Below are 85,169 nucleotides of genomic sequence, written 5' to 3' on the forward strand. Positions count from 1 at the left end.
CAGGTTCACTGGGACTATAGTCATCGTAATGTGATGATCATGGAGCGCATATCTGGCATTCCTGTGGCCGATATCGCTGCATTGAACGACGCCAACGTGGATATGAAATGCCTAGCTGAGCGTGGCGTCGAAATATTTTTTACCCAAGTGTTTTCTCACAGTTTTTTCCATGCCGACATGCACCCTGGAAACATTTTTGTTGATGTAAGCAATCCTAAAAAACCTAAGTACATAGCCATTGATTGTGCCATCATGGGTAGTTTAGATGACGAGGACAAAAACTATCTTGCACGAAATTTGTTGGCATTTTTCCAACGTGATTATCGTCTGGTAGCGGAGTTACATGTAGAAAGTGGCTGGGTGCCAAAAGGTACACCGGTGCACGCTTTTGAATCTGCGATCCGGAGTGTTTGCGAACCCATGTTTGCTAAACCCTTGAAAGATATATCATTTGGTCAAGTTCTTATAGGCCTCTTTCAAACGGCTCGCCGTTTTAATATGGAAGTGCAACCTCAGTTGGTGTTACTGGAAAAAACCCTGTTAAACATTGAAGGACTGGGACGACAACTTTATCCAGACCTAGACCTTTGGGTAACGGCCAAACCCTTCCTTGAAAAATGGATGAGTGAGCAAATCGGCCCCAAACGTGTGATCGAAGAAGTACGCAAACAAGCACCACAGTGGGCCGGTCAGTTACCTCAGATTCCAAACTTGGTATTCACCGCCCTTTCGCAAATGTCTCATCAAGAAGAGCGTATGCAAGCACAAACACAAGCGATTGAAACCCTCGCCAAAGAGTTAAAGAAAAGCCGGAGGAACTTGCCTTTTCGTTTGCTCGGCTTAATCAGCTTAGGGGCCGCTTGGGTGATTACTGACCCAGCGTCATTAGAACACTTAAGACAAGCAGATTTCGCCAGTTTAGGGCTGTTTTTAGTCGGCCTGTACCTACTTGTCTTAAAACCGTAATATTTGAGAGACTATAATGAATTCCGATGTATTGGTTGAATTAGCAAAGACACTAGAACAACGTAAAAGCGCCCCGGCCGACTCGTCCTATGTGGCCAGCCTTCATGCTAAAGGATTAAACAAGATCCTAGAGAAAGTAGGTGAAGAGAGCGTCGAGACCATTATCGCGGCCAAAGATGCAGCCACTTCTGGAGACAAATCAGAAGTGATCTATGAAACCGCCGATTTATGGTTTCACACCCTTGTTATGCTGTCGCATCTGGACATAGGCCCAGAAGCAATATTAGATGAATTAGCACGTCGATTTAATCTGTCTGGTTTAGAAGAAAAAGCCAGCCGTACAAAATAAGCAGGAGTTCGTTATGTTAGGTGGTATTAGTATTTGGCAATTGCTCATTGTCTTGGCAATTTTAGTTTTGATCTTTGGAACGAAAAAACTGAAAAACCTTGGTTCAGACCTAGGTGGTGCGGTAAAGGGCTTTAAAGAAGCGGTTGATAAAGACGGTGAGCCAGAAGATAAAACCGCTCAGCATAAAGTGATCGATGCTGAAGCGAAAAAAGACGATAAGAGCGCCTAACCTGTGTTCGACATTGGCTTTTCAGAACTCCTCGTTGTTTTCGTTGTTGGCTTGCTTATTTTAGGCCCAGAGCGCCTGCCACACGCAGCAAAGACAGCGGGGTTGTGGGTGCGAAAAATTCGTCGCAGCATCAACTCCGTCCAGCGTGAAATTAATGCTCAGCTGGATCAAGAAGAGCTGCAGCAAAAAATCACCGAAACAAATGCGCGTATTCTAAAAGAAGGGCAAAACATTCAAAACAAAATTACACCGCACCCTGAAAGTGCTGACAAGTCAGCTGCTGATCCAGAACCACTAATGGTAGCCGCTACTGAAGAAACGGCACCAAACGCCTCCCAACCCAAATCACGCGCGGACATGTGACGCATTATGAGCACAGATTCAACTAACCAAGCCCCCTTGGTTTCTCACCTTGTTGAGCTTAGAAACCGGTTATTAAAATGCGTTTTAGCCATCTTGATTTTGTTTATTGGCTTGTATTCTTTCGCCAACGACTTGTATCTGATTGTCTCAGAGCCGCTTCGTCTTTTGCTGCCTGCAGGCAGCTCACTGATTGCCACCGAAGTTGCCTCGCCTTTTTTGGCGCCACTGAAATTAACCTTCGCGGTAGCCGTGCTGATTTCTGTACCTTATACGCTTTTTCAAGCCTGGTCGTTTATCGCACCCGCGCTCTATAAAAACGAGAAGCAAATCGCCATTCCCTTGCTGATCTCCAGCATCTTTCTGTTTTACGCGGGCGTGTTGTTTGCCTACTTCGTTGTATTGCCCTTGATCTTTGGTTTCTTTACAACCGTAGGCCCTGGTGAAGTGACGGTAATGACTGACATTAACAATTATCTAAACTTTGTTTTAAAACTGTTTTTCGCCTTTGGTGTAACATTTGAAATTCCTGTTGCAACTTACCTGCTGATCAAAGCTGGCGTTACAACTGTCGCCACTTTATCGAAAAAACGCCCCTATATCTTCTTGGGGTGTTTTGTGGTCGGCATGCTGATCACGCCACCGGATATCTTCTCTCAGACTCTACTGGCTATTCCCATGTGGATGCTGTTCGAGCTTGGCCTCATTGCTGGTCGTACCGTGAAAGTCGTGGTAGATGGCCGCGAAGAAGAAAACGCGGCCTAATGTAATCCAACCTTTATGTTTAATTAATCCAGCATAAAGGTCACAGGACCATCGTTGATAAACGCGACTTTCATGTCAGCCCCAAACTGCCCTGTTTCGACTTTGTCATATTGCGCTCGCACTTTACTCACAAAATCATTAAACAGTCGCTCTCCTTCTGCAGGCACGGCAGCAGTGGAAAAGCCAGGGCGTAGGCCCTTTTTTGTTTCTGCCGCTAAGGTAAATTGCGATATCAATAAAACGCCACCACCCACCTGCTGAACGTTAAGGTTCATTTTCCCGTCTTCGTCACCAAACATACGATATTTGAGCAACTTGTCTGCCAAGCGTTGTGTGTCTGTTTCTGTGTCGCCTTTTTCGATTCCAACTAAGACCATTTGTCCATGATCGATAGAACCAATCACCTTGCCGTCTACGGTCACACTAGCGTCAATCGCTCTTTGTACTAGCACTTTCATCTCGGCTCCTTTTCCTCTATGCCTTTTTTAAGAGAGACCTTATCAAACCTTAGAAAAAACAAAAGCGCCCTAAGGCGCTTCTGTCGCTCACGAATTCATTCGCATGAATTCATTTGCTGCTGCTCTTTTAAACGACTCTGACGAGTCGCTTGTTAAAGAATCGCTTTTCTTACTTACGACCAGCGCGTTTACGCTCGTTCTCAGTAAGCAATTTCTTACGAATACGGATGCTTTCTGGTGTTACTTCCACCAACTCGTCGTCTTCGATGAACTCAAGCGCTTGCTCAAGGGTGTGCTTGATTGGCGGCGTAAGCGTCAAGGCTTCGTCTGTACCAGAGGCACGAACGTTGGTTAGCTGCTTACCTTTAACAGGGTTAACAGACAAGTCGTTATCACGTGAGTGAATACCGATAACCTGACCTTCGTAGATATCAACCGCATGGCCTAGGAACATACGACCACGGCTTTGCAAGTTAAATAACGCGTAAGCGGCTGTTTTACCGGTCAACATACTGATCAATACACCGTTTTGACGACCACGAACATCACCGTCTTTTACTGGACCGTAATGATCGAACACGCTAGTCATGATACCAGAACCAGATGTTAGCGTTAGGAACAAACCACGGAAGCCGATAAGACCACGTGAAGGCGTCATGAACTCAAGACGAACGCGACCTTTGCCGTCGGGTTCCATGTTAGTCAACTCAGCTTTACGCAAGCCAAGCTCTTCCATGATAGAACCTTGATGTTGTTCTTCAACGTCGATAACCACTAGCTCAAACGGTTCTTGTACCTTTCCGTCAACGATTTTTTGAACCACTTCTGGACGAGAAACACCCATCTCAAAGCCTTCACGACGCATAGATTCAATCAATACAGAAAGGTGAAGTTCACCACGACCGGATACGATGAATTTGTCTGGTGTTTCGCCTTGACGAACACGCAATGCCACGTTGTGAATCAATTCACGATCAAGACGATCGGCGATGTTACGAGTAGTAATGTATTTACCTTCTTTACCAGCAAACGGCGAATCGTTAACCATAAAAGTCATGCTTACTGTCGGCTCATCAACCGTCAAAGCCGGTAGTGATTCAACACAGGTTGGGTCACACAAGGTATCAGAAATACTTAGACCGTCGATACCTGTGATACAAACGATATCACCAGCCGACGCTTTGTCTGTGTCAACTCGTGCAAGGCCATGATAGCCCTTCACGTTCAAAACTTTTCCTTTACGCTCTTTACCATCGGCCGATTTAACGACCACTTGCTGGTTTGGAGACAAACTACCACGGGTAATACGACCTACACCGATAACACCTACGTAGCTATCATAATCCAATGCAGATACCTGCATTTGGAAGGTACCTTCCGGGTCAACGTTTGGCACAGGCACGCTGTCGACAATCATTTGGTAAAGTGGCGTCATGTCTTCAGCCATTTCTTCTGGATCGTTACCAGAAATACCATTGATCGCAGAAGCGTAGATGACTGGGAAGTCTAATTGGTCTTCCGATGCACCAAGGCTGTCGAACAAGTCAAACACTTGATCCATAACCCAATCAGGACGAGCGCCTGGACGGTCAATTTTGTTGATAACAACGATAGGACGAAGACCACGTTCAAACGCCTTAGAGGTTACGAAACGCGTTTGTGGCATAGGGCCATCTACAGCATCAACCAACAACAAAACAGAGTCAACCATAGACAATACGCGTTCTACTTCACCACCGAAGTCAGCGTGTCCAGGTGTGTCTACGATATTGATACGGTAATCGTTCCACATGATGGAGGTGTTTTTCGCCAAAATGGTGATGCCACGCTCCTTTTCTTGATCGTTGGAATCCATGATTCTTTCTGAACCTTGGTCTTTACGATCTAGCGTGCCAGACTGGCTTAATAACTGATCAACCAAGGTTGTTTTACCATGGTCAACGTGGGCGATGATAGCCACGTTACGTAACTTACTGATATCATTAGACATTTATAGTTCTCTGCATTTAGCGTGAGCAAAAAGATATACCGCCGCTTGATACGGGCAGATATGCTCTTCAAGCGTCTCGGATCTTGGTGCGGGGTAAAATTCGCGCAATTGTACCCTTATCTCGATGAATATCCCATTAAAGTGGCGAAAAAAGTCCACAAAAATGCGTAACAAGGGTACTAATGCGATTTAACATGAAGACAATAGCATTCTATTACGACAGAAATACGACCGCCTTCACGAAAGAGTTAAGGTAAATAGATACCAAGGTTTTGGTGGCCTTTACCTAGTAAATAAGAGGCATGAATACGACTCATGACACCTTTGCCACAGTACAACAAATGCGGCACTGCTGAATCAAGCTGAGACCAACTAGACTCTAACGCAAAAAAAGGAATGGCTTTTACGGGTCGACCACTGACCTTTAATGGCCTATTTGCCGCTTCGTCAGGGTGGCGAATATCAATAATAACCTCGTTGCCAACAGGCATGCGCACCACAGGTATGTCTCCCGTGTATTGTTTTGCCACGTCATCCATCACGTTTTGTATTGATATAATTTTTGCGTCAGCAATGGCTTGCTCTAGGACGGCAAAGTCAAAATTCGCTTCCTGCCTTTCCACTTTATGCATTTTAGCTCGAGTGGTCGGCTTGACGGAAATCACCCCACAAAACTCTGGCATACTAGCGGCAAACGGCGCCGTGCCGATTTCAACGGCTTTATCGATAATGACCTGCTTATTCGTAGTGATTAAAGGCCGCATGACCAATTCGTCCGTAACCTGATCGATGATTTTTAAATTTGTCAGTGTTTGACTGGAGACTTGAGCCACACTTTCGCCCGTGACTAAAGCTTTGGCGCCTACTTGCTCCATCACCTCTGATGCGGCGCGTAACATCATACGTTTGAGGATCACGCCCATTTCAGCATTGTCGACCTTGGTAATAATCTCGCCGACAACCGCTTCAAAGGGTACGGTGACAAATTTCACATTTAACGCCGAGCCGTACTTTTCCCAAATGAAGTTCGAAACCTGTTTCACACCGATTTCATGGGCATCACCACCCAAGTTAAAAAAACAAAAGTGTGTTTTAAGACCGCGACTCATCGTTAAAAAAGAACTGACCGTAGAATCGTAACCGCCAGACATCAACGACAAGACAGGATCTTGCGAGCCTAATGGATAACCACCTAAGCCAGCAACACGTTGCTCTATCATCCACACTCGGTTGTCGCGGATATCAATTGGCACCAAAACCTCAGGATTCTTCAAACGAACCGCCAAAGCACCGCATCGCGCCATTAAACTGCCACCGATATGGCGTTCGGCTTCTACTGATGTAAAGTCGTGATGACCAACTCGCTTAACACGAACTGCAAATACAGCACCTTTAATGGATTCGCCATACGTTACAACGGCCTGTTCAACAATGTCATCAAGACTGACTAATGGAAACTCTCTTACATACTGAAAATGCGCAATACCAGCGATATTCGCCAATGACTCAACGAACTCATCTCGTAATTCTTCTTTTTCAGAAAACACCTCTAGAAAATCCCAATTGCCGGAGACCTTAACGTCATTATCATACTTTTTTAGCACCAATCGAATATTATGTCGCAATTGCTTTACGAAGGCTTTTCTAACAGGGCTGCTTTTGATGGTGATTTCTGCAAAAAATTTAACGATGAATTTCATAGGACGAACAATGGTTACCGGAGGGAGTGAAGGAAGGCGCTCATTATAGGGAAAAGCATCAGGATAAAAAACGCTTATTTAGCACCATTACAGAGCATTTTAAACTTTTAGTGCACCACTATAGATCATTACTACTTTATTTATGCACTGTTTTTGTATTGATTAGGTATTATTTTTTTTCTGATGACATCTATCTTGTTGTATTGATTGAACTTATTTATCCGCACAACATTCTGGCACAAGTTATGCTTTATATTCGACAAATTGCGCTTTATATTGAAGCACTCTATTAACCCAAAAGTAATTACGCTTTCACTACGACTGGAGAACAACTATGTCAAACAAGACCCTTGCCTTGATTGCTGAGCATGACGCGAAGTGGGTTGACCTTCGCTTTACTGACTTTAAAGGTAAAGAACAACACGTATCTATTCCAGCAATCACGGTAGATGAAGAGTTTTTTGAAACTGGTCAGATGTTTGATGGTTCATCTATCGCTGGCTGGAAAGGCATCAACGAATCCGACATGATCATGATGCCACAAGATGACACAGCGATTATTGACCCTTTCACTGAAGAAGCAACGGTTATTGTTCGTTGTAACATCATTGAACCTTCTACTATGCAAGGTTACGACCGCGATCCACGCTCTGTTGCATTGCGCGCAGAAGAATTCCTTAAATCTACCGGCCTTGGTGACACAGCATTTTTCGGCCCTGAGCCAGAATTCTTTATTTTCGACGACGTTCGTTGGAAAACAGACATGTCAGGTTGTTCTGTAGAGATCAATTCTGAAGAAGCCGCTTGGTCTTCTAACAAGAAATTCGAAGGTGGCAACATGGGTCACCGTCCGTTCGTAAAAGGCGGTTACTTCCCAGTGCCACCAGTTGATTCTCATCACGATCTACGTGGCGCAATGTGTGGCGCAATGGAATCAATGGGCTTAGTTGTTGAAGTACATCACCACGAAGTGGCAACAGCGGGTCAAAACGAAATCGGTATCAAATTTAACACTTTGGTCAAAAAAGCCGATGAAGTTCAGATTCTTAAGTACTGTGTACACAACGTAGCACACGCATACGGCAAAACAGCGACTTTCATGCCGAAACCAATCGTTGGTGACAACGGTTCTGGTATGCACGTTCACCAGTCTTTCTGGAAAGATGGCGAAAACCAATTTGCTGGTGACCAATACGCTGGCCTTTCTGAAATGGCGCTTTACTACATCGGCGGTATCATCAAGCACGCCAAAGCATTGAACGCGTTCACTAACGCTTCAACAAACTCTTACAAGCGTCTTGTTCCTGGTTTCGAAGCACCTGTTATGTTGGCTTACTCTGCTCGTAACCGTTCCGCTTCTATCCGTATCCCATACGTTGCAAGCCCTAAAGGCAAGCGTATTGAAGCACGTTTCCCTGATCCAACGGCTAACCCATACCTAGCATTCGCGGCTATGTTGATGGCAGGTATCGACGGTATCAAAAACAAGATTCACCCTGGCGATGCAGCAGACAAAGATTTGTACGACCTTCCTGCTGAAGAAGCATTGGCTATTCCTCAGGTTGCTGGCAGCCTAGAAGAAGCGCTTAAGTGTCTAGACGAAGATCGTGCGTTCTTGACTCAAGGCGGCGTATTCTCTGATGAGATGATCGATGCTTACATCGACCTGAAAACTGGCGAAGCGCTACGTATCTCTACAACAACTCACCCACTTGAGTTTGAATTGTACTACAGCGTTTAATGCTTATTTAGTCGCTTAATACACAGAAAGCCTCGACTTAGCTCGAGGCTTTTTTTTGCTCAGTTTTTACATTTCTATTTTCGTAGCGAAATAGTTTGCACGAATAGAAGCACGAATCACACAGCGCACCTTTGTGGTGCAATTAAAAATCTTCTGTAATATAAAGACCTTAATAAACACACTGTTTCAGACCGCCCAATGTTGGTTCGTTTTTTGCAGCTGTGGCAGAAGGAAATATAAAAGCAGGAGTCAATAGAGAGGCACTGTCTGTGTATAGCTTATTAATTGATCATTTATCCACTGCGGTTGTACAAGTCAACAACCAGCTTGAAATCGAATATTTAAACCCAGCGGCAGAAATGCTGCTGGCGGTCAGTCGTCGCCGCATTTATGGCAACCACATTATGGCGGCATTCCGTGAAGACGAAAACAGCATTCACGCCTTACAATCGGCGGTTGAATCTGGTTACCCTTTTACTAAACGAGAAGCGGAAATCGAGTGCAACAGTGGCAAAAAATTATTTTGCGATTACACAGTCACTCCCATAATGGGCACATCAAACGATACAGAAAGCCTCATTATTGAGCTCTATCCAAGAGACAGAATGAAGCGCATTTCACAAGAAGACGAGATCATCGCTAACCACGAAAGCAGCAAAGAGCTAGTACGCGGTCTTGCCCATGAAATCAAAAATCCGCTTGGCGGCATTCGCGGTGCGGCGCAATTGATTAGTCGCGCCTTTACAGATGAAGCCCTGAACGACTACACCCAAGTTATTATCGAAGAATCTGACCGCTTGCGGGACTTGGTCGATCGTTTATTAGGCCCAAGACAATTGCCTAAAAATACCTCCCTAAACATACACAAGGTCATTGAACGTGTACGTCAGTTAATTTCAGTGGAAACGGACAATCAAATAGAACTTATTCGAGATTATGACCCTAGTATTCCAGATCTCATCGGTGACGAATCACAACTTATTCAAGCGCTGCTCAATATCACACGAAATGCTATGCAAGCCTTAATGGAAGACGAAAGTAACGAACATAAAAGCATTCGCATGGTAACTCGCGCATTACGCCAATTCACCATTGGCTCCAAGCGTCACCGCCTCGTGTGTAAGATCAGCATCATAGATAATGGCCCTGGCATTCCAGACGCCATTTTAAAAACTTTGTTTTATCCCATGGTTAGCGGCCGAGCCGATGGAACTGGCCTAGGTCTGTCCATTGCGCAATCTATTATTCATCAACATCACGGCATTGTTGAATGTAACAGCTATCCGAAAAAAACCGAATTTAACTTACTGATTCCCATTGAGACGTCAGTCCAAGATTAGGAGAAACGCACATGACACCCGAAGAAACCGTATGGATTGTTGACGATGACCGCTCTATTCGCTGGGTACTCGAAAAAACATTGGAACAAGAAGGCATTCTTTGTCGCTTGTTTGATTCAGCTGAAAACCTCGTGAACATCATTGATAAAGAGCAGCCCAGCGCCATTATCAGCGACATACGCATGCCAGGTATGGACGGGTTAGAGCTGCTCGATAAACTACAAAAAGATCACCCATATTTACCTGTTATCATCATGACAGCTCATTCCGATCTTGAAAGCGCTGTTGCTTCTTATCAAGGTGGGGCGTTTGAATACCTACCAAAACCCTTTGATGTTGAAGAAGCGGTGAGCTTGGTTAAGCGTGCCATGCTGCACCATCGTAATGCACGTCCGAGCACAGCCAGCATGGATGCCGCTGTTGAAGAGGACAACCAAGTCGATAAAGAAATCATTGGTGAAGCACCTGCCATGCAAGAAGTGTTTCGGGCTATCGGACGCTTGGCAAACTCCAACATAACAGTACTTATTAACGGCGAGTCGGGCACGGGTAAAGAGCTGGTCGCCCAAGCCTTGCACACTCACAGTCCACGAGCGTCCAATCCTTTTATCGCGCTAAATATGGCGGCGATTCCCCGTGATTTGATCGAATCGGAATTATTTGGCCACGAAAAGGGCGCCTTTACCGGTGCCAACACCCAACGTCGAGGCCGGTTTGAACAAGCCAACGGCGGCACCCTGTTTTTAGATGAAATCGGCGACATGCCTGCGGAAACACAAACCCGCTTACTACGTGTGCTGGCCGATGGTGAGTTCTATCGTGTTGGCGGCCACACCCCAGTGAAAGTCGACGTACGTATCATTGCAGCCACCCATCAAAATTTAGAAACATTGGTGCAAAAAGGCTCTTTCCGCGAAGATTTATTTCATCGTTTAAATGTTATCCGTATTCACTTGCCAAAGCTGGCGGAACGTCGCGAAGATATTCCAAAACTGGCACGTCACTTTTTGAACCGCGCCGCAGAAGAATTGGCGGTAGAGCCAAAGCAACTTACCAAAGAAACCGAGCAATACCTCACTCAACTGGAGTGGCCAGGGAACGTTCGTCAGTTGGAAAACACCTGTCGCTGGTTGATCGTCATGGCGTCGGGCCGTGAGGTACTGGTTGAAGATTTACCACCTGAACTGCTGGCGTCTGTGCCCCATGAGCAGCCCTTCTCATCCTGGGAGGAAGCACTGAAAAACTGGGTAGATAGCACCTTAGCAACTGGCCAGAAAGGCATCCTTGATCAAGCTGTTCCCAAGTTCGAGCGTATCATGATAGAAACTGCCTTAGCACACACAGGTGGCCGTCGTCGTGACGCCTCTTTGTTGCTTGGCTGGGGGCGCAATACCTTAACTCGTAAAATCAAAGAACTTAATATCGACCACGCCGAACAAGATGAGGATTAGCATTTTTCCGTGTGCCCAATAAGCGAGATCAGCATTATGTAAGGCTTATCTCGTTGGGCGGAACTTTATCAGGTCGCAGGCTTGATTTTGTGTGTACAATCCCCTACTAATTAGAGAGAAACCACTCTTTCATCCATAATGGGGATTTTGCTATGTATCCAACACTTGAGTCCATGGGCGTTACCAGCACAAAGGACATTGAGAAATTTACCTTACGCTACGAAGGCGGCCACGATGTTTTAAAAATATATTACCGCCGTGAAAAAGGGTCTTTGCTGCCAAAAAGTAAGAAATTTAAGTTTGGTCGTTCTAGCAAAACTGTATTGGCTGATGGTGGTCAACAAACCTACCGTCAAGTTCAAGAGCCTTCTCTTATTGTGCTACGCGCTATGGAAGAGCTAGAACAAATCGTTGGCAAACAACACGACATTCAAGTCAGTAAAGAAGACCTAGTCAAAGAACTTGAGCATCTTGAAAAAGTCATGACCAGTAAAATCAGCGAAATCAAAGAAAAAATCAACGCTATGTCATAAGCACATTAGCGTTCTGTTCTAAAATAGCTCCCCTCTGTCATGGTCTTTGTCTCATAGATATATGCCCTGTCGACAGCGGGAGTCCATTTTCTGGCCCCATTGCAAAAATCCCGCTACAATTCCTACGTTTTTTCTTACTGAGTCTTCTCTACTATGCGTCTAATCACGTCTGTAACACAATTAGCCGATATCCTGCGAAAAGGGGGCGTTGCTGCCTACCCAACCGAGGCGGTGTGGGGGCTAGGATGCGACCCTGACAACCATGCCGCGGTAACGCGAATTCTCACCATTAAAGATCGCCCCGAATCAAAAGGTTTGATACTGGTCGCAGGTAATGAACAAGACCTTATGCCGTGGCGGGAAACATTAGACGAGGTAACGGCACAGCGGCTCATAAGCATCAGACAAACACCCACGTCTTGGGTTGTGCCAGATACTGCCATAGCACCAAGTTGGGTACGAGGTGAGCATGACAGCGTGGCAATTCGGCTGTCTCAACATGAGCCTGTTCAGCAGTTGTGCGCAGCATTTGGAGGCGTACTTGTGTCCACATCAGCCAATCCAGCCGGGCTTCCTCCTGCTACGAGTGCTGAACAAGTAGATGCTTATTTTGGTGACAAAATAGACGCCATTTTTTCCGCACCATTAGGTGGGGCTTCGCAACCGTCTCAAGTCAGAGACATTTTAACTGGCACGCTTTTTAGAGCTTAAAAAGCGCCTTTCGTTGTAGATGACCGACATTTGTTGTGCAAAACCGCTTTTTTATCCACAGAAAGTAAAAAAGCGATGGCTCTTTTATTGTGTAAAAAGAGCCATCGCTTTTTGTTTGTCATCAATGAAACGGCTTACATCAATGTCCGCCTAAATACGCCTCACGTACTTCTGGGTTCACCAAGAGTTCCTCGCCAGTGCCTGTCATACGGATTTCGCCATTGACCATAACATAGCCACGGTTCGCCAGTTTCAGCGCGTGGTTTGCATTCTGCTCAACGAGGAAAATCGTCATACCGGTGCTAGCAACGTCTTTTAGAATCTGGAAGATTTGCTTCACGATAATAGGCGCTAACCCTAAGCTGGGCTCATCTAATAACAGCAATTTAGGGCGACTCATCAAAGCTCTCGCAATGGCCAACATTTGCTGTTCGCCACCCGACATGGTCGACGCCCGCTGGTTACGACGCTCTAAAAGTCGTGGGAAAAGCTCAAACATACGCTGCATGTCTTCTTCAGCGTGATCCATACCAATAGGAATAGTCCCCATCAGTAAATTTTCTTCTACCGACATGCCTGGAAAAATACGTCGGCCTTCTGGCGATTGTGCCAAACCGTGGGACGCCACATAGTGAGCCGATTTTTGCGAAATATCTTCGCCACGATAAATAATCTCACCAGAGGAAATGCGTGGCTGACCAAAAATAGACATCAACAAGGTCGATTTACCCGCCCCATTCGCGCCAATCAAGGTGACGATTTCCCCTTCATTGACGGTCAATGAGACTTTTTTTAGGGCTTGAATCGGCCCATAGTGCACATCTACCTCTTTAAACTCCATTAAGACTGTCATAGCGTTACCTCCTCGTCATCTTCTTCGGCACCGAGGTACGCAGCAATTACTTTGGGGTTATTTTTAATATCATCAGGGCCACCTTTAGCGATCACTTCACCATGATCAAGCACCACAATGTAATCTGAAATGTCCATGACCATTCCCATGTCGTGCTCGATTAACAATACAGTGGTGTTGTGCTCGTCGCGCAACACACGAATCATTTTGGTGAGCGCTTCGGTTTCAGAAGGGTTTAACCCCGCTGCTGGCTCATCCAGACACACGATTTCAGGGTTAGTACACATGGCACGGGCAATTTCTAAACGACGTTGCTGACCATAAGATAACTCACCAGCTAAACGGTTGGCAGAATCAACTAAATCCACCACACCCAACCAATAAAACACTCGTTCTAACGCTTCTTCTTCCGCTTTTTGATAGGCCTTGGTATTTAAAATACCCGCGATTAAACTGCGATTCACTCGCATATGTTGGGCAACTAAAAGGTTCTCAACCACGGACATTTCTTTGAACAAACGAATGTTTTGGAATGTCCGAGCTAAACCCGCACGGTTAACCAAGTGCGACCCACCAAACATCTTGTATTTTAAACGACGCACAAAGGCGACCGGAGAAAAGAAATCCGCTGGCTGGAAAGGTTCACCTAACACCTTGATCACACTGGTTTCTTTACCGCCTGCCGACAAAGTAATCTTGCCGCCTGTCGCTTTATAAAATCCGGTTAAGCAGTTAAATACCGTGGTTTTACCCGCCCCGTTCGGGCCAATCAAAGCCGATACCGAACCGCGCTGGATATCAAAATTTACGTCATTTAGTGCTTTAATCCCACCGAAGTGCATCACCAAGTTTTCGACTTTTAATACATGTTCTTGGCTCATTTCACAGCCCCTTTTCTTGGTGCAAACCCGGTTCGTGTCACACGAACAATACCTCTAGGTTTCCAAATCATCATGACAACCATCAAAATACCAAACATCAACACACGGTATTCGGCAAATTCCCTGAGCATTTCAGGCAATACGGTCAAGAAGAAGGCCGCAATCACCACCCCTAACGTGGAGCCCATGCCACCCAATACAACAATCGCAAGAATCAATGCCGACTCGAAGAAGGTGAAAGAAGAAGGGTTGATAAAACCTTGATAAGTAGCAAAGAACACACCCGCCAAACCACCGGTAGATGCGCCGAGCATAAAGGCAGACAGTTTCACCAAAACGTGGTTCAACCCTAAAGAACGACAGGCAATTTCATCTTCTCGCAACGCTTCCCACGCACGACCAATGGGCATTTTTACCAAACGGTGTTTGATAAAAAGCACCGCCCACACCACAGCAAATAGCACTATGTAGATAAACATGTACTTATAAGCTGAATCGTAAGGCAAATTAAAAAACTCATGGAAAGTTTCACCATCTCGGGATCGTCGCTTGAACTCAAGACCAAATAACGTCGGAAGAGGTGCAGAAATACCATTAGGGCCATGAGTAAAAGAAGCCCAGTTGGTTAATACCAAGCGGATGATTTCACCAAAGCCTAAGGTCACAATGGCCAGATAATCCCCGTGCATACGCAGTACAGGGAAGCCCAAAATAGCACCAGCAACCGCCGCTAAAATCGCTGCGATAGGCAACATAGACCAAAAACCAAGGCCGAGGTTTTCATACCCCAACGCCAAACCATAAGCACCGATGGCATAAAAGCCCACAAAGCCCAGATCCAATAGACCAGCCAACCCCACAACAATGTTCAGACCAAGGCCAAGCAATACGTAAATAAGTCCTAAAATCACCACGGTTAAGACATATTTAGATGCCACAAAAGGGATCAACAATCCAACCGCAATCACCAGAGGAATGATCCATACCATTTTCGATTTGTGGTTAGGGGCCAGAACCGTTGCCCCTTCGTTGTTATTGGCGTAACGAAACGCCATGGCCACGCCTTTCTCTGTTTGAAAAAAGCTTGATACGGCAAAGCGTCCCACGGCAACAATCGCTACAATCCATGCAACACGGTCAAATTCAAAATCAAATTTGTAGCCGTCTAATAGAACACCCACGATGGGACCAAAGAGAATCAGCGCCAAAAAACCCGCAATAAGCGCATCTATGCTGCTTTTTTTGAAATTAATTCCAACTGCTTGGCTCATTTATACTTTCTCCACTTCAGGTTTGCCGAGAAGACCACTAGGACGAATGATCAAAATGAGAACCAATAAAGAGAATGAAAAGACATCTTTATAATCCGAACTGATCAACCCAGCGAATAAGGCTTCGGACAAACCAAGAATCAATCCACCTAGCATGGCGCCAGGTAAGGAACCAATACCGCCTAATACCGCAGCGGTAAAGGCTTTGATACCAATAATGAAGCCAACGTAGAAATCAAACGCGCCATAATCCAGTGTGATCAACACACCAGCTAAGGCGGCCATCATGGCACCGATCACAAACACGGTAGAAATTACTTTATCCGTGTCTATGCCCAAAATAGAGGCCATTTTTCTATCTTGTTGTGTCGCACGACACATTCGACCTAATTTTGTTTTCTGAATAACATAGGTCAGCACGCCCATACCCAGTAACGAAATCAGCAAAATAAGCAGTTTCATATAGGTAATTTGAACAAAACCATCCCCTACAGAAAAACGAATGGCACCAGTAAGCAGTGTAGGCACACCTTGTTGGTTTGCCCCCTGACTGAGTTGCACATAGTTTTGTAAGATAAGCGACATACCAATCGCAGAAATCAATACAGAAAGACGACTGGAGTTACGCAGTGGACGGTACGCCACACGCTCAATAACCCAACCATATGCTCCTGTTACGGCAACGGTTAAAAAGAGTGTGCCGATGATGATAATAGGGAAAGACTCAATCCCAAAGAACGTTAATAGCGCAATTGCAATCGCTGTAATGTAGGCGGATACCATGTAAACATCGCCATGGGCAAAGTTAATCATGCCAATAATGCCGTATACCATGGTATAGCCGATCGCAATGAGTCCATAAACAGAACCAAGGGTTAGACCGTTTACCAACTGCTGGAGAACGATATCCATTGAAGACCTCGTGGGAATTTTTTTAGTTTTAATAGAGAGGACTCGCTTACCGGCATCAGAAAAAGCCGATAAGCGAGTGAGTTAAACTAAACGAATATTAGTTTACTTGGTTGTATTTACCCTGTGCGTTCCATTGGTACATAACGTAATCGGAAACGGTTAAATCGCCTTTTTCATCAAAGTCTTTTTTGCCCATCACCGTATTAATGGAGTTCGATTGCAACCATTCAGCCCCTTTAATCGGGTCTAAATCGTTGTTACCCAAAGCAGCGGCGACAATTTGCATCGCCGTGTAAGAATACAAGGTGTAGCCTTCTGGCTCGTAACCGGCAGCACGGAATTCACCGATGACTTTTTTACCAGATGGGTAAGACGATGGTGGCGCACCAAAGGTCATCAAAACGCCGTCTACGTATTCTGGAGACCCGGCAACAGAGACAAACTCATCGGATACAATGCCATCACCAGAGATGAAGATGGCTTTTGAACCTTGCTCACGTAGCTGACGAACCAATGGGCCGGCTTCGGAGTGAAGACCACCGAAATAAACCACATCGGCATCAACAGAGCGGATTTTGGTAATCAATGCGTTGAAATCTTTTTCGCCGCGAGTCAAACCTTCGTACATCACTTCTTGTATGCCGTAGGCGTTAAGTGTTGCTTTTGTCGCATCGGCAAGACCTTTACCGTAAGTGTCTTTATCGTGAATAACCGCGACGCGTTTCGCGCCAAGCTGATCCACGATATAGCTTGCTGCCACATCACCTTGTTGGTCATCACGACCACAAACACGGAAAACGTTTGGTAGACCTTGATCGGTCAAGGTTGGGTTAGTCGAAGCAGGGGTCACCATGAGTACACCGCCTTCCTCGTAAATGCGTGAGGCAGGGATTGAAGAAGATGAACAGAAGTGACCGACAACAGCCAAGGCACCATCAGAGTCAACCAAACGGTTCGCGATGGAAACCGCTTGTTTTGGTTCACAGGCATCATCGGCTTTAACAAGCTTGATCATTTCGCCGTTAATACCGCCTGCAGCATTAAGATCGGCTGCGGCTTTTTCAGCCCCTTTCCACATTTGCTCACCAAATGCCGCATAAGCACCTGTGTGTGGACCTGCCACGCCAATAACCACATCTGCCTGAGCCAGCGTTGCTGCTCCAGCAACCGCAAGAGAAATTAATGTTTTTCTGATAACCGCATTTGACATAAGAAAAGCCTCTACTCGTTTTGTGTTTTATCGTTATTATTCAAAAGCAAGAAGCGTTCCAACAATTAAGCCTCAATAATTAGGATGCTTTGTGGAACTTATACAGTGATTTTTCAAGAAATGTGCACCGCAATAATGCTACACACTAGTCTCAGACCAACTGTTGGTCAATAGCAGTGCACAAAAATCGTTCAAAATAAATGATACAACATCTTAGACAAGTGCATTAATCAGCATAAAACACCTGAAAAATAAAAAATCAAAGCATCATTCACTATAAAAGAAGCTGTGTATCATTGTGAGGCAATGGGAAGGAGTTGGCCTGGGTAAGATGGCTATAAATTCTACTGGGGATCAATACTTTGACTTGAAGAAACTAATACATCCGACAGCGGTACCAAGCGCACACCCTCTTGACGAAGCTGCTTAAGACGTTTTTTGAGGTAAGCCGTCGTTTCTGGATACGGGTGGCCAATCGCCAACGCACTACCATGACGCCTTGCCAAGGTGATTAATCGGGAAAATTGACGATCTATGGCTTTTTCGGTGCGAATATTATCTAAAAACACATCTCGGCTGACCGTTTTTAAACCATAATCTTCAGCGGTTTGTTTCGCGACACTCTTGGGGTTGGTCAAGCTGTCGATAAAAAACAGCGAACGCCCTTTCAGGGTTTCCATTACCCATGCCATGGAATCGGCTTTTGCGGTCAGCAAACTGCCCATGTGATTGTTCACCCCTTGAATGCCGGGTAAACCGTCTAAATCTTTGCTTAGGGTTGCTTTTAGCTCTTGCTCCGTCATGCTGGCATACAAGCCGCCGGGGCCTAATTTCAAGTTCCGTAGATTTTCCATGGGGGCGTGAAGTAGGGTAATTCGCTGTTGCTGTTGTGCCCCTACAGCGGTTTTTTGAGCGTAAGGTGTACTGGGCAAAATGGCCAACGCCACTTCGGTGGGCAAAGCCAGAGACGCCGTCATACCTTGTCGGTTATAGCCTAAATCATCGATTAAAATCGCAATACGTGCTTGAGGAGGGAGAACGTCCATAGGGTCGGCCATACATTCAAGATCCGCCATAAACGGCTCTCTTATAACAGGCTCTTTCTCAGCGATTTTTCTCGTGGCTAAATTTGAAAAAGGCACCACAATTGGCCCAAGGTGCTCTGGTAACACCACTTCATCAGCACTTTGGTGGACATTAGGAAGCTTGGTCAACTCATCGATAAACGCACTGTGATTCTGCTCGGCTTCTTGGCCTTTGGCTGAAAGTTCAACAACACTTTGTTCAGTGCCATTAAAAAAAGGCTCAACCGCTTGCACCCACCCTGACGAAAAAAGCGTTGCTGCAGCGAACAAAAATAGTGTGTTTAAATTAACCAAGTGCCTTGTTACCTAACAGACCGTTTTAAAAAACATGAGATTATTTTTGCACCAGTTTGGGCAAAGTTTTCAAAATCGTCACAGCTTGAAAGAGTTGGAAATCGGTTTTGGCCAACTCACCAATGTCTGACACCACATCCGCACTGGTGCGTTCTTCGCCACCTGTGCCGTTGCCCAAGTGCCCTTTTAACTCGGCTTCTTTGACAAAAAACTGGCCTTTGGTAAACGTTAGTGTCGCTTGTGGCACAACCAAATCGGGTGTTACCCCTTGTGCTTGTATCGAGCGGCCATTGGGCGTGTAGTATAAAGCGGTTGTGAGTTTCACCGCATCCCCATTAGACAAAGGAACCACAGTTTGTACAGAACCTTTACCAAAGGTTTCTGCCCCTAAGATCACCGCTCGTTGATGGTCTTGCAAGGCACCGGCCACAATTTCCGACGCCGACGCCGACCCTTCGTTCACCAACACCACCACAGGCACATTGGCTAATCGTGTGTTTTTCTTAGTCGCGGTAAATTGGCTTTTTGAAATTTCATGGCGTCCATTGGTGTATACGATCATGCCTTTGTCGATAAAAGCATCCACCACGCCGACCGCACTTTGCAGGACGCCACCTGGGTTGTTTCTTAAATCCAGCACAACACCTTTGATTTCGCCTTCTGTCTCACGCTGCTCAATGGCTTCATAAAATTCGACATCGCTGTCACTTTGGAACTGACTGATACGAAAATACGCAATGCTGCTTTCCAACCACTTAGAGGTCACGCTTTCGTCTTCAACGAGACTGCGAGTTAATTCATAGCGCTTTACTTCACCGTCGCGTTCTATGTCTAAGGTCACGGTTGACCCCACATCACCACGCATTAAAGTCACAATGTCTTGCATTCCAAGGTCAGTCACCAAGGTATTGTTGATCTTCACAATCACATCGCCCGGTAAAATACCGGCCTGTGCGGCGGCTGAACCGTCGATCGGCGTCACTATGGTCAAACGCTTATCTTTTACTTCCACCTCCACGCCGATGCCTGCGTAGTTGCCGGACGTCAGCTCGTTGAATTCCACCAGTTCACTCTTGGTAAAGTATTCTGAATGAGGGTCTAAGCCAGACACCATGCCTTTTAGCGCTTTGTTGAGGATGTCTTCATCCGACATCACTTCCACGTAGCCTTCACGAATGGTTTCGAAGGTTTCGACAAAGGATTGAATCTCAGCGGTTGGCAATGGTGTGTGTGTCGAACGCTCTGCGCTGGATGCAGAATCCGCAAACGCTGGCACTACACAAAACGCCATGCACAAAAACGCGGCCTTTTTACGTAGATTAGTAACCCTGTTTGTTTGTCTCACTGTTTCACGGCCCATTTGTCAAAAATTATGTGTAAGCTAGCCTGCATTTACCCAAGCAATTGGGTTAAGCGGCGTACCATTATGGCGAATAGCAAAAAACAGTGCCGGATCAGATCGTCCACCGGTACTGCCCGCCATGGCCAGAGTATCATTCGCCCCGACCCATTCACCCACTTCTTTGAGTAGGCTTTGGTTGTAACCATATAGTGACATATAACCGTCACCATGATCCAAAATAAGCAAAAAGCCAAACCCTCGCATCCAGTCAGAAAAAACCACTCGACCGGAAAAAATAGCATGAACAGCTTCGCCTTCTTGCGCTTTTAGCGCTACCCCACCCAAGTTAATACTGCCATTGGATGACAATTCTGATAAAGATTTAAGCGGTCGCACCAATTTACCCCGCTGAGATGAAAAAGGCACATCTTGATCGGGAATTTCGATGTCGGCCAAGGCTTCTTCTAATTGCTTCAACATAGCTTGCATGTTTTTCTGATCTTGGAGCAATTGTTTAGAACGTGTATCCCCTTTGGCGAGGTCTTGATTAAGCTTAGCTAATAATTGACGACGATCGGTTTGTTGACTCACCAAGCGGCTGCGTTCTTCTTTCAGCTTAACTTCTTCTTGAACTTGTTGCGCTCTGTGGCTGCGGATGCTTTTTTCCACTAGGTTTAAATCACTGACCTCAATGATAAAACCATTAATTAATGACTGGCGAGCATTAGAAAAATAACGGTTGTATTGCACAAGACGCTCGGCGTCTTCGGTGTTGTCGCCGTTTAATAAAAACTTAATGCTTTCTTCGTCGCCAGAACGATAAACCGCCCTGAGTTGGGCGGCTATTTGTTCATTTTGTTGTTGAATGCTCAACTGCAAGGAGCGTTGCTGGAGTCTTAATTCCCCCAGCTGCTTTTCGCCTTTTTTTAAGCTTTCTTGAATCGACTGGATGCTTTTCAGCAATGTCTGAATGTCTTTCTCTTTTGCTTCAAGTTGCTTCTCGACCCCGGAACGCTCGGATTTAAGATCTTTCAGCCAAACATTGAGCTTCTTGAGGTCCTCTTGCAACGCCTGAATCTGCTGTTTGGCTTCTTCCGGTGTTTGCGGCTCCCCCGCTGCCCAGCTAACGCTGGACAACAAAAGAAAGCTTACTATAAGACAGCGCGACCATAACATCATGCTCGTCTCATCCTCGTGTTAGCAAACTCACACCAGTCATTTCAACTGGTTTTTCAAGCCCCATCATGTCCAACAAGGTCGGCGCCAAATCACACAAGGCCCCTTCTTTGATGCCTAGCCCTGCTGTAGGCGACACCAATACGAGCGGCACAGGGCCAATAGTATGAGAGGTCAATGGTTGCGCGCCATCATCGCTGAGCATTTGTTCTACATTACCGTGATCGGCGGTAATTAGACACTGACCACCATTCACCTTTAACGCCTCAATAATACGACCCAAGCAAGCGTCTACGGCTTCAACTGCCTTCACAGCGGCCTCAAAAATACCACTGTGCCCCACCATGTCGCCATTGGCGAAGTTACAAATAATGGTGTCGTATTTGCCCGCTTCGATGACTTCCACCAGCTTATCAGTCACTTCTGGCGCACTCATCTCAGGCTGCAAATCGTAAGTCGCGACATTAGGAGAAGGAATCAACTCACGCTCTTCTCCTTCAAACAACGCCTCTTCGCCGCCATTGAAAAAGAAAGTCACGTGTGCGTATTTTTCTGTTTCTGCAATACGCAATTGCTTTTTGCCCTGCTTCGCCAGCACTTCACCCAAGGTGTTGCTCAACGCCACGGGAGGAAACGCTACGTCGGCTTTAATATCAGAGGCAAATTCTGTGAAGGTCACAAACGCCGCCAACGCAGGTGTAGCTGCTCGCTCAAAGCCATCAAAATCAGGATCCGTGAACGCACGAGTAAGCTGACGCGCGCGGTCTGGACGGAAGTTTGCAAACACAATCGCGTCGCCATCTTCCACAGGCGCCGCATCACCAATAATGGTCGCTTGTACAAATTCGTCATTTTCGTCGCGATCATAAGCGGCCTGGAGCGCGGCTTCGGCGGTACTCGCTTGGAACATGCCTTTCGCCGACACGATAGCATCGTAAGCGGTTTGTACTCGGTCCCAACGATTGTCTCGATCCATCGCAAAGTAACGACCAGTCAAGGTAGCAATTTTACCCACACCCAGCTCAGCCAATTTGGCTTCCAGCTCAACAATAGGCGTATGCGCCGAGCGAGGTGGCGTGTCGCGTCCGTCGGTAAAGCCATGAACATACACGGCTTTGGCGCCGCGTTTTACCGCGAGTTCACACATGGCCATGATTTGTTCGTGGTGACTATGAACGCCGCCCGCCGACAACAAGCCTAAAATATGCACGGCCTTGCCAGCAACAACGGCTTTATCAACCGCGTTAACCAAGGCGGAATTCTCAAAAAAACTGCCATCGTCAATGGCTTTGCCAATGCGGGTGAAATTTTGATACACCACACGGCCTGCGCCTAAATTCATATGACCCACTTCAGAGTTGCCCATTTGGCCTTCTGGTAGACCAACAGCCAAACCTGAGGTTTTGATTAACGCATGAGGCTTATTCGCCCACAAGGCATCCCAATTTGGTGTATTGGCCGCGGCGATCGCATTGGATTTAGACGTCTCGCTGTATCCCCATCCATCAAGAATAAAAAGGGCTGTGGTCTTTTTGCTCATTGTTTTGTGTCCCATTAATTGATCGTGAATGAGCCTGATACTACCACAGGCCCATGATTTTGTTAGCGGTTCATCAGGCTATCAGAAGTATTAATTTGTTTTATAGGAAGGCGTAAGGTCACTGCTCTTTCCTAATAACCAATCACGAAATATCACCACCTGTTCCAAGTCGGCTTTATCGACGGGGTAAGACAACAGGTACTCATGAGGGGTTTCGACCGGCTCACCAAAAGGCGCCACCAGCTCACCCGTTTGCAGGGTTTTCTCCGCCAGCATGGTTGGCATAATGGCAATGCCCATGCTGTTTTTGGCGGCTTCTAACAACATATGGAAGTGCGCAAATGATGCTCCGGCGAAAGAGCCACTTTCTAGTCCTTGCGCCACCATCCAATCTGGCCAAGCATTAATACGCGACGATAAATGCAAAAAAGGAAACAGCGTCACGTCTTGTACACTCCACGAGAGTGGTTGCACCTGATCTGGGTACTCAACAGCGGCTATGCGCTCTAACAGCGCCGGCGAACATACGGCAAGTACTTTTTCACGCATCAACTGATGAGACATAGCCCGTGGCCAATGATCGCCCCCATAATGCAAAATAATGTCGATGCTTTCAGGGTCGATCTTTGCGGCGTCGTCGAGGGAGCGCACCTTAATCTGAAACTGAGGATGTTCTAATTGAAATTGCGCCAATCTTGGCATTAACCAGTAAGACGCTAATGTTGGCAGCGCGGAAATCGTTAAGGTGGTTTTCTCGTCTTCCCGATGCAGCATTTTTAGACACGCATTTTCCATGCCATCTAATAAGGGCACCACTTCTTTGTAATACGCCGCCCCAGTGCCGGTCAGTACCAAGCGCTTATTTAGACGAATGAATAAATCCCGCGATAAAAACTCTTCGAGGTTACGAATTTGTCGGCTTACCGCACTTTGAGTCAGGTGCAGCTCCTCCGCCGCTTTAGTAAAACTAAGATGTCGAACCGAGGCTTCAAAGCATTTTAATGCAGTAGACGATGGGATATAACGGCGCATGAAAGCGTTACTCATTCACAAATCAGAAGAGACTTAACTGTATCCTATCTCACCCTTAATTCCCAACCGATAACCTAAAAACGCACCAGCAGAAGGCGTTATTACAGATCTATTCAAACCGCTACTGGTTAGTTTTTATTCGGGACGCTCACAACAATAAAACCACTCAATGCTTTAAGCGTTTTAGAAACCCTATTTACTCCTCAAAGATTAACCTTTTAGTCAGTTTTTATGCGCTAGAATGGCCTCACACTTTCACGGGAGTACACACCATGACCTACCGCAGTATCAAACTCATTGCGCGTCCAAAAAAAGAAATTACAGCAGACATTTTTAGCATCACATCTCAAGACATCCCAGAGCCAAAAGACGGCGAATTTTTGATCAAAATGACCCACCTTTCCTTAGATCCTGCCATGCGTGGTTGGGTAAGTGCAGACACAGAAAGCTACATTCCTCCAGTGGAATTAGGGGACGTTATGCGTGCCAGTGGCATTGGTGAAGTGGTTGAATCGAATAACGCACAATTTCCCGTTGGTACTCGCGTGATGGGGTTATTAGGGCTGACAGAATACGCCCTGAGCAACGGCCAAGGCGTGAACCCTATTCCAAAAAACATTCCAGCCGAAGCGGTGTTGTCGGTGATTGCTCTGCCCGGTATTACCTCGTACCACGGCGTATTTGACGTTTTAAAACTCAGCGCAGACGATGCAGGCAAAACCATCGCCATAACCGCTGGTGCGGGATCTGTGGGTTCTTTAGTCGGTCAAATGGCGAAAAACCTAGGATTAACCGTTGTTGGTGTCGCGGGTTCTAAAGACAAATGCCAATGGCTGACCGATGAACTTGGCTTTGATCATGCCATTAATTACAAAGACACGAATTTCGTCGAGCAACTGGCTAACGCGGTTCCTAATGGCATCGATTTCTTCTTTGAAAATACCGGCGGTGTGGCACAAGCACCTATTTTTGAACGCATGAACGCCCACGGCCGCATTGCCGTCTGTGGGCTTATTTCTGAATACGATAAAGAAACGCCAGACCCTGGCCCAAGCTGGTTAAATATCATCAAAAAACGCTTATCGATTCAAGGCTTCACCATGCCAGACCACTTTCACCGCATTCCAGAATACGGCCAAGCGCTGGGCAGCATGCTAGCCAAAGGAGAGTTAAAATACCGCTCGCACACCATTGAAGGTATCGAAAGCGCAACAACAGGCATCAATTTGTTGTTTGAAGGGAAAAACCAAGGCAAATTAATCGTTAAATTATAAGCGATAAAAAAAGCCCCTCGGTGATTGGTCTAGCCAAACATTGAGGGGCATTTCATCTCGATCAGATTACTAGTCTAGGGCGTGAAAGCGCTGCCCAAGATGATAAGTGTGGGCACCTATCTCATAAAACTGTCGTTTTAACTCGCGCATTGGAATATTGCGTAATAACGTGGTCGGCACCGACAAAGATTCCCGTCGATCGGTGAACCATTCGGCTAACTCTTTGCCCATAATCGTCCCAGGTCCAATACCACGGCCGCTGTAGCCTGCTACGCTGTACAAGCCACGCTGTAATTGCTGACAATGAGGCAAGTGATCTTCGCTGTAGGCAATTTGCCCAGTCCAGCAATAATCCCATTCAATCTTGCTCAAAATAGGGTACATCTCGGTGACGCGTTGAGACGCCCAATGTGACAACACATTACCCTCGCCGCCCATGCCGCCAAATACCAAACGTCCTTGACGATCAAGACGGAACGAACTCATCACAGTGCAGGTATCCCACACGCCTTCTTTATTTGGCATCACGGCGGCCAATTGCGCATCGGTCAGAGGCTTGCTCGCCAGCTGGCTATAATAGATAGGCACAAACTTGCGTGCCTGTTCTTTAACACCGTGCTCGCTGTACGCATTGGTTGCCAAAATGACTTTTTCGGCACGAATTTCGCCTTCTGCTGTGCTAATCAACCAGCCATCTTCTTGCGGTTTAATACTGGTAACCGGAGAAAAATCATACAATTTCGCCCCCTCTTTTATCGCTGCATGGGCCAAACCTCGGGCATAGGCCAAAGGTTGAATGGTGCCAGCACGAGGATCAAACAACGCCGAATTAAATTTGGTCGAGCCAATACGCGCCTGCGCCTCAGCGGCATCGAGTAATTGCACCGGCGCACCACGACGAGCCATTTGCTCATATCGACGCTGCAATTGAGCAATGCCGGTTTTGCCCACACCCGCATGCAAGGTGCCGTTACGCACAGGTTCACATTGAATATCGTATTCCGCAATTAAGCCGAATACATAATCTGGCGCCACGGCCAAGGCATCGTAGAGCACTTTTCCCGCTTCGGGGCCAATCGTTTTATCCAGTTGATCTGGTTCCAGCCAAAGACCCGCGTTTGCTAACCCTACGTTACGACCCGATCCCCCAAAGCCAATTTCTTGCGCTTCGATCACCGCCACAGATACACCAAACTTGGCCAAATGCAAGGCCGCAGACAACCCAGTAAAACCGCCACCAACAATCGCGACTTTAACGTCATGAGTGTCTTTTAATGGGGACAACTCAGGGCCTGCAGGCGCACTGGCGCGCCACAATGAATCACATACACGTTCAGCCATATCAACGACCTCCAAAGCGCGTTTTCACGCCCTTCAAAAAACAATTTAGGGTAAATAAGATTTTTGTTCGTAATCGATAACCACCAGAACCAATAAAGGCGAGCTAACACTCACCTTTATCGGATCAAATCACTGTCTGAATCAATCCGTCTTGATGCGGTATGCAGTAAACGGTTTATTCAAATCACAAATTGGCTCATTCAAAAACTATGCCTTGTGCGAGTGGTAAATCACCGCCGTAGTTCACTGTGTTCGTTGTACGGCGCATGTAGTTTCTCCATGCATCGGAACCTGACTCACGGCCGCCGCCAGTTTCTTTTTCGCCGCCAAACGCGCCGCCGATTTCCGCACCTGACGTGCCGATATTGACGTTGGCAATACCACAATCAGAGCCTGCTGGAGACATGAACATTTCCGCTTCGCGCATGCTTTCGGTGAATACCGCAGACGACAAGCCTTGTGGCACTTCGTTTTGAATCTCGATCGCTTCATCAAACGTGCTGTATGTAAGCACATACATAATAGGCGCGAAGGTTTCTTCGTGCACAATCGGTGCGTCGTGAGCAATGCGCACAATAGCCGGTTTCACGTAAAAGCCGTTTGCTGGAACGCCTTCGGTCACACGGTCGCCGCCACAAATGATCTCGCCGCCTTGCTGTTTCGCGGTTTCCAGAGCCGCTTGCATGCGATTGAAACTGCCCTCGTCGATCAAAGGCCCCACCAAGTTACCTTCTTCTAATGGATTACCGACACGAAGTGAGCCGTAAGATTTCGCCAAGCGCTCAACCAAGCCATCAACAATGGATTCGTGGGTGATCAAACGACGTAAAGTAGTACAACGTTGACCCGCAGTGCCCGCTGCGGAGAACACGATGGCGCGCAGGGCCAAATCCAAATCCGCGGTGTCGGAGACGATCATGGCGTTGTTGCCGCCTAGCTCTAATAGAGAGCGACCCAAACGACCCGCTACAGTTTTCGCTACCGCACGACCCATGGCTGTAGACCCCGTTGCTGACACCAATGGGAAGGTCTCGCTTGACGCAATGGCTTCCCCAAGATCACGATCGCCGATCATCACAGACACCGCCGCTTTTGGAATATCAGGCATATCAGCAATGACGTTTTGAGCAATTTTATACATGGCCAAAGCACACAATGGCGCTTTTTCAGACGGTTTAAGCAACACAGGGTCGCCACACACCAAGCCCAACATGGTGTTCCACGCCCATACCGCCATTGGAAAGTTAAACGCAGTGATTACGGCAACAGGGCCAAGTGGCTGCCATTGCTCCATCATGCGGTGGCCTGGGCGCTCAGACACAATAGACAAACCGTGCAACATGCGCGATTGACCCACGGCGAAATCACACACGTCGATCCATTCTTGTACTTCGCCCAAGGCTTCAGGAACAATCTTGCCCGCTTCAAGGGAAATCACCTGAGCCAATTCGTTTTTGTATTTGCGTGCTTCTTCGCCAATACGACGCACCAATTCACCGCGGCGTGGCGCTGGAATGGTACGCATCACTTTAAAGGCGTCTTTTAGTTCTGCATTAACGACTTCCAGCTGCGCAGGAGTGGCATTGTTAAAGGTCGACAAGGTCGCACCGTCGATTGGGCTTTGCGCCGAAAACGTGCTGCCTTCGCCCAATGCCAAGGTGTTTCCGGTTAATACACTGAAAAATGTATTGCCCTGTTTTAACGTGTTAACGCCGAGTGTTTCTAAGCAAATAAGTGACATGTGAACCTCTTAAGATCGCTGTATAGGTAAAGTATTTCGCTAAAATGTGTTGCTGATATTTCAATATCTCCACCTTAACCAGTGTCTCTTAAAATAAGAAATACCGTTTTTCTGCTAGTAGTCTAGCTTTTACCTATAGCCAGACATTATGGCTATAGGTATATTGAAAAGATCTCTTTTTACCAAAGCGAGCGCTTATTATGGACATTCGATCTTTACGCTATTTTATTGCCGTATACGAAGAACGCAGCTTGAGCGCCGCGGCCAAACGTTGCTTTGTGGCCCAGCCGTCTATTTCGACGACCGTGGCGCAGCTCGAAGACGATCTCAGCACCAAGTTGTTTGTTCGCCACTCCAAAGGCGTGTCTCCTACCGACAGCGGCACCCAGTTGTATCCTCACGCCTGCAAAATGGTCAGTGATCTGAGCGCCATGCGCACCCTGTTTACTGACAACCCAGCTCCGTTGAGCTTGTCCATTTCACTCGCGCCGTTTTTGTCCGGTGCCTTGATCAGTCAGGTTATCAAGACCATGCTCGACGAAGTACACGGGCTGACCTTAAAACTGGTCGATGAATCCGAAAGTGCCGACTTGCGCTTTACCTGCAGCCGTTATACTTCGGAAGAAGACGTGTTTTACCCACTATGGGAAGACGATTATGTGATCGCCATGCCTCTTGATCATTGGCTGGCGGATTTTCCGTCTTTGTCGATCAAACAAATCGACAAGCAGCCGTTTATTTCTCGTACGCCGTGCGACATTTTGGAATCGTGGAATTATTTGATGCAAAAACAAGAGCTCACCACCGACGTTCGAGCCCAGGTAAAAACCGAAGAATACGCACTGGATTTGGTGGCAGCTGGATTGGGGATTTCACTGATTCCCGAACATTCGTCTCGAGGTCGCAGCGATTTGTGCTTGCGCCCTTTAAACGACGTCAAATTGAAACGTGTGGTCGGCTTGGCTCACAACAAACAACGCAGCTTTCCAGCGCACTTGATCAATACGATTCTCGCCGCTAAACAACAACTGTTTGCCAACAAAACCAATGCTGACATAAGAGTCGCATAACTTTTGCGCATGACACGGTGCGTTTTTACCTTTTGCATTGGTAAGGAAACGTCCCTTAGAGTAACGACATATTGAAACGACTGGCTAATTCTGGAGTACCCTATGACACCAACCGACTTTTTTGCTTCTTTGTGGGATCGTTACACTCAAGTCACCCCACAAGCCCATAGCATCCAACAGCTGTTTAAGCAGCAGGGTGAAACTGTGTTGAACGACCATGTGGCCTTTCGCACCTTTAATAATTCCCCCATCTCGTTGGAAAAACTCGAGCCTCAGCTGGAAGCCCTTGGCTATCAGGCATACGGCGCGTTTGTGTTTGAAAGCAAACACCTAAAAGCCCGCTGTTACAAACACACCACCGAGGTGGATTCGCCGAAGATTTTCCTATCGGAATTGTTGGTAGAAGAACTGCCGCCAATTTGCCAAGAGATTATTGGTCGATATGTGGCGCAAATTCCGACAGACGCCGTGCAAACCCCCGCTATTTTTTGGGCTGGTAAGCTTTGGGAAACACCCACGCAAGCGGATTACCTTGCTTTGGCTGAACACAGTGAATACGCCGCTTGGTTATCTACCATGGGATTGCAGGCTAACCACTTCACCGTCAGCATCAACCATTTGCAACACCTCACCACCATAGAAGACGTGAACGCATTACTGGAAAAAGAAGGCTACGCACTGAACCAAGTGGGCGGTGTGATCAAAGGGTCACCAGAATCTTGCTTAGAACAGTCGTCTACCATGGCCGATAAAATCGACTACACCTTTGCCGATGGATCACAAAAAATCATCCCGAGCTGCTTCTACGAATTTGCCCGCCGTCATCCGATGGCAAACGGCGTATTGTTCGACAGCTTTATAGAAGGCAATGCAGATAAAATCTTCGATTCCACCAGCAATAAATAAGCTTTTCGCCCTTTGTATTCTCAAACGAGCCCCAGTGGCTCGTTTTTTTTTGAGAGTCTGTACCGATTCTGCAGGCCGTGTATAATGCTCGCAGTTTAAATTTGAGCCTTACGATTATGATGAACCAATTTATTGAATTTTCGACCAACCACTGGGAAATGGTCGCGTTATTTGTCGCGATTTTGATCACTTTGGTGTTTGTTGAACGAAAAAATGGCCCTGCAGGCCTTACCGCTTCTGCTGCGACGACCTTGATCAACAATGAAGACGCGGTTGTGGTGGATATTCGCCCTGAGAAAGAGTTTAAAACCGGTTATATTACGGGTTCGATCAACATTCCAGCAACCAAAATGAAAGACAACCTAAAACGTCTTGAGAAACACAAAGATGACCCCATTATTATTGTTTGTAAATCTGGCGTAACGTCTGGCCCTAGCGCTAAAGACCTTCAAAAAGCTGGTTTTACCAAGGTATACAAACTTCAAGGCGGTGTTGCGGAATGGCAATCATCTAACCTGCCACTGGTGAAAAAGTAAGAGACTTAATTATGGCTACGGTGACTATTTATTCGAGCGATTACTGCCCTTTTTGTGTGAGAGCAAAGCAGCTATTGGCGTCGAAAAACATCCCATTCAATGAAATTCGCATTGATGGTGAGCGTGAACGTAAACAAGAAATGATGGCAAAAAGTGGCCGTCACACAGTGCCACAAATTTGGATTGGTGAACAACACGTTGGTGGATGCGATGACCTTTTCGCACTTGAGCGCGCACAAAAGCTAGACGCTCTCGTCGCGCAATAATCGCACTCCTACGCCGCGTTGTAGCCAGCTAAACACAACTTCATAAAACGATTATAAAAGGAAACAAGATGTCCGATACTGCCGCGACCCCAGAAGCACCAGCACAAGAAGCCGCAACACCACAATTGTCTTTGCAACGTGTATTCTTAAAAGATATTTCATTTGAATCACCTCGCTCACCTATGATTTTCCAAGAAGAATGGAAACCAGAGGTCGGCTTGGAATTAAACACTAAGAGCCGTCAAGTTGGCGAAAGCGTGTACGAAATTGTATTAGAAATTACCGTGACGGTGAAAAACGGCGACCAAACCGGTTACCTAGTACAAGTTCAGCAAGGCGGTTTGTTTGTGATTTCTGGCCTTGAAGACCAGCAATTGCATCACGCACTAGGCGCTTTCTGCCCAGCCACCATCTTCCCATACGCCCGTGAAAACATCGACGCGGTTGTGGTTAAAGGCAGCTTCCCTGCCCTGATGCTTGCGCCAATCAACTTTGATGCTTTGTACCTTGAAAGCCTACAAAAGCAACAAGCTGAAACCACTCAGCAATAATATCTGCTGAGATACACAGAATGACAAAAAGGAAGCCGCGCGCTTCCTTTTTTTATTGCATAATACAAAACAATGGTTTGTACATTTCTCAGTCAAAATGAACGTTGTGATGAAAAAGAAGAAAAAGCCTTGCCCAAACTGCCTTAAAGCGCGCTGGTTGCTGCTTTATCTCGCCTGTTTTGCGCTGCTCGGCTTGTTGATGGCCAATCAATTTTTAGAAAAAGGACTCTAATGTGAAAGGGATATTTCTTGGCTTATGTTTTAGTCTGTTAGCCGGCTGTGCGACCTACAAACAAGACATTGAAGAAGGGCTCAATCTCGCCAAACAAGCCCAATGGCAAGACGCAGAAGAAAAGCTGCAAGGCGTGCTCAGCAGTAATCAAGATCAGCTCCTATACTACATGGAAACCGGCGCACTCGCGCAAAACCAAGGCGATTATCAACGCAGCAACGAACTGCTTGAACAAGCTGAACGCCTAAGTGACACCTTTTTCCCAACGAACTTTTCCAACCGCTCTTGGGCGCTGTTAAGCAACCCAAGACAAGGTGATTACCGTGGCAGCGGCATGGAAAGAGTTTACATCAGTTACCTTAAATCTATGAATTACCTCGCTCTGGCAGAGCAAGAAACGTCTGCGAGCAAACAGCGCGAATTCAGAGATTCCGCATTGGTTGAAGTGCGTCGTATCGATATTAAGCTCAATGAAATTCGTGCACAGAATCCCAGCTATCAAGATCTTAACGCCAAAGAAAACCAAGCGTTTTACCGCAAGGCGCTAAGCTGGTTAGGCGATTTTTACACCGGCGGTCGCGACACCGATAAGTTCCTCTATCGCGACGACGCCTGGGCACGCTACATGGAGGGGTTGCAGTATGAAATCAGTGGCGAGATAGATGACGCCCGCATCAGCTACCAAAAAGCCGCCAATCTTTATCAAGATGGCTACGCCAAGCAATACGATTTGCCCGGTGTCACTGCAGAACGCGCTTGGTTAGACACCATTCGCATGATGCAAAAAGGCGGCTTTAGCCAAAGCGATATAGACCAGCTGATTCAAACTAAGCTGTCTTCTGAAATGCAAACCACCTTACAATCATACGAGTCAAACGACGCTGAAATGGTCGTTTTAGAACACCAAGGCTTTGTACCGGACAAAAGCGAAATGACGGTGTTGCTTTATGCCGACCCTCGCGCCTACTCCTTAGTCTTGGAGCCACTTCATACGGGCGGACCTAAAAGCGCCAACGACTCTTTTCGTTGGTTTACCATGGTCTATGCCGACATTAATCCTTTAAACTTAATCGCCAATTACAAAGCGGGAGGCACTTGGGGCGCAGTGTCTGGTGCCTTTACCAAGAGAGTGATTCTCGGTCGCCCTGTTTGGCAGCAACTGAATACTGTCCAGCTCGATACTATGCTAAGCGAGCAAATTATTCGTGTCACCGTGCCTTATTACCAACGTTTCACCTTGGACAAGAGCCCTACCCAGTTAATCATGGGTGGCCAGATGCCAACTTCGAATATTCAAGCGGTAAGAATGACCTCCTTAGCCGACATCGCCCTTCAAGAGCAACTGGCGCAAGCACAACGGGATATCTATGAAGGCTTGATTCGCGAACTGCTGCGCAACTGGTTAGCCTATCAAGTGGCGGCCAATGTGGAAAACGAAGGCGCTAGCTTATTGCTGAGCTTAATCGGTCAAGTTGCCGTCTTTGCATCGTCGGCCGCCGATACACGCAACTGGCTCACCTTGCCGGCGCAAGTCAGACTGACACGACAGCCTATGCCCGCAGGCGACTATTCGCCACGCTATCAAGTCAACCAGCGTACTTTCTCGCTTGGCGACATCCAGCTTGACCAGGATGAAATTAAATTATGGAATCTACGCAATCCCTACTAAATTGATTACACTAAGCCTTTGCTGAACAACGAATAGCAAACGGCAATCAACGAACATCAGGCCACACTGACGCAAGGAAAACACTATGTTCTCACTTAAAAGCTCAACAGCACGTCCTCAATGGGCGCTTCTATCTTTAAAAAGTCTCTTTACCCTTTTCATGGCGGTTTTGTTAACCGCCTGCTCTGGCAGCGTAAAGCGCCTCGATACCAATGAAGACGTCATGCTGTCGGATCGCTGGAACGACACTGACTCTCGTTTGGTCGCCGAAGAAATGATGGGCGACATGCTGACCTTCCCTTGGTTCCGTGACTACAATTTCAGTCAAAAAGGCAACCCAACGGTCATCGTTCAAACCATTCGCAATAAGACATCCGAACATATTCCAGTCGAAACTTTCGTTAACGACATCAAACGCAGCCTATTGCGTGCCGGTAAAGTCGACTTTGTGGTCTCTGGCGCTGAACGTGATGACATCCGCAACGAACGCGAAGAACAAGAGCTGAACGCCGCTCCCGATACCGTCGCGAAATTTGGCCTTGAGCAAGGCGCAGGCTTTGCCTTATCAGGATCAATCAACTCTATCGTGGATTCAAACGGCGACCAGCGAGTCAGCTTTTATCAAGTCGATCTAAAGTTGATCGACATGACCACTAACCGCGAAGTATGGAATGGCCAGAAGAAAATCAAAAAGCTAGCGGAAAAAGGCTTCTTTTAACCATGACGCATCGCACTTTGCTTACACCCTTGTATTGGCTTGCTACGGCCGGTGTTGTCTTAAGCCTAAGCGGTTGCTTAGTGCTTAGCGCTTCGTCTGAGGAGTCGGCGCAAGCCGCTCCCGACTGGGTGGCAGCACCGCCAAAAAGCAGCCGCTATTTATACGGTGTGGGCAGTGCGCCACGCATTGAAAACCTCGCTCTTGCGTTCACTCAAGCTGAACAGAACGGCAACGTACAAATCGCCCAACAGTTGCGCACTCAAGTCAGCCAAATAAACACCCAAAATACGCAGGTTCGTACCGATCAGGGTAACGAGCAGGTGTCGAAAATCGAAACGGCCTACACTCAAGTCGCCACCTCGGCCATTGAACTTGAACAGGCCACTAATGAACAACGCTATGCTGGCGAGAACTACGTCTACGCCTTGCAATCCATTGACCGCAGTCGCATCGTCGCTAAACTGACCAGTGCCATCAGCGACACCGACGCCCGCATCCGCCAACTTGCCAACAGTTTGACTACCTCCCTTGGGCAAGTCCCCGTCACGCAAGATTGGCAAACTTATATGTCTTTGTTGCCTCATTTTGCGCAGCGAAAAGCCTACCAAAACGAACTTAGCCTGTATTCCACCGCAGAAGTGACGGCAGGAAAACCAACGATTGATGTGCAAAACATCGAGCAACAGCTCAATCGAGCCTTATCGGTTTACGGGTTTGATGTGTCTAATACAGATCAAGCCGACGCACTGGCCAGCGCCTTATCAAGTTTTGGCTTAACACCAAAAAGTGGCTCTATATTCATTCTGAACAGCCAAACCAGACAACACAGCGAAACCCAGAGCGGCCGCTTTTACGTCTTTGAAGAAGGCACTCTGAGCTTAACGGGTCCAGATGGCACACGACTCGCCTCTTGGACGCTTAGCGCAAGAGGCATTGCGCAAAACCTGTCCAGTGCCGCTGAAAAAGCCTCAGAACAATGGGCCAACCAAGCTGCTGAAACTATGTTTACTTGGTTAACACGCTTACAATAAGCTCATTGCTTATTATCTGCACAGTTTTAACATATATTATTCTTTCCAATCAATGAGTTAGAAAGCTACCGCCCTTAGTAGTGAAAATATCTAATCTGTTTGCTGAAAATTGATCGTTTGCTGAATGATTGGTCAGTTTTGTATTATTGTCTTCGTCAAATACGACATCATTTTTTGGAGACTTATTATGAAAAACAATCTTAAATACGACGATTTCGGTAACATTGATGCGGATTACTATGTGGAGCAAGCATACGAATTGCGTCGCGAATTTTATGCCGTACAAACTAAAAAAGCCGTTGCTTCAGTAAAATCTTTTTTCGCTAATTTTTCTATTGCTCACCCGTTCAAAGCGTTTCAACACTAAGTTCTGCACCACAGTCATGGGGTAAATTCCTACCACATGCACTCGTAATGCCCAATGTTCCCGATGATCGAAAGACAAAATAAAAAATCGATCCGGTAACGGGTTTTCTTTCTCTCCTCATCGTTTCTGTACTTTCTTCCTACTTTTTCTATCTCTTCAACTTGTGTTTATCTAAGCCTTTCTTCCGCTGCGTTTGTCCACACCATTGCGTTCATTAAAACGTCACAAATATGACATAAACTGCTGCCTTAGCGATTTTATTCATCAAGGTATTTTGAAGACGACATGAGCCAACTTGATCACCGCAGTCTACTGGACACCATTCTTTCAGACGGTCTTATCACACCGTACTTTCAACCCATTTATGATTTGAGTAATGGGGAAATTTACGGTCACGAAGCCTTGTCTCGTGGGCCTAAAGAATCGCCTTTGTTTTTTCCAGATCCGCTGTTTACACTGGCTCAAGAGGAAGGAAAACTACACTCACTCGAGCTGCTTTGCCGAGAGAAAGCCCTGTCTCGTTTTGCCGAGCTGTCACTTAAAGGCCACTTGTTTCTAAACGTTAGTGCTTCTTTATTAAGCTCACCAGATCATCAATCCGGCATGACTTTAGCGATTTTGCAAGAGCTGGGATTGGATCAAAAAGACATAGTGATCGAACTGTCAGAACAACACCCTTACGATCACAATGGCCTGCCTCGAACCAGTGTCGATCATTATCGTGAAATGGGTTTTCAGGTAGCGATTGATGATCTTGGTGTAGGCTATTCGGGTCTTCGTCTTTGGTCTGAACTGCAACCAGACATCGTCAAAATCGACAAACACTTTGTGCAAAACATCGATACCGACGAAATCAAACGGGAATTTGTACGCTCCATCGTGACCATCGCCCAGCGTTTACAATGCAGCCTTATTGCGGAAGGCATTGAAACGCAGCAAGAATTGGATCAATTAATTGAGATTGGCGTCACCTTAGGCCAAGGCTATTTTCTTGGCCGTCCAGCCGAACACCCGGCTTTTACCACACATTCGTATTTGGTCAAACAAGCGCAACGGCGGTCTCAGTTTCATCTTGACCACGCAGAAACGGTCCACACCTTATGTCGCCCAACACCAAGTTTACGAGAAAACAGCCTGCTGGAAGAAGCGTCGAGCATCTTTAAAAAACAACCTGATCTCATCGCCATCACCATTGTAAATCAACAAAATGAACCGCTTGGCGTTGTTCGTCGCCATCAGCTCCATGAGCTTTTCTCGACACCTTATGGTCGCGCTCTGTACGAGCATAAACCCGTCGTCAATTTACTCAGTAACGATGTACTGGTTGTTGAAAGTACAGTGAGCTTGTCTAGTGTGTCCACCATGCTGACCAACCAAGAAAACGACACCCTAAATAACGAAATTATTCTGGTCAAAAACGGTCAGTTTATTGGTTCAGGCCACCTTAGAGATTTGCTGAAGCGCATTACCGAGCTAAAAATTCAAAACGCCACTTACTCAAATCCACTGACGCTATTGCCCGGCAATGTGCCAATTCATCGCGAAGTAAGCCGGCGATTGCAAGCTCAAGATCACTTTCATGTGGCCTATTTTGATTTGAACGATTTCAAACCTTTCAACGACTATTTTGGCTACTCAAAGGGTGATCTTGCTATTCAGTTGCTTGGCTCAGTAATTAAAGAGGTGGTGAATCCGGAAAGCAATTTTATTGGTCACATCGGTGGCGATGATTTTGTAGTCATCTTTGGCGATACCGATTGGCAGCAGCAATGCCAAAGTATTTTGGCCACTTTTAAAGATAAAATACGCGAATTTTACGACATAACCACCCTAAAAGAAGGTGGCGTTTGGACGAAAAACCGCCAAGGCGACATCGTCTTTCACCCTATTTTAAGCTTGGCCATTGGCGTAGTTCAACCTACCCTCTCCGCCTGTAACAACCACCATCAGGTGGCAGAACTGGCTGCTCAAGCGAAGAAATTCGCCAAACAACAAGGCGGCAATCATTTGTATTTACTGCCAGTTATGACCTTGCCCTATCAGGCGATGTAAAACGCGCTCGACCGCCGCCCAGTTGCTGTAAGTCGATCAGACGGCAATCTTTACCAAGATGTGCTGCTTGCGCCAGTAATAACTCCGCGGTGGCCAGTGCATCGGTTAAGGCATCGTGCCCTTGATACTCCGGCAAACCATAACGTGCTCGACTGGCGGCCAAGCGAAAGCCACCTTCTTGAATCGGTTGTTGTGAACGCTGTGCTCGACCACGCTCAATTGCCAAGGTATCGAGCCAAGAGACAGAAAATGCCTTCAAGCCCTCGGTTTGCCAAGCCGGTTTTAAAAAGCCCAATTCCATCGGTGCATGATGAACCACAAGAATGCGCTGACGAAGCAGGTGTCGTAAATAACGCAGCACACTTAGCTGACGTTTTCCCTGTGAAAGCACATCCGCCTCAGTAATCATATGAATACCAACACTGTCCCCGACGGCAACCTTTTCCAATACAATGTGACGGGCGCTGTCTAACTGAATTTCACCACGATGAATGCATACCCAGCCGACACTGACGATTTGATCTTGCTTACCGTCTAGCCCAGAGGTTTCCATGTCCAACACCAAATAATCGAATTGCGACCAACGACGCTTTGCAGCTTCTCTGGCCTTATACCACTGACTTAACGATTGAAGCAACGCAAACGCCACTAGCTGTAGCCTCGTAGAAAATGCTGCTGCGCCACATCTTGAGCATCGCTGATAATACCGAAAGTGGTTTTCAGATGCTTGCGCTCTAATGGGCTTAAGGTTTTAGGGTCTAGATAGGCACTGGCTTTGCCGGTACTTTGCCAATGTCGACTTTGCGCCGCCAGTCTGAGCTCATTTAATTGATCCCAAGCGTCGATCAGATTACGCGCCGTATCTGAACTGAGGTGTTTTTCACGAGCGGCTTGCTCTAATCGATTCAGGGTGCCCGTGCGGTAGGTTCGACAAGATAAACCATACAATCGAGCTAAATCGTTGATCAACGCCAACCCTTGATGCTTGAGGTCTAATTGATTTTTATGCTCGCCAGATGATTCTAATAAGAAGTGACGAAAGAACCCCAGCGGCGGTTTGCTCGCCAAAGCGCTACGTGTCAGGGTTGCTAAAAATACGCTGTTAGTGCTGATTTCGCGCTGCATGTTTTTAACCAATTCATCCACTGGCGCTCGCTCGCCATACACACAGCGAATATCAAAAAAGATGCTGGCATGAAGCAAGGCACTGGGAGCACTGCTTTTGATCCAGTTTACAAATATATTTTGCCAACCGGCTTGGGTGCGTCGCCATTCTGGATTGCTCGCCATAATATTACCCGGGCAAAGGCGAATGCCACATGAGGCCAAGCCTTGGCAAATGCACTCGGACAAAGCGATAAAATAGTCATTTTCCGCTGGCGTGGGTTCACGCTCCAACATCAAGCCATTATCCTGGTCGCTACCAAGGGACTGATCCCGCCGCGCTTGCGAGCCAAACACTAGAAAGTGAAAGGCCATGGGCGCGGGGCCGACTTTTTCCAGCGCCAGTGTGATCACACGGCGGGTTAAATTATCGCTCACCGTCGCCAATACCTTACCCACATCGGCGGGTTTCATGTCGGTCGTGATCAGATTCATTATCAGCGCTGGCCATTGTTTGCAGACCTCGGCCAAGCGATTTATAGACGTCTGTCGGTGAATTTGGTTAATCAGCAGCAAAGGGCTGAGTTCTTGATGTCGCAATAAATCCGCGGCGGTTAACATGCCGACCGGTTGTTTTTGCTCGTTAACGATTGGCAAGTGATGTACATGTCGTTCACTCATTAATATTTGCGCCTGCATCACCAGGACATCTGACGTTAAGCTAATAGGTTCGGCGGTCATAATGTCTTTTACTCGCACTGTGCCATCGCCACCTACGGCAAGAATGCGGGAGCGCAAATCCCGGTCTGTCACAATACCAATGAGACGCCCCTGCTCAACCACCAAGATAGAACTCACACGAGCTTGCGTCATGCGTATGGCAATGGTTTGCACGGTTTCTTCTGGTGAGGCTAGAATCAGCTCTCGGGTCATGATATTGGCAATAGGCGCTGATAATTGTAATCCGGAGGACGCCAAACTGTGATCTTGGCTCAACGACAGCTTACGCTGCCGGCTGTGTCGCGTGTGTTCGAAAAAAAGCCCGAACGCTGCATTTTTTTCTAGCATGCTCACAAAATGGGCTTTATCAAAGCGATACACTAGGCTGTCTTCCATCGCCACCACGGTCAAACCGTCAGGGTTTTGACTCAATACACTCGATACACCAAAACATTCACCGTCGGCGATTTGATCCACCAGCCCCCCTTCGGGTGTGCGAATTTCGCAGGCGCCACGACGAATCAAGTGGACGGTGGCTGTATCGCCCTCTAAAGACAGTACTTGCCTTTGGCGCACGTAAACCAAAGACACGCCAGTAAGCACTTGCTTACGCTCTAGCTCATTAAGATTGGTAAAGGGTGGCGTAGTCGCCATAAATGCATGTACTTCGGGGATGTCTATGGCGGCCATATTATTATTCTCGTTTGGTTGGCTAAGAGGTTATTCGACTCAACAGAGTGTGCTCTTTTATCATAGACAACAAAACGCTTTTTAGACCAATGTCTAAGGGGGCAATGAACGAAACGCTGACTAAGCGGCGAGTAGCGTTACCCTAACTCCACCCGATTTCGACCATTGGATTTTGCCTTGTATAGAGCACCATCGGCGCGGGATAACAAGCTGTCCATGGTGTCGGATTTATGATGCTCTGCGACGCCAATGCTCACACTGGTGGTGACTATTTTGTCATCAAAACTCAGGGTAAATTCCTCAACTTTTTGTCGCAAGGTTTCCATTAACTTGGTGGCGCTGTCTAACTGAGGGCAGGTTAGAATCACCAGAAACTCTTCACCGCCCCAACGGCCAATTACGCCGCTGTTTTCCACAACGCTCTGCATGAGTTTGCCAAGAGAAACCAACACATCGTCGCCCACTAAATGACCAAATTCATCGTTCACTTTTTTAAAGTAATCGATGTCGATCATAGCCACACTCAGATGATCCAAGCTTTTGCGATGCTCTGAGCAATCTTCTTGTTGGCAATCATAGCCTTGAGAAAGGTGTTTCATCATCATTCGACGGTTAGGTAGTTCGGTCAAAGGATCGATCAAGGAGGTTTTCTCTAACTCGATATTAAGTTGTCTCAGGCTGCGCTGATAACGATCCGAAATACGCGTCATTTTTTCAAGCTGACGCAAATGCTTGTCAAACCGTTCACTAAGACTTTTTTCGCGCTGTATCATCATGTCTTGATAGGAATCAGACAGACGAGTTAAACGCTCCATACGCTCCCACTGATCCTGATTGATATCCCAAAGCTGGCTAAGCGCCTGCCTCGCAGGGTGATCCTGATATTCTGGAGTGTCTAGAATAGCTTGGACTTTTGCTTCAAGTTCAGTGAAATCCGTCTTCATTTATTTGCCTATAATATTAAAAGGAAAGGTGCAGTCTTCCTTGAATTCTTCTGCCAACTCCGCCACGCGTTCGTTTTCGGCATCAAAATACCAATTTACAGCAACGGCACGTCCCTGCTGAAAGCACTCTTCCATATCATCGAACATGTCCATCATCACCTTGATACTACTGGTATTTAAGTAGAGTAGGCTGAGCTCCAAAGTCAGTGGCTCCGACCGATCTTTCAAAAATCGCGTTACCCAGGTAATCATCTCACTGTACAGTTCATAGGAGTTTTCTGGGTAGGAGTCCCCTTCCATGTACAAGACGCCATTTTGCCAATCGCCTTTTACGGTAGGCGACGAAGCGCTTCCTTCTATTCGTAAATCATTCATCTTCAATTACTCAAATTTGGATACTTAAACTAAAATACGCGGTGCCATCACCAATGTCTCTTAATGTAGATTGCATAGGCTTTGACGATTTTCTCGCCATGTCTATCAAACCCAATCCTGCTCCTGTGACCGCATTTTCATCCCGAGGTTGACGAAGTTGGGTTTTATAAGCCGCTTTTAGCTCGACTTTGTCCATTTTGGCAAAGGCTTCAATGCGCGCAACCAACGCATGGCCATCATCTAGTTTAACAATATTACCCGCCGCCACGCGGTAACAATCTTCACTGTGACTCACAATAACCGTGGCCGTATCTGCCCCCGGTAATTGAGAGGTGGTCGCGTAATGGCGGATGTTCTGTGTTAATTCAATATAGGCGGCAAACACGTCCAAGGCAGAAGCCGGAGATAACTGTTCCGACTTCAGATAATTTTTTAATGCGTTGCCAATTTCTTCAATCAAACTGCGGGAAATAGGCCCATTAAAACACAATAAAATATTGTCTGTCTCAAAGCGCTCTCTTAACCCATATAGATCCGGTGAACTCATTCTACCTCCCCTTATGTCTGTGAATTATTGAGATCGAATCGGAAAGACAACAAGGTAATGTCGTCTCGTTGAGGTTGATCTCCCATGTACTGATCTAATGCCTGCTCAAAAGACTGAGCTTGCTCGTTTAATGGTAGAGCCGCGTTGTCAATGAGCAAGGTTTCAAAGCGCTGATTACCAAAACCAAAGTTTTTCTCACCACCCGATTGGTCTAAAAAGCCATCGGTGGTCATATAATACGTCCAGCCAACTACGGGCAAGAAAGTGTTTTCATACTGCCCACGACGACGATCTCCAAGGGCTCGTCGCCCCGAATTGTATTTGATGCATTCTTTACCATTGCTGGCATAAAGGGCAATTTTCGCCCCTGAAAAACACATATCACTGCCATCTTTGGGCACATACACCAAACCGACGTCGGCGTTTGTTGCCACTTTATTCGCGCTCACTTCTTCGCTTAACATGGAGCGCAATGTGTCGTCGGTTAAACTCAACAAAGACGATGGGTCTGTGATACCCACTCGGGCAATGGAGTAATCAATGGCGGCGCGCATCAGCATGGTCATCAAAGCACCGGGAACGCCGTGTCCGGCGCAATCGACAACGCCTAACAAACAGCCATCATCTGTGGTGTGGAACACATAAAAATCGCCCCCAACCACATCACGAGGTCGCCAGATGACACTGTGCTCTTCACCCAAAAATTGACGCATTTGTCGATCGGGCAAGATGGATTTTTGAATCAAGCTGGCATAATCAATGGAGGCTCCCATCTTTCCGTGCGCTTCTAGCACTTTTTCGTGGGCTTTTTCCAATTCCGCCGTACGCGCCTGAACCTTGTCTTCTAATTCTTGAGTATGGCTGCGCACTTGCTCTGCCATTTTGTTAAAGGTTTTGCTTAAATCACCAATTTCGTCGTTACCATCAGCGGTTAACGTGATGTCATAGGAGCCGCTGGAAATGGCTCTCGCCGACAGTTGTAGCTGTCTAATGGGTGCAATCAACAATCGCTCAACCACGAAGCCGAACACGATCAACAGCAAAATCAACAACAAGACAAACACGCTGACCGCTGGCAGCACTAAACTGGAATCGAACACGCTCACATTGGCCAGGTCCACATTGGTGACCACAAACCAGTCCAACAATGGAAAGTACACAAACGCCATGAGCTGTTTGTGTCCCTGTTGCTGAACCGTGACCGTGACCACGTGACCCTCTTTCGCTTGAGCGTCTTGCAAGGCATTCTTAACTTGTGTCTTGGCGTTGTCATCGTCTAGTAGAGCAAAAATAGACCCTGTGGACGAACCACTTTTTTTGGCACTGTAGGCATTCAGCGCCGCATTGGGGTGAACTTCTATGTCGCCCACAGCATTGATAATAAAAGGCGTCACGCCTTGTACCGGGTTTTCTAGGAAGCGCGCCGTAAAGCGTTCTAATGAAAAGCCTGTCCCCGCCAGGCCAATGTACTCACCTTGAACGCGAACTGGCACATTGATCCACACCTTCATCGCTTTTAGAACTTCGTCGTAGTTTACATTGATATTAAAAGCATCACTTGTTTTGCGCCCTGCAAAATACCATTGATCGGCTGTTTTGCTGCTGTCTAAGGTATATGTGGGAATAGGTGCCAGAGGTGTGTCAGCATCGGCAAAATAGTAATGGCCGTTAGCATCGTTCACGATAAACATAGCGTGGTTTTGGAAGGCATTCAGAAAGCCTTGCGTTTCGGCCAGCCATTGCTTTTCGACTTGAGCATTGTTGGGGGCCATGAGCCAAGTTTTGGTCAAAAATGAGTCTGCAAAACGCTCGGCTAACGCTACTTCTCGTGCAACAGGCGTTAAAATGCGTTGATAGTTTAATTGCGTGAAACTATTAGCGTAGTTTTCGGCGGAGTATTCTTGCCCCTTTTGGACAAAAGACCAGCCAATGACACCTATCATTAATAAAGCAAATAGGCAGGTGCTTGCCAACGCAAACAACGACTTTCCGCGTAATCCCCAACGGGCCATATCACTTCATCCTTTACATCATGAGTGCAGATAAACACAACCGCTTTACTTTTCGGTCGCTACAAAATAGTAATAATACAACTACTTGATGACTTTTTAAGTTTTACCTGCTTTTAAAGCAAGTTATAGGCCATTAAATTAACCAGCTATCTTGTTGATTTAAGTACGTCAGCATACAGGAAGACCGCTATCAACTGTATTTACTCACCATTTAGTGGCACTTATATTGACGCATATCATGGCATCAATATTTGAAAAATAACGACTTTAAAAAAACGTTCAAAAAAATGCCGCCAAATTTAGGGTAAAAAAAGTTTTCTAACTATATCAAGCACCTACTTAAAAACAGATTTTTCTAGCAGTGAAACGCTTGACTAAGATGAAATGTTATCGGTAACATTCGCATTAGTTACCGGTAACATCGGTTGTCACTGGTAATTACATTCCTACTTGCGGTAACACAAGCCGCTCTTCCAAAAAAAATAATGGGAAGCAATATCATGAACAAACTTAGCTCCACACTTCTAACCGCCACTCTTGCTGGTGTGTTATCTACATCTGCCATCGCCGCCGATTATAACTTTAAATTTCAATCCTCTGATCCGGCAGGTGACAAGAACTTCCAAGTTCAAAAAGAATGGGTAAAACGCGTCGAAGCCATGACTAATGGCCGAGTTCATATTGATTTGCTCCCTGTTGGCAGTATTTTTAAGCACACAGAAACGCTAGACGGCATCAAAATGGGCATCCTCGATGGCCAAATCACTGCAACTGAATTTTTCTCTGGCAAAGACCCCGCTTTTGGTTTGATTGGCAACACAGTGGGCGCTTGGTCAGACACGCAACAACTGCTGCAATACGTCAACTATGGCGGTGGCTATGAACTAATGAATGAGCTTTACGCGCCCTACGGCGTTAAATTCATTGGCGGATCCACAACCGGTGTCGAGTCCTTTGTTTCTCGTGTGCCATTAAATGGTGTTGACGACCTTAAAGGTTTAAAGCTGCGCGCTCCTGAAGGCTTGGTGCAGCGCGTTTTTGCTGCTGCAGGTGCCGCTCCTGTTAACTTACCAGGCTCTGAAGTTTTTACCGGCCTAAGCAAAGGCGTTATTGATGCGGCCGATTACACCGTCTTTTCTACTAACCAAAAAGCGGGTATGAACGACATCGCCACACACCCTGTACAACCGGGCTTCCATTCTTTGCCATTGATCGATATTTCAATGAATAAGAAGAAATGGGACAAGCTACCTGCAGACATTCAAGCTATTTTGACCGTGTCAGTGCGTGATTTTGCTGAAGATATTACAACTCAATTGCGCATCGCCGACCAAGCGGCTGTTAAAGCAGCCCAAGCGGATCCAAATATCACCATTCATAACTGGTCAGCCGAAGAGCGCAAAAAGTTTCGCGCCATCGCTCGCACTCAGTGGGAAGAATTCGCGAAGAGTTCATCCAATGCACAAAAAGTGTATGACTCCATCACCACTTATCTAGAAGAAAACGGCCTACTCTAAGCGGTGCATAAGCCACTTTTCAGTCCTTAAGCTAAAAAAAACAGGCGTTTACTGCAAACGCCTGTTTTCCATCGGATCATGACCATGAAAGACGACCTTCACCCAACGACGCCAGATACATCAGAGCAACCCAGAAATGTACTTGATCGCTGTATCTTTCGGTTTGGCAACCTTATCAGCCTGTTGTTTATTTTCACGGTAGCCATTTCATTTTATGAAGTGATTATGCGTTATGTGTTCAATTCTCCTACTACTTGGGTGCACGAAACGGCTTCGTTTCTGGGCGGTTGCTTATTTGTGTATGGCGGTGCTTATGCGCTGTCGATTAATAAGCACGTTCGTGTGGTGCTGATTTACGATCAAGTCTCAGATCGCACTCGACGTTGGTTGAATGTATTTCACCACATTATGGGATTAATTTTTTCTGCCTTACTCAGTTGGGCGGCCTATCAGATGGTGCAAGACTCTTGGTTCACGCCGTTTGGTGAGTTACGCCTCGAAACATCAGGCTCGGCGTGGAACCCAGCTTTTCCAGCGCTGGTTAAAGGCATGATTTTTATGACCTTGAGCATCATGTTTGTGCAGTTTGCCTTGCACCTCATACAAGAACTTAATGGTTTAAGGAAACGCGACCATGTTTGATTTATCCGCAATGGGCATAGGTTACGGCAGCCTATTAATGCTCGGTTCCATGATTGTATTGCTACTGACTGGCATGCAGTTGGCGTTTGTCACCGCACTAGTGGCCTTGGTGTTCGCGATTGGTTGGTTTGGTGTGGGCGCGCTGCCCTTGATCACCAGTCGATTGTATGGCTTTGTCGGCAGCTATGTGTTTCTCGCAGTGCCCATGTTTGTACTCATGGCCGCCTTGCTAGACCGCTCGGGGATTGCTCGAGACTTGTTTGACGCCATGAAGGTGTTTGGTCGAAAACTGCGTGGCGGCGTGGCTGTGCAAACCTTATTGGTCGCGATTGTCTTAGCATCTATGTCCGGTGTTATTGGCGGAGAAACGGTATTGCTTGGCATCTTAGCCTTACCGCAAATGTTACGCCTAGGGTACAACCGAAAATTGGCCATAGGAACGACCTGTGCTGGGGGCGCCCTCGGCACCATGCTACCACCCAGTATCGTCTTGATCATCTACGGTCTTACCGCCAGCGTTTCAATTGGCGACTTATTCAAAGCCGCTTTTTTGCCCGCATTTATTCTTGCATTTGCTTACATGGCGTATGTGCTTATTCTGTGCCGTATTCATCCTGAATACGCTCCCTTGCCAACCGAAGAAGAGCTTGCCGCGGACGAGGACGTGAATTATTTCAAAGCCCTGTTGTTTCCTTTGCTCACCGTTATGATGGTGCTTGGCAGCATTTACACAGGCGTGGCGTCGGTTACTGAAGCATCGGCCCTTGGCGTGGTAGGCATTATTATCAGCGCAGCGATTCGTGGTGAGTTGAATTACGCCATGCTCAAGGACAGCGCCACTGCCACCATGAGCACTTGCGGCATGATCATTTGGATTGGCATAGGTGCCACTGCGTTAGTGGGTGTATACAACCTAATGGGTGGCATAGACTTTGTCGAAGAGACGATTCTTGCACTCAGCGGGGGCAGCGTAATGGGCACCATCATGATTATGATGTTGATCCTACTGGTGCTGGGCATGTTTCTTGACTGGGTTGGCGTCGCCTTGCTGACCATGCCGATCTTCGTTCCGATTATTACAGGACTTGGCTTAGACCCTATTTGGTTTGGTGTTGTCTTTTGTTTGAACATGCAGGTGTCATTCCTTTCTCCACCCTTTGGGCCTGCGGCCTTTTATCTTAAATCGGTGGCGCCAAAGGACATCAGTCTAGGAGAAATTTTCAGTGCCTTATTGCCCTTTATCGCCTTGCAAGTCTTAGTACTCGCCTTGGTCATCTTCTTTCCCGAATTGGCACTTTGGTGGAAATAAAGCTGTAAAACATCGCCTTGCTATGCTTCGCAAGGCGTTAAGGACACAAACAATATGACACAAAAAATTGTAGTTTTAGGGGTCTCTGGTTCGGGCAAGTCACTGATCGGTAAGCACATTGCCGATGCTCTTGGGTATCGTTTTTTTGACGGCGACGACTTCCACAGCCAGGCCAATGTAGAAAAAATGCGCCAAAGCATACCTCTCACAGACGATGACCGAAAAGGCTGGCTAGAAACCTTGAATGGCCTTTTAAAAGAGCACCCAACCGCAGTGATCGCTTGCTCAGGTCTAAAACCGGAGTATCGAGCCATTTTGCGTAGCGGCGTGGACGATTTGGCGATGATCTACTTAAAGGGCAGCATAGACACTATTTGGCAGCGCCATCAGAAACGCAATGGGCATTATTTTAACGGTCGAGACATGCTAGAGAGCCAGTTCGCAACCCTAGTCGAACCAACAGAGGAAGAAGCCCTAGTCGTCGATATATCTCAAGAGCCTGCCGCCGTCTTGCAGCAAGCATTAAGGTTACTTAACAAGTAACAAAACACACCACCAGGTTAAGTCAATATGCTTACCTTGGTGGTGATTCATACTTTGTTAAAAAGCGACGTCATTAAGACTGAGTCTATACTCGTCTTATTTTTCTTTTTCGCTAGGAACGCCTTATGGTAATGTTACTCGTAACACTAGATGACGTTTTTCCGACACAAAGAGCACTGGTATGAAAAAGAAACGCCCTACGCTGCAAGACGTTGCCGACCTAGTCGGCATCACCAAAATGACCGTCAGTCGTTTTTTAAAAAACCCAAACCAGGTGTCGATACCCTTACAAACAAAAATTGCTGATGCGTTAGAAGAACTCGGCTACATTCCGAATCGCGCCCCCGATATACTGTCGAAATCCAAAAGCCACGCCATCGGCGTGCTCTTGCCTTCGTTGACCAATCAGGTGTTTGCCGAAGTCATTCGTGGTATAGAAAGCGTAATTGAGCCCGCCGGCTATCAAACCATGCTCGCCCACTATGGTTACAGCCAAGAAACGGAAGAAACTCGTATTGCGACCTTGTTATCTTATGGGGTGGACGGCTTAATCATTTCGGAAAGCTACCACACAGAACGTGTCCGTAAAATGCTGGCTGTGGCTGGCATCCCTGTTATTGAAATCATGGATTCGGTATCCCCTCCAATCGAACAAGCCATTGGCATTGATAATCAAGCAGCCGCCTACGCCATGACAGACTTTATGATTCAACGTGGACGGCAAAAAATTGTCTATTTCGCGGCGCGTATGGACCAACGAACCCTACTCAAAATCCAAGGCTACGAAACCGCCATGCGCGATCATGGCTTAACCCCTCTGTGCTTGAAAACCCAAAGTGCTTCGTCTTTCACGCTCGGGGCGACGTTTCTACAAGAGGCACTGGCCCAACAGGCAGACACGGATGGCATTTTTTGCACCAATGATGACTTAGCCATTGGCGCCCTGTATGCGTGCCAAAAAGCTGGCATAAAAATTCCTCAGGACATCAGTATTGCAGGCTTTCATGGCCACGATATTTCTCGAGCCATGGTTCCGTTATTGGCAACAGTGGTCACACCCCGAGAAGAAATGGGACGCCTCGCTGCTGAACATTTACTGTCTCGGTTAGCCGGGCAGCCTATTTCACAAACCGTCATAGACTTGCCATTTCGTATCGAACCGGGTGAGAGTATTTAACTCGCACTCTTTTTTCAAATGACCACGCAATAATTACTCGCTGTTCTCTGAACTAAGCTCGGTTTTTAATGGTGTTTTCGTATTCTATGCTTGATCGCATAGTGTGATTTCACCCTAATAACGAGCACTCTATGACCACTCACACAACACCTTCTTCTCATACTGAGCTAATCGCTCAAACATTACAATCTGCCGCGATTCCCGTTTTGTCTCGAGCCTCTATTCGTGAGCTGGTGTCGCTTGTCAATCAGCTGGAAGCCGTGACAAGGATGCGTTATGTAAGAATGGAAATGGGCGTACCTGGATTGCCTGCCCCCAGTGTGGGCATTGATGCGGAGATTGAAGCGTTGCGCAGCGGTGTCGCGTCTCGCTATCCTATGCTCGAAGGGGTAGCGCCGCTAAAACAAGAAATCAGTCGTTTTTGCCGTTTGTTTATGAACATCGACGTTGATCCAAACGGCTGCTTTCCGACCGTTGGCGCAGCGCAAGGAGCGTTGGCTGCGTTTTTAGTCGGCAATCGCACCAAAACCTCTGGCGCAACCCTGTTTATCGACCCTGGTTTTCCTAACCAAAAACGCCAACTTGATATGATCGGTCAAGAATGGGGCAGTTTCGATGTTTATGAGCATCGTGGAGAGGTATTACGACCTGCTTTAGAAGCACATTTGTCGTCGGGAAAATACACCACCATGCTGTATTCCAACCCTAACAACCCTGCATGGATTTGCTTTGACGAACAAGAGTTAAAAATTATCGCCGACGTAGCCTCACGCCATGATGTGATCGTGATTGAAGATTTGGCCTATTTCGGCATGGATTACCGAGCAGACTACACCACTCCAGGGCAAGCGCCTTATCAGCCTAGTATTGCCCATTACACCGATCAATACATTTTACTGATTTCCAGTTCCAAGGTGTTCAGCTACGCCGGCCAACGCATCGCCAGCTTGGTGATTTCTGATGCGCTCTATCAGCGCCATTTTCCGTCTTTGGAAACCAATTTCCATCAAACACAATTTGGTAAAGCCATTCTATTTGGCACCTTAGGAGGGCTCACCGCAGGTGTGACTCACTCAACACAATACGGTCTTGCGGCCATGTTAAAAGCGGCTAACGAGGGTGAACTACCCTTTTTGCATCTAACGAAAGTGTACGAGCAAAGAGCGGCAAAAATGAAAGCCTTATTTGTTGAGCATGGCTTTAGCCTTGTTTACGACGAAGACAACGGTATCCCGCTTAGCGACGGCTTTTACTTTACCTTTGCGTTTACTGGCATGGATGGGGATGCCTTGCTGGAGGGATTACTTCATCATGGGATCAGTGCCATTTCATTGGCCAACACGGGGTCAAATAGAGTCGAAGGTGCCAGAGCCTGCGTGTCTCAAGTCAAAGAAGACCAGTTACCAGACTTAGCGCAACGGCTCGCCGCGTTTCAGCGGCAATTTGGCTAAAAGAGTCGCTTTGTATTAATCGATAAGGTTATGTTCAATAGCGTATTTAACCAAGCCCGCCGAGCTATGGATATCCAGTTTATTCTTGATATTCTGGCGATGGGTTTCCACGGTGCGAACACTGATACTCAAGGTGCTGGCGATCTCTTTATTCGATAACCCGATCGCCACCTCTTTGAGTACAGCGATTTCACGCTTACTCAATTCGTCGCATTGCTTGGGCGCAACGGAGGGTGAAAACAAAGCCTCAGACGCGCCAGAGCTAAAATACGTGCCACCTTGACAAACAGTACCAATAGCTTGAACCAATTCTTCTGACGACACATCTTTAAGCACATAGCCATTTGCTCCCGACTGTATCAGCGACAAAATATACTCTTTATCGTTGTGCATACTCAGCATGAGCACCTTCACTTTAGGCTGCTCGGATTTGAAACGCTTGGTGGCTTCTAATCCATTAAGCACAGGCATAGACACATCCATTAAAACTAGGTCTGGCTGAGTTTCAGCGGCTTTTTCTAAGGCTTCCAATCCATTCGAGGCGGTGGCAATAATATCGATATTGTCTTCCAGTTCTAAACGAGCCTGAAGACCATCGAGTACCAACATATGGTCGTCGACCAAAAGAACTCGAATTTTTTTTGTCATGTTTGTTGCTCTTTTAAATACATTAAAGACGCTGCTCAAGGGGCAACAGCGCATGAACCTTGGTGCCTTTTCCGTGCTGAGATTCTAACTCAAACTCTCCACCAACCAGTTCCAGCCGCTCGCGCATATTAATCAAGCCAATGCCAGAATACAGAGTAGATTTTTGTGATAACCCTTCACCATCGTCCGCACACTCAAACAATACATGCCGTTGTGACTGCATCACCTGCAAAGATATGGTGCTAGCATTGGCATGTTTCTCAATGTTGGTTAAACATTCTTGTGCCAAACGGTACAGGGTGATTTCTATCTCATCCGGTAGCGTTATAGAAACATCAAAACGATAGTTTATTTCAATCTCTGTTCGTTCCGTAAACTGCCCAATCAGTGCCATGAGTGCGGTATCTAGCCCTAAATCATCCAAGATCGTGGGTCGCAAATTGTGCGAAATTTGTCGTACTTCGCTGATAGTCTGGTTGATCAAGTCACTGGCTTTGTGCAGCTCTTGCTCAACAATGTCTTTATCAAGCTCTCGTTTTAACTTTTTTTCCGCCAACTCAATGCGGAACTTACAACTGACTAGGAGCTGATTAATACCATCATGCAGCTCTCGAGAAAAGCCCCGTCGTTCACTTACTTGCCAACGCATAAAGCGTTGAACCAGTTCTTTTAGCCTTGAGTCGGCTAATTTATGTTCATGAAGGTTGATCGCCAAACCCAGTAAAATCACCAGAATCACCGTCACCACCACCACTTCAATAACGGTCGTAAAACTGTCTTGAATGTTACTATTCATAATGGCTTTGGTTTTAGCTAATTCAGCGTACACATCATCCAAATATAAGCCGGTGCCAATGATCCAATTCCATTTGTCTATGGCTACCACATACCCTATCTTATCTTCTTGTCGCATTAAGGGGGGTTTTTCCCACACATATCTGTGGTATCCGCCACCCGCTTGGGCTTCGCGAATCAAACCTTGGATTAGATAATTGCCCGTTCTATCTTGAAAGCCCCACAGATTTTGCCCTACAAAGTCAGGTTGCGTTGGGTGCACCAGGTTTCGCCCGAGCATTTCATAGGCAAAAAAATAGCCGTCTTCCTCGTAACGTAATCGACCTATGATGTTTTTGACTAATCGCTGTGCTTCTACCGTGCTTAAGGATTCGTCCTCTAGAATCGGTTGAATTTCTGACATGGCAATACTAACGTAATTTTTCAGTGCCTTTTTCTTAGCATCAACCAGGTTAAATTCATAAATAGACAATTCTTCCGCCGCTAGGTCACGCGCCGATTGTAAGCCGAGGTAGGTAATAATGGCGGTCGCCACGATAAGCGGCGCAACCGCCAGCAGAATGATTTTACTTTTTAAGCCCACACAAACACTCTTTTTGATAGGAATACCAAAAACAAAAAAAGCGGGGATAATCCCCGCTTTTGATTGTTCTCGCTCAAGGTAAGGCTAGGTTAGCCCATTCCGTACCAAGCAGGGAAGACCATAATACTGATCAACACCAAAACTTGAATAGCGATAAAGGGCGTTACACCTTTGTAAATATCAGTAGTACGCACCGAATCCGGCGCCACCCCTTTGAGATAAAAGAGACTGAAACCAAAGGGCGGGGTTAAGAAAGAGGTTTGTAGGTTCATCGCAATCAAGATCGCGAACCATACCATGTTCACACCCAATGCTTCGGCAACAGGCGCCAATATAGGCACAATGATGAAAGCAATTTCAACGAAGTCGATAAAGAAGCCCAAGATCAAAATGGCAATCATGGCTAGGATAATGAAGCCCCATTTTTCACCAGGAAGATTTAACAATACTTCTTCAACGATGTAGTCACCGCCGGTGTAACTAAATGCCATAGAAAAAGCGGTTGCGCCCATTAAGATAGCAAAGACCATTGCGGTGACTTTAACGGTTTCTAAACCACTGTCGTACAACATTTTCCAGCTAAACTGACCATAAATAAGTGCCAAGATCACCGCACCTACACCACCAAGAGCCGAAGACTCTGTAGGTGTCGCAATACCGGTAAAAATAGAACCCAGTACGATCAACACCAAAGCAAGAGGCGGAATAATCGCTTTTAATGCACTGCGGATTTGTTGCGCACGGGTTTCATTATCCAAATCTTGTGGCATCGCTGGCGCCATTTCCGGCTTCAAGAAAGTCAAAATCAAGATATAAAGAATATAACAACCGATCAAAATCATGCCTGGAAACAAAGCGGCTTGGAATAAATCCCCAACCGGAATGCCCAATACATCGCCCAAAATAATCAAAATAATAGACGGAGGAATAATTTGGCCTAGCGTACCCGAGGCACAAATAGTGCCGCAGGCAAGGGATTTGTCGTAGTTATACTTCAGCATAACAGGCAGGGAAATCAGACCCATGGCAACAACACTGGCACCAACCACACCAGTAGACGCGGCTAATAAAGCACCTACCAAAATAGTAGAAATCGCCAAACCACCACGTACACCACCAAAGAGTTTACCCATGGCTTCTAATAGCTGCTCTGCCAAGCGGGTTTTCTGTAACACGATCCCCATAAAGACAAAGAGTGGTACCGCCATCATAACGGTATTTTCCATGTAGCTTTGAATACGGAATGGCATAAAAGCAAACATGTCGAAACCTTCCGCAAAAACACCGAAGATTAAGGCGATACCACCAAACGTAAAGGCAACAGGGAACCCTAGCAACAACAGCACTAGGGCAACGAAGAACATGATTATTCCAATCATAAAAAACCTATAAACTTAAAATAGAGACAAGAATCAATGTTGAATCGGAGGGTGAGAAAAGCCCTCTTGGCTGACGCCGCGCAGTACGTTAATACAGCGAATTAGCATACCTAAACCACTGATCGTCATTGAGAAAAAGGCAATAGGAATAACCGCTTTAATAATCCAGCGATAAGGCAAACCACCAGGGTCACCACTGGTTTCACCAAGAACGAATGCCTCATGCGCAAACCCGACACCGTAGTAACCAACCACTAGCGTAAAAGGCAGCAAAAAGAACACACATCCAAATAAATCAATCCAAGCTTTGCCACGGATGGATAAATTTTCATAAATTAAATCCACACGAACATGACCACCGTGTTGAATGCCATAAGGAATGCCCAATAAGAATATCGCAGCGTATAAATGCCACTCTAATTCTTGCATACCAATAGAGACATCATTGAAGGCATAACGCATCAATACGTCGTAAAACACATTACATAACAGAGCAATAAAAAGCACGGTAGACAGCACGCCTAACGCATTAGAAAAACGAGTGATTCCTCGTTCTAGGTGGATTAACAACATTACAAACTCCTAGAAAAAAGCATGGCGAACTCTGTGGTTCGCCATGCTTAGAGGTTTTATTCCGCTAAACTGTCAACGCTATCAAGGTAGGCACGATCAGAGATATTCGTCCAAACTCGAGCTTTTTTCAGGTAGTTCGCTTGAGATTCCAAGATTTCTTTCGCTAAAGGATCTTCTGCTGCTTTTTCATCAAGCAACTCTTGATTGGCCTTTTTCATTGCGACAAGAACGTCTTGTGGGAAGGTTTTCACCTGTACGTTCGGGTACTCAGTTTTCATGGTTGCCCAGTTAGCTGCGCTCTCATGGTAAGACTGAATGTACATATCGTAAGACGCTAGCTTCATAGATACACGCAAGATTTCACGTAGATCGTCTGGAAGTTTTTTCCACGTACGCTGGTTTACAAGGAACTGAAGCTCTGTTGCAGGCTCATGCCAACCTGTGTAGTAGTAAGGCGCGATTTTATGGAAGCCCATACGCAAATCAAGTGACGGTCCCACCCACTCTAGTGCGTCGATAGTACGACGCTCAAGGGCAGTATAAAGCTCACCAGATGCGATGTTGGTTGGCTTAGCGCCCAATTTTGCCAATACTTCACCGGCAAAACCTGGAATACGCATTTTTAGACCTTGAAGGTCTTCAAGGGAATTGATTTCCTTTTGGAACCAGCCACCCATTTGGTTACTGGTGTTACCACCTGGGAAAGAAAGCAAGCCAAATGGTTCGTAGACTTTCTCCATCAATTCCATACCACCACCGTGGTAGAACCAACCATATTGTTCAGGTGTGATCATACCGAAAGGCATCGTAGTGAAGTACAAGGTGTTTGGCACCTTACCTTTCCAGTAATAAGACGCGGAGTGACCCATGTCGTACTGGCCAGAACGCACCATATCAAAGATGCCTAAAGGCGCTTTGTGTTTGTTGGAAGAGTCAATGGTGATTTTTAAACGCCCGTTGGACATTTCTTCAGCGATGCGAGCCATGTTGCGAGGCGCTTCACCAAAAATAGGGAAGTTAGATGCCCATGTTTCTGCCATTTTGAGTTTGTACACTCGGTCTGCTGCAAAAGCAGGCATAGACATGGCGGTAACAGTAAGGGTTGTTGCTGCGATGAGAGTCGTAAATTTTAAGGATTTCATTATATTTATCATCCTGTTGTCTTAGTTTTTTATTATAGAAGATCGAACAGGGTGGATAATCGCGCAGATAAATAGTGTAAACAATTCGTACGAATACCGATCACTACGTAATAAGTACGTATTTCACTAAGTATTAATACGTAGGAACACAAGAAAAAGTTATTCCCAACAAATATCCGCTAATGACTCAAAACTGGGCTTGGCAAAGTAATACCCTTGAAAAAGGTGAATCCCCATGGTTTGTAATGTGTGAAATTCGGCTTGTGTTTCGACCCCTTCAGCGATCACAGTCATGTCGAGCTCGTTAAACAGATTGACTAGGTTTCTCACTATAATCTGGCGTTTTTTATCCTGATCAATGTTTCTCACCAGCACCATATCGATTTTAGTCAGATCCGTTTTTAGATCCGCCAACTGATTTAACCCGTTAAAGCCGGAACCAAAATCGTCGGTGGCGGTTAAAAAACCTTGTTGTTGATAATGGCGAATGATGGATTCTAAATGCCCACTGTCGGTGATCTGCTCGTTTTCGGTAAATTCAAAAATGATTTTTTCTTTGGGAAAATGGAACTCTTCAGCAGCATTTAGTGTGGTACGAATGCACAACTCTGGTTTGTACACTGCATTTGGTAAGAAGTTAATACTGAGAAAACTGTCTTTTTGAACGTTCAGCTGAGCGGCCAGCTTAATGGCTTTGATTCGACAACTTTGATCGAATCGGTAACGATTGGTGTCATTTACATGTTGGAACACATGAAACGCGCCTTCGTTATTTAAGCCGCGAACTAAGGCTTCTTGGGCGAAAACGGTATGAGTCTGGGTATCGATAATAGGCTGAAACGCCATGGTGAAATCGAACCCTAAATCCACACCCGAGGCACACTCACTGCAACCTAACTTACGAAAATCCGGCTGTTGCGGCATACGAATCACCCTCCAATCTGGTAATGACATTTATGAATAATATTAGTCATGATAGATGTTCAGACGCGGGAAAGAAATCCTAAAAAGTGAAGAAAATACTTAATATGGCATGATGTTCTCGATGGACAAAGGTCACGTCCAGCTCAAATGATCGCGATCTTTTGGTCAATTTTTAGCACAACCCATGAAATCGCCCTACTATCTCTCGGTTTTTTACGCCACCTATGCTTTGATAAATGTCTTATTAGGAAGTCGACCTGCAAGACAACAATGAAATCACAAGGGATGTTTGACGATGAAACCATTTGCTTTTTTAATCTTAGTTAGTCTGTTTTTGTCAGGCTGTGCGTCCACGGCAATGATACCCAGCCACCAGGAAAGCAACGTAGATGTGGATGTTTCTATTGATAACGCCACCCCCATCCTCGTTGTAGCGAAAGACGGCAGCGATGCCTTGATTACCAAGCGCTACCTACCCGATATCGTCAGCACGCTTCAAACTCGTGGTTTTACAGAGGTAGCAGCCATAGCAAACAGCGATACAGCGAAAGCAGCAGACACACTACAACTGGTTGTGGATTTCAGCTCAGAAGTCAAAACCTATACTAAAAAAGTGCCCATTTTCAATCACAGTCGAAATATCCCTTATGTTGTATGCCATCGCAACGCCAGCTCAGGTAAACGCACCTGCGTAACCCGTTTTCATCATCGCATGGAGCCCATTGTAAGCGGCTATAACCTCATAGAAACCGAAACCACCCTTTACCGTCTTGATTACCAGCTAAAAGACCAATACAGCAAGGTGATTTTAGACGCCACTCACTCTCTCTCCAACGATCATTGTTCAAAGTGGAAAATGTTTGCTTTGTTAGCTAAAGAAGCCATGATAAAGGCCGATTTCAGTCAGCCGATAGACCGCTCTTATGACATAACAAAACCCACTGGCGAAAACTGCCAAACGCCTTAGTCCGTTAAGGTAAGCGCTTTTCATATTGCTAGAAGTGCGTTTAAAAAAACTCTCACTTGACAGGGTCTCATTATTTGCACATTGTAACAATTATACCCAAGGAAATAGAGGGTTTATTGATCGCTCACACGAATAACTGCTTACATATTGGTTATAATTATGAGTCAACTATTTCGTTTATTTTGTCTGGACTTCAAGATATGTTTTTCAATTCTGAGTTAAAACAACACAATAAAGCACTGACGCAACAGCTTGAAGAAAAAAAAGCGTCGAATCAACTAGCGATGCAATCCATGCAGGCAAAATTAGATGTTGTCACAGCTGAACTTGATCTTTTAAAGAGTCAATCTGGCGGTAACGATCAGCTGATCCGCTATCAATTACGTGGTGGCGAAATGCTTAACTCCATTCGTTTCGGTCTAGCGGACAGCGCTGAAAACCTCATTTCAGAACGCAAAAGCATGGCTAAACTAAACGATGTTTTTGATGAGACAAGAACTGCTCTTGTACGTTTAAGTGAGCGTGCAGGTCTTATCAATACTCAAGCCAGCGACAGCATGAACGCAGCAAACGTTCTGGACAAAACGGCAAACGACATCAGTCAGCTAGTTTCAAGTATCCAAGAAATTTCTTCTCAAACCAATTTGCTTGCCCTAAACGCCGCCATTGAAGCAGCTCGCGCTGGAACGGCAGGACGTGGCTTTGCCGTTGTTGCAGACGAAGTGCGAAATCTAGCAGGCAAAACACACAGTGCCAGTGAGCAGGTAGAAAACCTCGTAAAGCAGGTTATTTCTCAAACAGAAGAAATTAAGGGCATGGTCAACCAGAACAAAGACAGCGCGCTGGATATTTCAGCATCGTCTGTACAGATTGATAAAGTAGTTGATCATGTGATCTCTCGTTCTGATCACATGCAGAAAGTCATCAGTGTTGCCGCGACCCACTCTTTTTTAAATACGGTTAAGCTTGATCACGCCGTATGGAAAAATGTGGTGTACGATCGCATCAACAAACAAAAATTTGATGAAGAAGTGAATCAGCATACAGAATGTCGTTTAGGCAAATGGTATTACGAAGGATACGGCGGTCGTCATTTCCAAACCTCGTCCAGTTTCAAATCCATTGAGGCGCCACACAAAATCGTGCACGACTCTGGCCGCAGTGCATTAAAAGCGGCACAACTTGGCAAGACCGAAGAAATGCTTAAGCATCTCGATAAAATGGAAACCGCCAGCCTACAGATTATCGTTCACATCGATGACCTCATGGCAGAAGTTCAAGAGAAGTAAGTTTCCACATTATTTAAGGCCCAAGTTAAGGGCCTTTTTTATGCGTCCCCTCCTATCAGACCTGAGATGAAAAACTGGCCCATCGGAACTTTTTTAATTGCCGACACTCTCAATGCTTGGTTTTATTCACCATAATCGATACTATTTTTTTACACTATGAACGGTTTTAGGCTATTGATTAAATGGGGAAAAGGCTATGCTAAGGCGCATTATTACCTTGACTGTTCTAAGAGAAACGACACGGCTCGTCATCGAACCGTTTGTTAGGATAACAACCATGTTTGCACAGCACATTCATATTTTATTACCGATTACTGGAAAGGAGTTTTGCCCTTGAGCTCACTAATTTGGCTACCCTTTCTGCCTTTGTTAGGTACTCTGGTACCTTTACTGTTTGCGCGTTTTAGTCGCACCGCTTGCGCTTTCGCCACCGCCGCTTTACCGGCACTGACTCTATTTTTGATCTTATCCCATTCTGGCGACATATTTCATGGAGAGCGATTTCAAGCCGCTATTCCTTGGATTCCCGCCATTGGTTTAGAGCTCGCTTTTCGCCTTGACGGCTTAGCCTTGCTGTTTTCTATCTTGATTTTAGGCATAGGTTTACTGGTTATCTTGTACGCGCGTTATTATTTGTCGGCGCAGGATTCCATCGGTAAATTTTACGCTTATTTAATTCTCTTTATGTTCGCCATGCTTGGCGTGGTCATGTCAGACAACCTCATTCAGCTGTGGTTTTTCTGGGAGCTGACCAGCATCAGCTCCTTCTTATTGATCAGCTTTTGGGGGCACAAAACCGAAGCTCGTAAAGGCGCTAGAATGGCTCTGACTGTTACCGGTGCCGGTGGTCTAGCTTTGTTGGCAGGGCTGCTGATATTGGGCGATACGGTTGGCAGCTTCAGCCTACAAGACGTTCTCGATAATGGCGATTTAATCAAAGCCAGTGCGAATTACCCTGTTATTGTGGTATTGGTTCTGCTGGGAGCGTTTACTAAATCTGCACAATTTCCTTTTCATTTTTGGTTACCAAATGCCATGGCCGCGCCAACGCCGGTCAGCGCCTACTTACACTCAGCTACTATGGTAAAAGCCGGTATCTTCTTGATGGCGCGTTTTTATCCGGCTTTGGCCGATACCAATCTCTGGTTCCTCATTGTCAGCTTAACCGGCCTGGCCACTTTCTTGGTCGGAGCTTACATCGCTTTGTTCCAACATGACCTAAAAGGCCTACTTGCTAACTCCACCATCAGTCATTTAGGTCTAATCACCCTACTGCTTGGTATGGGGACAGACTTAGCCGCCGTAGCGGCCATTTTCCACATTATTAACCACGCGACCTTTAAAGCGTCGCTGTTCATGGCCGCGGGGATCATTGACCACGAATCCGGCTCCCGAGACATGCGCAACCTCAACGGACTGTGGAAATACATGCCATACACGGCCACCTTGGCCATGGTTGCTTCCGCCTCCATGGCGGGGGTGCCTTTGCTAAACGGCTTCTTATCAAAAGAAATGTTCTTCACCGAAACCTTGCATCAAGCGTCGCTTGGCTCCTTGTCTTGGATTATCCCTGTCTTAGCAACGCTAGGCGGTGTCTTCGCCGTGGCCTACTCAACACGCTTTATTCATGATGTGTTTTTCAATGGCGAGCCCATCAATTTGCCTAAAACCCCCCATGAGCCACCACGTTACATGCGTGTTCCGGTGGAAATTTTAGTGGCGCTTTGTTTGGTGGTAGGAATTTTCCCAAGTCTAATAGTCGGTGATTTATTACTGTCGGCGGCCAGCGCCACCTTAAACGGTCCAGCGCCAAGTTACAGCCTAGCTATTTGGCATGGTTTTAATTATCCGCTATTAATGAGCGTGATCGCTCTGATCGGCGGCTTATTTATGTACTACAGTCGTTCGCATTTGTTTAAATTCCAAGCGCAATTTCCCACCAGCGATCCTAAGCTGGTTTTCGAAAGTGTAATTCAATTCCTGACCAACAAGGCGGCACGTATCATTGCAGCGACAGAAAATGGCTCTCTACAACGCTATATTTTCTTCGTGCTAACCTTTGCAGTGATCATGACGGCATCGTCTTTGATGAAGCTCAATACCACAGCAGGTCAACGGACAGAAATACCGCTGGATGCCTTGTCCATTACTTGTGCTGTGCTGCTATGTTTGTCCGCACTGGCAACAGTTATTTGGCACCGACGTCGTGTTATTGCCTTGCTTACTCTATCGGTCGTTGGCCTGATTGTATCTTTGGCGTTTGCCCAGTTCTCTGCTCCCGACTTGGCACTGACGCAGTTATCGGTTGAAGTAGTGACGGTAATCCTGTTGATTCTTGCGCTGTTTTTCTTGCCTCAAAAAACACCCAAAGAATCCTCTCCCCGTCGTGTAGTTCGTGATCTTGGGTTAGCGTCCTTGATTGGTGGCGTAATTGGTACCATTTGTTACGCCCTTATGACTCGACCGTTGGACACCATCTCAACCTTCTTCACCGAGAACAGCAAAACCGGCGGGGGTGGTACCAACATAGTCAACGTCATTCTGGTGGACTTTAGAGGCTTCGATACTTTAGGTGAAATCACCGTATTAGGCATCGCTGCGTTGGGTATTTATAAACTGATCGCCCGTATGCGTCTTTACATGCCATCGAGTGATGACAGCGGCTTGCCTTGGTCGGAAGATCGTCACCCTATTTTGCTCACCGTGATATCTCAAAGTTTGTTGCCGCTGGCTTTATTAGTGTCGGCATACATATTCTTACGAGGACACAACATGCCTGGCGGTGGCTTTATTGCTGGCTTGATTACTTCTGTGGCCATTATTCAACAGTATGTCGCCCATGGGGTGGAATGGATCAAAACCCGTATCAAATTGGATTATCAAATTATGATAGGTTCTGGTATCGGTATTGCGACGCTTAGCGGCTTAGGCAGCTGGGTCTTTGGACATACGTTCTTATCGTCTTGGTTTGATTATTTTTACTTACCGGTTATTGGCAAATTCGAACTTGCCAGTGCCATGATTTTTGATCTGGGCGTATTTCTCACCGTTGTGGGTGCCACCATGTTGATTCTGGCTAACCTTGGCCAATTAACCACCAGTGAACGCCCTGTTCAAAAGGAGCATGATTAATGGAAGGTTTGTACGCATTCTGCGTTGGATTATTAACCGCCTGCGGTATTTTTCTTGCACTGCGTGGCCGCAGTTTTTCTGTGGTCATTGGGCTAACACTGTTGTCTTACGCCGTGAACTTGTTCTTGTTCGCCAGTGGTCGGCTTAAGCTCAATGCCGCAGCGGTATTAGGTGAATCGGAGCAATACAGTGATCCGCTCCCCCAAGCGCTGGTGTTAACTGCCATCGTCATCGGCTTTGCCATGACCGCCTTTGCGGTCATTCTCGCCATGCGCGCCCGAGCCGATTTAGGCAACGATCACGTGGATGGCACCTTACCCACTTTACCGAACGACCTGCAGCAAAAATCTGGAGGAAACCAATAAATGCAGCACTTAAGCATTTTTCCCATCCTGATTCCTTTGTTGTTTGGCGCCATTATGCTGCTGCCGCCCATTTCTCGTGATGCCAGCTCGCAACGCATTGCTTCTATTATTGGCACCTTGTTTATCATGTTGTCTTCGGCTGGCTTGTTGTTTCAAGTCGCCACAGAGGGCGTACAGATCTACGCATTAGGCGGCTGGCAAGCGCCTTTCGGCATCGCACTTGTGGCCGATAAGGTTTCAAGCTTAATGGTATTATTAACAGGATTTTTGTCCTTCGCTATTATGCTGTATGCCGTGTCTGGACAAGACAAAGGTGGGGCGTATTTTCATCCTCTGTTTATGTTCCAAATCATGGGCATCAATGGCGCCTTTCTAACCGGCGATATTTTTAACTTGTTTGTGTTCTTTGAAGTGCTACTCATCGCTTCTTATGCCTTGCTAATACACGCCGGTGGCAAACAAAAAACCCAGGCCGCATTGCATTATGTAATTTTAAATCTTGTCGGTTCTAGTCTCTTCTTATTCGGTCTTGGCATACTTTACGGCACCCTCGGCACGCTTAACATGGCGGACATGGCAGTTAAAGTTGGGCAACTCGAAGGCGAAACGGCAACATTGGCTAAAACTGGCGCTTTGTTGCTGCTTGTGGTGTTTGGCTTAAAAGCCGCCATGCTGCCTATGCACTTTTGGTTGCCCAAGACCTATGCCAGTGCCAGTGCGCCAGTCGCTGCGTTATTTGCCATTATGACAAAGGTCGGTGTTTACAGTATTTTTCGTGTTTACACGGTAATATTCGGCGAAAGTGCAGGAGAATTAGCCAATATCGCCACTCCTTGGCTATGGCCATTAGCGCTTCTGACCATTGCGATTGGCACCATCGGCGTATTTGCCAGCCCAGGTATTAAAACCTTAAGCGCAAACTTGGTGATTATCTCCAGCGGCAGCTTACTGGCTTGTGCGGCCATTAACTCTGAAGAGGCTACGTCGGCGGCGTTATATTATATGGTTCACAGTACCCTCGCCTCAGCCGGTTTGTTCTTACTCGCGGATTTAATGGCAAGACAACGAGGCAAGGCCGAAGATCGTTTTGTACGCTCTCGACCTTTTGTACAGCCTAGACTAATGGGCTTTGGCTTCGCGATACTTGCCTTGTCCCTTGTCGGAATGCCCCCATTATCAGGCTTTGTCGGTAAGGTGATGATTTTGCAATCTACGCAATCTAACGCCCAAACCATGTGGTTGTGGCCGTTAATACTCATCGGTAGTCTGGCGGCATTGATCGCTTTCTCACGAGCTGGTACGACGCTGTTTTGGCGTCACAATGGCTCTGTCGCGGCAGAAGCTGAGCCAGCGAAACCTTCTGAGGTTGCCGGTATCGTTTTACTGCTATTGGCGTCACCATTATTGGTTTTATTCGGCGGTGATGTCAGCGAATTCACTCAGCAAGCGGCTCACTATCTGCACGATATTAACGCTTCTGCTTACGCTTTATTGCCAGGAGTTGCCCCATGAAGGTTTTTCCTATGCCAGTCCACAGCTTGCTGCTTTTTGTAGTGTGGCTGCTGTTGAATAATTCGGCCAGTGCCGGCCATATTGTTCTGGCGCTATTTTTTGCGGTGACCATCCCTTGGCTTGTGGCTGATATGCGGGACGAGCACCCTAAAATACTCAAACCTTGGCTGGCTGTACGCTATATATTGATGGTGATGAAAGACATAGTGACGGCGAACGTTGAAGTCGCGCTCTTAATTATAGGCCCAATCAAAAAATTACAGCCTGGCTTTGTCGCCATTCCTATTAACATTGACTCTGACCTGGGCATCACCATTCTTGCTAGTACAGTTTCATTAACACCTGGTACCGTCAGTGCTGAAGTCTCTAAAGATAAAGCTTGGCTCTATATTCATGCCTTGCATTTAGATAATGAAGCAGAATTAATAGCCTCGGTGAAAGAGCGTTATGAAGCGCCAATAAAGGAGATTTTTGGATGCTAAGTTGGACAATCATCATAGTGGCTGTGTGTATCTGTGTCGCCTTGATTTTAAACTTATGGCGGTTGTTAAAAGGGCCAACCATTTCAGATCGAATCTTAGCGCTGGATACCATGTACATCAACGCCATCGCCTTGATTTTGCTGTATGGCATTTATGTCAAAAGTGCCTTGTATTTTGAAGCGGCGGTACTTATCGCCATGCTAGGATTTGTCAGTACCGCTGCGCTATGTAAATACTTACTACGCGGCGACATCATAGAATAATAGGATTCAGTATGCCTTTTTATCTTGAAGTTATTGTTTGTGTGTCTTTGCTTATTGGTAGTGTGTTTTTGCTGATCGGTTCTTATGGTTTGGTGCGATTGCCGGATATTTATATGCGCCTACACAGCCCGACCAAAGCCTCCACTTTGGGCATCACGGGCATCTTGATCGCCTCCATGGTGTTCCAAAGCCACTTGAAAGGCTTTTTGTCGATCCAAGAGCTGCTGATTACGCTCTTTTTGCTAATCACCGCCCCTGTGGCTGCCAATATGATCGCTAAAACAGCCCTACATCAACGGATTAAGTCCTTGGACAAAACTCAAAATCAAGAACTTATGGAAGTCATTCGCGATCGTGAGACACCTAGTACTCCGAAGGACCCGACATAAGTAATTCGCCCATATCGAGGTTTTCCATCGGTTTGTAGAAATAATAACCTTGGAAAATCTCGCACCCTAACGATGCCAACTTCTCCACCTGTTCAGCGGTTTCAACGCCCTCAGCCACTATCCCCAAGTCCAAGTTCTTTGCCAATTGGATGATGGTTTCACAAATTTTTCCGTCTTCTGAGTGACTATCGCATTCATTCACAAACGATTGATCTATCTTGAGAATATCCAGTGGCAGCTTTTTAAGATAACTGAGTGACGAATAGCCCGTACCAAAGTCATCAATAGAGATCTTAATGTTCAGCGCTTTCAACTCAGCCATCACCTCAATACAACGTTCAACGTCGCTGAGCAATACGCCCTCGGTGATTTCAATTTCCACAAAACGCCCATCAATGTCGTACTCTGCCATCTTTGCGGCTATGTAAGGCACCAGAGTTTCCGACACCAGGTGCCGCCCCGATATATTCATCGCGATAGGTACGCACTTGGCACCTTGATCGTGCCACATTCGACACTGTGCAAAGGTATGATCGATCACCCACTCGTCAACAATAATAATCAGGTTAGATTCCTCCGCGATGGGAATAAATTCCGCCGGTGAAATCAAACCCTTAGTAGGGTGATTCCAGCGAATCAGTACTTCTAACCCCATAATATGACCTTGATGAACCGACACCTTGGGTTGATACACCAGATAAAACTGATCCGACACCAAGGCTTCATTGATTTCTTTTTCAAAACCGAATTTCTGTGTGGCCAAATTGGTCATATCGGGACGGAAAAACTGCGCGTTATCGCGGCCCTTTTCTTTCGCCCAATACATAGCGATGTCCGCTTGTTGAATCAGTTGATCAGCGTCCAAACTTTGTTCATTAGTGAAGGCAACGCCGATACTGGTCGGAATCGTGTAGTACTGTTCATTCAAATGAATGGGGGCACGCATCACACCTAAAATGGTTTGCGCCCGTTCGGTCAATTCTGCTTCGCTGACCTTTTCGGTGACCATCAGCACAAATTCGTCCCCGCCCCAGCGGGCAATCACATCACTCTCGTCCGACACCGAGCGAAGTCGCGTCGCCACTTCGCACAACAGCTCGTCACCGGCTTTGTGCCCTAATGTGTCATTGATGATTTTGAAATTATCTAAATCCAGAAATAGCAAACCAACCGATGTTTTCTGCTTAGTGGCGAACAAGAGTGCACTCACTAAAGAATCCATTAAATAGGTTCGATTGTATAAACCTGTTAATGGGTCGCTGTACGCCAACTGTTTTAATCGTTTTTGCAATTTGACTTGCCGCGTCATGTCGCGAATATGAAGCGTGTATTCGCTATCTGTTGAGCTTTCTGTGTTCGCTTTGGTAATAGCAATTTCAGCGGGAAAGGGTTGATTAGATTCACGCTGTAATCGAAACGGGTTACGACGATTCAAGATCAAGCCAGTTGAAGAGGAAAAGCCGGAGTGCAGGCTAGTGGATATTTTATATCGATCTTCCTCTAAAATGAATAAATCGATAAAGCTCCCGCCTCGTACCTGTTTTTTCAAACAACCAAAAGTACGCTCCGCCGCAGGATTAAACTCCATCACCGAACCGAAACGGTCTATGGTCACAATGCAGTCCATAGAGGAATTCAGAATCGCCGACTTACGCACTTCACTTTCTTGAAAGCGCATCAGGGCATCGTCTCGTTGAGTAATCTCACTGTTGACCCGATTGATGACCTGATTGTATTTTTGCGCGATTTGACCCACTTCCGTAAAAGGCTCTTCAGGAACCGGAGTCGAAAAATCCGCATGATTTTGTTGATATTGCATGGAGGTTAACAAATCAAACATTTCCGTAGTCGCTCTGTGTTCGGCTACGTTTAACCCTTGCTCTTCTTGCTCTCTACTCGCTCTCAACGGCATAACTTTGTTCAGCAGCCACATACCGGCAAAGCCAATAACAAAACAGTACAAGCCAATCGAGACAATACCCAGCGCCTGCACACCCAGCTGCTCCATGGTGCTCAAACCGTTGGCAATTTTATCCGTCTGACCAAACAAGGCGACGCTGAGCGTGCCCCAAATACCAGCAAATAAATGCGCAGGTACTACATCTAGCGCGTCGTCTAGTCGCCATCGTTCCATCAAAAGACTGCCGTAATACACCACGACGCCAGACACAGCACCGATCACGATCGCCGCCCCAGGTGACACAATGTGACAAGCGGCGGTAATGCCCACCAGCCCAGCAATGGTGCCATTGAGAACAAAACCGACTTCAATATAGCCATCACGAATGTAATTGATCGCTGCCGCGACTATGCCGCCCCAAGCGGCTGATATGAATGTGTTAAGAATAATCAGCGGCACCGCATCCGTCAGCGCAAGCGTACTGCCGCCATTGAAACCGAACCAGCCAAACCAAATCAATAAGGTTCCCAAGGCAGACAAAGGCAAATTATTTCCAGGAGGAAGACGAATGCCCTCTTCGAATCGGCCCAAGCGAGGCCCTATGATAATAATAGCCGCCAAGGCGACCCATCCACCGACCGAATGCACCACGGTAGCACCAGCAAAATCAATAAAGCCTAGGGATTCTAGCCAGCCTTGAGAACTTTCTGAAGTAAACGCACCAGACCAAGCCCAATGACCGACAATCGGGTAAATCAGAGCACTCAACACACAGGTGATGGACAGATAGCCAACAAACGTCATGCGCTCCGCCACCGCACCCGATGTTAAGGTGGCGGCCGTACCGCAAAACATCATTTGAAAAATAAAAAAGCTGATCTCCCACGGCGTGTGGGTATCATCAAAAAAGAAATGACTGCGTCCGAACAAACCCACTACCGAGTCACCGAACATGATGCCAAAGCCAAATAACCAAAAAATGGTCGTCGACACAATAAAATCAGAAATATTTTTTGCCGCTACATTGATGCTATTTTTACTGCGGATACGACCGCTTTCTAAGCATAAAAAACCGGCTTGCATCAAAAAAACAAAGGCCGAGGTTACCAATAACCAAGAGTACTCTTCCATAGACATCCTAAGCGGTTAAAATCACTGACATGCGCCACATCGGCTGTTCATCAAACGCCATTACAGTGCAAAAAAACACCATTGCTATCATTCAATAGTTACGCCAACTTTCTATAACGTTTCTATTTAAAACGTAACAAAACAAAAAGGCCAGTCATAGACCAGCCTTTTATCTTCTTATTCTGTAACGATTATCTCAGCACTCTGAGAAACACCGCATCAATACACGGCTAACTGAACGTCATTTGATAATCGCCAACGGCAAGGTAATCGGCTTCCCGCTGTAGATTGGCCAACGTGAGTGGTCGGCCATCTAACCAGCCAGATAAAAACTCAGCATGAATCGTTTTTCCTTCTGCTTTTAAAGTGAAGATTGGCATGTCGCCTTCTTTGCGATCATTGTGCAAAAGAATCGATAAACGCAGTAGAATCGACAATCGATCCAAGTCTTGCTGGTCGCTTTTAGTAAAACGGTAATCTACAGACTGAGTGAATTTTCGACGATGCCGTACAATTAAATTCGCTAAAGCCTGTTGCTCTTGTTGCGAAAATCCCGGCATGTCAGATTCACGAATAATATAGGCACCATGTTTATGGTAACGGCTATGGGAAATGCCGACACCCACTTCGTGTAACAACCCGGCCCAGCGCAGCAAGTCTTCACTGGAAATATTGTTGAGCCCCCAGCTTTCTTTTACCTGAGCCAGAGCAGATAACGCCGTATTTGTGACTAACTTCGCTTGCTCGGTATCAATGTGATATTGGCTCAACATGTAGTTTACCGTGCGCTCACGGATATCTGAGTCGGCATAGCGCCCCATGATGTCGAACAAAACACCTTCTCGAAGCGCACCGGTGGAAAAATCCATTTGTTTGATATCAAAACACTCAAACACCGCGGTTAAAATAGCAATGCCTGCGGCAAAGGTGCCTTTGCGCTCGGGTTTTAGACCAATCAACTCCAAGTTATCTGCGTGACCGGCAGCAAACAAGGCCTTCTGAATTTGCTTCAACGCCTTGGCGGTTATGCCTTTTTTGCTCCAGTTGTTTTCCTTGATGATGTTGTAAGCGGCTTTGATTGTGCCCGAAGACCCTATCGCCAAGTCCCAAGTCTCATCAAGGTAATCATCTTGGATGCTTAACAACTCCAAACGAGCAGCGGTCACGGCTTTTTGAAAATTCAGCTTATTAATAACGCCATCTTCAAAGAAACGCTGCTTAAAGCTGACACATCCCATATGAAGGCTTTCTGTCAAAATTGGATCGAGCTGTTTGCCAATGATAAATTCCGTACTACCACCACCAATGTCTACCACCAAGCGTTTCGATTCACCATGATCCATGGTGCGTGCAACGCCCACATAAATAAGACGTGCTTCTTCTCGACCAGCAATAATCTCCACTGGGTGGCTCATTATGTCCATGGCTTTACCAATGAAATCATAACGGTTTTTCGCCACACGTAATGCGTTGGTGCCGACAACTCGAACCGAACCCGGTGGCATATCTTCTATCACCTGAGCAAACTGCGCCAAACAGTCTAGGCCACGTTGCTGAGAGTCGTCATCTAAATGTCCATTCACCAGCCCTGCCGCCAACTGTACCTTGTCACCGTATTCACCCGTAATGCGTAACTGACCGTGGGTAACTTGTGCTATGACCATATGGAAACTATTTGATCCTAGATCAATGGCTGCAATTTTTTCAAAAGGAAAGTCGTGAGATTGTTGCAAAAAGAGTGATTGCATTCAAAAAGCCTTAGGTTGCCGACGTCTTAATTAAAGTAAGAGTATAGCAGTTCCCTTGGTATGTCATTGCTATCGAAACGGTAGAATTGACCTCTACAATTGTGATGTTTCTGTGACAATGATAGGTGTTTACTAAAAAGCAAGAAATACACTGGGTTGGGCGAGCAATAACTTCGCAATAAGCACCAAAAAAGCCTAATTTGATCAAAAAACTAGCAGAAAATGTTTTTTTCCTAAATTTGACTATAGACCTCACGTTTAACTCGCACTATAGTAGCAATGGTCTTAATAATGACATTGCAGGATGCAAATCAGATAAGATCCCAATCAAATTGTTTCGCGCTGTATTGGCTCAGCCCTACCCGGGCTAATGTAAATCAAAACAAAATTTAACCCTGTGTTTTTATTTACATGCCGAATAGCTGATATATTGTTAAATACTTCCAGACACCTATTATTGTTAATGATTAACCATAATTCCGTCATTCTTCCTCAAATGAGCTAATACAAAACCCGTTTATGAACCTTACCGACTTAAAACAGAAATCAGTACACGAACTTTTAGAAATCGCAGCAGAAATGGGCCTAGACAATATGGCTCGTTCCCGAAAACAAGATGTTATTTTTTCAATCCTAAAGCGTCATGCAAAAGGTGGGGAAGACATTTACGGCGACGGTATTCTAGAAATTCTTCAAGATGGCTTTGGCTTTTTGCGCTCTCCTGACAGCTCTTATCTGGCCGGCCCTGACGATATTTATGTTTCGCCAAGCCAAATCAGACGCTTTAACTTACGCACAGGCGACACCATTGCCGGTAAGATACGTCCACCAAAAGACGGCGAACGCTACTTTGCTCTATTAAAAGTTAATGAAATCAACTTTGATAAGCCTGAAAGTGTTCGAAATAAGATCCTGTTTGAAAACTTAACACCGCTGTTTCCTGATGAACGCTTACTAATGGAAGCGGGTAACGGCTCTACTGAAGATGTGACTTCTCGTATTATCGACCTCGTTGCCCCAATGGGTAAAGGTCAACGTGCCTTGGTGGTTTCTCCACCAAAAGCCGGTAAAACCTTCATGTTGCAGAACATTGCCAATGCCATCACTCGCAACAACCCAGAATGTCATTTGATCGTATTATTGATCGATGAGCGCCCTGAGGAAGTCACCGAAATGTCTCGTACCGTTCGCGGTGAAGTGGTGGCCTCTACGTTTGATGAGCCACCAGCACGTCACGTTCAGGTGGCTGAAATGGTAATCGAAAAAGCCAAGCGTCTCGTTGAACATAAGCGCGATGTGGTTATTCTGCTGGATTCTATCACTCGTTTAGCACGTGCTTACAACACGGTTATTCCATCCTCTGGTAAAGTATTAACCGGTGGTGTGGATGCGAATGCACTAGAACGTCCGAAGCGCTTTTTTGGTGCTGCTCGTAACATCGAAGAAGGCGGCAGCTTAACCATCATCGCTACCGCTTTAGTGGATACAGGATCCAAAATGGACGAAGTTATCTTTGAGGAATTTAAAGGGACAGGTAACTCAGAATTGCACCTTGACCGTAAAATTGCTGAAAAGCGCACCTTCCCAGCGATCAATATCCGTCGCTCTGGTACACGCCGTGAAGACTTGTTGACATCTGAAGATGAATTACAGCGCATGTGGATCCTGCGCAAGCTACTAAACCCAATGGAAGATGTCGCCGCCACGGAGTTCTTAATCGATCGCTTAAAAGTCACACAGACCAATGATGACTTCTTTGAATCGATGAAAGGCAAAAATAAATAAGCAGATTTTCTGCTGCTGGAAAAACCACTTCTTTTAAGTGGTTTTTTTTTACTTATACACACGGTTTAATGGCTTTTAACGGCTACCTTTTATTACATCAAGGCAAGCGCGATTTATTTTGGAGTAATTTACATGAAAGAGATTTCCGCGACGGTTAATACGGTTGAGTTGGTTAACCATAATGTTTATCAAGTTGAGTTAACCGTTGAAAATCTGACATTTTCAGCTGGACAATATCTTATGGTGGTATTGCCTAGTGGTGAGCAAGTGCCTTATTCCATTGGCAGCGCTCCCCACGAGCTACCTAACTTAACCCTGTACGTGTTGGTTTCTGATACGGGATCGTTAGCTCATAAAGTCATTGAGCACATTAAATCCAGCGACAAAATCACCATCAAAGCACCAGGTGGCGATTGTCATCTCAGCAACGGCGTACTGGATACGCAAGCTGAACACATTCTGCTCATTGCTGGCGGCACAGGCTTTGCTCAAATCAAAAGCTTGTTCAGCGCGTTGGTCGAACAAAATTACAGCGGCAAGGTGTCTTTTTATTGGGGTTTACGTACCGCAAACGATGTATTTGCTCAACAATGGCTAGAAGACGCTCACAAGTATTCGCCCTTCACGTTAGACGTAGTGGTAAATGAGCCAAGCGAACAATGGCAAGGACGACACGGTTGGTTGTACGAAGCCATTCTTCAAGATCACCCAGACCTTAGCCAAAGTGCGGCCTTTATTTGTGGCTCAGTGGGTATGGTATACGGCACACTGGATCAATTAGAACAAAAAGGAATGAGCCAAGATCGCTGCTTCTCTGATGTTTTCGCCTACGCACCACGTCCAGAAAAGCCTGAACTATAAGCAACAACGGCTCGCTCCATGTACTGATCTCTGTAAGAGCAACCTGACATATAATAAAAAAGGCTCCAATCTAGATGGGAGCCTTTTTTTATTACATCTAGTGTAACCAAAAGATCAAACGGCTTTCGCGCATACCGATTGCCACAAGACGGTGATGTTTTCTTGATCCGCCTCCACCACGCCTTCCACTTCAAGTGTCTCATTTAATACAGCAGTAAAATTTTGGTCAAACGCTTCTTTACCTTCCCCTTCAACACTGCTGTGTAAACCCAGTAACCCCAGCAAATAAGCGCAATAGAAAAGCTCGTCGCCTTCCTCAGCTTGGTGTTCCATTTCTCGTAAAGTGTCGCATAACTGATCGGCACGTTCTGAAAAAGTCATGGTCATAATCTATCTCGTGTTCCTGTATTCTTTGAGGGCAATAAATCAATAAAAAAGCCGGGATGGGTCCCAGCTTTTCAATGAATTGCTATCTTCGTTGAGCTTGCCTAAAGAGTCAAATTAAGGCTTTAAATTCAAGGTGTCTAAAGTCCGTGCACGAACAGATAATAGTAAGTCGGTATCTTCAATCAATGATTGTCCATACGATGGTACCATTTCTTTCATTTTTTCCTGCCAATCGCTCTCTTTTAAACGCTCTTGGAAGCAGCGCTCTAAAATACCTATCATGGTATTTACTGTCGTCGATGCTCCTGGAGACGCACCAAGAAGTGCCGCCATCGAGCCGTCTTCTGTAGCAATGGCTTCGGTTCCAAACTCAAGTTTGCCGCCCAGCTTATCGTCTTTCTTAATGATTTGAACACGCTGCCCTGCGTAGGCGAGTTTCCAATCGGCATCTTGTGCTTCAGGGAAAAACTGACGCAAGGATTCACAACGGTCTTTGTGTGACTGACGCACTTCACTGATAAGATAGCGGGTTAAATCCATGTTATTTTTGCCGACACTCAACATAGGTTTAATATTGTTCAGCTTGATACTTTTCGGTAAATCCCAGAAAGACCCAGTTTTCAAGAATTTAGTCGTAAAGCCAGCAAAAGGGCCAAAGAGAATGGCTTTTTTCCCATCAATGATACGAGTGTCTAAATGAGGAACAGACATTGGTGGCGCGCCAATCGGGGCAGCACCATAAATTTTCGCAAAATGCTGCTCAACCAGTTCAGGTTTTTCACATACTAACCACTGACCACTCACAGGGAAGCCACCGTAGCCAAAGCTTTCTTCTACTCCAGCTTTTTGCAGCAATGGTAATGCTCCACCGCCAGCGCCTAAAAATACGAATTTTGCATCAACAGTTTTACACTTACCATTTTGCTCAATTGTCACGTCCCAGCGGCCATCTTTGCGCTTCTTCAGGCTTTTCACATCGCTGTTTACAGATAATTCAAAGTTATCTTGGCCCATCAACAGGGTGCTCATATTACGAGCTATTGCACCGAAGTTTACATCGGACCCATGCTCTACTCGTGTCGCCGCAAGAGGTTCGCTATTATCACGATTCCTCATCACCAATGGCATCCACTCTGCCATTTTTTCACGATCTTCGGTGTACTGCATTTCTTTGAACGCTGGGTGCGCACTCATTGCCGCATGGCGTGCTTTGAGTTTTTTGACGTTACTCTCACCCCAAACAAAACTTTGGTGAGGCACGCGATGAATAAACTCTTGTGGTTGAGGCATCAAGCCTTTTTCCACTAAATAAGACCAAAACTGAAGGCTGATTTCGAAAGCTGCGTTGATGTTAACAGCCTTGTCGATGTTAACCGTGCCATCTTTGTTTTCAGAGGTGTAATTTAGCTCGCAATAAGCGGCATGGCCTGTACCAGCATTGTTCCAGCCATCCGTACTTTCTTTTGCCACACTGTCCAATCGCTCCACCATTAACATGGTCATGCTAGGATCGAGTTGCTTGAGTAACACTCCTAGGGTTGTGCTCATAGCACCACCCCCGACTAGTAAAACGTCTACAGAATTTGAGGTCATATGATTTCGCCGTGTCATAGCCAATTGGGAATATGAGAGTGATGTAGAAGAGGGGCTTTTGGCCAGCTGTCTGTATTTGATTCAATATGAGACGGCTTTCTTCATCCTCTCCTCAGAACGCCTTTGCCCGTATGCTGAGATTTCAGCCATCTAAAGGTTCCTGAGCAGGTGTCAATTTATTATACGGGTTTTGTGCTTAATGTCTTGAGACCTTAGTAGTAGAAGGTGACCACCTACTTCAGGTTATTTTCAAGATATCGCTAATATAGCTTACGTTAGCAGCAAGAATGCCGATTTTTACAACATTAATAACAAACAAGCACATAGAACTCTGCTATATTTAAATGATAATGTTCGGTATAAATATACTAAATCTACTTGAAAAATACGCAGGAGTTCACCATGAAAGCATCCGATATCATGGCAAGCAATGTCATCTGTGTTGATATAGATGAGCGCCTACCTAAAGTAAGACAGACCATGGAAGATTACGGTATTCACCACCTCCCCGTGGTGGAAAAAGAAAAACTGGTGGGAATCATTTCAGATCGGGATTTATTGCGAGTAATGAGCCCTTTCATCGGCAGTGTGTCTGAAACACCAAGAGATACCGATACACTCAACCGAGCGGCCCATCAAGCCATGACACGACAACCCATTACAGTGAATGCGGATACTTCCATAGAAGAAATTGTGGCTTGGTTCAAGCGTGTGGACATTTCTTGCCTTCCCGTGGTCGATGACGAAAAGCATGTGGTCGGTATTATATCGTGGCGCGATCTCGTCAATCATGCCACGTTTTCATAACAACCAGTCTCTAGTGCGTTTTGGCATGATCACCAAGCAAAGCTGTCAGCTCTTCTTCGTTGAATTCATATTTTTCTGCACAGAATTGGCAATCGACTAGAATGCTGCCCTGCTCAATCAGAACCTCACGGATTCCCTCAGCGCCCAGCGACATCACTGCATCCAAGGTGCGCTGGCGTGAGCAAGAGCAGCCAAACTGCATCGGCTTAACCTCGTATAGGCGCACCTCTTCTTCATGGTATAAACGATGTAATAATTGGGCAGTGTCTAATCCTAACAACTCTTCTTCTTTCACCGTCGAAGCAAGATGCGTTAAACGCTCCCAAGCATCTTCATCGTTTTCTTTAGCTTGCTCTGCTGGTAAGCGCTGTAAAAATAATCCGCCACATTGTGACCCGTTTGCTGCCAACCAAACACGGCTAGGCAATTGCTCAGACTGCGAAAAGTATTGCTCTAGACATTCAGCCAGGGTATCACCCACTAATTCAACAATGCCTTGGTAACGTTGACCGTCACGGGGTTGAATAGTAATGATCAAATAGCCGCCGGCTAGCGCTTCTTTGAGAGAAATCACCTCTGGAATAGTCTGAGATTCATCCCACTGAGCAATACCACGTAAATTTTGATTCTCGTCACACTCCGTCATGAGTGTCGACAAGAAACCATAGCCCTTTGCTTGAATAGACAAAACACCATCAATTTTGACGATGTCTCTCAACAAGGCAATCGCTGCGACAAACTCGCCAAGCAGTTTTTCCAATGGCAAAGGGTATTCTTTTCGTTTGATAATCTCTTGATACGCATCATTAAGCACTACACGCTCACCACGCACATTACTGTTATCAAAAGAGAAACGCTGTATTTCATTGAGGTTTAAAGTAGTCACAAAGCACACCTTGCTCAGGCAATCGCCTGAATAAAAAAGTTCGAATGAATATTGCGAGCATTTTACCCTCGCGTTACCGAATCATCCACTTTAAACCGTGTATAAACTGGGAATATACGTGCTTGCTATTTCGTTTATTCAAGCAGCACTCTAAAATGTTCTTCATATTATTTTTATCTTAAAGCACGTATTTTCCCTCTCATTAATAGCAATAAGAGACCCCAAGTTTTTATGATCCAATTTACCGAAGTCAGTTTACAGCGCGGCACACAATTTTTACTTGAAGACGCCGACCTCACTATTTTTGAGGGTCAAAAAGTTGGCCTCATCGGTGCAAACGGCGCGGGTAAATCGTCCTTATTTGCCATGATCAAAGGAGAACTCCATGCGGATACCGGCGAAGTAGTACTGCCTGGCCAACGCCGCATTGCTTTCATGGCGCAAGAAGTGGAAGAGACACAACGCAGTGCGTTAGATTATTGTCTAGATGGCGATGACCGACTCAGACTTATTGAGCAAAATATCGCAAACGCTCAAGCCGCTGGTGACGACCACGCCCATGCCAGCTGGCTCGGTGAATTTGAAAACGCCCACGGTTACACCGCACATTCCCGTGGAGAAACGTTACTGCAAGGTCTCGGCTTTAAAATGACCGACATGCAGCGCCCAGTGTCGGACTTCTCCGGTGGCTGGCGCATTCGCTTAAACCTCGCTAAAGCCTTGATGTGCCCCTCCGATGTATTACTTCTCGATGAGCCAACTAACCACTTGGATCTTGATGCCGTCATGTGGCTGGAAAACTGGTTGCGCCAATACCCAGGCACCTTACTGCTGATTTCCCATGACCGAGACTTCCTCGACGGTATCTGCAGCCACATTGTCCACCTGTATCAAAAACAACTGGTGCTGTACAAAGGCAACTATTCTGACTACGAGCGCCAACGCGCCGAGCACCTTGCCCAGCAGCAAGCCAATTTTGAGAAACAACAGGAAAAACGCGCTCACTTACAGCAATACGTTGATCGATTCCGTTACAAAGCCGATAAAGCCAAACAAGCACAAAGCCGTTTGCGCATGTTGGAAAAAATGGAAATCATTGGACCTGCGCACATAGATTCTCAATTCGAGTTTTCCATTCCAGTAGCGGAAAAAACCTCTCAATTATTAATCAATTTATCCCAAGCAGATCTAGGCTACACATCGGAGTCTGGCGTTCGAACCGTTCAATTGGGCAACACCAACTTTGCCCTTCGCGACGGTCAACGCATTGGTTTATTAGGACCAAACGGCGCGGGTAAATCCACCCTGATCAAATCCATAGTAAACGAAATCAACATTCTCGCAGGAGAACGTATTACCGGTGAGAACCTAAAAATTGGTTATTTTTCACAACACCAGCTCAGCGCATTGGATTTAGAAGCCTCGCCTTTACTGCACATTCAGCGACTTTCACCCAAGGTGCTAGAAAGTGATATTCGTCGTTATTTAGGCGGTTTTGGGTTTATCGGTGACGATGCCCTTCGCGCGGTGAAAGGCTTCTCCGGGGGCGAAAAAGCTCGCCTAGCGCTGTCTCTCATTTCATGGACTAAACCTAACCTGCTGGTACTTGACGAACCGACCAACCATTTAGACATCGAAATGCGTCAAGCGCTGACCGAAGCACTGCAAGAATTTCCTGGCTCTATTTTATTGGTGTCCCATGACCGTCATTTACTTAACAGTACGGTTGATGAGTTTTACCTTGTTGCTGACCATCAAATTCAAGCCTTTGATGGGGATTTACCCGCATACCATGCATGGCTGCAAGCAAGACAAGCCAACGCTGCACAAGTAGAAAAAGGCGAACAGCTCGGCGATAAAGTCGACAAGGTAGACCGTAAAGAAGAACGACGCAAAGCGGCCGACATGCGTGAGAAGTTGCGCCCACTGCGCAAGCAAATTGAAAAGCATGAAAAAGCCGTACAGATTGCTCAAGAACACCTAGATCGTATCTCCGATGCCATGTCAGACAGCGCCTTGTATGAAGCGGAACAAAGGGACAAACTGCAAACACTGCTGAGCGAAGAGGCGAAATGGAAAAAAGCGCAAGGAGAAAGTGAAGACGCTTGGTTTGAAGCGCAAGAAGCTCTGGAAGAAGCTGAAGCTCAACTTGGGTAACCGTGAGAAAATCGTAAAGATTGGCCGGGCACAAAGCTTTTATCCCTAGCCTGTCTTAATATTGTCATAATTGTAACGTACATTATAAAACTGCGATAAAGGAGAAATACTGGATGTCTTTTCCATACACTCGCATGCGCCGCATGCGTAAAAATGACTTTTCTCGACGCCTGATGCGCGAGCATCATTTAACAACTGACGACTTGATCTACCCTATGTTCATTTTGGAAGGCGAGAATGTGCGAGAAGCCATTCCGTCTATGCCTAACATAGAGCGTTTATCTATCGATTTGCTACTACAAGAAGCACAGGAACTAGTCGCACTCGGTATACCGACTATCGCGTTATTTCCAGTTATTGACGGCGATAAAAAGTCCTTACTCGCCGAAGAAGCCTACAACCCTGAGGGACTCGTACAGCGCGCAGTGCGTGCCTTGAAGCAAGCCTTTCCTGAGCTAGGTGTGTTAACCGATGTTGCCCTCGACCCTTACACCACACACGGTCAAGACGGCATCATTGATGAAGAAGGCTACGTATTAAATGACATTACGGTCGACGTATTGGTCAAACAAGCGATTTCCCATGCCCAAGCCGGTGCCGACGTGGTTGCACCATCCGACATGATGGACGGTCGAATCGGAGAAATTCGCGATGAACTCGAAGCTGAAGGCTTCGTCAATACACTGATCATGGCGTACGCCGCAAAATACGCCTCAGCTTATTACGGCCCATTTCGTGACGCCATTGGCTCCAGCGGTAACCTTGGCAAGGGCAATAAATTCACTTACCAAATTGACCCGGCTAACTCCAACGAAGCCATTCGTGAAGTCATGCTCGACATTGAAGAAGGTGCCGACATGGTCATGGTCAAACCAGGCATGCCGTACCTCGACATTGTTCGTCGAGTAAAGACTGAACTGGAAGTGCCGACGTTTGCTTATCAAGTCAGTGGTGAATACGCCATGCACATGGCGGCCTTTCAAAATGGTTGGTTAGACAAAGACAGTGTCATGATGGAGTCCTTACTGGCGTTCAAACGTGCAGGCGCCGACGGCATATTGACCTATTTCGCCAAAGACGCGGCACGCTTACTGCAAAAATAACAGGCTGAATCGGTGACCATCAGGCCAAGTTGGTGTAATTTGTCATAAAAGAGTCATGTCATTGTGGGTCGAAAAACAACAATGCGAACAACACTACATAATGGTATTTAAAGAGAACAAGATCACATGTCTGAACAGCCAGTGAACGAAAAAGATAAAAAAGAGCCCGCTTTGAGCCCATCGTTAATGCTGGACTCCGAGTTGGTCTTAGAGCCTATTCCAGAACAACCGCAAGATCCTAATAAGATCGCCATTGAAGAGCGCCTACCGGAAGAAATTGACCTGGCTGACCCAGAGCTTTACTTCAACCGAGAGCTCAGCCACCTTCAATTTAACGCGCGTGTTTTGGAACAAGCCATGGACGAAAACCACCCTATTTTGAATAGATTGATGTTTTTGTGCATTTTTAGCTCTAACATGGATGAGTTTTTTGAAATTCGTGTCGCTGGCCTTAAAAGTCAGCTTGAGTACAGTCGTGAGAAAAATGGCCCTGATGGCATGCACCCGAAAAAGGTGCTTAGCTATATCAGTGAGCAGGCGCACAAGCTTGTACGTCGCCAGTATCGAATCCTGAATGATATTATTTTTCCTAAATTAGCCAACGAAAATGTCAAATTTATTCGCCGAACTGTTTGGAACGACAAACAAGCTGCGTGGGTAAAGCGCTATTTTAGAGACAATGTGCTGCCAATTATCAGCCCTATTGGTCTCGATCCCGCGCATCCCTTTCCTCGTTTGGCCAATAAAACATTTAACTTCGTGGTCGAACTGGAAGGCAGAGACGCTTTCGGTCGAGAAAATGGACTCGCTATCGTACCAGCGCCCAGCTCATTGCCTCGTCTGGTGAAAATGCCGGATGAAGTCTGCGATGGTGGCGACAACTTGGTATTTTTATCATCCATTATTCATGCCCACGCCGACCAGCTATTCCCTGGCATGATCGTTAAAGGCTGTTTCCAATTTCGTCTTACCCGAAATGCTGATCTGGAAGTCGATTCCGATGACATAGGGGTCGATTTGGCTGGCGCATTACGTACAGAACTACAAAGCCGGCATTATGGTAGCTCAGTTAGATTAGAAATTGCCGAAAACTGCCCCTCACATATTGTCGATTCCTTGTTAAAACAGTTCGATTTAGAACAACAAGACCTCTATCGCATTGACGGTCCAGTTAACCTTAGTCGATTAATGGCAGTACTGGAGCTTGTCGATCGACCCGACCTAATGTATCCGCCCTTTTCACCGGGATTACCACGTAAACTGGCCAGCTCAGGTGGTTTGTTCGAAGCCATTCGTCAACGGGATTACTTGCTCATGCACCCGTTTGAAAGCTTTTCCCCTGTTATCGACCTACTTAGCGAAGCGGCCAAAGATCCACATGTTGTGGCCATTCGACAGACACTGTATCGTACTGGCTCTCGCTCCCCCATCGCCAATGCCTTGGTAGAAGCCGCCCGAAACGGCAAAGAAGTAACCGTCGTGATCGAACTGCGTGCACGCTTTGATGAAGCAGAAAACCTTGCCTTAGCAAGCCGTTTACAAGACGCTGGTGCCATCGTTGTTTATGGCGTTGTGCGTCATAAAACACACGCAAAAATGATCCTTATTGTGCGTCGTGAAGGCGCCGACCTGACTCGCTACGTGCATTTGGGCACAGGGAATTATCACGCTGGCAACGCTCGTCTTTACACCGATTACAGCTTTATGACTTGCGATAAAGAAATTGGCGACGACGTGCACCGTGTTTTCCAGCAGCTTACCGGTATGAGCAAAGAGCTCAAGGTGAAAAAGTTGCTGCATGCCCCTTTTACACTTCGTGATCGATTACTCGAGATGATCAACCGTGAAGCGGAAAACGCCCTCAAAGGCGAGCCGTCGCGCATCATCATCAAAGTCAACTCGTTAACAGAGCAACGCTTGGTTCAGTCTTTGTACAAAGCATCCCAAGCGGGGGTCAAAATTGACCTTATTGTAAGAGGAATCTGTACCTTACGACCTGGCATCAAAGGAATTTCGTCGAACATTCGTGTCCGTAGTGTTATTGGCCGCTTCTTAGAACACACCCGTGTGTACTACTTCTTTAATAATCGTAACCCGCAAGTGTACTTATCTAGCGCCGACGGTATGGATCGAAACCTCAACAACCGTATTGAAGTGGCCTTCCCGCTACAAGACTACAAACAGACACGTCGAGTGAAGAAAGAGCTGGAATATTACTTAACCGATAATACACAAAGCTGGATTTTACAAAGTGACGGATCTTACCAACTGTCTAAACCCAGAAAAGGCGACTACCGAAGTGCTCAACGTGCTTTATTGAGTGAATTGGCTGACAACACCCGCTAATCACCTTGTTCGCCTAGCAAAAAATAAGAGCCAGTATGATGCATACTGGCTCTTATTTATTTTTACTGCTCTGCCTTTACCGCATTACATCTGAAACAAAAAGTTCTTAATCAGATCCTTACCGCCTTCTGTCGCAAAAGATTCAGGATGAAACTGAATCCCTTGGATAGGGTAGTCTTTATGGCGCACTCCCATTAACTCAAAGTCGCCACCTTGGTGAATGGTCGAAATGTCGCTAAAATCGATTTCTTTTAAATCACCAACCGACGCTGTGACTTCTAGCACATCGGGAAAACTTTCTGCTTCAGCAATCAAAGAGTGATAACGCATCACTTCCAACTGATCCGGAATATCGTGGAAGATACCCTGGCCGTTGTGCGTAATAGGACTGGTTTTACCATGCATGGGCAACGACGCTTTCACAACTTTACCGCCGAAGACGTGGCAAATCCCCTGCATCCCTAAGCAAACACCCATTAATGGAATCGTCTTGCCAAACTCTAAAATAACGTCAGCACACACACCAAAGTAAGCCTTATCCTCTGGTGAACCAGGTCCAGGCGAAATGATGATCCTATCTGGTGACGCAATACGAATATCTTCCAACGTGACTTCATCATTACGCTTTACAATGACTTCAAACGCCTGCAGTCGACCGTGACTTTTCTCTGTCTCCAATACTTCACCAATAAACTGATACAGGTTATAAGTAAAAGAATCGTAGTTATCGATAATGTACACTTTCATGTTCTTTTCCTTGTCCCTTATCTTAAGCTTTATCAGGGGCGAAGCTGTCTAAAACGCGCTTAGTGCCAGCAAACTTGCGCTGGATCTCCTCGTATTCGTCTTCCGCATTTGAGTCGTATACGTTACCTCCACAGGTTTGCACGTACGCTTTATTACCTTTTGCAAAGACGGTACGAATCGGAATCGCAAACATACAATCACCATTAAACGAAAACTGCCCCACAGCGCCACCATAAGGTCCACGCCCGTCATTTTCTAAATCATCGATGATCTTCATCGCTTCAATCTTCGGTGCACCCGTTAAAGTACCAGCCGGAAAGTTGCTCGCTAATGCAGAGAACATGTCATGCTCTTCCGCCATAATGCCAACAATTTCGCTGGATATGTGTTGCACGTGGCTAAAGCGTTTAATGTCCATCAGGCTTCGCACCTTTACCGTACCAAATCGCGCAACACGACCGATATCGTTACGGTGAAGGTCTACTATCATATTGTGTTCAGCGATCTCTTTCGGGTCATTTAACAAGGCACGAGCAAATGCGGTGTCTTCCGTGGCGTCTTTACCGCGCTTAGCCGTACCTGCCAAAGGAAAGGTTTCCATCTCGCCCTGACGCACTCGGAACAACAATTCAGGGCTTGCGCCAATGACTTTTTGCTCACCAAATTTAATGTAATACATTTGTGGTGACGGGTTCACTTCTCGTAACTGTTCATACAAGTTAATGGTGTCGCCTTCCATATCGAACCACTTCTTAAAGCCGACTTCACACTGAAAAACTTTACCGTCAATAATATCCTGCTTAACCTTAGCGACCGCATCAGCATGATCCGACTTACTCATGGACTCCCCGACAGGTGTCACGGTGAAAGGACCATTAACTGGCGTTTCGCACGCCATAATTTCATTTACAAGTGCAAGGCGGCTTCCTTCGCTGTTTTCATCATCATAGAAAAAGTAAAACACTTCGCCTGTCATCTTGTCGAAAACAAGGCCATCTTTGTACAAACCAAAGCGGAAGGCATCGAACATTTCGCTGGACTGTAAATCCAACGACGGTTCGAAATAATTCATACTGTCGTAACCGATATAACCCGTTAAACCACCCGAAAAGCTACGCGATAGTATATTTTGTGGCACCATATCTCGTAGTAAATAATACGGATTGTCTGATTCATACGACTCAATACGGCCATCACGTTCTTCAATAAACAGCTGCTTTCCCTCTGCCCAAATTAGCTTTTCAGGGTCAAAACCTATTATCGAATGGCGAGAGATAAAACTTTCTTCGCCCAAAGATTCCAACATAAAGCAGTTATCAAAACGCTTTTCAATTTTTTTAAATAAATCAAAAAAATCACAATCGGCTCCAATGGTCACGTATTTGGGCTTTCTCGGTAGCGTAATACGCTCCGGCTTTTTATAATTGCTCATATTTCTTTTAATTCCTTTAATGCTCGGGAACCACGAGTTACCGTAGCTATCCCCACCCCTAACTGTTTAGCAATATCCCGCTGCGGAATACCTTGCTCTAACAAGGACAAAATTTGTAACCTGCGCTGCATTTCACTAATCTCATTGGGTGTCAACAACGCTTTAAGACGCTTTTCCAACACCATAGTATCGCTGGAAGTTGTTAGAAACTGGACTAGATCTTTCATATGCTTGTCTATTAAAAATAGCCTTGTATTCACGTACTAGTACAATATAGAAATCATCATTATCAATCAAGTATAGATATACATTTTGGATGATTTGATTCATATAAAATTGACTAAAAAGAAAGGGGGAATAACTCAATGACACCGACATATCAAAGAGCATTAAAGCACTCTTGTTCTGCTATTGACTAGCGCCAGCCTCATTCCTCAAGGTCATATGAGACAACCACTGCCGAGCTTCTTGTAATGTCATTTACTTGCGCCTGTCTCGTCCCTCGACGCGTCAGCATAAATGACAAACAAGAAGCCCTTTGTTACTCAGTCAGTGACGCTGACCCGTCAAAACCAACCAATACGCCTCTTACTCTACAGTGACGCCGACGCATCAATCAGGCTAAAACAGCTAAATACTTCAGTAAAATGTCCTGTTCTGTCTATGCGCAGACGCGTCGAGGCACGAGACAGGCGCTAGTCAATGGCAGAGCACGAGGCGAGTTACCTGCATAGGATTATTTCAGACATAAAAAAACCCCACACAGCGTTGGCTATGTGGGGCTTCTAGTGTTTAAAGCTTGACGACGACCTACTCTCACATGGGATCTCCCACACTACCATCGGCGATGGCGCTTTTCACTTCTGAGT

General features: G+C 46.2%; 77 protein-coding genes and 1 pseudogene (1 of these 78 cut by a window edge). 43 read left to right on the forward strand and 35 right to left on the reverse strand.

Annotated features, from left to right (window positions below):
* The 5 genes in view from ubiB to tatC are tightly spaced (at most 16 nt apart) and all read left to right on the forward strand, a layout consistent with a single transcriptional unit that may run on beyond the window.
* On the forward strand, nt 1-966 hold the 3' portion of the coding sequence (ubiB, locus tag J9B83_RS01940; RefSeq protein ID WP_211535030.1) for a ubiquinone biosynthesis regulatory protein kinase UbiB. 678 nt of this gene lie to the left of the window's left edge; only the last 966 of its 1,644 coding nucleotides appear in the window; its start codon lies off the left edge, out of view; the stop codon is at nt 964-966.
* A 16-nt stretch (nt 967-982) separates the two neighbouring features.
* Nucleotides 983-1,315 (forward strand): phosphoribosyl-ATP diphosphatase, encoded by a 333-nt coding sequence (locus tag J9B83_RS01945; protein ID WP_211535031.1) that lies wholly within the window; start codon nt 983-985, stop codon nt 1,313-1,315.
* 13 nt (nt 1,316-1,328) lie between these two features.
* On the forward strand, nt 1,329-1,544 hold the full coding sequence (gene tatA / locus J9B83_RS01950) for a Sec-independent protein translocase subunit TatA (RefSeq protein WP_211535032.1): 216 nt from the start codon (nt 1,329-1,331) through the stop codon (nt 1,542-1,544).
* A 3-nt stretch (nt 1,545-1,547) separates the two neighbouring features.
* A complete protein-coding gene (tatB, locus tag J9B83_RS01955) occupies nt 1,548-1,907 on the forward strand; it encodes a Sec-independent protein translocase protein TatB (RefSeq protein WP_211535033.1) in 360 nt (119 codons plus the stop codon).
* Between the two features lie 6 nt (nt 1,908-1,913).
* On the forward strand, nt 1,914-2,669 hold the full coding sequence (tatC, locus tag J9B83_RS01960) for a twin-arginine translocase subunit TatC (RefSeq protein WP_211535034.1): 756 nt from the start codon (nt 1,914-1,916) through the stop codon (nt 2,667-2,669).
* Between the two features lie 23 nt (nt 2,670-2,692).
* On the opposite strand, the gene dtd is transcribed toward tatC, so the two are convergent.
* The 3 genes from dtd to thiI form a co-directional block, all read right to left on the reverse strand.
* Nucleotides 2,693-3,127, reverse strand: a complete 435-nt coding sequence (gene dtd / locus J9B83_RS01965; RefSeq protein ID WP_211535035.1) for a D-aminoacyl-tRNA deacylase — start codon at nt 3,125-3,127, stop codon at nt 2,693-2,695.
* A gap of 169 nt (nt 3,128-3,296) precedes the next feature.
* Nucleotides 3,297-5,117: a translational GTPase TypA gene (gene typA, locus J9B83_RS01970; protein ID WP_211535036.1), complete on the reverse strand. Its 1,821-nt coding sequence runs from the start codon at nt 5,115-5,117 to the stop codon at nt 3,297-3,299.
* A gap of 248 nt (nt 5,118-5,365) precedes the next feature.
* On the reverse strand, nt 5,366-6,817 hold the full coding sequence (thiI, locus tag J9B83_RS01975) for a tRNA uracil 4-sulfurtransferase ThiI (RefSeq protein WP_211535037.1): 1,452 nt from the start codon (nt 6,815-6,817) through the stop codon (nt 5,366-5,368).
* A 334-nt stretch (nt 6,818-7,151) separates the two neighbouring features.
* On the opposite strand from thiI, the gene glnA reads away from it, so the two are divergent.
* The 5 genes from glnA (at nt 7,152) to J9B83_RS02000 (ending at nt 12,593) form a co-directional block, all read left to right on the forward strand.
* Entirely contained in the window at nt 7,152-8,558 is a 1,407-nt protein-coding gene (gene glnA, locus J9B83_RS01980) for a glutamate--ammonia ligase (RefSeq protein WP_211535038.1), read from the forward strand.
* A 269-nt stretch (nt 8,559-8,827) separates the two neighbouring features.
* Nucleotides 8,828-9,898: a nitrogen regulation protein NR(II) gene (gene glnL, locus J9B83_RS01985; protein WP_211535039.1), complete on the forward strand. Its 1,071-nt coding sequence runs from the start codon at nt 8,828-8,830 to the stop codon at nt 9,896-9,898.
* Between the two features lie 11 nt (nt 9,899-9,909).
* On the forward strand, nt 9,910-11,349 hold the full coding sequence (gene ntrC, locus J9B83_RS01990) for a nitrogen regulation protein NR(I) (protein ID WP_211535040.1): 1,440 nt from the start codon (nt 9,910-9,912) through the stop codon (nt 11,347-11,349).
* 152 nt (nt 11,350-11,501) lie between these two features.
* A complete protein-coding gene (locus tag J9B83_RS01995; protein WP_211535041.1) occupies nt 11,502-11,882 on the forward strand; it encodes a DUF3461 family protein in 381 nt (126 codons plus the stop codon).
* Nucleotides 11,883-12,035: 153 nt separating this feature from the next.
* Nucleotides 12,036-12,593, forward strand: coding sequence for an L-threonylcarbamoyladenylate synthase (locus J9B83_RS02000; protein WP_211535042.1), 558 nt, complete (start codon nt 12,036-12,038; stop codon nt 12,591-12,593).
* A 139-nt stretch (nt 12,594-12,732) separates the two neighbouring features.
* Here the strand turns inward: J9B83_RS02000 and J9B83_RS02005 are convergent, their stop codons facing one another.
* From J9B83_RS02005 to J9B83_RS02050, 10 genes are all read right to left on the reverse strand, one after another.
* Nucleotides 12,733-13,446, reverse strand: coding sequence for an ABC transporter ATP-binding protein (locus tag J9B83_RS02005; protein WP_211535043.1), 714 nt, complete (start codon nt 13,444-13,446; stop codon nt 12,733-12,735).
* Nucleotides 13,443-14,327, reverse strand: coding sequence for an ABC transporter ATP-binding protein (locus J9B83_RS02010; protein WP_211535044.1), 885 nt, complete (start codon nt 14,325-14,327; stop codon nt 13,443-13,445). The genes J9B83_RS02005 and J9B83_RS02010 overlap by 4 nt, the downstream gene beginning before the upstream one ends.
* Nucleotides 14,324-15,598, reverse strand: coding sequence for a high-affinity branched-chain amino acid ABC transporter permease LivM (livM, locus tag J9B83_RS02015; protein ID WP_211535045.1), 1,275 nt, complete (start codon nt 15,596-15,598; stop codon nt 14,324-14,326). The genes J9B83_RS02010 and livM overlap by 4 nt, the downstream gene beginning before the upstream one ends.
* On the reverse strand, nt 15,599-16,510 hold the full coding sequence (locus J9B83_RS02020) for an ABC transporter permease subunit (RefSeq protein ID WP_211535046.1): 912 nt from the start codon (nt 16,508-16,510) through the stop codon (nt 15,599-15,601).
* Nucleotides 16,511-16,607: 97 nt separating this feature from the next.
* On the reverse strand, nt 16,608-17,720 hold the full coding sequence (locus J9B83_RS02025) for a branched-chain amino acid ABC transporter substrate-binding protein (protein ID WP_211535047.1): 1,113 nt from the start codon (nt 17,718-17,720) through the stop codon (nt 16,608-16,610).
* 344 nt (nt 17,721-18,064) lie between these two features.
* Nucleotides 18,065-19,099 carry a divergent polysaccharide deacetylase family protein gene (locus J9B83_RS02030; RefSeq protein ID WP_236037041.1) on the reverse strand — a complete coding sequence of 345 codons (1,035 nt, stop codon included), beginning with the start codon at nt 19,097-19,099 and terminating at the stop codon, nt 18,065-18,067.
* Between the two features lie 40 nt (nt 19,100-19,139).
* Nucleotides 19,140-20,390, reverse strand: coding sequence for a S41 family peptidase (locus tag J9B83_RS02035; protein WP_211535048.1), 1,251 nt, complete (start codon nt 20,388-20,390; stop codon nt 19,140-19,142).
* 90 nt (nt 20,391-20,480) lie between these two features.
* Nucleotides 20,481-21,620, reverse strand: coding sequence for a murein hydrolase activator EnvC family protein (locus J9B83_RS02040; RefSeq protein ID WP_211535049.1), 1,140 nt, complete (start codon nt 21,618-21,620; stop codon nt 20,481-20,483).
* A gap of 7 nt (nt 21,621-21,627) precedes the next feature.
* The gene (gene gpmI / locus J9B83_RS02045; protein ID WP_211535050.1) at nt 21,628-23,157 is read right to left on the reverse strand and encodes a 2,3-bisphosphoglycerate-independent phosphoglycerate mutase; all 1,530 of its coding nucleotides are present in this window, start codon (nt 23,155-23,157) and stop codon (nt 21,628-21,630) included.
* A gap of 90 nt (nt 23,158-23,247) precedes the next feature.
* A complete protein-coding gene (locus J9B83_RS02050) occupies nt 23,248-24,204 on the reverse strand; it encodes a LysR substrate-binding domain-containing protein (protein WP_236037042.1) in 957 nt (318 codons plus the stop codon).
* Between the two features lie 257 nt (nt 24,205-24,461).
* Here J9B83_RS02050 and J9B83_RS02055 point away from each other — a divergent pair, with 257 nt between their 5' ends.
* On the forward strand, nt 24,462-25,463 hold the full coding sequence (locus J9B83_RS02055; protein ID WP_211535051.1) for an NADP-dependent oxidoreductase: 1,002 nt from the start codon (nt 24,462-24,464) through the stop codon (nt 25,461-25,463).
* Between the two features lie 69 nt (nt 25,464-25,532).
* Here J9B83_RS02055 and J9B83_RS02060 read toward each other — a convergent pair whose 3' ends face one another.
* Both J9B83_RS02060 and amaB read right to left on the reverse strand, forming a co-directional pair.
* The gene (locus J9B83_RS02060; protein ID WP_211535052.1) at nt 25,533-26,804 is read right to left on the reverse strand and encodes an NAD(P)/FAD-dependent oxidoreductase; all 1,272 of its coding nucleotides are present in this window, start codon (nt 26,802-26,804) and stop codon (nt 25,533-25,535) included.
* 196 nt (nt 26,805-27,000) lie between these two features.
* A complete protein-coding gene (gene amaB, locus J9B83_RS02065) occupies nt 27,001-28,545 on the reverse strand; it encodes an L-piperidine-6-carboxylate dehydrogenase (protein WP_211535053.1) in 1,545 nt (514 codons plus the stop codon).
* A 200-nt stretch (nt 28,546-28,745) separates the two neighbouring features.
* On the opposite strand from amaB, the gene J9B83_RS02070 reads away from it, so the two are divergent.
* The 11 genes from J9B83_RS02070 (at nt 28,746) to J9B83_RS02115 (ending at nt 37,943) form a co-directional block, all read left to right on the forward strand.
* Complete coding sequence (locus J9B83_RS02070; protein WP_211535054.1) at nt 28,746-29,615, forward strand: LysR family transcriptional regulator; 870 nt, start codon at nt 28,746-28,748, stop codon at nt 29,613-29,615.
* 102 nt (nt 29,616-29,717) lie between these two features.
* Nucleotides 29,718-30,521, forward strand: a complete 804-nt coding sequence (locus J9B83_RS02075) for a DUF1338 domain-containing protein (RefSeq protein WP_211535055.1) — start codon at nt 29,718-29,720, stop codon at nt 30,519-30,521.
* A gap of 116 nt (nt 30,522-30,637) precedes the next feature.
* The gene (locus J9B83_RS02080; RefSeq protein ID WP_236037043.1) at nt 30,638-31,057 is read left to right on the forward strand and encodes a rhodanese-like domain-containing protein; all 420 of its coding nucleotides are present in this window, start codon (nt 30,638-30,640) and stop codon (nt 31,055-31,057) included.
* 11 nt (nt 31,058-31,068) lie between these two features.
* Nucleotides 31,069-31,323, forward strand: a complete 255-nt coding sequence (gene grxC / locus J9B83_RS02085) for a glutaredoxin 3 (RefSeq protein WP_211535057.1) — start codon at nt 31,069-31,071, stop codon at nt 31,321-31,323.
* Between the two features lie 68 nt (nt 31,324-31,391).
* Nucleotides 31,392-31,874 carry a protein-export chaperone SecB gene (secB, locus tag J9B83_RS02090; RefSeq protein WP_211535058.1) on the forward strand — a complete coding sequence of 161 codons (483 nt, stop codon included), beginning with the start codon at nt 31,392-31,394 and terminating at the stop codon, nt 31,872-31,874.
* A gap of 109 nt (nt 31,875-31,983) precedes the next feature.
* A complete protein-coding gene (locus tag J9B83_RS15885; RefSeq protein WP_268927831.1) occupies nt 31,984-32,106 on the forward strand; it encodes a hypothetical protein in 123 nt (40 codons plus the stop codon).
* Nucleotide 32,107: 1 nt separating this feature from the next.
* Complete coding sequence (locus tag J9B83_RS02095) at nt 32,108-33,775, forward strand: hypothetical protein (protein WP_211535059.1); 1,668 nt, start codon at nt 32,108-32,110, stop codon at nt 33,773-33,775.
* An 85-nt stretch (nt 33,776-33,860) separates the two neighbouring features.
* Nucleotides 33,861-34,493 (forward strand): penicillin-binding protein activator LpoB, encoded by a 633-nt coding sequence (locus J9B83_RS02100; protein WP_211535060.1) that lies wholly within the window; start codon nt 33,861-33,863, stop codon nt 34,491-34,493.
* Nucleotides 34,494-34,495: 2 nt separating this feature from the next.
* Nucleotides 34,496-35,524, forward strand: a complete 1,029-nt coding sequence (locus tag J9B83_RS02105; protein WP_211535061.1) for an LPP20 family lipoprotein — start codon at nt 34,496-34,498, stop codon at nt 35,522-35,524.
* Between the two features lie 187 nt (nt 35,525-35,711).
* Nucleotides 35,712-35,891: an RSP_7527 family protein gene (locus J9B83_RS02110; protein ID WP_211535062.1), complete on the forward strand. Its 180-nt coding sequence runs from the start codon at nt 35,712-35,714 to the stop codon at nt 35,889-35,891.
* A 285-nt stretch (nt 35,892-36,176) separates the two neighbouring features.
* A complete protein-coding gene (locus J9B83_RS02115) occupies nt 36,177-37,943 on the forward strand; it encodes a GGDEF domain-containing protein (RefSeq protein ID WP_211535063.1) in 1,767 nt (588 codons plus the stop codon).
* On the opposite strand, the gene J9B83_RS02120 is transcribed toward J9B83_RS02115, so the two are convergent.
* From J9B83_RS02120 to siaA, 6 genes are all read right to left on the reverse strand, one after another.
* A complete protein-coding gene (locus J9B83_RS02120) occupies nt 37,915-38,592 on the reverse strand; it encodes a 3'-5' exonuclease (protein WP_211535064.1) in 678 nt (225 codons plus the stop codon). The genes J9B83_RS02115 and J9B83_RS02120 overlap by 29 nt on opposite strands.
* A complete protein-coding gene (locus tag J9B83_RS02125; RefSeq protein ID WP_211535065.1) occupies nt 38,592-40,457 on the reverse strand; it encodes a putative nucleotidyltransferase substrate binding domain-containing protein in 1,866 nt (621 codons plus the stop codon). Before J9B83_RS02125 ends, J9B83_RS02120 begins: the two co-directional genes overlap by 1 nt.
* Before the next feature lie 137 nt (nt 40,458-40,594).
* Nucleotides 40,595-41,401: a diguanylate cyclase gene (locus J9B83_RS02130; protein ID WP_211535066.1), complete on the reverse strand. Its 807-nt coding sequence runs from the start codon at nt 41,399-41,401 to the stop codon at nt 40,595-40,597.
* On the reverse strand, nt 41,402-41,776 hold the full coding sequence (gene siaC, locus J9B83_RS02135; RefSeq protein ID WP_211535067.1) for a biofilm regulation phosphoprotein SiaC: 375 nt from the start codon (nt 41,774-41,776) through the stop codon (nt 41,402-41,404).
* A gap of 10 nt (nt 41,777-41,786) precedes the next feature.
* The gene (gene siaB, locus J9B83_RS02140; protein ID WP_211535068.1) at nt 41,787-42,323 is read right to left on the reverse strand and encodes a biofilm regulation protein kinase SiaB; all 537 of its coding nucleotides are present in this window, start codon (nt 42,321-42,323) and stop codon (nt 41,787-41,789) included.
* A gap of 11 nt (nt 42,324-42,334) precedes the next feature.
* On the reverse strand, nt 42,335-44,335 hold the full coding sequence (gene siaA / locus J9B83_RS02145; RefSeq protein ID WP_211535069.1) for a biofilm regulation protein phosphatase SiaA: 2,001 nt from the start codon (nt 44,333-44,335) through the stop codon (nt 42,335-42,337).
* Nucleotides 44,336-44,835: 500 nt separating this feature from the next.
* Here siaA and J9B83_RS02150 point away from each other — a divergent pair, with 500 nt between their 5' ends.
* The 6 genes from J9B83_RS02150 to J9B83_RS02175 all read left to right on the forward strand — a co-directional run bounded on the left by J9B83_RS02150 (nt 44,836) and on the right by J9B83_RS02175 (nt 50,974).
* Nucleotides 44,836-45,852, forward strand: coding sequence for a TRAP transporter substrate-binding protein (locus J9B83_RS02150; RefSeq protein WP_211535070.1), 1,017 nt, complete (start codon nt 44,836-44,838; stop codon nt 45,850-45,852).
* Nucleotides 45,853-45,936: 84 nt separating this feature from the next.
* Complete coding sequence (locus J9B83_RS02155; RefSeq protein WP_236037044.1) at nt 45,937-46,494, forward strand: TRAP transporter small permease subunit; 558 nt, start codon at nt 45,937-45,939, stop codon at nt 46,492-46,494.
* Nucleotides 46,487-47,803, forward strand: a complete 1,317-nt coding sequence (locus tag J9B83_RS02160) for a TRAP transporter large permease (protein WP_211535072.1) — start codon at nt 46,487-46,489, stop codon at nt 47,801-47,803. Before J9B83_RS02155 ends, J9B83_RS02160 begins: the two co-directional genes overlap by 8 nt.
* A gap of 54 nt (nt 47,804-47,857) precedes the next feature.
* Nucleotides 47,858-48,346 (forward strand): gluconokinase, encoded by a 489-nt coding sequence (locus J9B83_RS02165; protein WP_211535073.1) that lies wholly within the window; start codon nt 47,858-47,860, stop codon nt 48,344-48,346.
* Between the two features lie 181 nt (nt 48,347-48,527).
* Nucleotides 48,528-49,523, forward strand: a complete 996-nt coding sequence (gene gntR, locus J9B83_RS02170; protein WP_211535074.1) for a gluconate operon transcriptional repressor GntR — start codon at nt 48,528-48,530, stop codon at nt 49,521-49,523.
* Between the two features lie 131 nt (nt 49,524-49,654).
* The gene (locus tag J9B83_RS02175; RefSeq protein WP_211535075.1) at nt 49,655-50,974 is read left to right on the forward strand and encodes an aminotransferase class I/II-fold pyridoxal phosphate-dependent enzyme; all 1,320 of its coding nucleotides are present in this window, start codon (nt 49,655-49,657) and stop codon (nt 50,972-50,974) included.
* A gap of 15 nt (nt 50,975-50,989) precedes the next feature.
* Here J9B83_RS02175 and J9B83_RS02180 read toward each other — a convergent pair whose 3' ends face one another.
* From J9B83_RS02180 to J9B83_RS02205, 6 genes are all read right to left on the reverse strand, one after another.
* On the reverse strand, nt 50,990-51,622 hold the full coding sequence (locus J9B83_RS02180; protein ID WP_211535076.1) for a response regulator transcription factor: 633 nt from the start codon (nt 51,620-51,622) through the stop codon (nt 50,990-50,992).
* 22 nt (nt 51,623-51,644) lie between these two features.
* Entirely contained in the window at nt 51,645-53,000 is a 1,356-nt protein-coding gene (locus J9B83_RS02185) for a cache domain-containing protein (RefSeq protein WP_211535077.1), read from the reverse strand.
* Between the two features lie 89 nt (nt 53,001-53,089).
* The gene (locus J9B83_RS02190) at nt 53,090-54,379 is read right to left on the reverse strand and encodes a TRAP transporter large permease (protein ID WP_211535078.1); all 1,290 of its coding nucleotides are present in this window, start codon (nt 54,377-54,379) and stop codon (nt 53,090-53,092) included.
* A 33-nt stretch (nt 54,380-54,412) separates the two neighbouring features.
* Nucleotides 54,413-54,952 (reverse strand): TRAP transporter small permease subunit, encoded by a 540-nt coding sequence (locus tag J9B83_RS02195; protein ID WP_211535079.1) that lies wholly within the window; start codon nt 54,950-54,952, stop codon nt 54,413-54,415.
* Nucleotides 54,953-55,008: 56 nt separating this feature from the next.
* Nucleotides 55,009-56,094 carry a TRAP transporter substrate-binding protein gene (locus J9B83_RS02200; protein ID WP_211535080.1) on the reverse strand — a complete coding sequence of 362 codons (1,086 nt, stop codon included), beginning with the start codon at nt 56,092-56,094 and terminating at the stop codon, nt 55,009-55,011.
* A 159-nt stretch (nt 56,095-56,253) separates the two neighbouring features.
* On the reverse strand, nt 56,254-57,018 hold the full coding sequence (locus J9B83_RS02205; protein WP_211535081.1) for an EAL domain-containing protein: 765 nt from the start codon (nt 57,016-57,018) through the stop codon (nt 56,254-56,256).
* Nucleotides 57,019-57,313: 295 nt separating this feature from the next.
* Here J9B83_RS02205 and J9B83_RS02210 point away from each other — a divergent pair, with 295 nt between their 5' ends.
* The 9 genes and pseudogenes from J9B83_RS02210 to J9B83_RS02245 all read left to right on the forward strand — a co-directional run bounded on the left by J9B83_RS02210 (nt 57,314) and on the right by J9B83_RS02245 (nt 65,417).
* A complete protein-coding gene (locus J9B83_RS02210) occupies nt 57,314-57,985 on the forward strand; it encodes a hypothetical protein (RefSeq protein ID WP_211535082.1) in 672 nt (223 codons plus the stop codon).
* A 461-nt stretch (nt 57,986-58,446) separates the two neighbouring features.
* Nucleotides 58,447-58,854, forward strand: a pseudogene (locus J9B83_RS16060) (methyl-accepting chemotaxis protein); the annotation flags it as partial.
* Nucleotides 58,855-58,896: 42 nt separating this feature from the next.
* Complete coding sequence (locus tag J9B83_RS16065) at nt 58,897-59,274, forward strand: CZB domain-containing protein (protein ID WP_236037070.1); 378 nt, start codon at nt 58,897-58,899, stop codon at nt 59,272-59,274.
* Between the two features lie 333 nt (nt 59,275-59,607).
* Nucleotides 59,608-62,406 carry a monovalent cation/H+ antiporter subunit A gene (locus J9B83_RS02220; protein ID WP_211535084.1) on the forward strand — a complete coding sequence of 933 codons (2,799 nt, stop codon included), beginning with the start codon at nt 59,608-59,610 and terminating at the stop codon, nt 62,404-62,406.
* Nucleotides 62,406-62,771: a Na+/H+ antiporter subunit C gene (locus J9B83_RS02225; RefSeq protein ID WP_211535085.1), complete on the forward strand. Its 366-nt coding sequence runs from the start codon at nt 62,406-62,408 to the stop codon at nt 62,769-62,771. The genes J9B83_RS02220 and J9B83_RS02225 overlap by 1 nt, the downstream gene beginning before the upstream one ends.
* The gene (locus J9B83_RS02230; protein ID WP_211535086.1) at nt 62,772-64,283 is read left to right on the forward strand and encodes a monovalent cation/H+ antiporter subunit D; all 1,512 of its coding nucleotides are present in this window, start codon (nt 62,772-62,774) and stop codon (nt 64,281-64,283) included.
* Nucleotides 64,280-64,765: a Na+/H+ antiporter subunit E gene (locus tag J9B83_RS02235; RefSeq protein WP_211535087.1), complete on the forward strand. Its 486-nt coding sequence runs from the start codon at nt 64,280-64,282 to the stop codon at nt 64,763-64,765. Before J9B83_RS02230 ends, J9B83_RS02235 begins: the two co-directional genes overlap by 4 nt.
* A complete protein-coding gene (locus tag J9B83_RS02240) occupies nt 64,759-65,028 on the forward strand; it encodes a K+/H+ antiporter subunit F (RefSeq protein ID WP_211535088.1) in 270 nt (89 codons plus the stop codon). The genes J9B83_RS02235 and J9B83_RS02240 overlap by 7 nt, the downstream gene beginning before the upstream one ends.
* An 11-nt stretch (nt 65,029-65,039) precedes the next feature.
* Nucleotides 65,040-65,417: a Na+/H+ antiporter subunit G gene (locus J9B83_RS02245; RefSeq protein WP_211535089.1), complete on the forward strand. Its 378-nt coding sequence runs from the start codon at nt 65,040-65,042 to the stop codon at nt 65,415-65,417.
* Here J9B83_RS02245 and amt read toward each other — a convergent pair.
* Both amt and J9B83_RS02255 read right to left on the reverse strand, forming a co-directional pair.
* Entirely contained in the window at nt 65,392-68,448 is a 3,057-nt protein-coding gene (amt, locus tag J9B83_RS02250; protein ID WP_211535090.1) for an ammonium transporter, read from the reverse strand. The two genes, J9B83_RS02245 and amt, sit on opposite strands and share 26 nt — an antisense overlap.
* A gap of 230 nt (nt 68,449-68,678) precedes the next feature.
* Nucleotides 68,679-70,196 carry a Ppx/GppA phosphatase family protein gene (locus J9B83_RS02255; protein WP_211535091.1) on the reverse strand — a complete coding sequence of 506 codons (1,518 nt, stop codon included), beginning with the start codon at nt 70,194-70,196 and terminating at the stop codon, nt 68,679-68,681.
* Between the two features lie 519 nt (nt 70,197-70,715).
* Here J9B83_RS02255 and rho point away from each other — a divergent pair.
* Complete coding sequence (gene rho, locus J9B83_RS02260) at nt 70,716-71,981, forward strand: transcription termination factor Rho (protein ID WP_211535092.1); 1,266 nt, start codon at nt 70,716-70,718, stop codon at nt 71,979-71,981.
* A gap of 132 nt (nt 71,982-72,113) precedes the next feature.
* On the forward strand, nt 72,114-72,842 hold the full coding sequence (locus J9B83_RS02265; protein ID WP_211535093.1) for an NAD(P)H-flavin reductase: 729 nt from the start codon (nt 72,114-72,116) through the stop codon (nt 72,840-72,842).
* Between the two features lie 114 nt (nt 72,843-72,956).
* Here the strand turns inward: J9B83_RS02265 and J9B83_RS02270 are convergent, their stop codons facing one another.
* Both J9B83_RS02270 and mqo read right to left on the reverse strand, forming a co-directional pair.
* Nucleotides 72,957-73,229: a hypothetical protein gene (locus tag J9B83_RS02270; protein ID WP_211535094.1), complete on the reverse strand. Its 273-nt coding sequence runs from the start codon at nt 73,227-73,229 to the stop codon at nt 72,957-72,959.
* Between the two features lie 114 nt (nt 73,230-73,343).
* Nucleotides 73,344-74,822: a malate dehydrogenase (quinone) gene (gene mqo, locus J9B83_RS02275; RefSeq protein WP_236037045.1), complete on the reverse strand. Its 1,479-nt coding sequence runs from the start codon at nt 74,820-74,822 to the stop codon at nt 73,344-73,346.
* A 402-nt stretch (nt 74,823-75,224) separates the two neighbouring features.
* On the opposite strand from mqo, the gene J9B83_RS02280 reads away from it, so the two are divergent.
* Nucleotides 75,225-75,629 carry a CBS domain-containing protein gene (locus J9B83_RS02280; RefSeq protein WP_211535096.1) on the forward strand — a complete coding sequence of 135 codons (405 nt, stop codon included), beginning with the start codon at nt 75,225-75,227 and terminating at the stop codon, nt 75,627-75,629.
* Between the two features lie 10 nt (nt 75,630-75,639).
* Here the strand turns inward: J9B83_RS02280 and hslO are convergent, their stop codons facing one another.
* Entirely contained in the window at nt 75,640-76,515 is an 876-nt protein-coding gene (gene hslO / locus J9B83_RS02285; RefSeq protein WP_211535097.1) for an Hsp33 family molecular chaperone HslO, read from the reverse strand.
* 231 nt (nt 76,516-76,746) lie between these two features.
* Between hslO and J9B83_RS02290 the strand changes: the two genes are divergently transcribed.
* The 3 genes from J9B83_RS02290 to ppk1 all read left to right on the forward strand — a co-directional run bounded on the left by J9B83_RS02290 (nt 76,747) and on the right by ppk1 (nt 82,121).
* A complete protein-coding gene (locus tag J9B83_RS02290) occupies nt 76,747-78,672 on the forward strand; it encodes an ABC-F family ATP-binding cassette domain-containing protein (RefSeq protein WP_211535098.1) in 1,926 nt (641 codons plus the stop codon).
* A 113-nt stretch (nt 78,673-78,785) separates the two neighbouring features.
* A complete protein-coding gene (hemB, locus tag J9B83_RS02295; RefSeq protein WP_211535099.1) occupies nt 78,786-79,775 on the forward strand; it encodes a porphobilinogen synthase in 990 nt (329 codons plus the stop codon).
* Between the two features lie 126 nt (nt 79,776-79,901).
* A complete protein-coding gene (gene ppk1 / locus J9B83_RS02300) occupies nt 79,902-82,121 on the forward strand; it encodes a polyphosphate kinase 1 (RefSeq protein ID WP_211535100.1) in 2,220 nt (739 codons plus the stop codon).
* Nucleotides 82,122-82,205: 84 nt separating this feature from the next.
* On the opposite strand, the gene J9B83_RS02305 is transcribed toward ppk1, so the two are convergent.
* From J9B83_RS02305 to J9B83_RS02315, 3 genes are read right to left on the reverse strand one after another with little or no spacing between them, the layout of a single operon-like run.
* Entirely contained in the window at nt 82,206-82,868 is a 663-nt protein-coding gene (locus J9B83_RS02305) for an anthranilate synthase component II (protein WP_211535101.1), read from the reverse strand.
* 22 nt (nt 82,869-82,890) lie between these two features.
* Nucleotides 82,891-84,300, reverse strand: coding sequence for an anthranilate synthase component I family protein (locus J9B83_RS02310; protein WP_211535102.1), 1,410 nt, complete (start codon nt 84,298-84,300; stop codon nt 82,891-82,893).
* Nucleotides 84,297-84,527, reverse strand: a complete 231-nt coding sequence (locus J9B83_RS02315; protein ID WP_211535103.1) for a Trp family transcriptional regulator — start codon at nt 84,525-84,527, stop codon at nt 84,297-84,299. The genes J9B83_RS02310 and J9B83_RS02315 overlap by 4 nt, the downstream gene beginning before the upstream one ends.
* Between the last annotated feature and the right edge of the window lie 642 nt (nt 84,528-85,169).

The organism is Marinomonas vulgaris (assembly GCF_018145875.1).
GTDB lineage: Bacteria > Pseudomonadota > Gammaproteobacteria > Pseudomonadales > Marinomonadaceae > Marinomonas > Marinomonas vulgaris.

What these genes read in the sequence shown, in the direction of transcription:
- J9B83_RS01945 (WP_211535031.1), top strand. Translation starts at nt 983, where the DNA reads ATGAATTCCGATGTATTGGTTGAATTAGCAAAGACACTAGAACAACGT.
- tatA (WP_211535032.1), top strand. Translation starts at nt 1,329, where the DNA reads ATGTTAGGTGGTATTAGTATTTGGCAATTGCTCATTGTCTTGGCAATT.
- tatC (WP_211535034.1), top strand. Translation starts at nt 1,914, where the DNA reads ATGAGCACAGATTCAACTAACCAAGCCCCCTTGGTTTCTCACCTTGTT.
- dtd (WP_211535035.1), bottom strand. Translation starts at nt 3,127, where the DNA reads ATGAAAGTGCTAGTACAAAGAGCGATTGACGCTAGTGTGACCGTAGAC.
- typA (WP_211535036.1), bottom strand. Translation starts at nt 5,117, where the DNA reads ATGTCTAATGATATCAGTAAGTTACGTAACGTGGCTATCATCGCCCAC.
- thiI (WP_211535037.1), bottom strand. Translation starts at nt 6,817, where the DNA reads ATGAAATTCATCGTTAAATTTTTTGCAGAAATCACCATCAAAAGCAGC.
- glnA (WP_211535038.1), top strand. Translation starts at nt 7,152, where the DNA reads ATGTCAAACAAGACCCTTGCCTTGATTGCTGAGCATGACGCGAAGTGG.
- ntrC (WP_211535040.1), top strand. Translation starts at nt 9,910, where the DNA reads ATGACACCCGAAGAAACCGTATGGATTGTTGACGATGACCGCTCTATT.
- J9B83_RS01995 (WP_211535041.1), top strand. Translation starts at nt 11,502, where the DNA reads ATGTATCCAACACTTGAGTCCATGGGCGTTACCAGCACAAAGGACATT.
- J9B83_RS02000 (WP_211535042.1), top strand. Translation starts at nt 12,036, where the DNA reads ATGCGTCTAATCACGTCTGTAACACAATTAGCCGATATCCTGCGAAAA.
- J9B83_RS02005 (WP_211535043.1), bottom strand. Translation starts at nt 13,446, where the DNA reads ATGACAGTCTTAATGGAGTTTAAAGAGGTAGATGTGCACTATGGGCCG.
- J9B83_RS02010 (WP_211535044.1), bottom strand. Translation starts at nt 14,327, where the DNA reads ATGAGCCAAGAACATGTATTAAAAGTCGAAAACTTGGTGATGCACTTC.
- livM (WP_211535045.1), bottom strand. Translation starts at nt 15,598, where the DNA reads ATGAGCCAAGCAGTTGGAATTAATTTCAAAAAAAGCAGCATAGATGCG.
- J9B83_RS02020 (WP_211535046.1), bottom strand. Translation starts at nt 16,510, where the DNA reads ATGGATATCGTTCTCCAGCAGTTGGTAAACGGTCTAACCCTTGGTTCT.
- J9B83_RS02025 (WP_211535047.1), bottom strand. Translation starts at nt 17,720, where the DNA reads ATGTCAAATGCGGTTATCAGAAAAACATTAATTTCTCTTGCGGTTGCT.
- J9B83_RS02035 (WP_211535048.1), bottom strand. Translation starts at nt 20,390, where the DNA reads ATGGCGTTTTGTGTAGTGCCAGCGTTTGCGGATTCTGCATCCAGCGCA.
- J9B83_RS02040 (WP_211535049.1), bottom strand. Translation starts at nt 21,620, where the DNA reads ATGATGTTATGGTCGCGCTGTCTTATAGTAAGCTTTCTTTTGTTGTCC.
- gpmI (WP_211535050.1), bottom strand. Translation starts at nt 23,157, where the DNA reads ATGAGCAAAAAGACCACAGCCCTTTTTATTCTTGATGGATGGGGATAC.
- J9B83_RS02050 (WP_236037042.1), bottom strand. Translation starts at nt 24,204, where the DNA reads ATGAGTAACGCTTTCATGCGCCGTTATATCCCATCGTCTACTGCATTA.
- J9B83_RS02055 (WP_211535051.1), top strand. Translation starts at nt 24,462, where the DNA reads ATGACCTACCGCAGTATCAAACTCATTGCGCGTCCAAAAAAAGAAATT.
- J9B83_RS02060 (WP_211535052.1), bottom strand. Translation starts at nt 26,804, where the DNA reads ATGGCTGAACGTGTATGTGATTCATTGTGGCGCGCCAGTGCGCCTGCA.
- amaB (WP_211535053.1), bottom strand. Translation starts at nt 28,545, where the DNA reads ATGTCACTTATTTGCTTAGAAACACTCGGCGTTAACACGTTAAAACAG.
- J9B83_RS02070 (WP_211535054.1), top strand. Translation starts at nt 28,746, where the DNA reads ATGGACATTCGATCTTTACGCTATTTTATTGCCGTATACGAAGAACGC.
- J9B83_RS02075 (WP_211535055.1), top strand. Translation starts at nt 29,718, where the DNA reads ATGACACCAACCGACTTTTTTGCTTCTTTGTGGGATCGTTACACTCAA.
- J9B83_RS02080 (WP_236037043.1), top strand. Translation starts at nt 30,638, where the DNA reads ATGATGAACCAATTTATTGAATTTTCGACCAACCACTGGGAAATGGTC.
- grxC (WP_211535057.1), top strand. Translation starts at nt 31,069, where the DNA reads ATGGCTACGGTGACTATTTATTCGAGCGATTACTGCCCTTTTTGTGTG.
- secB (WP_211535058.1), top strand. Translation starts at nt 31,392, where the DNA reads ATGTCCGATACTGCCGCGACCCCAGAAGCACCAGCACAAGAAGCCGCA.
- J9B83_RS15885 (WP_268927831.1), top strand. Translation starts at nt 31,984, where the DNA reads ATGAAAAAGAAGAAAAAGCCTTGCCCAAACTGCCTTAAAGCGCGCTGG.
- J9B83_RS02100 (WP_211535060.1), top strand. Translation starts at nt 33,861, where the DNA reads ATGTTCTCACTTAAAAGCTCAACAGCACGTCCTCAATGGGCGCTTCTA.
- J9B83_RS02105 (WP_211535061.1), top strand. Translation starts at nt 34,496, where the DNA reads ATGACGCATCGCACTTTGCTTACACCCTTGTATTGGCTTGCTACGGCC.
- J9B83_RS02110 (WP_211535062.1), top strand. Translation starts at nt 35,712, where the DNA reads ATGAAAAACAATCTTAAATACGACGATTTCGGTAACATTGATGCGGAT.
- J9B83_RS02115 (WP_211535063.1), top strand. Translation starts at nt 36,177, where the DNA reads ATGAGCCAACTTGATCACCGCAGTCTACTGGACACCATTCTTTCAGAC.
- J9B83_RS02125 (WP_211535065.1), bottom strand. Translation starts at nt 40,457, where the DNA reads ATGGCCGCCATAGACATCCCCGAAGTACATGCATTTATGGCGACTACG.
- J9B83_RS02130 (WP_211535066.1), bottom strand. Translation starts at nt 41,401, where the DNA reads ATGAAGACGGATTTCACTGAACTTGAAGCAAAAGTCCAAGCTATTCTA.
- siaC (WP_211535067.1), bottom strand. Translation starts at nt 41,776, where the DNA reads ATGAATGATTTACGAATAGAAGGAAGCGCTTCGTCGCCTACCGTAAAA.
- siaB (WP_211535068.1), bottom strand. Translation starts at nt 42,323, where the DNA reads ATGAGTTCACCGGATCTATATGGGTTAAGAGAGCGCTTTGAGACAGAC.
- siaA (WP_211535069.1), bottom strand. Translation starts at nt 44,335, where the DNA reads ATGGCCCGTTGGGGATTACGCGGAAAGTCGTTGTTTGCGTTGGCAAGC.
- J9B83_RS02150 (WP_211535070.1), top strand. Translation starts at nt 44,836, where the DNA reads ATGAACAAACTTAGCTCCACACTTCTAACCGCCACTCTTGCTGGTGTG.
- J9B83_RS02155 (WP_236037044.1), top strand. Translation starts at nt 45,937, where the DNA reads ATGAAAGACGACCTTCACCCAACGACGCCAGATACATCAGAGCAACCC.
- J9B83_RS02160 (WP_211535072.1), top strand. Translation starts at nt 46,487, where the DNA reads ATGTTTGATTTATCCGCAATGGGCATAGGTTACGGCAGCCTATTAATG.
- J9B83_RS02165 (WP_211535073.1), top strand. Translation starts at nt 47,858, where the DNA reads ATGACACAAAAAATTGTAGTTTTAGGGGTCTCTGGTTCGGGCAAGTCA.
- gntR (WP_211535074.1), top strand. Translation starts at nt 48,528, where the DNA reads ATGAAAAAGAAACGCCCTACGCTGCAAGACGTTGCCGACCTAGTCGGC.
- J9B83_RS02175 (WP_211535075.1), top strand. Translation starts at nt 49,655, where the DNA reads ATGACCACTCACACAACACCTTCTTCTCATACTGAGCTAATCGCTCAA.
- J9B83_RS02180 (WP_211535076.1), bottom strand. Translation starts at nt 51,622, where the DNA reads ATGACAAAAAAAATTCGAGTTCTTTTGGTCGACGACCATATGTTGGTA.
- J9B83_RS02190 (WP_211535078.1), bottom strand. Translation starts at nt 54,379, where the DNA reads ATGATTGGAATAATCATGTTCTTCGTTGCCCTAGTGCTGTTGTTGCTA.
- J9B83_RS02195 (WP_211535079.1), bottom strand. Translation starts at nt 54,952, where the DNA reads ATGTTGTTAATCCACCTAGAACGAGGAATCACTCGTTTTTCTAATGCG.
- J9B83_RS02200 (WP_211535080.1), bottom strand. Translation starts at nt 56,094, where the DNA reads ATGAAATCCTTAAAATTTACGACTCTCATCGCAGCAACAACCCTTACT.
- J9B83_RS02205 (WP_211535081.1), bottom strand. Translation starts at nt 57,018, where the DNA reads ATGCCGCAACAGCCGGATTTTCGTAAGTTAGGTTGCAGTGAGTGTGCC.
- J9B83_RS02210 (WP_211535082.1), top strand. Translation starts at nt 57,314, where the DNA reads ATGAAACCATTTGCTTTTTTAATCTTAGTTAGTCTGTTTTTGTCAGGC.
- J9B83_RS16065 (WP_236037070.1), top strand. Translation starts at nt 58,897, where the DNA reads ATGCAGAAAGTCATCAGTGTTGCCGCGACCCACTCTTTTTTAAATACG.
- J9B83_RS02225 (WP_211535085.1), top strand. Translation starts at nt 62,406, where the DNA reads ATGGAAGGTTTGTACGCATTCTGCGTTGGATTATTAACCGCCTGCGGT.
- J9B83_RS02230 (WP_211535086.1), top strand. Translation starts at nt 62,772, where the DNA reads ATGCAGCACTTAAGCATTTTTCCCATCCTGATTCCTTTGTTGTTTGGC.
- J9B83_RS02235 (WP_211535087.1), top strand. Translation starts at nt 64,280, where the DNA reads ATGAAGGTTTTTCCTATGCCAGTCCACAGCTTGCTGCTTTTTGTAGTG.
- J9B83_RS02240 (WP_211535088.1), top strand. Translation starts at nt 64,759, where the DNA reads ATGCTAAGTTGGACAATCATCATAGTGGCTGTGTGTATCTGTGTCGCC.
- J9B83_RS02245 (WP_211535089.1), top strand. Translation starts at nt 65,040, where the DNA reads ATGCCTTTTTATCTTGAAGTTATTGTTTGTGTGTCTTTGCTTATTGGT.
- amt (WP_211535090.1), bottom strand. Translation starts at nt 68,448, where the DNA reads ATGGAAGAGTACTCTTGGTTATTGGTAACCTCGGCCTTTGTTTTTTTG.
- J9B83_RS02255 (WP_211535091.1), bottom strand. Translation starts at nt 70,196, where the DNA reads ATGCAATCACTCTTTTTGCAACAATCTCACGACTTTCCTTTTGAAAAA.
- rho (WP_211535092.1), top strand. Translation starts at nt 70,716, where the DNA reads ATGAACCTTACCGACTTAAAACAGAAATCAGTACACGAACTTTTAGAA.
- J9B83_RS02265 (WP_211535093.1), top strand. Translation starts at nt 72,114, where the DNA reads ATGAAAGAGATTTCCGCGACGGTTAATACGGTTGAGTTGGTTAACCAT.
- J9B83_RS02270 (WP_211535094.1), bottom strand. Translation starts at nt 73,229, where the DNA reads ATGACCATGACTTTTTCAGAACGTGCCGATCAGTTATGCGACACTTTA.
- mqo (WP_236037045.1), bottom strand. Translation starts at nt 74,822, where the DNA reads ATGACCTCAAATTCTGTAGACGTTTTACTAGTCGGGGGTGGTGCTATG.
- J9B83_RS02280 (WP_211535096.1), top strand. Translation starts at nt 75,225, where the DNA reads ATGAAAGCATCCGATATCATGGCAAGCAATGTCATCTGTGTTGATATA.
- J9B83_RS02290 (WP_211535098.1), top strand. Translation starts at nt 76,747, where the DNA reads ATGATCCAATTTACCGAAGTCAGTTTACAGCGCGGCACACAATTTTTA.
- hemB (WP_211535099.1), top strand. Translation starts at nt 78,786, where the DNA reads ATGTCTTTTCCATACACTCGCATGCGCCGCATGCGTAAAAATGACTTT.
- ppk1 (WP_211535100.1), top strand. Translation starts at nt 79,902, where the DNA reads ATGTCTGAACAGCCAGTGAACGAAAAAGATAAAAAAGAGCCCGCTTTG.
- J9B83_RS02305 (WP_211535101.1), bottom strand. Translation starts at nt 82,868, where the DNA reads ATGAAAGTGTACATTATCGATAACTACGATTCTTTTACTTATAACCTG.
- J9B83_RS02310 (WP_211535102.1), bottom strand. Translation starts at nt 84,300, where the DNA reads ATGAGCAATTATAAAAAGCCGGAGCGTATTACGCTACCGAGAAAGCCC.
- J9B83_RS02315 (WP_211535103.1), bottom strand. Translation starts at nt 84,527, where the DNA reads ATGAAAGATCTAGTCCAGTTTCTAACAACTTCCAGCGATACTATGGTG.